At 69.2% G+C, this 110,197-nt stretch carries 119 protein-coding genes and 1 tRNA gene (1 of these 120 cut by a window edge); 22 read left to right on the forward strand and 98 right to left on the reverse strand.

Translation table 11 applies throughout. From position 1 onward, the window contains the following. The 12 genes from tsaD to ACWEPL_RS14715 form a co-directional block, all read right to left on the reverse strand. A partial coding sequence (tsaD, locus tag ACWEPL_RS14660) for a tRNA (adenosine(37)-N6)-threonylcarbamoyltransferase complex transferase subunit TsaD (protein WP_452436435.1) occupies window positions 1-913 on the reverse strand: 913 nt, incomplete at its 3' end. Then, complete coding sequence (gene rimI, locus ACWEPL_RS14665) at window positions 906-1,337, reverse strand: ribosomal protein S18-alanine N-acetyltransferase (protein WP_363962217.1); 432 nt, start codon at window positions 1,335-1,337, stop codon at window positions 906-908. The genes rimI and tsaD, both read right to left, overlap by 8 nt. An 11-nt stretch (window positions 1,338-1,348) precedes the next feature. Continuing rightward, window positions 1,349-1,993, reverse strand: a complete 645-nt coding sequence (tsaB, locus tag ACWEPL_RS14670) for a tRNA (adenosine(37)-N6)-threonylcarbamoyltransferase complex dimerization subunit type 1 TsaB (protein WP_452436436.1) — start codon at window positions 1,991-1,993, stop codon at window positions 1,349-1,351. A 43-nt stretch (window positions 1,994-2,036) separates the two neighbouring features. After that, a complete protein-coding gene (locus ACWEPL_RS14675; protein ID WP_452436437.1) occupies window positions 2,037-2,966 on the reverse strand; it encodes an aminoglycoside phosphotransferase family protein in 930 nt (309 codons plus the stop codon). 45 nt (window positions 2,967-3,011) lie between these two features. Then, complete coding sequence (locus ACWEPL_RS14680) at window positions 3,012-3,548, reverse strand: class F sortase (RefSeq protein WP_350731036.1); 537 nt, start codon at window positions 3,546-3,548, stop codon at window positions 3,012-3,014. Window positions 3,549-3,550: 2 nt separating this feature from the next. Next, window positions 3,551-4,228 carry a hypothetical protein gene (locus tag ACWEPL_RS14685; protein ID WP_350731035.1) on the reverse strand — a complete coding sequence of 226 codons (678 nt, stop codon included), beginning with the start codon at window positions 4,226-4,228 and terminating at the stop codon, window positions 3,551-3,553. 168 nt (window positions 4,229-4,396) lie between these two features. Beyond that, on the reverse strand, window positions 4,397-4,855 hold the full coding sequence (tsaE, locus tag ACWEPL_RS14690; RefSeq protein WP_355190272.1) for a tRNA (adenosine(37)-N6)-threonylcarbamoyltransferase complex ATPase subunit type 1 TsaE: 459 nt from the start codon (window positions 4,853-4,855) through the stop codon (window positions 4,397-4,399). Further along, the gene (locus ACWEPL_RS14695; RefSeq protein WP_350731032.1) at window positions 4,852-5,904 is read right to left on the reverse strand and encodes an alpha/beta fold hydrolase; all 1,053 of its coding nucleotides are present in this window, start codon (window positions 5,902-5,904) and stop codon (window positions 4,852-4,854) included. The genes tsaE and ACWEPL_RS14695 overlap by 4 nt, the downstream gene beginning before the upstream one ends. 45 nt (window positions 5,905-5,949) lie before the next feature. Continuing rightward, on the reverse strand, window positions 5,950-7,083 hold the full coding sequence (alr, locus tag ACWEPL_RS14700; protein ID WP_452436438.1) for an alanine racemase: 1,134 nt from the start codon (window positions 7,081-7,083) through the stop codon (window positions 5,950-5,952). 70 nt (window positions 7,084-7,153) lie between these two features. Then, entirely contained in the window at window positions 7,154-8,611 is a 1,458-nt protein-coding gene (locus ACWEPL_RS14705; RefSeq protein ID WP_363962213.1) for an NAD(P)H-hydrate dehydratase, read from the reverse strand. A gap of 9 nt (window positions 8,612-8,620) precedes the next feature. Next, window positions 8,621-8,971 carry a holo-ACP synthase gene (locus ACWEPL_RS14710; RefSeq protein WP_350731030.1) on the reverse strand — a complete coding sequence of 117 codons (351 nt, stop codon included), beginning with the start codon at window positions 8,969-8,971 and terminating at the stop codon, window positions 8,621-8,623. Between the two features lie 13 nt (window positions 8,972-8,984). Then, a complete protein-coding gene (locus ACWEPL_RS14715) occupies window positions 8,985-10,391 on the reverse strand; it encodes an alkaline phosphatase PhoX (protein WP_452436439.1) in 1,407 nt (468 codons plus the stop codon). A 194-nt stretch (window positions 10,392-10,585) separates the two neighbouring features. On the opposite strand from ACWEPL_RS14715, the gene coaA reads away from it, so the two are divergent. The 6 genes from coaA to ACWEPL_RS14745 all read left to right on the forward strand — a co-directional run bounded on the left by coaA (window position 10,586) and on the right by ACWEPL_RS14745 (window position 16,011). After that, window positions 10,586-11,488 carry a type I pantothenate kinase gene (coaA, locus tag ACWEPL_RS14720; protein ID WP_363963083.1) on the forward strand — a complete coding sequence of 301 codons (903 nt, stop codon included), beginning with the start codon at window positions 10,586-10,588 and terminating at the stop codon, window positions 11,486-11,488. A 161-nt stretch (window positions 11,489-11,649) separates the two neighbouring features. Further along, the gene (locus ACWEPL_RS14725; RefSeq protein ID WP_452436440.1) at window positions 11,650-12,585 is read left to right on the forward strand and encodes a DUF389 domain-containing protein; all 936 of its coding nucleotides are present in this window, start codon (window positions 11,650-11,652) and stop codon (window positions 12,583-12,585) included. 40 nt (window positions 12,586-12,625) lie between these two features. After that, window positions 12,626-13,534 carry an ABC transporter ATP-binding protein gene (locus ACWEPL_RS14730; RefSeq protein WP_350731025.1) on the forward strand — a complete coding sequence of 303 codons (909 nt, stop codon included), beginning with the start codon at window positions 12,626-12,628 and terminating at the stop codon, window positions 13,532-13,534. Continuing rightward, on the forward strand, window positions 13,527-14,384 hold the full coding sequence (locus ACWEPL_RS14735) for an ABC transporter permease (protein WP_449894613.1): 858 nt from the start codon (window positions 13,527-13,529) through the stop codon (window positions 14,382-14,384). The genes ACWEPL_RS14730 and ACWEPL_RS14735 overlap by 8 nt, the downstream gene beginning before the upstream one ends. Next, a complete protein-coding gene (locus tag ACWEPL_RS14740; RefSeq protein WP_350731021.1) occupies window positions 14,381-15,295 on the forward strand; it encodes an ABC transporter ATP-binding protein in 915 nt (304 codons plus the stop codon). The genes ACWEPL_RS14735 and ACWEPL_RS14740 overlap by 4 nt, the downstream gene beginning before the upstream one ends. After that, window positions 15,295-16,011: an ABC transporter permease gene (locus ACWEPL_RS14745; protein ID WP_452436441.1), complete on the forward strand. Its 717-nt coding sequence runs from the start codon at window positions 15,295-15,297 to the stop codon at window positions 16,009-16,011. Before ACWEPL_RS14740 ends, ACWEPL_RS14745 begins: the two co-directional genes overlap by 1 nt. 47 nt (window positions 16,012-16,058) lie before the next feature. Here the strand turns inward: ACWEPL_RS14745 and glmM are convergent, their stop codons facing one another. From glmM to rplM, 3 genes are read right to left on the reverse strand one after another with little or no spacing between them, the layout of a single operon-like run. Then, window positions 16,059-17,411 (reverse strand): phosphoglucosamine mutase, encoded by a 1,353-nt coding sequence (gene glmM / locus ACWEPL_RS14750; protein ID WP_350731018.1) that lies wholly within the window; start codon window positions 17,409-17,411, stop codon window positions 16,059-16,061. 1 nt (window position 17,412) lies between these two features. Continuing rightward, the gene (rpsI, locus tag ACWEPL_RS14755) at window positions 17,413-17,934 is read right to left on the reverse strand and encodes a 30S ribosomal protein S9 (protein WP_350731016.1); all 522 of its coding nucleotides are present in this window, start codon (window positions 17,932-17,934) and stop codon (window positions 17,413-17,415) included. A gap of 26 nt (window positions 17,935-17,960) precedes the next feature. Further along, a complete protein-coding gene (gene rplM / locus ACWEPL_RS14760; protein ID WP_185070656.1) occupies window positions 17,961-18,404 on the reverse strand; it encodes a 50S ribosomal protein L13 in 444 nt (147 codons plus the stop codon). A gap of 386 nt (window positions 18,405-18,790) precedes the next feature. On the opposite strand from rplM, the gene ACWEPL_RS14765 reads away from it, so the two are divergent. From ACWEPL_RS14765 to ACWEPL_RS14775, 3 genes are all read left to right on the forward strand, one after another. After that, window positions 18,791-19,468, forward strand: coding sequence for a CAP domain-containing protein (locus tag ACWEPL_RS14765; RefSeq protein WP_452436442.1), 678 nt, complete (start codon window positions 18,791-18,793; stop codon window positions 19,466-19,468). A gap of 24 nt (window positions 19,469-19,492) precedes the next feature. Then, on the forward strand, window positions 19,493-20,800 hold the full coding sequence (locus ACWEPL_RS14770) for a hypothetical protein (protein WP_452436443.1): 1,308 nt from the start codon (window positions 19,493-19,495) through the stop codon (window positions 20,798-20,800). A gap of 104 nt (window positions 20,801-20,904) precedes the next feature. Beyond that, window positions 20,905-22,872, forward strand: coding sequence for a hypothetical protein (locus ACWEPL_RS14775; RefSeq protein ID WP_452436444.1), 1,968 nt, complete (start codon window positions 20,905-20,907; stop codon window positions 22,870-22,872). Here ACWEPL_RS14775 and truA read toward each other — a convergent pair. From truA to ACWEPL_RS15005, 46 genes are all read right to left on the reverse strand, one after another. Beyond that, window positions 22,837-23,733, reverse strand: coding sequence for a tRNA pseudouridine(38-40) synthase TruA (gene truA, locus ACWEPL_RS14780; protein ID WP_363962202.1), 897 nt, complete (start codon window positions 23,731-23,733; stop codon window positions 22,837-22,839). The two genes, ACWEPL_RS14775 and truA, sit on opposite strands and share 36 nt — an antisense overlap. A gap of 74 nt (window positions 23,734-23,807) precedes the next feature. Further along, window positions 23,808-24,350: a 50S ribosomal protein L17 gene (gene rplQ / locus ACWEPL_RS14785; RefSeq protein WP_452436445.1), complete on the reverse strand. Its 543-nt coding sequence runs from the start codon at window positions 24,348-24,350 to the stop codon at window positions 23,808-23,810. A gap of 131 nt (window positions 24,351-24,481) precedes the next feature. Further along, complete coding sequence (locus ACWEPL_RS14790) at window positions 24,482-25,498, reverse strand: DNA-directed RNA polymerase subunit alpha (protein ID WP_350731004.1); 1,017 nt, start codon at window positions 25,496-25,498, stop codon at window positions 24,482-24,484. Between the two features lie 95 nt (window positions 25,499-25,593). Continuing rightward, window positions 25,594-26,220, reverse strand: coding sequence for a 30S ribosomal protein S4 (gene rpsD, locus ACWEPL_RS14795; RefSeq protein WP_185070645.1), 627 nt, complete (start codon window positions 26,218-26,220; stop codon window positions 25,594-25,596). A gap of 23 nt (window positions 26,221-26,243) precedes the next feature. After that, on the reverse strand, window positions 26,244-26,648 hold the full coding sequence (rpsK, locus tag ACWEPL_RS14800) for a 30S ribosomal protein S11 (protein ID WP_020542285.1): 405 nt from the start codon (window positions 26,646-26,648) through the stop codon (window positions 26,244-26,246). A gap of 42 nt (window positions 26,649-26,690) precedes the next feature. Further along, a complete protein-coding gene (gene rpsM / locus ACWEPL_RS14805; RefSeq protein ID WP_125644650.1) occupies window positions 26,691-27,071 on the reverse strand; it encodes a 30S ribosomal protein S13 in 381 nt (126 codons plus the stop codon). Window positions 27,072-27,294: 223 nt separating this feature from the next. Further along, window positions 27,295-27,408 (reverse strand): 50S ribosomal protein L36, encoded by a 114-nt coding sequence (gene rpmJ / locus ACWEPL_RS14810; protein ID WP_003956441.1) that lies wholly within the window; start codon window positions 27,406-27,408, stop codon window positions 27,295-27,297. Window positions 27,409-27,433: 25 nt separating this feature from the next. Continuing rightward, window positions 27,434-27,655, reverse strand: a complete 222-nt coding sequence (gene infA / locus ACWEPL_RS14815; RefSeq protein WP_012887858.1) for a translation initiation factor IF-1 — start codon at window positions 27,653-27,655, stop codon at window positions 27,434-27,436. A gap of 292 nt (window positions 27,656-27,947) precedes the next feature. Beyond that, window positions 27,948-28,349: a hypothetical protein gene (locus ACWEPL_RS14820; RefSeq protein ID WP_350731001.1), complete on the reverse strand. Its 402-nt coding sequence runs from the start codon at window positions 28,347-28,349 to the stop codon at window positions 27,948-27,950. A 103-nt stretch (window positions 28,350-28,452) separates the two neighbouring features. Next, window positions 28,453-28,902, reverse strand: a complete 450-nt coding sequence (locus tag ACWEPL_RS14825) for a DUF1707 SHOCT-like domain-containing protein (RefSeq protein WP_363962200.1) — start codon at window positions 28,900-28,902, stop codon at window positions 28,453-28,455. Window positions 28,903-28,920: 18 nt separating this feature from the next. Further along, window positions 28,921-29,730, reverse strand: a complete 810-nt coding sequence (gene map / locus ACWEPL_RS14830; protein WP_363962199.1) for a type I methionyl aminopeptidase — start codon at window positions 29,728-29,730, stop codon at window positions 28,921-28,923. 113 nt (window positions 29,731-29,843) lie between these two features. Beyond that, window positions 29,844-30,494 carry an adenylate kinase gene (locus ACWEPL_RS14835; RefSeq protein ID WP_185070637.1) on the reverse strand — a complete coding sequence of 217 codons (651 nt, stop codon included), beginning with the start codon at window positions 30,492-30,494 and terminating at the stop codon, window positions 29,844-29,846. Then, complete coding sequence (secY, locus tag ACWEPL_RS14840) at window positions 30,494-31,798, reverse strand: preprotein translocase subunit SecY (protein WP_350730995.1); 1,305 nt, start codon at window positions 31,796-31,798, stop codon at window positions 30,494-30,496. Before secY ends, ACWEPL_RS14835 begins: the two co-directional genes overlap by 1 nt. Before the next feature lie 166 nt (window positions 31,799-31,964). Beyond that, window positions 31,965-32,420 (reverse strand): 50S ribosomal protein L15, encoded by a 456-nt coding sequence (gene rplO, locus ACWEPL_RS14845; protein WP_350730993.1) that lies wholly within the window; start codon window positions 32,418-32,420, stop codon window positions 31,965-31,967. A 2-nt stretch (window positions 32,421-32,422) separates the two neighbouring features. Next, window positions 32,423-32,605, reverse strand: a complete 183-nt coding sequence (gene rpmD, locus ACWEPL_RS14850; RefSeq protein ID WP_080043226.1) for a 50S ribosomal protein L30 — start codon at window positions 32,603-32,605, stop codon at window positions 32,423-32,425. Window positions 32,606-32,607: 2 nt separating this feature from the next. Continuing rightward, the gene (rpsE, locus tag ACWEPL_RS14855) at window positions 32,608-33,237 is read right to left on the reverse strand and encodes a 30S ribosomal protein S5 (RefSeq protein WP_091090115.1); all 630 of its coding nucleotides are present in this window, start codon (window positions 33,235-33,237) and stop codon (window positions 32,608-32,610) included. 25 nt (window positions 33,238-33,262) lie between these two features. Further along, window positions 33,263-33,646 (reverse strand): 50S ribosomal protein L18, encoded by a 384-nt coding sequence (gene rplR / locus ACWEPL_RS14860; RefSeq protein ID WP_185070632.1) that lies wholly within the window; start codon window positions 33,644-33,646, stop codon window positions 33,263-33,265. A 2-nt stretch (window positions 33,647-33,648) separates the two neighbouring features. Beyond that, a complete protein-coding gene (rplF, locus tag ACWEPL_RS14865) occupies window positions 33,649-34,191 on the reverse strand; it encodes a 50S ribosomal protein L6 (RefSeq protein WP_192789899.1) in 543 nt (180 codons plus the stop codon). 16 nt (window positions 34,192-34,207) lie between these two features. Beyond that, a complete protein-coding gene (gene rpsH, locus ACWEPL_RS14870) occupies window positions 34,208-34,606 on the reverse strand; it encodes a 30S ribosomal protein S8 (protein ID WP_192789898.1) in 399 nt (132 codons plus the stop codon). 155 nt (window positions 34,607-34,761) lie between these two features. Continuing rightward, window positions 34,762-34,947 carry a type Z 30S ribosomal protein S14 gene (locus ACWEPL_RS14875; RefSeq protein WP_020542298.1) on the reverse strand — a complete coding sequence of 62 codons (186 nt, stop codon included), beginning with the start codon at window positions 34,945-34,947 and terminating at the stop codon, window positions 34,762-34,764. 4 nt (window positions 34,948-34,951) lie between these two features. Next, window positions 34,952-35,527 (reverse strand): 50S ribosomal protein L5, encoded by a 576-nt coding sequence (gene rplE / locus ACWEPL_RS14880; protein WP_106253395.1) that lies wholly within the window; start codon window positions 35,525-35,527, stop codon window positions 34,952-34,954. Further along, the gene (rplX, locus tag ACWEPL_RS14885; protein ID WP_350731450.1) at window positions 35,527-35,820 is read right to left on the reverse strand and encodes a 50S ribosomal protein L24; all 294 of its coding nucleotides are present in this window, start codon (window positions 35,818-35,820) and stop codon (window positions 35,527-35,529) included. Before rplX ends, rplE begins: the two co-directional genes overlap by 1 nt. A gap of 8 nt (window positions 35,821-35,828) precedes the next feature. Then, the gene (gene rplN, locus ACWEPL_RS14890; protein WP_106253399.1) at window positions 35,829-36,200 is read right to left on the reverse strand and encodes a 50S ribosomal protein L14; all 372 of its coding nucleotides are present in this window, start codon (window positions 36,198-36,200) and stop codon (window positions 35,829-35,831) included. 196 nt (window positions 36,201-36,396) lie between these two features. Next, on the reverse strand, window positions 36,397-36,681 hold the full coding sequence (rpsQ, locus tag ACWEPL_RS14895; RefSeq protein ID WP_185070626.1) for a 30S ribosomal protein S17: 285 nt from the start codon (window positions 36,679-36,681) through the stop codon (window positions 36,397-36,399). Next, window positions 36,674-36,910: a 50S ribosomal protein L29 gene (rpmC, locus tag ACWEPL_RS14900; RefSeq protein ID WP_106253417.1), complete on the reverse strand. Its 237-nt coding sequence runs from the start codon at window positions 36,908-36,910 to the stop codon at window positions 36,674-36,676. Before rpmC ends, rpsQ begins: the two co-directional genes overlap by 8 nt. After that, complete coding sequence (gene rplP, locus ACWEPL_RS14905; protein ID WP_185070624.1) at window positions 36,910-37,329, reverse strand: 50S ribosomal protein L16; 420 nt, start codon at window positions 37,327-37,329, stop codon at window positions 36,910-36,912. The genes rpmC and rplP overlap by 1 nt, the downstream gene beginning before the upstream one ends. Before the next feature lie 2 nt (window positions 37,330-37,331). Then, a complete protein-coding gene (gene rpsC, locus ACWEPL_RS14910; RefSeq protein ID WP_363962198.1) occupies window positions 37,332-38,177 on the reverse strand; it encodes a 30S ribosomal protein S3 in 846 nt (281 codons plus the stop codon). After that, complete coding sequence (gene rplV, locus ACWEPL_RS14915; RefSeq protein WP_020542306.1) at window positions 38,177-38,530, reverse strand: 50S ribosomal protein L22; 354 nt, start codon at window positions 38,528-38,530, stop codon at window positions 38,177-38,179. The genes rpsC and rplV overlap by 1 nt, the downstream gene beginning before the upstream one ends. 24 nt (window positions 38,531-38,554) lie before the next feature. Continuing rightward, window positions 38,555-38,833, reverse strand: coding sequence for a 30S ribosomal protein S19 (gene rpsS / locus ACWEPL_RS14920; protein ID WP_192789896.1), 279 nt, complete (start codon window positions 38,831-38,833; stop codon window positions 38,555-38,557). Window positions 38,834-38,844: 11 nt separating this feature from the next. Continuing rightward, window positions 38,845-39,681 carry a 50S ribosomal protein L2 gene (gene rplB / locus ACWEPL_RS14925; RefSeq protein WP_192789895.1) on the reverse strand — a complete coding sequence of 279 codons (837 nt, stop codon included), beginning with the start codon at window positions 39,679-39,681 and terminating at the stop codon, window positions 38,845-38,847. Window positions 39,682-39,789: 108 nt separating this feature from the next. Next, entirely contained in the window at window positions 39,790-40,092 is a 303-nt protein-coding gene (gene rplW, locus ACWEPL_RS14930; RefSeq protein ID WP_350730984.1) for a 50S ribosomal protein L23, read from the reverse strand. Then, window positions 40,092-40,742 (reverse strand): 50S ribosomal protein L4, encoded by a 651-nt coding sequence (gene rplD / locus ACWEPL_RS14935; protein ID WP_363962197.1) that lies wholly within the window; start codon window positions 40,740-40,742, stop codon window positions 40,092-40,094. Before rplD ends, rplW begins: the two co-directional genes overlap by 1 nt. Then, complete coding sequence (gene rplC / locus ACWEPL_RS14940) at window positions 40,739-41,392, reverse strand: 50S ribosomal protein L3 (protein ID WP_363962196.1); 654 nt, start codon at window positions 41,390-41,392, stop codon at window positions 40,739-40,741. The genes rplD and rplC overlap by 4 nt, the downstream gene beginning before the upstream one ends. 14 nt (window positions 41,393-41,406) lie before the next feature. Beyond that, entirely contained in the window at window positions 41,407-41,715 is a 309-nt protein-coding gene (gene rpsJ / locus ACWEPL_RS14945) for a 30S ribosomal protein S10 (RefSeq protein WP_012887830.1), read from the reverse strand. A gap of 257 nt (window positions 41,716-41,972) precedes the next feature. Next, the gene (tuf, locus tag ACWEPL_RS14950) at window positions 41,973-43,166 is read right to left on the reverse strand and encodes an elongation factor Tu (RefSeq protein WP_350730980.1); all 1,194 of its coding nucleotides are present in this window, start codon (window positions 43,164-43,166) and stop codon (window positions 41,973-41,975) included. Between the two features lie 111 nt (window positions 43,167-43,277). Beyond that, on the reverse strand, window positions 43,278-45,326 hold the full coding sequence (gene fusA / locus ACWEPL_RS14955) for an elongation factor G (protein ID WP_435054291.1): 2,049 nt from the start codon (window positions 45,324-45,326) through the stop codon (window positions 43,278-43,280). Window positions 45,327-45,416: 90 nt separating this feature from the next. After that, the gene (gene rpsG, locus ACWEPL_RS14960) at window positions 45,417-45,887 is read right to left on the reverse strand and encodes a 30S ribosomal protein S7 (RefSeq protein ID WP_043623423.1); all 471 of its coding nucleotides are present in this window, start codon (window positions 45,885-45,887) and stop codon (window positions 45,417-45,419) included. Between the two features lie 2 nt (window positions 45,888-45,889). Beyond that, window positions 45,890-46,264 (reverse strand): 30S ribosomal protein S12, encoded by a 375-nt coding sequence (rpsL, locus tag ACWEPL_RS14965; protein ID WP_020542315.1) that lies wholly within the window; start codon window positions 46,262-46,264, stop codon window positions 45,890-45,892. 309 nt (window positions 46,265-46,573) lie between these two features. Continuing rightward, window positions 46,574-47,806: an amidohydrolase gene (locus tag ACWEPL_RS14970; protein WP_452436446.1), complete on the reverse strand. Its 1,233-nt coding sequence runs from the start codon at window positions 47,804-47,806 to the stop codon at window positions 46,574-46,576. Continuing rightward, complete coding sequence (locus tag ACWEPL_RS14975; protein ID WP_452436447.1) at window positions 47,803-49,647, reverse strand: TOMM precursor leader peptide-binding protein; 1,845 nt, start codon at window positions 49,645-49,647, stop codon at window positions 47,803-47,805. The genes ACWEPL_RS14970 and ACWEPL_RS14975 overlap by 4 nt, the downstream gene beginning before the upstream one ends. Next, a complete protein-coding gene (locus tag ACWEPL_RS14980; RefSeq protein WP_452436448.1) occupies window positions 49,640-51,454 on the reverse strand; it encodes a YcaO-like family protein in 1,815 nt (604 codons plus the stop codon). The genes ACWEPL_RS14975 and ACWEPL_RS14980 overlap by 8 nt, the downstream gene beginning before the upstream one ends. Further along, entirely contained in the window at window positions 51,451-52,737 is a 1,287-nt protein-coding gene (locus ACWEPL_RS14985; protein ID WP_452436449.1) for a SagB family peptide dehydrogenase, read from the reverse strand. The genes ACWEPL_RS14980 and ACWEPL_RS14985 overlap by 4 nt, the downstream gene beginning before the upstream one ends. After that, window positions 52,734-53,693 (reverse strand): lantibiotic dehydratase C-terminal domain-containing protein, encoded by a 960-nt coding sequence (locus ACWEPL_RS14990; protein WP_363962191.1) that lies wholly within the window; start codon window positions 53,691-53,693, stop codon window positions 52,734-52,736. Before ACWEPL_RS14990 ends, ACWEPL_RS14985 begins: the two co-directional genes overlap by 4 nt. Continuing rightward, the gene (locus ACWEPL_RS14995; protein WP_452436450.1) at window positions 53,690-54,505 is read right to left on the reverse strand and encodes a lantibiotic dehydratase C-terminal domain-containing protein; all 816 of its coding nucleotides are present in this window, start codon (window positions 54,503-54,505) and stop codon (window positions 53,690-53,692) included. The genes ACWEPL_RS14990 and ACWEPL_RS14995 overlap by 4 nt, the downstream gene beginning before the upstream one ends. After that, window positions 54,502-57,054, reverse strand: a complete 2,553-nt coding sequence (locus tag ACWEPL_RS15000; RefSeq protein ID WP_452436451.1) for a lantibiotic dehydratase — start codon at window positions 57,052-57,054, stop codon at window positions 54,502-54,504. Before ACWEPL_RS15000 ends, ACWEPL_RS14995 begins: the two co-directional genes overlap by 4 nt. Before the next feature lie 78 nt (window positions 57,055-57,132). Next, on the reverse strand, window positions 57,133-57,282 hold the full coding sequence (locus ACWEPL_RS15005) for a thiomuracin/GE37468 family thiazolyl RiPP peptide (protein ID WP_185070599.1): 150 nt from the start codon (window positions 57,280-57,282) through the stop codon (window positions 57,133-57,135). A gap of 409 nt (window positions 57,283-57,691) precedes the next feature. Between ACWEPL_RS15005 and ACWEPL_RS15010 the strand changes: the two genes are divergently transcribed. From ACWEPL_RS15010 to ACWEPL_RS15025, 4 genes are read left to right on the forward strand one after another with little or no spacing between them, the layout of a single operon-like run. Continuing rightward, a complete protein-coding gene (locus tag ACWEPL_RS15010; RefSeq protein ID WP_452436452.1) occupies window positions 57,692-58,360 on the forward strand; it encodes a TetR/AcrR family transcriptional regulator in 669 nt (222 codons plus the stop codon). Between the two features lie 10 nt (window positions 58,361-58,370). Beyond that, window positions 58,371-59,591, forward strand: a complete 1,221-nt coding sequence (locus ACWEPL_RS15015; protein WP_452436453.1) for a cytochrome P450 — start codon at window positions 58,371-58,373, stop codon at window positions 59,589-59,591. Next, window positions 59,588-60,751: a cytochrome P450 gene (locus ACWEPL_RS15020; RefSeq protein WP_452436454.1), complete on the forward strand. Its 1,164-nt coding sequence runs from the start codon at window positions 59,588-59,590 to the stop codon at window positions 60,749-60,751. Before ACWEPL_RS15015 ends, ACWEPL_RS15020 begins: the two co-directional genes overlap by 4 nt. Beyond that, complete coding sequence (locus ACWEPL_RS15025) at window positions 60,748-61,959, forward strand: coproporphyrinogen-III oxidase family protein (protein ID WP_452436455.1); 1,212 nt, start codon at window positions 60,748-60,750, stop codon at window positions 61,957-61,959. The genes ACWEPL_RS15020 and ACWEPL_RS15025 overlap by 4 nt, the downstream gene beginning before the upstream one ends. A 139-nt stretch (window positions 61,960-62,098) precedes the next feature. Here the strand turns inward: ACWEPL_RS15025 and ACWEPL_RS15030 are convergent, their stop codons facing one another. The 6 genes from ACWEPL_RS15030 to ACWEPL_RS15055 all read right to left on the reverse strand — a co-directional run bounded on the left by ACWEPL_RS15030 (window position 62,099) and on the right by ACWEPL_RS15055 (window position 72,774). Continuing rightward, entirely contained in the window at window positions 62,099-65,974 is a 3,876-nt protein-coding gene (locus ACWEPL_RS15030) for a DNA-directed RNA polymerase subunit beta' (protein WP_350730968.1), read from the reverse strand. Between the two features lie 17 nt (window positions 65,975-65,991). Next, window positions 65,992-69,462 carry a DNA-directed RNA polymerase subunit beta gene (gene rpoB, locus ACWEPL_RS15035; RefSeq protein WP_363962184.1) on the reverse strand — a complete coding sequence of 1,157 codons (3,471 nt, stop codon included), beginning with the start codon at window positions 69,460-69,462 and terminating at the stop codon, window positions 65,992-65,994. A 436-nt stretch (window positions 69,463-69,898) separates the two neighbouring features. Then, the gene (locus ACWEPL_RS15040; RefSeq protein WP_350733430.1) at window positions 69,899-70,396 is read right to left on the reverse strand and encodes a hypothetical protein; all 498 of its coding nucleotides are present in this window, start codon (window positions 70,394-70,396) and stop codon (window positions 69,899-69,901) included. A 16-nt stretch (window positions 70,397-70,412) separates the two neighbouring features. Continuing rightward, the gene (locus ACWEPL_RS15045; protein WP_355204541.1) at window positions 70,413-70,913 is read right to left on the reverse strand and encodes a hypothetical protein; all 501 of its coding nucleotides are present in this window, start codon (window positions 70,911-70,913) and stop codon (window positions 70,413-70,415) included. Window positions 70,914-71,108: 195 nt separating this feature from the next. Beyond that, entirely contained in the window at window positions 71,109-72,110 is a 1,002-nt protein-coding gene (locus ACWEPL_RS15050; RefSeq protein ID WP_363962183.1) for an ABC transporter ATP-binding protein, read from the reverse strand. Window positions 72,111-72,207: 97 nt separating this feature from the next. Further along, a complete protein-coding gene (locus tag ACWEPL_RS15055) occupies window positions 72,208-72,774 on the reverse strand; it encodes a TetR/AcrR family transcriptional regulator (RefSeq protein WP_363962182.1) in 567 nt (188 codons plus the stop codon). 90 nt (window positions 72,775-72,864) lie between these two features. On the opposite strand from ACWEPL_RS15055, the gene ACWEPL_RS15060 reads away from it, so the two are divergent. Then, complete coding sequence (locus tag ACWEPL_RS15060; RefSeq protein WP_363962181.1) at window positions 72,865-73,272, forward strand: nuclear transport factor 2 family protein; 408 nt, start codon at window positions 72,865-72,867, stop codon at window positions 73,270-73,272. On the opposite strand, the gene ACWEPL_RS15065 is transcribed toward ACWEPL_RS15060, so the two are convergent. The 9 genes from ACWEPL_RS15065 to ACWEPL_RS15105 form a co-directional block, all read right to left on the reverse strand. Continuing rightward, on the reverse strand, window positions 73,259-75,148 hold the full coding sequence (locus ACWEPL_RS15065) for an ArnT family glycosyltransferase (RefSeq protein WP_452436456.1): 1,890 nt from the start codon (window positions 75,146-75,148) through the stop codon (window positions 73,259-73,261). The two genes, ACWEPL_RS15060 and ACWEPL_RS15065, sit on opposite strands and share 14 nt — an antisense overlap. Window positions 75,149-75,293: 145 nt before the next feature. Beyond that, window positions 75,294-75,683 carry a 50S ribosomal protein L7/L12 gene (gene rplL / locus ACWEPL_RS15070; protein WP_350733420.1) on the reverse strand — a complete coding sequence of 130 codons (390 nt, stop codon included), beginning with the start codon at window positions 75,681-75,683 and terminating at the stop codon, window positions 75,294-75,296. 72 nt (window positions 75,684-75,755) lie between these two features. Continuing rightward, window positions 75,756-76,280, reverse strand: a complete 525-nt coding sequence (gene rplJ, locus ACWEPL_RS15075) for a 50S ribosomal protein L10 (protein WP_350733418.1) — start codon at window positions 76,278-76,280, stop codon at window positions 75,756-75,758. Between the two features lie 240 nt (window positions 76,281-76,520). Next, entirely contained in the window at window positions 76,521-77,342 is an 822-nt protein-coding gene (locus tag ACWEPL_RS15080; RefSeq protein WP_363962179.1) for an LppX_LprAFG lipoprotein, read from the reverse strand. 751 nt (window positions 77,343-78,093) lie between these two features. Next, complete coding sequence (rplA, locus tag ACWEPL_RS15085; protein ID WP_350733415.1) at window positions 78,094-78,813, reverse strand: 50S ribosomal protein L1; 720 nt, start codon at window positions 78,811-78,813, stop codon at window positions 78,094-78,096. 58 nt (window positions 78,814-78,871) lie between these two features. After that, on the reverse strand, window positions 78,872-79,303 hold the full coding sequence (rplK, locus tag ACWEPL_RS15090; RefSeq protein WP_138719455.1) for a 50S ribosomal protein L11: 432 nt from the start codon (window positions 79,301-79,303) through the stop codon (window positions 78,872-78,874). Window positions 79,304-79,424: 121 nt separating this feature from the next. Continuing rightward, complete coding sequence (gene nusG / locus ACWEPL_RS15095; protein ID WP_350733413.1) at window positions 79,425-80,189, reverse strand: transcription termination/antitermination protein NusG; 765 nt, start codon at window positions 80,187-80,189, stop codon at window positions 79,425-79,427. Window positions 80,190-80,255: 66 nt separating this feature from the next. Then, window positions 80,256-80,501, reverse strand: a complete 246-nt coding sequence (gene secE / locus ACWEPL_RS15100) for a preprotein translocase subunit SecE (RefSeq protein ID WP_357725570.1) — start codon at window positions 80,499-80,501, stop codon at window positions 80,256-80,258. A gap of 78 nt (window positions 80,502-80,579) precedes the next feature. Further along, a tRNA-Trp gene (locus ACWEPL_RS15105) sits at window positions 80,580-80,652 on the reverse strand. Between the two features lie 161 nt (window positions 80,653-80,813). On the opposite strand from ACWEPL_RS15105, the gene ACWEPL_RS15110 reads away from it, so the two are divergent. Continuing rightward, entirely contained in the window at window positions 80,814-82,022 is a 1,209-nt protein-coding gene (locus ACWEPL_RS15110; RefSeq protein WP_350733411.1) for a pyridoxal phosphate-dependent aminotransferase, read from the forward strand. Window positions 82,023-82,026: 4 nt separating this feature from the next. On the opposite strand, the gene ACWEPL_RS15115 is transcribed toward ACWEPL_RS15110, so the two are convergent. The 4 genes from ACWEPL_RS15115 to ACWEPL_RS15130 are packed head-to-tail and all read right to left on the reverse strand — an operon-like array spanning window position 82,027 to window position 84,520. Next, a complete protein-coding gene (locus tag ACWEPL_RS15115; protein ID WP_363962178.1) occupies window positions 82,027-82,530 on the reverse strand; it encodes a hypothetical protein in 504 nt (167 codons plus the stop codon). Window positions 82,531-82,560: 30 nt separating this feature from the next. Beyond that, the gene (locus ACWEPL_RS15120) at window positions 82,561-83,100 is read right to left on the reverse strand and encodes a hypothetical protein (RefSeq protein WP_363962177.1); all 540 of its coding nucleotides are present in this window, start codon (window positions 83,098-83,100) and stop codon (window positions 82,561-82,563) included. A 41-nt stretch (window positions 83,101-83,141) separates the two neighbouring features. Next, window positions 83,142-84,023, reverse strand: a complete 882-nt coding sequence (locus ACWEPL_RS15125) for a PASTA domain-containing protein (RefSeq protein WP_363962176.1) — start codon at window positions 84,021-84,023, stop codon at window positions 83,142-83,144. Then, entirely contained in the window at window positions 84,020-84,520 is a 501-nt protein-coding gene (locus ACWEPL_RS15130; RefSeq protein WP_363962175.1) for a SigE family RNA polymerase sigma factor, read from the reverse strand. The genes ACWEPL_RS15125 and ACWEPL_RS15130 overlap by 4 nt, the downstream gene beginning before the upstream one ends. A gap of 69 nt (window positions 84,521-84,589) precedes the next feature. Here ACWEPL_RS15130 and ACWEPL_RS15135 point away from each other — a divergent pair, with 69 nt between their 5' ends. After that, window positions 84,590-85,612, forward strand: a complete 1,023-nt coding sequence (locus ACWEPL_RS15135) for an adenosine deaminase (RefSeq protein ID WP_452436457.1) — start codon at window positions 84,590-84,592, stop codon at window positions 85,610-85,612. Here the strand turns inward: ACWEPL_RS15135 and ACWEPL_RS15140 are convergent. Together ACWEPL_RS15140 and ACWEPL_RS15145 are read right to left on the reverse strand one after the other, a co-directional pair. Beyond that, window positions 85,601-86,386, reverse strand: coding sequence for a hypothetical protein (locus ACWEPL_RS15140; protein WP_452436458.1), 786 nt, complete (start codon window positions 86,384-86,386; stop codon window positions 85,601-85,603). The two genes, ACWEPL_RS15135 and ACWEPL_RS15140, sit on opposite strands and share 12 nt — an antisense overlap. Further along, a complete protein-coding gene (locus ACWEPL_RS15145; RefSeq protein WP_363962172.1) occupies window positions 86,373-86,912 on the reverse strand; it encodes an RNA polymerase sigma factor in 540 nt (179 codons plus the stop codon). The genes ACWEPL_RS15140 and ACWEPL_RS15145 overlap by 14 nt, the downstream gene beginning before the upstream one ends. 127 nt (window positions 86,913-87,039) lie before the next feature. Here ACWEPL_RS15145 and ACWEPL_RS15150 point away from each other — a divergent pair, with 127 nt between their 5' ends. Continuing rightward, window positions 87,040-87,780: a class I SAM-dependent methyltransferase gene (locus ACWEPL_RS15150; protein WP_350733398.1), complete on the forward strand. Its 741-nt coding sequence runs from the start codon at window positions 87,040-87,042 to the stop codon at window positions 87,778-87,780. 3 nt (window positions 87,781-87,783) lie between these two features. Here the strand turns inward: ACWEPL_RS15150 and ACWEPL_RS15155 are convergent, their stop codons facing one another. From ACWEPL_RS15155 to ACWEPL_RS15175, 5 genes are all read right to left on the reverse strand, one after another. After that, complete coding sequence (locus ACWEPL_RS15155) at window positions 87,784-88,668, reverse strand: carbohydrate ABC transporter permease (protein WP_363962170.1); 885 nt, start codon at window positions 88,666-88,668, stop codon at window positions 87,784-87,786. Then, complete coding sequence (locus tag ACWEPL_RS15160) at window positions 88,668-89,552, reverse strand: carbohydrate ABC transporter permease (RefSeq protein ID WP_363962169.1); 885 nt, start codon at window positions 89,550-89,552, stop codon at window positions 88,668-88,670. The genes ACWEPL_RS15155 and ACWEPL_RS15160 overlap by 1 nt, the downstream gene beginning before the upstream one ends. A gap of 66 nt (window positions 89,553-89,618) precedes the next feature. Beyond that, window positions 89,619-90,887 (reverse strand): extracellular solute-binding protein, encoded by a 1,269-nt coding sequence (locus ACWEPL_RS15165; RefSeq protein WP_350733392.1) that lies wholly within the window; start codon window positions 90,885-90,887, stop codon window positions 89,619-89,621. Window positions 90,888-91,093: 206 nt separating this feature from the next. After that, complete coding sequence (locus ACWEPL_RS15170; protein ID WP_363962168.1) at window positions 91,094-92,965, reverse strand: acyl-CoA dehydrogenase family protein; 1,872 nt, start codon at window positions 92,963-92,965, stop codon at window positions 91,094-91,096. A 57-nt stretch (window positions 92,966-93,022) separates the two neighbouring features. Beyond that, complete coding sequence (locus ACWEPL_RS15175) at window positions 93,023-94,252, reverse strand: APC family permease (protein WP_452436459.1); 1,230 nt, start codon at window positions 94,250-94,252, stop codon at window positions 93,023-93,025. Between the two features lie 81 nt (window positions 94,253-94,333). On the opposite strand from ACWEPL_RS15175, the gene ACWEPL_RS15180 reads away from it, so the two are divergent. Then, window positions 94,334-94,789 carry an Lrp/AsnC family transcriptional regulator gene (locus ACWEPL_RS15180; RefSeq protein ID WP_185070549.1) on the forward strand — a complete coding sequence of 152 codons (456 nt, stop codon included), beginning with the start codon at window positions 94,334-94,336 and terminating at the stop codon, window positions 94,787-94,789. Window positions 94,790-94,859: 70 nt separating this feature from the next. Next, entirely contained in the window at window positions 94,860-96,254 is a 1,395-nt protein-coding gene (locus tag ACWEPL_RS15185) for a serine hydrolase domain-containing protein (protein ID WP_363962166.1), read from the forward strand. 370 nt (window positions 96,255-96,624) lie between these two features. Here ACWEPL_RS15185 and ACWEPL_RS15190 read toward each other — a convergent pair whose 3' ends face one another. The 6 genes from ACWEPL_RS15190 to ACWEPL_RS15215 all read right to left on the reverse strand — a co-directional run bounded on the left by ACWEPL_RS15190 (window position 96,625) and on the right by ACWEPL_RS15215 (window position 102,796). Continuing rightward, a complete protein-coding gene (locus ACWEPL_RS15190; protein WP_357725541.1) occupies window positions 96,625-97,770 on the reverse strand; it encodes an acetyl-CoA C-acetyltransferase in 1,146 nt (381 codons plus the stop codon). Window positions 97,771-97,832: 62 nt separating this feature from the next. Next, entirely contained in the window at window positions 97,833-98,492 is a 660-nt protein-coding gene (locus ACWEPL_RS15195; RefSeq protein ID WP_452436460.1) for a hypothetical protein, read from the reverse strand. Between the two features lie 27 nt (window positions 98,493-98,519). Continuing rightward, complete coding sequence (locus tag ACWEPL_RS15200) at window positions 98,520-99,293, reverse strand: class F sortase (protein WP_452436461.1); 774 nt, start codon at window positions 99,291-99,293, stop codon at window positions 98,520-98,522. Window positions 99,294-99,298: 5 nt separating this feature from the next. Continuing rightward, entirely contained in the window at window positions 99,299-100,588 is a 1,290-nt protein-coding gene (locus tag ACWEPL_RS15205; RefSeq protein ID WP_452436462.1) for a hypothetical protein, read from the reverse strand. 118 nt (window positions 100,589-100,706) lie between these two features. After that, on the reverse strand, window positions 100,707-101,483 hold the full coding sequence (locus ACWEPL_RS15210) for a class F sortase (RefSeq protein WP_363962162.1): 777 nt from the start codon (window positions 101,481-101,483) through the stop codon (window positions 100,707-100,709). Beyond that, entirely contained in the window at window positions 101,483-102,796 is a 1,314-nt protein-coding gene (locus ACWEPL_RS15215; RefSeq protein WP_452436463.1) for a hypothetical protein, read from the reverse strand. The genes ACWEPL_RS15210 and ACWEPL_RS15215 overlap by 1 nt, the downstream gene beginning before the upstream one ends. Before the next feature lie 216 nt (window positions 102,797-103,012). Between ACWEPL_RS15215 and ACWEPL_RS15220 the strand changes: the two genes are divergently transcribed. Together ACWEPL_RS15220 and ACWEPL_RS15225 are read left to right on the forward strand one after the other, a co-directional pair. After that, a complete protein-coding gene (locus ACWEPL_RS15220; RefSeq protein ID WP_350733374.1) occupies window positions 103,013-104,158 on the forward strand; it encodes an acyl-CoA dehydrogenase family protein in 1,146 nt (381 codons plus the stop codon). 48 nt (window positions 104,159-104,206) lie between these two features. Then, entirely contained in the window at window positions 104,207-104,368 is a 162-nt protein-coding gene (locus ACWEPL_RS15225) for a hypothetical protein (RefSeq protein ID WP_350733373.1), read from the forward strand. Here ACWEPL_RS15225 and ACWEPL_RS15230 read toward each other — a convergent pair. Next, window positions 104,365-104,793 (reverse strand): MarR family winged helix-turn-helix transcriptional regulator, encoded by a 429-nt coding sequence (locus ACWEPL_RS15230; RefSeq protein ID WP_452436464.1) that lies wholly within the window; start codon window positions 104,791-104,793, stop codon window positions 104,365-104,367. The two genes, ACWEPL_RS15225 and ACWEPL_RS15230, sit on opposite strands and share 4 nt — an antisense overlap. A gap of 20 nt (window positions 104,794-104,813) precedes the next feature. On the opposite strand from ACWEPL_RS15230, the gene ACWEPL_RS15235 reads away from it, so the two are divergent. Further along, window positions 104,814-105,212, forward strand: coding sequence for a helix-turn-helix domain-containing protein (locus ACWEPL_RS15235; RefSeq protein ID WP_452436465.1), 399 nt, complete (start codon window positions 104,814-104,816; stop codon window positions 105,210-105,212). Here ACWEPL_RS15235 and ACWEPL_RS15240 read toward each other — a convergent pair. The 4 genes from ACWEPL_RS15240 to ACWEPL_RS15255 form a co-directional block, all read right to left on the reverse strand. Next, entirely contained in the window at window positions 105,206-106,660 is a 1,455-nt protein-coding gene (locus ACWEPL_RS15240) for a hypothetical protein (RefSeq protein WP_452436466.1), read from the reverse strand. The genes ACWEPL_RS15235 and ACWEPL_RS15240 overlap by 7 nt on opposite strands. After that, window positions 106,644-108,422, reverse strand: a complete 1,779-nt coding sequence (locus tag ACWEPL_RS15245; protein ID WP_452436467.1) for a hypothetical protein — start codon at window positions 108,420-108,422, stop codon at window positions 106,644-106,646. Before ACWEPL_RS15245 ends, ACWEPL_RS15240 begins: the two co-directional genes overlap by 17 nt. Before the next feature lie 196 nt (window positions 108,423-108,618). Then, complete coding sequence (locus ACWEPL_RS15250) at window positions 108,619-109,398, reverse strand: alpha/beta fold hydrolase (protein WP_363962155.1); 780 nt, start codon at window positions 109,396-109,398, stop codon at window positions 108,619-108,621. A gap of 16 nt (window positions 109,399-109,414) precedes the next feature. Next, window positions 109,415-110,197 carry the final stretch of an ATP-binding SpoIIE family protein phosphatase gene (locus ACWEPL_RS15255; protein ID WP_363962154.1) on the reverse strand. It continues 1,440 nt past the right edge of the window, so 783 of the gene's 2,223 nt are visible here — the last part of the coding sequence; its start codon lies beyond the right edge, outside the window; its stop codon occupies window positions 109,415-109,417.

Below are 110,197 nucleotides of genomic sequence, written 5' to 3' on the forward strand. Positions count from 1 at the left end.
GGCGCGCCCACGCGAGCGGCACCGCGACGATACGGCTCCACCTCCGGTCCTGCACTCGTTCCACCAGGTCATTGTCCCGGGCGCGGGCAATTGTGCCCCCGATCAGCAGGTCGTGCACGTCGTACTTCCGGCACGCCTGCAGCGCCTTGCGGGTCAGCACGTCGACCACGGCCTCCTGGAACGAGGCGGCCACGTCGGGCACGTGGATCGACTGCCCGGACGCCTCGCGGGCCTCGACCCAGCGCGCCACGGCCGTCTTGAGCCCGGAGAAGGAGAAGTCGAGCGTCCCGTCGTCGATCTTGCCGCGCGGGAACGTGATCGCCGCGCCCGAGCCGTCGCGCGCGGCCCGGTCGATGTGCGGCCCGCCGGGGAACGGCAGCCCCAGCACGCGCGCGACCTTGTCGAACGCCTCGCCGGCCGCGTCGTCGACCGTCGAGCCGAGCGAGATCACGTCTGAAGCCACGTCGGGCACGAGCAGCAGCGAGGAGTGGCCGCCCGACACGAGCAGCGCGATGCACGGCTTTGGCAGCGGCCCGTGTTCGAGCTGGTCGACGGCCACGTGGGCGGCCAGGTGGTTGACGCCGTAGAGGGGCACGCCGAGGCCCAGCGCGTACGACTTGGCGGCGGCCACGCCCACCAGCAGCGCCCCCGCCAGCCCCGGGCCCGCGGTGACGGCGATGGCGTCGATGTCGGAGAACTTCAGGCCGGCCTCGGCCAGCGCGGCCTCCACCGTCGGCGTCATGGCCTCCAGGTGGGCGCGCGAGGCCACCTCGGGCACCACGCCGCCGTAGCGGGCGTGCTCCTCCATGCTGGAGGCGATCGTGTTGGCCAGCAGGGTGTGGCCCCTGACGATGCCGATGCCGGTCTCGTCGCAGGAGGTCTCGATGCCCAGGACCAGTGGTTCGTCAGTCATCAAGATTCCTTCTCATCATGATCGCGTCGGTGCCGTCGTCGTAGTAGCGGCGGCGGGTGCCGATCTCCTCGAACCCGTAATGCCGGTAGACGGCCTGCGCGCGCGGGTTGTCGGCGCGTACTTCCAGGAAGATCTCCCGCGCTCCCCTGCGGCCCGCCTCGGCCAGCAGCTCGGTCAGCAGGGCGCCGCCGATGCCGGTGCCCTGGTGCTTCTCCAGCACGGCGATGGTCTGCACGTCGGCCTGGTCGGCCGCGGCGGCGAGCCCGGCGTAGCCGATGATCTCGCCGTCCACGAGGGCCACCACGTAGTGGCGCGAGCGCGGCATGTCGGCCAGCTCGCCGCGCATCATGCCCTCGCTCCACGCGTCGAGCGGGAACGTGGCCCGCTCGATCGACATGACCGCCGGCAGGTCGGTCGCGGTCATCGGCCGGAGGTTCACGCCGTCACCCGCTTGGGCGCCCCGGGCACGACGGCGTCGGGTCGGCGCAGGTAGATCGGGCGGGGCGGGTCGAGCGGCGTGCCCTGGGCGAGCCGCTCGGCCGCGAGCGCGGCCAGGCCGCCGGCGTAGGGGTACGGGGGCGCGTCGCTCTCGCCGAGGATCTCGGCGTAGAGCCCGGCGCCGGCGCCCACGACCGGCAGCCCGTCCACGGGCACGTCGGCGGGGCGGTCGACGAAGGGCCCGTCGAGCCGGGTGCGCATGTCGGCGTAGCGCGCCCAGAACACCTCTTTGCGCCGCGCGTCGGTGGCGACCAGGAACGGCTCGGCGAGCCCGCTGCCGTAGGCGACGGCGTCGAGCGTGCAGATGCCGTACGCGGGGATGCCCAGCGTAGTGGCGAGCCCCTGCGCGGTCATCAGCCCGACGCGCAGCCCGGTGTAGGGGCCGGGGCCGCTGCCCGCCACGATGGCGGTCACGTCGCGCAGCGCCGCGCCCGCCTCGTCCAGCACGCGTTCGATGGTGGGGATGAGCAGCTCGCCGTGACGCCGGGCGTCGATCGTCGTGTGCTCGGAGAGCACCCGTCCACCGTCGTGGAGCGCGGCGGTGACGGCGGGAGTCGCAGTATCAAAGGCCAGGACCAGCACGGCTGTCTAGCCTACCCGCCGTACGGCCCGCCGCCTCCAAAAGTCAAGACCAGCCCGTACGACGCTTGAGCCAGTCGAGCGCGACCACCCCCTGCGCCCGCTGGAACGCCCTGACCGTGGGCAGTCCCGGCGGGTCCGGAAGACGCGAGTGACGGATGAAATAGCCGGTGAGCCCGGCGACCACCGCGGTCACCGCGGGGTCGGGATCGGTGAACAGCTCGTGCGGCATCGGCCCGCCCTGCATGCCGATCGACGGCAGCATGGCCACCAGATCGACCCAGGGCGCGCCCACGCAGGCCCACGGCCAGTCCACGACGTAGACGCGCTCGCCGCTGAGCAGGATGTTGTCGGCCCGCAGGTCCCGGTGGACCAGGGTGTCGCCGGCCGCCGCCGCGGCCCAGCCGGACTCGAGCTCGGCCAGCTCGCCGAGGTGGCGCAGCGCCCACGGGTCGAGCCCGCCGGTGTCCTCCTCCAGCAGGTCGCGCCAGCCGTGGAAGGACGAGCCGATGGACTCGACGATGGGCGGCGCGGCGATCGGGGCGGGGGTGAGCTCGGCCGACATCCGCCTGACGGCGTCGAGCACCCGGTCGAGCTGGTCCCGCCGCCAGGGCAGCTCGGGAGGCGCGCCCTCGACGTCCTCGAAGACCAGCGCGACCCAGCCCTCCAGCTCGAAGCCGGTCAGCAGCCTGGGCGCGGGCACGGAGTCCGGCAGCGCGGCGGCGATCTCCAGCTCGGCGCGGTAGATGCGGACGCTGTCGGCGTTCGGCTCGGGGCCGACGGCCTTGACGAAGGCGCGCCTGCCGTTCTCCGCGCGCAGGCGGACCGCCGCCGCCGGCGAGAAGCCGCCGGGCTGGGTGACCGCCTCGGCCACGCGCGCCCCGAGGAAGCCCTCGACCGCCGCGCGCACCTGCGGGTGCACGCACCTCCAGGGCAGGCGTACGCCGGACGCGGGCGGGCTGGTGTTCACACTCACGCGTCCATGATCCCGGACGAGGGGAAGGGGATCGCAAACCGTTTTTCAGGCGCGGGAGGCGTACACGATGATGTTGTCCAGGTATTCGCCCTTGGCGTAGTCGAACTTGCCGCCGCAGGTGACCAGCTTGAGGCCGTCCTCCAGGTACACGCGCCTGGTGGGGAAGCTGTCCTTGTGCACCTGCTCGATGTGGTCGACCTTGAAGCTCACGACCTTGCCGTCGCTGCGCTCGACCTTGACGGTCTCGCCCTTGCGTAACTGCCTGAGCTTGTAGAACACGGCAGGGGCCGTCTTGGTGTCGACGTGGCCGATGATCACCGAGGCGCCCTTCTCGCCGGGCACGGCGCTGCCGGAGTACCAGCCGGCCACCTTCGGCTTCTCGTACGGGGGCAGCTCGACCTCGCCGTCCTTCGATAAACCGAGCTTCATCAGCGGTGCGTCGACGTCGATCGAGGGGATGTCGATGCTCTCGGGCACGATCGACGCGGTGGGCGTGGTGCCGGTCTGCATGCTCTTGCCGAACGCGACCAGCAGCAGGCCCGTGGCGGCGCCGGCGAGCACCACCCGTCCAGGTCGGGCCATCGCTACGCCTTGCGGCGCTTGACCGCGAAGCCGATGCCCGCGACCAGGGCGAGGCCGACCAGCACGCCCGCGGGGCCGATCGGGATCGAGGAGTCGTCGCTCGCGTCCATCCCGTACGTGCCGCCGCCGCCCGCCTTGGGCGCCTTGCTCGGCACGGTGGACGGCACGGCCTCGGCCGCGGCGACCCTGAGGGTGGCCCGGCCCAGGTCGTTGGTGCCGTCGCACTTGACGTCGACCCGGTAGGAGCCGCGCCGGACCGTTCCCGAGACCTGCGCCTCGCCGCGCACCCAGGGCGAGCCGTTGGCGGACGTGGCGGTCGCGGTGGGGGTCGCCGAGGCCCCGGCGACCGGGTTGAGCACGACGCCGTTGACGAACGCGCGCGAGGTCCCGGTGCCGGTGTGCGCCGGGCCGCCGGTCGGCACGGGGCAGTTGGCCAGGATCCACACCTTGGAGGTCTCGCCCGCGGTGACGCGGTCGGGGTTGAGCTGGACCGAGATGGTCTGCCTGTTGGTCGAGGGCCGCGGGCTGCCCGTGGCGGTGGCGGCCGGGGCGGCGGTGCCGCTGGCTGTGGGGCTGGGCGTGGCTGTGCCTGTTGGATTTGCATCAGCGGAGGCCGTGCAGCCGGTCAGACCGACCATCACGATGGCTCCCGCGTACGCGACTCGCCTGACCCTGAGCACCGGCCGCACCCCACTCCGCCGTCGTACCACCCAGCATCCATCAGAAATATGGATGTCGCCCCTCCTGATACCCAGAAAATCTGGGCCAATCCCTGACCAACGATCATGATTTATGTCATTGGCCTGGTACGTCAAGGGTGCCAGTATTGCCGAAAATTGACGGCGGTTTTAGTCTTCCAGCGGCTCAGACGGCGTGTCGGCCCATCGCGGACCCACGCCGCGCAGGGTGACAATGCGGGCCTCCTCGCCCGCCTCGCGGTCGATGTGGATCTCCAGCCGGTCTTCGGCCAGCCCCTCGACCAGCCCCTCGCCCCACTCCACGACAGTGACGGACTCTTCCAGCGAGGCGTCCAGGTCGAGGTCGTCGACCTCCAGGTCGCCGCCGAGCCGGTAGGCGTCCGCGTGCACGAGCGGCGGCCCCTGGCGCAGCGAAGGATGCACCCGGGCGATCACGAACGTGGGCGAGGTGATCGGGCCGCGTACCTTGAGCCCTTCGGCGATGCCCTGCACGAGCGTGGTCTTGCCGGCGCCGAGCGCGCCCGACAGGACGAGCAGGTCTCCGGCGCGCAGCTGCCCGGCCAGGCGGGCGCCGTACGCGCGCATGTCCTCGGCGGTCGCCAGCCTCACTGCATCTCCACCCTCTTGATCAGGTCGCGCAGCGCGTCGTTGACGGCGCCCGGCCGCTCCAGCTGGATGAGGTGGGACGTGTCAGGCACCTCGGTGAGCTGCGCCTTGGGCAGCGCGGCGGCGATGGCCTTGCTGTGGTCGGGCGGGGTGAGCCAGTCGCGCTCGCCCACCATGATCGCGGTGGGCACCTGGTCGAGGACGTCGAGCGCGGAGAGCTTGTCGTGGTTCATCAGCGCCGGGTAGAAGTCGGCGAACACCTCGGTCGGCGTGGCCCTGATCATCGACTCGGCGAAGTCGACCACGGTCGGGCTGACGTTCTTGGAGTCGCCGAAGCCCATGTAGCGGGTCATCAGGAACGCGATGTCGCTGCCCGCGTGGCGGGTGCGGTCGACGAGGGCGCCGCCCTTGCCCAGGATCGAGATCGTGGACGGGGCGATCTTGTGCACCGCCTTGGACACCATCGCCGGCATGCCCAGCGTGAGCTCGGCCAGCTTGCCCGCCGAGGTCGCGATGAGCGCGACGCCGCGGATCTTGTCCGCGAACAGCTCGGGGTGGCTGTCGGCCAGCGCCATGATCGTCATGCCGCCCATGGAGTGGCCCACCAGCACGCACGGGCCCGGCACGAACTTCTCGATCACCTCGGCCAGGTCGGCGCCCAGCCGGTCGATCGTGCTGCCGTCGGCGCCCGCGCGCTGCGAGCGCCCGTGCGAGCGCTGGTCCCACAGCACCATGCGGTAGTTTTCGCGCAGGTCCTTGCGCTGGTAGTGCCAGGACTCCAGGTTGAGGCAGTAGCCGTGGCAGAAGACGACGGTCAGCTCGGCGTCCTCAGGTCCGTCGATCTCAAGGTGCAGCGCCTTGCCGTCTGAGGTGACGAGCGTGCGCTCCCTGCCCCGCAGCTCGCCGAACGGCTCGCTGGCCTCGGTGTCGGGGCGCAGCCTGATCCTGCCGACCGCGTACCGCTTGGCCAGCGCCGCCGCCGCGACGCCGGCGGAAGCCGCACCGACGAGCGCGCCGGCGATGCCTACCCTGCGCCGTGTTGTCGTCGTCATCTCCCCGATCCTTCTCCGCTCATGCCCGCCGCGAAGTGCCCGTCGTCACTCCGAGCGCCTGTGCTCGTAGACCCGCGGCACGCGCGACCCGATCCTGGTCACGATCTCATGCGTGATCGTGCCGAGATTATCCGCCCACTCCTGAGCGGTCGGCTCGCCCCCGTCACCGGGCCCGAACAGCACGACCTCGTCGCCCGCCGACAGGGGGTCGTCGCCCATGTCGATCATGAACTGGTCCATGCACACCCGGCCCGCGATCAGTCTGCGCCGCCCGCCGGCCAGCACCTCGACCCGCCCCGTGGCGTGCCTGAGGATCCCGTCGGCGTATCCGAGCGGCACGAGACCGAGGGTGGTCTCGCGGTCGGTGACGTACAGGTGAGCGTATGACACGCCCGAGCCCTCCGGAACCCGCTTGACCAGCCCGGCCTGCGCCACGAGCGTCATCGCCGGCCTGAGCCCGAAGTCGCCCAGCTCGGGGATGGGGCTCAGGCCGTACATCGCGATGCCGGGCCTGACCAGGTCGTAGCGGGCCTCTGGAAGCGTCACGGTGGCCGCGGAGTTGGCGAGGTGCCGGATCACGTGGGAGCCCGCCGCCCCGGCCCGCTCGGCCAGCTTCAGCGCCGTTCTGAACGCCTCCTGCTGCTGCTCGATCGACGGGTGGCCGGGGATGTCGGCGCAGGCGAAGTGGGACCAGAGGCCGACGATCTCGACGACGCCCTCGGCCTGGAGCTTCAGCGCCCCGTCGAGGAGCCCCTGCCAGGCGGCCAGCGGCGAGCCGCCCCTGCTCATGCCGGTGTCGGCCTCCAGGTGGAGCCTGGCCGTGCGCCCCGTGCGGCGGGCGGCGGCCTCGATCTCGCCGAGCAGCCCCGCGTCGGAGGCCGACAGCTCGATGTCCTTGTCGAGGGCCTCGTCCAGCGGCTCGCCGGGGGTGATGAGCCACGACAGGATCGGCGCGGTCACCCCGCCCGCGCGCAGCTCGAGCGCCTCCCGGACGAACGCGGTGCCCAGCCGGCTCGCGCCTCCCTCGATGACGGCCTCGGACGCCGGCACCAGCCCGTGCCCGTACGCGTCGGCCTTGACGGCGCCCATCAGCTCCGCGCCGCCGGCCCGCTCCTTGAGCAGGGCCACGTTGTGCCTGATCGCGGCCAGATCGACCCGCGCCTGGGCCGGTGTGGCCATCGAGGAGTACATCCTTCCAGTGTGGCAGCTCACGCGGGTGGTCGAGCGCGATTTCCGCTCCCGGCCACCCCTACGACGAGCGGCCCCCGCCGGTCACCGCGCGGATGGCCGCCGGCACCTCAGCGGCCACGTCGGCCGCGGTCAGCGGCGCGCCCTCGGCGGCCCGCCACCCGGCGAGCCCGTGCAGGAACGCCCCGCAGGACGCCGCGTCGTAGCAGCTCAGCCCCTGGGCGAGCAGCGCCCCGGCCACCCCCGCCAGCACGTCGCCGGTCCCCCCGGTGGCCAGCCAGGACGTGCCCGTGACGTTCGCCCGGACCGGCCGCGACTCCTCGGCCACCACCGTGGTGGAGCCCTTGAGCAGCACGGTCACGCCCAGCTCGGCCGCGGCCCGGCGGACGTGCTCCAGCCGGGCGGCCTCGATGGCGGCCCGGTCGGCGCGGATGAGCCGCGCCAGCTCTCCGGCGTGCGGCGTGATCAGGACGGGCGCCGACCGCCGCAGCAGCCCGCGGTCCCGGGCCACCAGCGTCAGTGCGTCGGCGTCGATCAGCACGGGCACGTCGGACGCCAGCACCTGGGCGGCCACCTCGTGGGCCCACTCCCCGGTGCCCAGCCCTGGCCCGAGCACCCACGCCTGCACCCGGCCCACGTCTTCGAGGGAGGGCCGGTCCAGCTCGGTGACGACGGCCTCCGGCCAGTGCGCGCGCACCTGGGCGACCGGCGCGCCGGGGCCCGCGTACCGCACCATGCCGGCCCCCGCCCGCAACGCGCCGCCCACGGCCAGCACGGCCGCGCCGGTGAACAGGTCGCTCCCCGCGGCGACGCCCAGCACGCCCCTGCGGTACTTGTCGGACTCGTTGCCGGGCCGCGGCAGCAGGACGTCCACGTCGCCGCCGGTCAGCGCCGCGACGTCGGGATCGGGCAGATGGGCCCCGAGCCCGATGTCCACCAGCTCGACCCTGCCCGCGTGCTCGGCGCCGGGATCGACGAGCAGGCCCGTCTTGTACGCCCCCATGGTCACGGTCACCCGGGCCCGCACCGCGAGGCCCTCCACCCGGCCGCTGCTCGCGTCCACACCGCTCGGCACGTCCACCGCGACGATCGGCCCGCGGGCCGCGTTCGCCTCCTCGACGAGTGTCCGGTACGGCTCCCGCAGCGCCCCTGAGGCCCCGATCCCGACGAGCCCGTCGATGATCAGGTCCGCGCGCTCCAGGGCGTCCCGCTCGACGACCCGCCCGCCGGCCTGCCTGAGCGCGGCGAGCCCGGCCTCGTGCGTCTTGGACCCGGCAAGGACCGCGCCCACCCACGCCCCGCGCCTGGCCAGCCGCTCGCCCGCGTAGAGCGCGTCACCGCCGTTGTCGCCGCTGCCGACGAGGAGCACGACGCGTTTGCCGTAGACCCTGCCCAGGAGGTCGGCGCAGACGGCGGCGAGCCCGGTGGCGGCCCGTTGCATGAGCGTGCCCTCGGGCAGCCGCGCCATCAGCTCGTGCTCGGCGCCCCGGATCTGGTCGGCGGTGTAGGCAGTCTTCACGATCCGAAGCTATCCCTCCGCGATCACGTAGGCCACGGCCACGCCCGCGTCGTGGCTGAGCGAGACGTGCCAGCGCTTGACCCCGAGGTCGTAGGCGACCTCCGCGGCCTTGCCGGTGATCCGCAGCTCGGGCTTGCCGTGCTCGTCGCGGCGCACCTCGGCCTCCAGGTGGGCCATCCCCCTGGGCGCGCCGAGCGCCTTGGCCACGGCCTCCTTGGCGGCGAACCTGGCGGCCAGCGACCGCACCGGCAGCTCTATCTCGGCCTCGGTGAACAGCCGCTCCTTGAGCTGCGGCGTGCGCTCCAGCGCAGCCTCGAAGCGGTCGATGTCCACGACGTCAACGCCGATGCCAAGGATCATGACCCCAGCGTACTCAGAACAGCCCGCGCTCCCACGGACCCCAGATCGCGAATGACCTGCCCTGTTTCGCCTGGACGTTGACATAGAGGGTGTGGCCGCCGGGTCCGAACGTCGAGCCCGCGAACTCCGCCCCCGGGTCGTCGGGGATCGGCTCCAGGCGGCAGAAGTCGAAGATCTGCCCCGCCTTCGTGAGCCCGCGCAGGTAGTTGTCGCCGTCGCCGTCCTCGCACAGCACGAGCGTGCCGCGCCTGCTGGCCGTCACGTTGTCGGGCAGGTCGAGCACCGCCGAGCGCGGCGACTCGTAGGCGAGCCTGAGCCGCCCGCTCCACGTCTCGTACGCCCACACCTGTCCCCGCCCCTTGCCGAACCCGGAGGGCGGCGTGTCGCCGGCCGCCGTGGCCCCGCCCTGGGTGGAGACGAAGTACACGACCCCCTGGTGGAAGACGGCCCCCTCCAGCCGGGAGAAGATCGCCGCGCCCTGCTCCCGCCCTTGGCTGCCCACGGCCTGGACGGCCTGGTCGTAGGCGGGCCTGCCGGTGAAGGTCGGATCGGGGTCCTCGATGTCCACCCAGACGGTCTCGTACGTGGCCGCGGGCTGCTGCCCCACGGACAGGTCCTTGCGCTTGGCGCCCTTGACGGCCAGCATCTGCAGCCGCCCGCCGTCGAGCAGCCGCCCGGCCTGGACGGGGTGCTTCGGCGGCAGGTAGCGGTAGAAGCCGGAGGGGTAGGAGAAGTTGTCCTCGGTCATGTAGAGCGCGCCCGTGGAGGGGTCGAACGCCACCGACTCGTGCGGGAACCGGCCGGCCGACTTGATCGGCCTGGCGGTGGCGGCGCGGTTGACCGGCACCTCGAAGATGTAGCCGTGCTTGCGGGTGAGCTTGGCGTTGTCGCCGCCGGAGAAGTCGTCGGCCACGTCGGGCCCGTTGACCGTCTCCTCGCAGCTCACCCAGGCCCGCCACGCCATGGGGCCGCCCGAGCAGTTCATCATGGTGCCGTTGAGCGAGGGGGCGGCCTGGATCACCTCTCCGTAGCGCGTGACGCGCAGCGTGGAGGTGCCGCCCCCGGCCATCGGGTCGTACGCCCTGGCCCTGTCGCCGAACGCGCCGACGGGGCCGTTGACCTCGTGGTTGCGGATCAGGATCGCGCTGTCCTTGGGGCCGGAGAACGCCGCCATGCCGTCGTGCCTGCCCGGCACGGCCGACCCGTCGCTGAACTTCTCGCCGGCGGCGCTGAACGAGCGATATTTGAAGCCTTCGGGCAGGTGCAGCCGCACCTTCCCGTCACGCAGGTCCGGCACGGGCTTCAGCCGCCCGTAACCCCCCTGCACCGGCTTGACACCCCCTTGCACTCCCGCGCACGCGACTCCGGCGAAGGGGCCGGCGACGGCGATCACGTTCGTGATGAAGCGACGACGGTCCATCAGACCTCCCAGCCCTGCACAGTAGCCGCCGACACCTGTTCATACGCGTGATTCGGCAAGACGGATCTTCCTTCCCCGAACTGAGTCTCGGTAATCCCACGTGTTTGTCCACAGGCTGTGGATCTCGCTGCGCGCACCCGGCCATGATCCGGTTCACCGCTCCTCGCTACGCTGCCAAGGTGAACAACGGCTACGTGGAACTGAGCAGGGAGCAGTGGAGCGAGCTCCGCAAGAACACGCCCTTGACTCTCACCGCAGACGAGCTGGAAGAGCTTCGCGGCCTCGACGACCCCATCGACCTCACTGAAGTCACGGACATCTATCTCCCCCTGACCCGGCTGCTGAACCTGCACTTCACCGGATCCAAAGAGCGCAGCAGCGTGCTGAGCGCGTTCCTCGGTCATCCCGAGCAGCGCGTGCCGTACATCCTGGGCATCGCGGGCAGCGTCGCGGTCGGCAAGTCGACGACGGCGCGGCTCCTGCACACCCTGCTGGCCCGCTGGCCCGAGCACCCGCACGTGGAGCTGATCACCACCGACAGCTTCCTCTACCCGAACGCGGTGCTGGAGGCCAAGGGGATCATGCACCGCAAGGGCTTCCCGGAGAGCTATGACCGCAGGGCGCTGGTCAGGTTCGTGGCGGAGGTGAAGGCCGGGGCGGCGGAGGTGCGCGCGCCGATCTACAGCCACCTGGAGTACGACATCGTGCCCAAGGAAAGCCAAGTCGTGAAAAGTCCGGATATCTTGATCATCGAGGGGCTCAACGTCCTCCAGCCGGCCCCGCCCACGTCCCTCGCGGTCAACGACTACTTCGACTTCTCCATCTACGTGGACGCCAAGGTCGAGGACATCCGCACCTGGTACGTCGACCGCTTCCACAAACTCCGCCGCACCGCCTTCGAGGACCCGAAGTCGTACTTCCGGTACATCGCGGAGCTCTCGTACGAGGAGGCCACGGCCTTCGCGGTCAACGTCTGGCGCGACATCAACGAGCGCAACCTGGTCGAGAACATCGCCCCCACAAGGGGCCGGGCCGACCTCGTGCTCAAGAAGGGCGCCGACCACTCGGTACGGCGGGTACGGCTCCGCCAGACCTGAGCACCTCCTCGAACAGGTAGAGGGCCAACCTGCCCCCGCACTCCTGGTCGTCCACCGCGGCGAACCAGCACTCCTCACCATGGTCGTGACATCGGTATCGGATCATGCACGTCAGCCTCACGCAGATGTGTCAAAACGCCATCAACGTCCGATAGACGACAATGGCCCCTGTGCTACATCTGCGACTGATCAGCCCGGCCGCGCGGACCGCCGAGGCGACGACGGTGTTGGAGGACTGCCCAGGCGTCACCAACATCGTCGTCCTGCCGGGCGCGGCCCGCGAGCCGGCGGGCGACGTGATCCTCTGCGACGCGGCGCGCGAGTCGGCCAACGAGGTGCTGAACCGGCTCAAGTGGCTGGAGACCGAGGGCTCCATCGCCATCGAGCAGGTCGATCTGTCGCTGTCCAAGGTCGCGACCGACGCCGTCGAGGAGGCGCCCGGCGATCCCGACGACGCCGTGGTGTGGGAGGAGCTCGCGCACCGGGTGCACGCCGACTCCCGCATGACGTGGGCGTACCTGGCCTTCCTGGCCATCGCCACGCAGCTCGCGGGCATCGGCATCCTGCAGAACTCCCCTATCCTGATCGTCGGCGCGATGGTGCTCGGGCCGGAGTTCGGCCCGGTCGCGGGCATCTGCTTCGGCCTGCTGCGCGGCGGCTGGCACCTGGTCACCGCGGCGCTGAAGACGCTGGTCGTCGGGTTCACGGTGGCGATCGCGATCACGTTCGCCTGCGCGCTCGTCTCGAACTGGCTGGGCTGGATCGGCATCGAACACCTCCTCCGGAACGCGGAGGTCCAGTTCATCGTCAAGCCGGACCGGTGGTCGTTCATCGTGGCGCTGCTCGCGGGCGCGGCCGGGGTGCTGTCGGTCACGGCGGGCAAGTCGTCGGCCCTGGTCGGCGTCTTCATCTCGGTCACCACCGTGCCCGCGGCCGGCTACGTGGCCGTCGCGCTGGCGCTGGGCGACTGGAACGAGGTCTACGGCTCGGTCTCGCAACTCGCCGTCAACATCCTCGGCATGATCATCGCGGGCACGGGGACGCTGCTGGTCCAGCGGAAATTCTGGCCTCAAGTAGGACGGCGTTCATCCGTCTGAACGAGGCGGCGGCCCTCGCCCGCCCGGTACGGTCGGGCACATGCACATCCTCGCCACCGAGGGGCTGACCAAACGCTTCCCCACCGTCACCGCGGTCGACCAGCTCACGGTCACCGTGGGGCCCGGCGTCACCGGTCTGGTGGGGGCGAACGGCGCGGGCAAGTCGACGCTGCTCAAGATCCTGCTCGGCCTGCTGCCGCCCACCGGCGGCGCGGCCAAGGTGCTCGATCTGGACGTGACCGCGCAGGGCGCCGAGATCCGCCGGCTCGTCGGTTACATGCCCGAGCACGAATGCCTCCCGCCCGACGTCTCCGCCACCGAGCTGGTCGTCCACCTCGCACAGATGTCCGGCCTGCCGCGCACCGCCGCCCGCGAGCGCGCCGCCGACGTGCTGCGCCACGTGGGCCTGGCCGAAGAGCGCTATCGTGCCGTCGGGGGCTACTCCACGGGCATGAAGCAGCGCGTCAAGCTGGCCCAGGCCCTGGTGCACGACCCCAAGCTGGTCTTCCTCGACGAGCCCACCAACGGCCTCGACCCGCGCGGCCGCGACGAGATGCTGACGCTGATCAGGCGCATCGGCACCGAGTTCGGCATCAGCGTGCTGGTCACCTCCCACCTGCTGGGCGAGCTGGAGCGCATCTGCGACCACGTGATCGTCATCGACTCCGGGCGGCTGCTGCGCTCGTCCGCGATCGGCGAGTTCACCCAGGCCACGCAGACCGTCACGGTCGAGGTCGAGGAGGGGCTGGAGCCGCTGGCCGCCCGGCTGACCGAGGCCGGCCAGACGGTCTCGCAGCAGGGCCGCCTGCTGGTGGTCAAGGTTCTCGGGCCCGAGACGTTCGACGCGATCCGGGACGCCGCCGTCGACCTGGACCTCTGCCTCATCCGCCTCGAACAGGGACGTCACCGCATCGAGGACGTCTTCAGGGAGGAGGTGGCGGGTGTCTGAGATCTACGACATCGGCTACCGCCACTACGACGGGCCCCGGCTCGGCCGGGCCTACGCGACCCGGGCGCTGACCGTCCACAGCCTGCGCGGCATCTTCGGCCTCGGGCGCACGGCCCGCAGCAAGATCATGCCGTTCTCCCTCTTCGTCATCATGCTCCTGCCGGCCGTCGTGGCCGTCGCGACGATGGCCCTGGCCCAGCAGCGCATCCTCCCCTACAGCGGCTTCGCCGTCATCATGCAGGCCGTCGTCGCGGTCTTCCTGGCCGCGCAGGCGCCCACCGTGGTCGCGCCCGACCTGCGCTACCGCGTGCTGCCGCTCTACCTGTCGCGTCCCGTCTCGATCGCCGAGTACGTGGGCGCCAAGGTCACGGCGATGACCGCGGCGCTCTTCCTGCTGGTGGCGGTGCCCCTGACGTTGATCTACGCCGGCGAGCTGGTGGTGGACATGCCCGGGCCGCCGGCCACCGGCGAATACCTCGGCTCCGTCCTCATGGCGCTGCTGCTGGCCGTGCTGATGTCGTCGTTCGGGCTGGCGCTGGCCTCGTTCACGCCGCGGCGCGGGCTCGGGGTGGCCTCCGTGATCGCCGTCTACCTGCTGTCGTCGGCGTCGGTCCCGTTGATCTACGGGTCCCTGTACGCCTCGGGCAACGAGGCCGCGGCCTCCTGGGCCTGGCTGGCCAACCCGTTCTGGCTGGTGGACTCCGTACAGGCCTGGCTGTTCGGCACCCCGCCGCACATCCCCGAAGGGGACTACCCGAGCGGGCCCGCCTCGGCCGCGGCCCTCGTGGTGCTGGTGGCGCTCGCCGTGGGCGCCCTCGCGCTGCGCTACAGGAAGGCGGCCGCACGGTGAAGATCGAGCTGTCTCAGGTTTCCCGCTGGTACGGCAACGTGGTGGCGGTCAACGACGTCACCATGACGATCGGCCCCGGCGTCACGGGCCTGCTCGGCCCCAACGGGGCGGGCAAGTCCACACTCCTGCACATGATGGCGGGCTTCCTGTCGCCGTCCAACGGGTCGGTCACGCTGGACGGCCAGCAGGTCTGGAAGAACCACCACATTTACCGAAATATCGGCCTAGTCCCGGAACGGGAGGGAGTGTATGGCTTCCTCACCGGCTGGCAGTTCGTCCTCTCGGCCGCCCGCCTCCACGGGATGGGCGACCCGGTCGAGGCGGCCCGCAAGGCCCTGGCCACGGTCGAGATGGAGGAGCCCAAGGACCGGCGCGTGGAGACGTACTCCAAGGGCATGCGCCAGCGTGTCAAGGTGGCCGCGGCGCTCGTCCACGACCCGCCCGTGCTCCTGCTCGACGAGCCGTTCAACGGCATGGACCCCCGCCAGCGCCTCCACCTCATGGACCTGATCCGCGCCATGGGCACGGCGGGCAAGACGATCCTGTTCAGCTCCCACATCCTGGAGGAGGTCGAACGGGTCGCCCAGCACATCGAGGTGCTGGTGGCGGGCCGGCACGCGGCGTCGGGCAACTTCCGCGAGATCCGGCGCCTGATGACCGACCGGCCCCACCTGTTCGTGATCCGTTCGAGCGACGACAGGAAGCTCGCCGCCGCCCTCATCCGCGACCACTCGACGGGCGGCATCACCCTCCGTCCCGACGGCCTGGAGGTCCAGGCCGCCGAGTTCCGCCGCTTCGCCTGGCTCCTGCCCCGGGTGGCCCAGGCGGAAGGCGTACACCTGCACCAGGTCTCCCCTGCGGACGAGGACCTGGAGAGCGTCTTCTCCTACCTCATCAACAGGAGCACCTGATGAATCCAGTTGTCGCGGGTATTACTTACCGGGCTCTGCTCGGCAGGCGCCGTATCATCCTGCTCCTGTTGCTGCCGCTCGCCCTGATCGGGCTGGCCGTGCTCTTCCGCGTGCTCGGCGGGGACGACCAGAGCGCGGCCGTGCAGCTGATGCAGAAGTTCGCCATCAGCACCATGCTCCCCCTGCTGGGCCTGATCGCCGGGACGGGCGTCATCGCCCCGGAGATCGACGACGGCACGATCATCCACCTGATGTCCAAGCCGATCTCCCGCCCGGTCATCATCCGGACGAAGTTCCTGGTGGCGGCCTCGCTGATGGCCCTGTTCGGCGCCGTGCCCACCTACGTGGCGGCCTGGATCCTGGCCGGCAACGAGGACGGCATCGCCCCGGGATTCGCGCTGGGAGCCCTGGTGGCCGGCATCGCGTACGCCGCCGTCTTCCTCCTGCTGGGCGTCGTCACCCGGCACGCGGTCACGATCGGCATCATCTACGCCCTCGTCTGGGAGAGCGTGGTGGGCAACTTCATCCAGGGCGCCCGCAAGTTCTCGATCCAGCAGTGGGGCCAGACGATAGCCAAGCAGATCTCCGACTCCGCCTTCGTCGAGGCGGACGTCGCGCTGAGCTTCGCCGTACCCGCGCTGATCGTCGTCACGGTGGTCGGCGTCTTCTGGGCGGGGCAGCGGCTGCGGGTCTTCTCGCTCACCGGGGACGAATGAACGAACGGCCCGCGGGGGTCACCCCCGCGGGCCGTTCGGCCAGTCGCTCAGACGCAGGCGGTGCGCACCACGTCGGCGAGGCGGCCGGCCACCTGGGTGGCGTGCTCCTCCGACGCAGCCTCGACCATGACCCGGATCATCGGCTCAGTGCCGCTCGGCCTGATCAGGACCCGGCCCGTCTCCCCCAGCTCGCCCTCCGCCTCGGCGACGGCGGCCAGCAGCTCGGGGGCGGCGGCCTTGCCCTTGTCCACGTCCTTGACGTTGATCAGGATCTGCGGCAGCGGCGTCATCACCGCGGCCAGCTCCTTCAGCGACAGGCCCGACTTGGCCACCACGCCCAGCAGGTGGAGCGAGGTGAGCAGGCCGTCGCCGGTGGTGGCGTGGTCGAGCATGATGACGTGGCCCGACTGCTCCCCGCCCAGGTTGTAGCCGTCGGACTTCATCCGCTCCAGCACGTAGCGGTCGCCGACCGCGGTCTCCACCACGGTGATGCCCGCGTCGCGCATGGCCAGCTTGAAGCCCAGGTTGGACATCACGGTCGCCACCACGGTGTCCTTGGCCAGCAGGCCCTCGCCGTGCATGGCGGCGGCGAGGATGGCCATGATGCGGTCGCCGTCGACGATCGCGCCCGTGTGGTCGATCGCCAGGCAGCGGTCGGCGTCGCCGTCGTAGGCCACGCCCAGGTCCGCCCCGCGCGACACGACGATCTGCGCGAGCTTGTCCAGGTGGGTGGAGCCGTGGCCGGCGTTGATGTTGAGGCCGTCGGGCCTGGCGCCGATGGCCTCGACCCTTGCGCCCGCCCGCACCAGCGCCTCCGGGGCCACCATGTGGGCGGCGCCGTGAGCGCAGTCGACCACGATGTTCAGCCCGTCGAGCGCGGCGTTCATCGTGGTCAGCAGGTGGGAGACGTACCGGTTGGCCTCACCGTACGCTTCCCGCACCCGGCCCACGGCCGAGCCGACGGGAAAGCTCCAGTCCTCGCCCAGCCGCCGTTCGATCTCGTCCTCGACCGCGTCCGACAGCTTGAAGCCGCCGCGGGCCAGGAACTTGATGCCGTTGTCGGGCGCCGGATTGTGCGAGGCCGACAGCATGACGCCGAGATCGGCGCCGAGCGCGGCGGTGAGGTGGGCGACGGCCGGGGTGGGAAGTACGCCGAGGCGCAGCACGTCCACACCGGACGCCGCGAGGCCGGCGACCACCGCGGCCTCGAGAAACTCTCCCGAGGCGCGAGGGTCCCGGCCCACGACCGCCACCGGCCTGCTCTTGCGGCCGGCAGCGGCGAACGCGCCCGCATCGCCGAGGACGTGAGCCGCCGCGACCGAAAGGTCCATGGCGAGCTGCGCCGTGAGGTCGCGACCCGCGACCCCACGTACCCCGTCGGTGCCGAAAAGGCGCGCCAATTTAGCGCTTGCTGTACTGCGGAGCCTTGCGGGCCTTCTTGAGGCCGTACTTCTTCCGCTCCGTGGCGCGGGCGTCACGGGTGAGGAAGCCGGCCTTCTTCAGCGGCGGCCGGTTGATCTCGACGTCCAGGATCGCCAGGGCGCGGGACAGGCCCATGCGCAGCGCGCCGGCCTGGCCGGTCACGCCGCCGCCATCGATGCGCGCGATGACGTCGAACGCCTCCTCGGCGCCGAGCACCACGAAGGGCTCGTTGACGATCTGCTGGTGGACCTTGTTCGGGAAGTAGACGTCCAGCGAACGACCGTTGATCGTCCACTTGCCGGTACCGGGGACGATGCGCACGCGGGCGATCGCCTCCTTGCGGCGGCCAGTGCCGTACGAGTTGCCCGTGGTGACGGGCTTGCGCACGGGCGCGTCGGCGCTGGCGGCGGACTCGGTGGTGTACTCGGACGGGAATTCCTCGCTGGAGATTTCCTCCAGCTCGGGCTCGACGGCCGTCTCGACACCGGTGGGCTCAGCCACGGTTCTCCTCTAACTCTTTCGAACTACTACTGGGCGATCTGGGTGATCTGGAACGGCACCGGCTGCTGAGCCTGGTGCGGGTGCTCGGAACCCGCGTAGACCTTCAGCTTCTTCGCCATCTTCCGGCCGAGGGAGTTCTTCGGAAGCATGCCCTTGACGGCCTTCTCGACGGCCTTGTCCGGCCGCTTCTCCATGAGCTCGCCATAGCTGACGGAACGCAGACCGCCCGGGTAGCCCGAGTGGCGGTACGCCTTCTTCTGCTCAAGCTTGTTACCACTGAGCGCGATCTTGTCCGCGTTGATCACGATGACGAAGTCACCGGTGTCGACGTGGGGAGCGAAGATCGGCTTGTGCTTGCCGCGGAGCAGGGTCGCGACGTGGCTGGCCAGCCGGCCCAGCACGACATCGGTCGCGTCGATGACGTACCACTGACGCTGGACGTCGGCGGGCTTCGGTGAGTACGTGCGCACGGTCGTAGCCTTCTTTATGCTCGCGTCTTCGGCGCTGTCGGATGCGACAGCTACATTTGGTCGGTCGGTGCGGGCACACGACGGCCCGGACCTTCCGTCTCCTCATTGCGGGAGATGACGCCGGACGCGCCGCGCATTGGTCACGCGGGACCTATGCACACAACGAACCTAAGCTACTCGCCCAAAGGCGCGCAGGTCAAAACGACCAGTAGCCCTGAGCGAGTCTACCCGAACGCAGAACGGTTAGGTTTCGTTTCCCTGGGACCTCTTCTTTCCCAGGACCAGACATCCCTATCGTTAGCGGCGGTATGTGGCAGAACTCTCACTCCCGGCCAACCCAGCGGGGCGCTCGGCGCCGGAATCACCTGGGGGTGCTGGCCTGCCTCATGACCGTGCTCTTCACGGGGGTGCTGCTCGGCCGGCTCACCGACGACGCCGAGCCGACCCCCCATGTCTATCTCAACGAGACCGCCCCGCCCGCCGCTGCCACCGCAAACCCCGCTCCGACGACGGCCAGGAAGGCGCAGCAGCAGGTCGAGATGATCCCCAGGGAGATCACGACCAAGGCCATGCCGCGCGGCCGGGCCACCCCCAAGGCCACCAGATCGCCCGACGGCCAGATCGCCGGGTTCAACTCCCAGGACAACCCCGCGATGCTCAGCGACGGCGGCGGCGTGCAGATCATGCCCGGGCTGGCGGCCAAGGTCGTCTCGCTGACCAACTCCGCCCGGTCCCGCCACGGCTGCGGGGCGCTCAGGGTGGACTCCGGCCTCTCCAGCTCCGCGCGTACGCACTCGCTGGAGATGGCCCAGACCGGGCAGCTCGCGCACACCTCCCCCGACGGCTCGTCGCCGTGGGACCGGATGGAGCGCGCGGGATACCGCTGGGGCGCCGCCGAGAACATCGGCGCCGGGTACAGCACCCCCGACGAGGCGGTACGCGGCTGGCTCGACAGCCCCGACCACCGCAAGAACATCCTCGACTGCGGACTGAAGGCCATCGGGGTGGGCGTCGCGTCCGGCCCGGACGGGCCATGGTGGACCCAGGACTTCGGAACCCGATGACGCGCATCACGGTAATGTCGCCGCATGGCTTTTCCCGAAGGACGTGAAAACAGCGCCCCCTATGGCATGGGGAGTGTCTTCCAGCCTGCGGGCAGACGCCGCGCTCCGAACGGTCCCGGCGGTCCGGCCGGCCCCGATGGTCCCGGCGGCCCCGGTCCTGGCGGACCCGGCGGTCCCGGCGGACCGGGCTTTTTCGGCGCCCCCAACGGCCCCGGCGCTCCTGGCGGCCCCGGCCCCGGCAGCCCCGGCCCCGGCAGCCCCGGCCCCGGCGGCCCCGGCGGTCCTGGCGGTCGCGGTCCCGGCGGTCCTGGTCCCGGTGGTCCTGGTCCCGGTGGTCCTGGCCCTGGCGGCCCCGGCGGTCCTGGCGGCCCTGGCCCTGGTGGACCCGGCGGCCCCGGCTTCTTCGGCGGACCGGGCGGACCGGAAGGCCCTGGTGGACCCGGTGGCCCTGACGGCCCGGACTCTTCCGGCGACGGCGACGACGCCCCGCGCCGCTCCCGCCGTTCCCGCAAGCAACGCGCCGCCGACGACGCCGAGCAGGAGAGCAAGGCCGACAGCGCGCCGCAGGACGGCGACCGGGCACCGCAGAGCAGGGTCGGCTGGAGCCCGTACGACGAGGGCCCGCGCTCGCGCGCCCCGCTGTGGTTCGCCATCGGCGGCATAACGGTGCTCGGCCTGCTCGGCGGCGGCCTCGCGATGATGTGGAACGCCGACAAGCCCGTCACGGCCCAGACCACGACCCCTCGCATGACCGCGCCGCCGCTCCCGTCGGCCCCGCCCGGCAAGTACGGCTTCGCGGCCGAACGGTCCACGGACCCCGAGCCGATCACGGTCAAGGAGATCTTCGGCAAGACGAAGAAGATCACGGTCGCGGGCCGGTCGTACGAGATGACGGTCACCAGCAAGGACAAGAAGTGCGCTGACGGCGCCCTGGGCGACGCCTTGAAGAAGGCGCTCAAGGACGGCAAGTGCAACCAGCTCGTACGCGCCAGCTTCCGTGACAAGGCCGGCAAGATCATCGGCACGGTCGGCGTGGCCAACCTCAAGACCAGCAAACTGGCGTCCAAGGTGGCCAAGGCCGGCAGCACGGCCAACTACGTGAAGCCGCTGGCAGGCAAGGACAGTGTCACCAAGCAGCTCGGCTCGGGTGCGGGCGGCGCCAGGATCTGGACGCACGGCCACTACGCGATCATGGTCTGGTTCCAGAACAAGGACGGCACGAAGCCGGACAAGAAGGGCTCCAAGCAGATCTTCGGCGCCATCAACGACATCACCAAGGCGACGGTCTTCAAGGCTCTGGACAACCGCACGCTCACCGGCAGCCCCCTTTAGCGAAAACGGCTTCTTATTCGATAAGCCCCCAAACGGGATGCCGGATCCCACTGGGAACGCTCATACCGACATAACGATCTCGCTACTCTCGCTAGGCTCGCCCTATGCGTGGCCAGGAACCCGGGTCTGAGCACGATCGCAGGGAAGCCGACGGATCGGCCGCACCAGCGACGCCACCGCCGAGCTTCGGCCAGACCAGCGGGCGAGACGTACCACCGGCGTTCGCCCCCGCCGACGAGGAACCGCGCGGCTCCTCCGACGACGCGGCGCACAGCCCTGACGACGACGCGCCGCCCGCCCCGCCGGGCGAGGCGGCGGACGTTCCCGTCTTCAGGGGAGCGCCGTACGAGTCGCCCGACTCCGGGACGCGACCCGCCGTCCCCGTCTTCGGGGGGCCGCCGCCCGAGTCGCCCAACTCCGGAACACGATCCGCGTCGCCCGACAACGACGAGCCGCCCGGCGTCCAGCCGTGGGAGGTGGCGGGCGACGACGCAGCGCCGTACGACTGGTACGACGACGAGTCCGAGCCCACCCGCCCGGGCGGCCTGCGCCCGCCGCACCCCGCCGCCGAGGCGGAGGACCCCGACCAGACGCTCATCGGCCGGTCGCGCCCCACGCTGGGCGAGCAGATACGAGCCGAACAGGTGCGGGCCATCCGCCCCTGGGACGACCCGGAGCCCGGCGCCTGGCCCGCGGAGCAGGCCGCGCCAGGCGGCCCGTCGTGGGAGCCGCCACCGGCGTTCACCGCCGCCGCGGCGGGCATGCCGGTGTGGCCCGCGCCGCCCAGCGACCCGCACGCCAAGCCGCCCTGGCCCGCCGCCACGGGCGAGCTGGTGGCCGAGCCCGACAACGACGAGCCGGGCTACGACCCCAACGCCACCCAACCGGAGGGCCTCGCCCGCCCGGCCCACTACTTCGACCCGGACGCGGCCCGCCGGGAGGCCGCCCAGCAGGCGGAGGGCAGGGCCCAGCCCTCGTCCATCGCCGACCAGGACACCCCTCCCGACGGCTTCCTGCCGGCCCCGATCGCCTCGCCGGAGGAGGACCTCACCGAACCGGTGCTGTCCTCCTTCACCCCGAACCCCACCGAACACGGCGCCCCGCCGCTCTCCCTGTCCGATCCGGCCAACCTGCCGGCCCACCCGCCCGAGCCCGGCGACGTGCCCGTCTGGCCCCCCAACCCACCATCCGAGGCCAAGCTGCCCGATCTCCCGTTCCCCAGGGACACCTGGGGACAGAAGCCCGCCGCCCCGCTCAGCCGGCCCCAGGGCGGCAGCCCGGCGTTCCCGCCTGGAGCGTTCAAACAGCCACCGTTCCAGACCCCGCCCCCGCCTCCCGCCCCACCCGGCAAGAGCAAGCGGGCCCTGCTCGTCACGCTGGGCGCGCTGGCTCTGGCCGGGGTCGCGACCGGCGGATTCTTCGCCTACCAGGCGGTCACCTCCCCCACGCCGACCACGGCCGCCACCCGGCCCACCGCGTCAAGCGAGCCCAGCACCGAGACGCCCGCCGCCGCGGCGCCCTCCGACGCCCCCGACGGCACGTCCATCCTCAACTCCGAGCAGACCGACCCGCAGAAGCTGTCGCTCTCGGAGGCGTTCCCGAAGAAGAAGGTCAGCGCGGCGGGCACCACGTTCACCAGGGTCAAGGCGGCCGTCGAGACGAGCTGCGACAAGGCCGCCACAGGGGACTTCGCGGACGCGCTCAAAGAGCAGAAGTGCAGCCGCGTGCTCAGGGCCACCTACGTCGACAGCAAGCACCGCTACGCGGTCACCACGGGCATAGCGGTCCTGCCCGACAAGGACGCGGCCATCATCGCCGACCAGTCCAAGAACCTCTCACGCAACGTCTGGTTCCGCCCGCTCCCCGGCGCCGACGGCTCGGGCGGCGAGCGCGTGAACATCGCCGGCGGCTACGCGGCCGGGCTGGTGTGGGGCCGCTACATCATCTTCAGCTACGCCACCTACGCCGACGGCCACACCCCCGAGTCCAAGGAGAAGACGCTGCCCAAGGTCAGCGGGGCGTTCCGGGACCAGACCTCACTCGTCCTCGAGCGCCGCCTCACCAAGGGCTGACGGCGTCCGCTGGAGGGCGGTGGTGCGCACTCGCCGCGTGGCCCGAGCCCGCGCGGCGAGCTCCGGCGCCGCCGGGTAGCCCACCTCCTCCAGGCACAGCCCGTGCGCGGGCGCGACGTGCACCCCCGAGTCCCGTACGGCCCGCGTCAGCACCTGGCCGGGCCACTCCACCGGCCGGCTGCCGTCACCGGCCGCCAGCAGCGACCCGACCAGCGCCCGCACCATCGAGTGGCAGAACGCGTCCGCCACGACGGTCGCCACCAGCACCCCGTCGGGCTCGCGGGCCCAGTCCAGCCGCTGCAGCTCCCTGATCGTGGTCGCGCCCTCGCGCTTCTTGCAGAACGCCGCGAAGTCGTGCTCCCCGAGCAGCCGCGCCGCCGCCGCGTTGAGCGCGCCGGCGTCCAGCGACCGGTTGTGCCAGACCACCTCGCGCCGCCGCAGCGGGTCGACGCCGCCCACCGCGTCGCTCACCCGGTACGCGTATCGGCGGAACATCGCCGAGAAACGCGCGTCGAAGCCCTCAGGAGCCACGGAGACCCGATGAACGCGCACATCTGGGGGCAGGACCCCGCCCAGGCGCCTGACAAGCGCAGCGAGCCGCTCATGGACGTCCAGGGGCCCCCTGTTGCCGTCGAGCTCGGCCAGAGACCCGTCGGGCACGTCCACGTGGGCCACCTGGCCGCGCGCGTGCACGCCGGCGTCGGTGCGGCCGGCCACGGTCAGCATCGCGGGCTCGCCGAGGCGCAGGATCCTGCCGAGCGCCTGCTCGATCTCGCCCTGGACGGTCCGGCGTCCCGGCTGCCTGGCCCATCCGGAGAAGTCGGTCCCGTCGTACGCGAGGTCGAGGCGGAGCCGTACCACGATGATCCTCCTTCAACTGAAAACGGGCCCGCACCCCGCAGGGGGTCCGGGCCCGTCTCGTCCGACCTGAAAGATCAGGCCTCGTCCTTCTTCGCCTCAGCCTCGGCGGCCGGGGCCTCCTCCGCAGCGGGAGCCTCCGCGGCGGGGGTCTCCTCGGCGGCGGCCTCGGGGGCCTCCGGAGCCTCGGTCTCCTCCGCGGCGGGCGCCGGAGCCACGGCGGCGGCCGGGGCCTCGGTGCGGCGGGTCGTGACGCCGTTCAGCGGCTCGGCCACCAGCTCGATGACCGCCATCGGGGCGTTGTCGCCCTTGCGCGGACCGACCTTGGTGATCCGGGTGTAGCCACCGGGACGCTCGGCGAACGTCGTCGCGATCTCGGTGAAGAGGTGGTGTACGACGCCCTTGTCCTTGACGACGGTCAGGACCTGGCGACGGTTGTGGATGTCGCCCTTCTTCGCCTTGGTGATCAGGCGCTCCGCCAGCGGGCGCAGGCGCTTGGCCTTGGCGACCGTCGTGCGGATCTTGCCGTGGCGGAACAGATCGGTGGCCAGGTTGGCCAGGATCAGCCGCTCGTGCGCCGGGCTGCCGCCAAGACGTGCACCCTTGGTGGGCTTGGGCATGGTCTTTCTCCTCCTGGATTAACCCGCCCCGGCCGTACCAGGTACCGGAGTCGGGCCGGATCGCAGTCGCTCATGCGATCCGTTGCTGTGGCCCCGCGCCATGACACCGCGCGGGGCCTTCGAAAAGCGGATCAGTACTGCTCGGTCTCGACGTACGCGCTGTCGTCGTCGTCGTAGCCGCCGCCGGCCACCGCGCTCGGGTCGAACCCGGGCGGGGAGTCCTTGAGCGCCAGCGACATCTCGTGCAGCTTCTGCTTGACCTCTTCGATCGACTTGGCGCCGAAGTTGCGGATGTCCAGCAGGTCCTGCTCGCTGCGCGCGACGAGCTCACCCACGGTGTGGATGCCCTCGCGCTTGAGGCAGTTGTAGGAGCGAACGGTGAGGTTGAGCTCCTCGATCGGCAGCGCCAGATCCGCGGCCAGGGCGGCGTCCGTCGGCGACGGGCCGATGTCGATGCCCTCGGCCTCGACGTTGAGCTCGCGGGCCAGGCCGAAGAGCTCGACGAGGGTCTTACCGGCGGAGGCCACCGCGTCGCGGGGCTTCATGGCCGGCTTGGTCTCGACGTCGAGGATGAGACGGTCGAAGTCGGTGCGCTGCTCGACTCGGGTCGCCTCGACCTTGTAGGTGACCTTGAGCACCGGGGAGTAGATCGAGTCGATCGGAATGCGACCGATCTCCTGGCCCGGCTGCTTGTTCTGGGCGGCGGAGACGTAGCCGCGACCGCGCTCGACCGTCAGCTCCATCTCCAGCTTCGCCTTGCCGTTGAGCGTGGCGATGCGCAGCTCGGGGTTGTGCACCTCGACACCGGCCGGCGGCGCGATGTCGGCGGCGGTGACCTCACCCGGGCCCTGCTTGCGCAGGTACATCACGACCGGCTCGTCGTGCTCGGAGGAGACGACCAGCTCCTTGAGGTTGAGGATGATGTCAGTGACGTCTTCCTTGACCCCGGGAACGGTCGAGAACTCGTGCAGGACGCCCTCGATCCGGATGCTCGTCACGGCCGCGCCCGGAATGGACGACAGCAGCGTGCGGCGGAGCGAGTTGCCGATGGTGTAACCGAAGCCCGGCTCCAGCGGTTCGATGACGAACCGGGACCGGGTGTCGTCGAGCGACTCTTCGAGAAGAGTCGGGCGCTGAGCGATCAGCATGCGGGGTCTCCCCTTTTTCGTGTGGCGCCCGCTATATGACGCCACTCCGATAAACAGCGTAGTTGAGGTGCGGAAATCCGCACCTCAACTCAGGCTCACTTCGAGTAGTACTCGACGATGAGCTGCTCCTGGACCTGGGTGTCGATCTGCTGGCGAACCGGCAGCTGGTGAACCAGGACGCGGAGCTTCTCGGGCACGACGCCGAGCCACGCGGGAACGGTGCGCTCGCCCGCGGTCGCCCTGGCGACCTCGTAGGGCAGAAGGTTGCGCTTGTTCTCGCGGACCTCGATGATGTCGTGCTCGCGAATGCGGTAGGACGGGATGTCGACCTTCTTGCCGTTCACCAGGATGTGGCCGTGGCGCACCTGCTGGCGGGCGGCGTCACGCGACTGGGCGAACCCGGCGCGGTAGACGACGTTGTCGAGACGGCTCTCCAGGATCTGGAGCAGCGCCTCACCGGTCTTGCCGGTCTTGCGGGTGGCTTCCTCGTAGTAGTTGTGGAACTGCTTCTCGAGGACGCCGTAGATGCGGCGGGTCTTCTGCTTCTCACGAAGCTGAAGCTGGTACTCGGACTCCTTGGGACGTCCGCGGCCGTGCTCACCCGGCGGGTAAGGACGGATCTCGATGGGGCACTTGGCAGACTCGCACTTGCTGCCCTTGAGGAAGAGCTTGGTCTTCTCGCGACGGCAGAGCTTGCAGTCGGCGCCCGTGTAACGAGCCATTTCTCAATATCTCCTGGGCTTGTTCAGACGCGGCGGCGCTTCGGCGGCCGGCAACCGTTGTGCGGGACCGGGGTGACGTCCTGGATCGAACCCACCTCGAGGCCGGTGGCCTGGAGGGAGCGGATCGCGGTCTCACGGCCGGAGCCGGGACCCTTGACGAAGACGTCCACCTTGCGCATGCCGTGCTCCATGGCGCGGCGAGCGGCGTTTTCCGCGGCCATCTGGGCGGCGAACGGGGTGGACTTACGGGAGCCCTTGAAACCCACGTGGCCGGCGCTGGCCCAGGAGATCACGTTCCCGTTGGGGTCCGTGATCGAGACGATGGTGTTGTTGAACGTGCTCTTGATGTGGGCGTGCCCGTGAGCGACGTTCTTCTTTTCCTTGCGGCGCACCTTCTTCGGGGCGCCCTGACGGCTCTTAGGAGGCATTGTTTGCCATTACTCCTGAGGTCTTCGGTCCGCGGCTGTGGACTACTTCTTACCGGGCTTCTTCTTACCGGCCACGGTCTTCTTCTTGCCCTTGCGGGTGCGCGCGTTGGTCTGCGTGCGCTGGCCGTGGACGGGCAGGCCCTTGCGGTGCCGGATGCCCTGGTAGCAACCGATTTCGATCTTGCGACGAATGTCGGCCTGGACCTCGCGGCGCAGGTCACCCTCGATCTTGAAGTTCGCCTCGATGTAGTCACGCATCGGGACGAGCTCGGTGTCGGAGAGCTGGTGCACACGGAGGTCGCCGCTGACACCGGTGGCCTGGAGGATCTCCTGGGCGCGGGTGCGGCCGATTCCGTAGATGTAGGTGAGAGCGATCTCCAGCCGCTTCTCGCGGGGGAGGTCGACGCCAACCAGGCGAGCCATGGTCGGGCATTCTCCTTCTTTGTGGCGGAGGTCTTGCGCCGCACTACCCCTCCCCAATGCCCGGGGTGAGGGCCCCGGCCTCCGACCGGGGGTCTCCGGAGCGGTTCGAGCCTTTCGAAAAGGGCCCGCCTGCTCAGGTGTGAGACGCGATTACTGACTCAGGCTCCTCATGCGTCGAGCCCGCTCCCTCAATCGGGGCGGACTCGGAGGAGCCTTGCGGCGACTAACCCTGGCGCTGCTTGTGGCGCAGGTTGTCGCAGATCACCATGACGCGACCGTGCCGGCGGATCACCTTGCACTTGTCGCAGATCTTCTTGACGCTCGGCTTTACCTTCATTGTCCTTCGTGATTCCTCAGACGTCTTACTTGTATCGGTAGACGATCCGCCCACGACTCAGGTCGTAGGGGCTCAGTTCAACGACTACCCGGTCGTCCGGCAGAATCCGGATGTAGTGCATCCGCATCCGCCCGCTGATATGGGCCAGGACCTTATGGCCGTTGTCGAGCTGCACCCGGAACATGGCGTTCGGGAGCGACTCGACCACAGTGCCCTCGATCTCGATGGCGCCGTCTTTCTTGGCCAAGATTCCTCGCGTTTCACTGATCGATCGTCTGAGGCTCCGGTTCACTAAGCAGCCGCGACTTCACGCTTCGAAGAGAGCGGCGACCGGCAAAGGCCGCCGACGCGTGATAGTCATAGTGAGCCGACTAAGGAGTGTACGACACCTGAGACTAAAACGCGAAACGCGTGCCAGGTGTCCTGACACAACCACGGACGAGTCTACCCCACGTTCACCGGCCTTCAGACCTTCCGGGGAAAGCGGAAGGCCCGCCGAGGGAGAGATCCCGGCGGGCCCTGTTCCCGTGGGTGAGGTCCTAGTAGATGCGGTGCGTCGGACCGCAGTACTTGAACGGGCCGCCCCAGCAGGTGTAGGTGTACAGCTTCTGGATGCCGAACTTCGACCAGGTCGCCTGGTACGAGCCGTCCCAGCCCTGGACGAACTTGTGCCAGCTGCCGCCGGAGTAGTACTTGAACCACACGTACCCCTTCTTCGGGGTGAACTCCTTGCCGTACCAGTGGGTGTAGACCTTGCCGTTCTGCTTCCAGGTCTTGCCGTAGGTGAAGGCCTTGTGGTTGCTGGAGTAGTACTTGCCCCAGCTGCTGATCGACGTGACCGACGACTGGGTGGCGGTGGCCGCCTGGGCGGCGGGGGCGACGGCGAGCCCGGTGAGGGCGATCGAGCCGGCGAGAGCGGTGGCCGCAAGGATCTTGCGCATTTCGGTTCCTCCGTGAGTCGTGCTTCCCGACACAGCTCACGTTAGGAATCCAGACATATCCGTACTGCGCACGAATGCACACAGTGCACTAGTGCACACAGCCCTACTTGAGCTTCTTGGGCTTCTTGGGCTTGTCGGGCGGCGGGTTGCCGAAGACGGTGCTGATCAGCAGAATGACGCCCCACGGGCCCATGACCCACAGCGGCCAGGGGTAGATCAGGTGCTCGGACGTGAGGCTCACGATCAGCCAGATCACCCAGTTGATGCCGCTGGCCGTCGCCCAGGCGCCCCAGGCCGCCCGCATGCCCGGATGCATGCCGGTGCGCCGTGCGGGGCTCTGCGGCACCGTTGCGGGCCGGTTGCGCAGGTCCACGTCCGGCAGGTCGACCGTGAGCTTGGCCAGCTCTCCGTACGTCCTGCTCTTGTAGAGCTGCTCGAGCCGTTCGTTGAACTCGTCCATCGTGATGCGGCCCTGCGCGGTGTGCTCGCGGAGGATGGCGGCGACGCGGTCGCGGTCGGCGTCGGAGGCTCGCATCTCGGGGCTGTTCGCCATCCCACCCACTCCCGGGGGTCAGTTCTGCGGTTGGGTAAGGCGCTCTTGCCCGCCGTCCAGGGCGGTCAGCACCCAAGGACCATTATGTGTCACGGCGACACTGTGCTCGAAGTGTGCGGACTGCTTGCCGTCGACCGTCACGACGGTCCACTCGTCGGCCAGCACGCGGGTGCGCTCGGTGCCCAGGTTCACCATGGGCTCGATGGCCAGGCACATGCCCTCTTCCAGCACCGGGCCCCGGCCGGGCCGGCCGTGGTTGGCGATCCACGGGTCCATGTGCATCTCAGTGCCGATGCCGTGGCCGCCGTACTCCGGGGGGATGCCGAAGCGGCCCTGCGACTTGACGTACCGCTCCACCTCGTAGCCGATGTCGGACAGATGGCGGCCGACCCGCAGCGCCGCGATGCCGCGCCACATGGCCTCCTCGGTGATCCGCATCAGCTCGGTGAGCTTGGGGTCCACCTCGCCGATCGGCACCGTCACGGCCGAGTCGCCGTGCCAGCCGTCCAGGATCGCGCCGCAGTCGATGGAGATGACGTCGCCCTCGCGCAGCTTCCTGGCGTCGGTCGGGATGCCGTGCACCACCTCGTCGTTCACCGACGCGCAGATCGTGGCCGGGAAGCCCTGGTAGCCCTTGAACGACGGGATCGCGCCCTCGTCCCTGATCGCCTTCTCGGCGATGACGTCGAGGTCGAGCGGCGTCATGCCGGGCTCGACCGAGCGCTTCAGCAGGTCGAGCGTGCGCCCGACCACCAGGCCCGCCGCCCGCATCTTCTCCAGCTGCTCCGGTGACTTGATCTGGATGCCGTGTCTGTTCCGTTTGAACATCTTCTGCCCCCCTGGGTCTTCAACGGGCCACAATGGGGGCCCAATTCCCCCCACAATAGCCGCGAGGTGGCACGGAAACCCGTGCCACCTCCGCAAATCGCTCGTAACTGGAGCTATCCCATGAACGGGCGGATCGCCTCCATGGCCCGCTGGGTGACCTCCTCGACCGGGCCCGTGGCGTCGACCCCCACGAGAATTCCCTCGTCGGCGTAGTAGGAGACCAGCGGCGCCGTCTGCTCCTGGTAGACCTCCAGGCGGTGCCTGACGGTCTCCTCCTTGTCGTCGTCACGCTGGAAGAGCGCGCCCCCGCACGCGTCGCACTTGTCGTCCTTCTTGTCGTCGAACTCGACGTGCCAGATACGGCCGCACTGGCTGCAGGTGCGCCGGCCGGCCAGCCGCCTGACCACCTCGTCGTCGTCGACGACGAGCTCGAGTACGAGGTCGAGCGCCTGGCCCCAGTCCTTGAGCATGTCGCGCAGGATCTCCGCCTGTGCGACGTTCCTCGGGAAGCCGTCGAGCAGGAAGCCGTCCTGCGCGTCGTCCTCGGACAGACGGTCACGGACCATGGCGATGGTGACCTCGTCGGGCACCAGATCACCACGGTCCATGTACGTCTTGGCCAGCTTGCCAAGATCCGTGCCCCCCGAGACGTTGGCACGGAAGATGTCACCTGTCGAGATCTTCGGGATGGACAGGTTCGATGCGATGTACTGGGCCTGTGTCCCCTTACCCGCTCCGGGGGGCCCGACCAGAACGAGACGCACTACCGCAGGAAACCTTCGTAGTTACGCTGCTGGAGCTGGCTCTCGATCTGCTTAACGGTGTCAAGGCCGACGCCTACCATGATCAGAATACTCGTCCCTCCGAACGGGAAGTTCTGGCTCGCACCGGACACCGCCAGCGCGACGATCGGGACCATGGCGATCAGACCCAGATAGAGCGAGCCCGGCGCGGTCAGACGAGTGAGCACGAAGTTCAGGTATTCAGCCGTCGGCCTGCCAGGACGGATGCCCGGAATGAACCCACCGTACTTCTTCATGTTGTCGGCGACTTCAGTGGGGTTGAACGTGATGGACACGTAGAAGTACGTGAAGAAGATGATCAACACGAAGAACGTGGTCATGTAGATCGGCGTGTCACCGGTGGCCAGGTTCTGCGAGATCCAGCGGATGAACGCGTTGTCCGTGCTCTGGAAGAGCGACGTCAGCAGCTGCGGCAGGTAGAGCAGCGAGGACGCGAAGATGACCGGGATGATGCCGGCCTGGTTGACCTTCAGCGGAATGTAGGTGGACGTGCCGCCGTACATCCTGCGCCCGACCATCCGCTTGGCGTACTGGACCGGGATGCGACGCTGCGCCTGCTCGACGAAGACCACCGCGGCGATCATGAAGACACCGACGACCATGACGACCGTGAAGGTGAACTTGTTCGCCTGGAAGATGTTGGCCAGCTCGGACGGGAAGACCGCGACGACCTGCGTGAAGATCAGGATGGACATGCCGTTGCCGACACCGCGGTCGGTGATGAGCTCACCGAGCCACATGATCACGGACGTACCGGCGGTCATGATGACCACCATCGTCACGATCTGGAAGATGTTGTCGGGGTCGAGGAGCACGTCCTGCTGGCAGTTCGGGAACAGCTGCCCGGTGCGGGCCAGAGCGATGAAGGCGGTGGACTGCAGGACGGCAAGACCGATGGTCAGATAACGCGTATACTGCGTAATCTTGGTCTGACCGGCCTGTCCCTCCTTCTTCAGCGCCTCGAGACGCGGGATCACGACGACGAGTAGCTGGAGAATGATGCTCGCGGTGATGTACGGCATGATGCCCAGCGCGAACACCGACAGCTTCAGGAGCGCACCACCGCTGAAAAGCTGCACCATCCCGTAGATGTTGCCGGCGGCTCCGTTACGGGCCTGCTCGAAACAGGCGGCGAGGTTCTGGACGTGAACTCCCGGAGTCGGAAGAACCGAGCCGAGACGGAAAAGCGCGATGATGCCCAGGGTGAAGAGCAACTTTTTGCGCAGGTCCGGTGTCCGGAACGCCCGGGTAAACGCGGTCAGCACGGTCCCTCCTGCGCGCCTTTACGGCGGTGTGAGTATGCGATGGTGCGGGGATCTGCCATGTCTGTCTTAGGTCAGACGAGACGGTCAGAAGCCTGCCGTCTCGCGAACTCTAACGCACTACGGGCGTGGGGGCATTTGTCAAAGCCCCCACGCCTCGTAATAGCTCTTACAGCTCGGTAACGGAGCCACCCGCAGCGGCGATCTTCTCCTTCGCCGCGGACGAGAAGGCGTGAGCCTGAACGTTCACAGCGACGGAGATCTCGCCGGTGCCGAGCACCTTCACGAGCTGGTTCTTGCGGACAGCGCCCTTGGCGACCAGCGACTCGACGGTGACCTCGCCACCGTCGGGGAACAGCTCGCCGAGCTTGTCCAGGTTGACGACCTGGTAGGTCGTCTTGAACAGCGCGTTGGAGAAGCCCTTGAGCTTCGGCAGACGCCTCTGCAGCGGCACCTGGCCACCCTCGAAGCCGAGGGGGACCGTCGTACGGGCGTGGCTGCCCTTGGTGCCGCGACCGGACGTCTTGCCCTTCGACGCCTCGCCACGACCCTTGCGGATCTTGGCCTTGTTGGCGCCGGGGGCTGGACGCAGGTCGTGAATCTTGAGCGGAGCCTTGTCAGTCATGACTAGTCGACCTCTTCCACCTCGACGAGGTGCGTCACCACGGAGACCATCCCGCGAATCTCGGGCCGGTCCTCCTTGACGACGACGTCGCCGATTCGCTTCAGGCCAAGCGAACGCAGCGAGTCACGCTGGTTCTGCTTGCCACCGATCTTCGAGCGAACCTGAGTGATCTTCAGGCGTGCCATGACTAGCTCACCGCCTTCGCGGCCGCCGCCTCGGCGAGACCCTCACGCTGAGCCTTCAGCATGCGGGCCGGAGCGACGTCCTCGATCGGCAGGCCACGGCGGGCGGCGATCTCCTCGGGGCGCGAGAGGCCCTTCAGAGCCGCCACGGTGGCGTGCACGATGTTGATCGGGTTGTCGGAGCCGAGCGACTTCGACAGCACGTCGTGGATGCCGGCGCACTCCAGCACCGCACGCACCGGGCCACCGGCGATGACGCCGGTACCGGCCGAGGCCGGACGGAGGAAGACGACACCGGCCGCCTCCTCGCCCTGCACGGTGTGCGGGATGGTGCCCTGGATCCGAGGCACCTTGAAGAAGTGCTTCTTCGCCTCTTCGACGCCCTTGGCGATGGCCGCGGGCACTTCCTTGGCCTTGCCGTAGCCGACGCCGACCAGGCCGTTGCCGTCACCGACGACGACGAGGGCGGTGAAGCTGAAGCGACGACCACCCTTCACGACCTTGGCCACTCGGTTGATCTTCACTACGCGCTCGATGTACGAGACGCCCTTGTCGGCGGCGCCACCGCGGCGATCGTCACGACGGTCCCGCCGCTCGCCACCGGTGCCGCCACCGCGACGCGGAGCTGCAGCCATCAGTGGTTCCTCTTCTCAGTTGCCATCAGAATTCGAGCCCGCCTTCGCGGGCGCTGTCCGCCAGAGCCGCGATGCGGCCGGCGTAGCGGTTGCCACCGCGGTCGAAGACGACCTTGGTGATCCCGGCTTCCTTGGCCCGCTGAGCGAGGAGCTCGCCGACCTTCTTCGCCTTCTCGGTCTTGTCCGCCTCCAGCGTGCGCAGTGCCGCGTCCATGGTGGACGCGCTCACCAGCGTGTGGCCGACGGAGTCGTCCACGATCTGGACGAACATGTGACGCGTCGAGCGGTTGACGACCAGGCGCGGACGCTCGGCCGTACCGACGACGAACTTGCGGACGCGGCGGTGACGGCGAGCCCGCGAGACGGTGCGGGCAGCCGTGTGCTTGCTGAACGCAGTCTTCGGAGCCATGCCTACTTACCAGCCTTTCCGACCTTGCGGCGGATCTGTTCGCCCTGGTAGCGCACGCCCTTGCCCTTGTACGGGTCAGGCTTGCGCAGCTTGCGGATGTTGGCCGCGACCTCGCCGACCTTCTGCTTGTCGATGCCGTCCACGTGGAACAGGGTCGGCTTCTCGACGCGGAAGGTGACGCCCTCGGGGGCGTCCACGATGACCGGGTGACTGAAGCCCAGCGAGAACTCCAGCTGCGTCGGGCCCTTGGCCTGGACGCGGTAACCGACGCCGACGATCTCCAGAGACTTGGAGTAACCCTGGGTGACGCCCTGCACCATGTTGGCGATCAGCGTCCGGGACAGGCCGTGCAGCGCACGGACCTTGTTCTCGTCGTTGGGCCGGGAGACGGCGATGGCGCCGTCGTCGTCGCGAGCGACCGTGATGGGCTCGGCGACCTTGTGACTGAGCGTGCCCTTCGGGCCCTTGACCTGGACATCCTGGCCGGCGATCGTGATGTCTACGCCGCTGGGCACAGGGATGGGCAGCCGTCCGATTCTCGACATGCTGTGTTCCTCCCCTCTACCAGACGTAGGCGAGGACTTCCCCGCCCACGCCACGCTTGCCGGCCTGCTTGTCGGTCATGAGACCGGCGGACGTCGAGATGATCGCGACGCCCAGTCCGCCCAGGACTCGAGGCAGGTTGTCCTTCTTTGCATAAACCCGCAGACCGGGCTTGGAAACCCGGCGCAGGCCCGCGAGCGACCGCTCACGGGTGGGCCCGAACTTGAGCTCCACCACGAGGTTCTTGCCAACCTTGGCGTCTTCGACGGTCCAAGCCTGGATGTAACCCTCCTGCTGGAGGATCTCGGCGATGTGCGCCTTGATCTTCGAGTACGGCATCGTCACGCTGTCGTGGTACGCCGAATTCGCGTTACGCAGACGTGTGAGCATGTCTGCGATCGGGTCGGTCATCGTCATGGCCAGTGGCCTTCCTCGCCGCGGTTTCCAGTCGGCCAAGCAGCGCTCTGCCGGTGGACCTTCGGCGCGGTCATGGACGCTCTTCGAGAGCGCCCGGGTCTTCTTCTGAAAATATGATCACCCAGGGGCGGCACGGAGGCCGCCCCTAAGGTTATCTACCAGCTCGACTTGGTGATGCCGGGCAGCTCGCCCCGGTGCGCCATCTCGCGGAAGCACACGCGGCAGAGCCCGAACTTGCGGTAGACGGCGCGCGGCCGGCCACAACGCGAGCAACGGGTGTACGCCCGGACCTCGAACTTCTGCTTGCGCCCCGCCTTGGCGATCAGCGACTTCTTCGCCATTGGATCAGGCCTCCTTGAACGGGAAGCCGAGGAGCTTCAGCAGCGCCCGGCCCTGGTCGTCGTTCTTCGCCGTGGTCACGATCGTGATGTCCATGCCCCGCGGCCGGTCGACCTTGTCCTGGTCGACCTCGTGGAACATGACCTGCTCGGTCAGACCGAACGTGTAGTTGCCGTTGCCGTCGAACTGCTTGGGCGACAGGCCGCGGAAGTCCCGGATACGGGGCAGGGCCAGCGCCAGCAGGCGGTCGAGGAACTCCCACATGCGGTCGCCGCGCAGCGTGACGTGCGCGCCGATCGGCATGCCCTCGCGCAGCTTGAACTGGGCGATGGACTTGCGCGCCCGGACGACGGCCGGCTTCTGGCCGGTGATCACGGTGAGGTCGCGGACGGCGCCCTCGATGAGCTTCGAGTCGCGAGCCGCCTCGCCGACGCCCATGTTGACCTTGATCTTGGTCAGCGCGGGGATCTGCATGACGTTCTCGATGCCGAACTGCTCGCGAAGCTGGGCCGCGATCTCCTCGCGGTACTTCGTCTTGAGTCGCGGCGTCGGGCGCTCGGTCTCAGTGGTCGTGGCAGTCATCAGCTGTCCTCACCCGTCTCGTCGGCCTTCTTCTCGTCGGCCTTCTTCTCGGCGGGCTTCTCGTCCTTGAGCTTCTTCACGTTCGAGACGTGGATGGGGCCCTCCATGGTCTGCACGCCGCCGGTCTTGGCGCCGCGCGGACCCTGGTGGGTCTCCTTCGAGTGCTTCTTGATCATGTTGACGCCCTCGACCACCACACGGTCCTCGTGCGGGAGCGTGGCGATGACGTGACCCTTGGCACCCTTGTCCTTGCCGGCGATGACCTTGACCAGGTCACCCTTCTTCACATGCAGCTTCGGCATTACAGCACCTCCGGGGCGAGCGAGATGATGCGCATGAACTTCTTGTCGCGCAGCTCGCGGCCGACCGGGCCGAAGATACGAGTGCCACGAGGGTCACCGCTGTCCTTGATGATGACGGCGGCGTTCTCGTCGAAGCGGATGTAGGAGCCGTCGGGCCGGCGGCGCTCCTTGACCGTGCGGACGATGACGGCCTTGACCACGTCGCCCTTCTTGACGCCCGTGCTGCCCGGCAGCGCGTCCTTGACAGTGGCGACGATGATGTCGCCGATACCGGCGTAGCGTCGGCCCGAGCCACCGAGAACACGGATGCAAAGGATCTCCTTCGCGCCCGTGTTGTCGGCGACCTTGAGCCGCGACTCCTGCTGGATCACGTTGAACTCCTGTTAGTCGCGCCGGTTCTCATTTCTGAGCCTGGCGGAACCGTCGTTGTCTTGTTCCCACGGCCACAACGCCCATAGGCGCCGCACCGCAGGCGACGCGAGGCCCGCATGTGGCCCCGCGTCCTTGGACGCCGTCATGGGGGCTCTCAGAGCCCCCACGAGGCGCGGTATATGTCGAGAAGGAGAGTTACTTCGCCTTCTCGAGGATCTCCACGACCCTCCACCGCTTGGTGGCGGAGAGGGGGCGGGTCTCCATGAGCAGCACGCGGTCGCCGACGCCACAGGCGTTGGCCTCGTCGTGTGCCTTGTACTTGGTCGTACGGCGGATGACCTTGCCGTACAGACGGTGCTTGACGCGGTCCTCAACGGCGACGACGACGGTCTTGTCCATCTTGTCGCTCACCACGAGGCCCTCGCGGACCTTGCGGAAGTTCCGCTGCTCGTTCGTCTCGGTGGTCTCGGTCTCAGCCATCGCTCGTCTCCTTCTCGACCGTGACGATGCCCAGCTCGCGCTCGCGCATCACGGTGTAGATACGGGCGATCTCGCGGCGGACGGCGCGCAGCCGCCCGTGGCTCTCCAACTGACCGGTCGCCGCCTGGAAGCGGAGGTTGAACAGCTCCTCCTTGGCCTCCTTCAGCTTCTGGACGAGGGTGTCCTCGTCCTCGAGCCGCAGCTCGCCGGCGGTCAGGCCCTTAGCCATCACGCCTCACCCACTTCACGCTTAACGATCTTGCACTTCATCGGGAGCTTGTGGATCGCACGCTGAAGCGCTTCGCGGGCGATCGGCTCCGCCACGCCGGACAGCTCGAACATCACGCGTCCGGGCTTGACGTTGGCGATCCACCACTCCGGCGAACCCTTACCGGAACCCATGCGGGTCTCGGCAGGCTTCTTGGTGAGCGGACGGTCGGGGTAGATGTTGATCCACACCTTGCCGCCACGGCGGATGTGACGGGTCATGGCGATACGAGCGGACTCGATCTGACGGTTGGTCACGTAGGAGTGCTCAACCGCCTGGATGCCGAACTCGCCGAACGTGACCCTGGTGCCGCCCTTGGCGGCTCCGCTGCGGTCAGGCCGGTGCTGCTTGCGGTGCTTGACCCTGCGCGGGATCAGCATGGTCAGCTCCCTTCAGCACCCGGCTGCGCAGCCGGGCCGGTCTCGGGGGCGGCCTGCGAGGCCGCCTCAGTGCGGGGGGCGCGGTCGCCACGGCCGCCGCCACGACGGGGGCGGTCGCCGCCACCACGACGCGGACGGTCGCCGCCGCCACCACGACGGTCGTCACGCTCGCGACGCTGGCCGGCACGAGCGCCGGCGGCAGCCGCCTCGCGCTCGGCGCGGCTGGTCGGAGCCTCGCCCTTGTAGATCCAGACCTTCACGCCGATGCGGCCGAAGGTCGTACGGGCCTCGTAGAAGCCGTAGTCGATGTCCGCGCGGAGGGTGTGCAGCGGCACGCGGCCCTCACGGTAGAACTCCGACCGCGACATCTCGGCGCCGCCCAGACGACCGGAGCACTGGACACGGATGCCCTTGGCGCCGGACTTCATGGCCGACTGCATCGCCTTGCGCATGGCGCGGCGGAACGAGACACGGCTGGACAGCTGCTCGGCAACGCCCTGCGCGACGAGCTGCGCGTCGATCTCCGGGTTCTTGACCTCGAGGATGTTGAGCTGGACCTGCTTCTTGGTCAGCTTCTCCAGGTCGCCACGGATACGGTCCGCCTCGGCGCCGCGCCGGCCGATCACGATGCCGGGACGCGCGGTGTGGATGTCCACCTGCACGCGGTCCGTCGTGCGCTCGATCTCGACCTTGGAGATGCCGGCCCGCTCCATGCCCTTCTGCAGCATGCGGCGGATCGCCACGTCCTCGGCGACATAGGCCTTGTACAGCTTGTCGGCGTACCACCGGCTCTTGAAGTCGGTCGTGATGCCGAGGCGGAACCCGTGCGGGTTAACCTTCTGGCCCACTATCGGGTCCTTCCCTTCGGCTCGCGGGACTCCACGATCACAGTGATGTGGCTCGTCCGCTTGTTGATCCGATAGGCACGACCCTGGGCACGCGGGCGGAACCGCTTCAGCGTCGGGCCCTCGTCGACCCACGCCCGGCTGACGACGAGCGTCTGCGGGTCGAGGTCGAAGTTGTGCTCAGCGTTCGCCATGGCGCTGCTGAGCACCTTGTAGATCGGCTCGCTCGCCGACTGGGGAGCGAACTGCAGCACGGCCTGCGCCTCCGAAGCGGGCAGCCCGCGAATGAGGTCCACCACACGGCGGGCCTTCTGGGGCGTGACACGGACGAACCGCGCCTGAGCCCTGGCTTCCATCGCTTTCTCCTACTTCCGGGACGCTTACCGCCGGCTGCGGCGGTCTTCCTTGACGTGGCTGCGGAAGGTCCGCGTGGGGGCGAACTCTCCCAGCTTGTGGCCGATCATCGACTCGGTGACGAAAACCGGGACGTGCTTGCGGCCGTCGTGCACGGCGATCGTGTGCCCGAGCATGTCGGGAACGATCATGGAGCGCCGCGACCACGTCTTGATGACGTTCTTGGTGCCCTTCTCGTTCTGGACGTCGACCTTCTTCTGAAGGTGACCGTCCACGAAGGGACCCTTCTTAAGGCTACGTGGCATTTCGGCTGCTCCTACCGCTTCTTCCTCTTGCTCCGACGACGGATGATCAGTCGGTCGCTGGCCTTGTTGGCCTGGCGGGTGCGCCCCTCGGGCTTGCCCTTCGGGTTCACCGGGTGGCGACCACCGGAGGTCTTGCCCTCACCACCACCGTGCGGGTGGTCGACGGGGTTCATCGCGACACCGCGGACGGTGGGGCGCTTGCCCTTCCACCGCATACGGCCGGCCTTGCCCCAGTTGATGTTGGCCTGCTCGGCGTTGCCGACCTGGCCCACCGTCGCCCGGCAGCGCACGTCGACCATGCGCATTTCGCCGGACGGCATACGCAGCGTGGCGTACTGGCCTTCCTTGGCGAGCAGCTGGATCTGTGCGCCCGCGGAGCGGCCGAGCTTGGCGCCGCCGCCCGGACGGAGCTCCACCGCGTGGATGAAGGTACCGGTCGGGATGTTGCGCAGCGGCAGGCAGTTGCCCGGCTTGATGTCGGCAGCGGGGCCGTTCTCGATACGGTCGCCCTGCTTGATGCCGGTCGGCGCGATGATGTAGCGCTTCTCGCCGTCGGCGTAGTGGAGCAGAGCGATGTTGGCGGTGCGGTTGGGGTCGTACTCGATGTGAGCGACCTTGGCCGGAATGCCGTCCTTGTCATGCCTACGGAAGTCGATGATCCGGTAGGCGCGCTTGTGACCGCCGCCCTGGTGGCGGGCGGTGACCCGGCCGTGTACGTTACGGCCGCCCTTGCTGTGAAGGGGCGCAAGCAGCGACTTCTCGGGCGTGCTGCGGGTGATCTCGGAGAAGTCCGAGACACTCGACCCGCGGCGACCCGGGGTCGTCGGCTTGTACTTACGGATGCCCATCTTTTTCGTTCATCCTTCGTCGGTTACATGGGTGAGCCCGCCGCGCGAAAGCGCGACGGTCTCGACCCCGCACAGGCCGTGCGGCCCGCACTCACTTCTATGGCGCTGCTAGCCGATCTGACCGAAGATGTCGATCCGATCGCCCTCGACCAGGCTCACGATCGCGCGCTTGGTGTCGGGACGCTTGCCGAAACCGGTACGGGTGCGCTTGCGCTTGCCCTGCCGGTTGATCGTGTTCACGCTGGTGACCTTGACCCCGAAGATCTGCTCAACAGCGATCTTGACCTGGGTCTTGTTCGCGGTGTTCTTCACCAGAAACGTGTACTTGTTGTTCTCATCGATCAGGCCGTAGCTCTTCTCAGAGACGACCGGCTTGATGATGATGTCGCGCGGGTCGGCGATCTTCTCCATCAGGCCTCTTCCTTCCCGCTGTCGCTCAGGCGAGCGACGACCTGGTCATACGCCTCCTGCGTGAAGACCACGTCGTCCGCCACGAGCACGTCGTACGTGTTGAGCTGCCCCGCGTCCAGCAGGTGGACCTCGGGAGCGTTACGCAGGCTCAGCCACGTCAGCTCGTCGGCCTCGTCGACCACGACGAGGACGCGCGGAGCCTGGGTGACCTTGCGCAGCGCCTCGAGGGCGGCCTTGGTCTTGGGCGTCTCGCCGGAGACCAGCGAGCTGACCACGTGGACGCGACCGCCGCCGGCCCGGTCGGAGAGGGCGCCACGCAGGGCGGCGGCCTTCATCTTCTTGGGCGTGCGCTGCGAGTAGTCGCGCGGCACGGGGCCGTGGACGGTGCCACCGCCGGTGAACTGCGGCGCACGGGTCGAGCCCTGACGGGCGCGGCCGGTGCCCTTCTGGCGGTACGGCTTCTTGCCGCCGCCGGAGACCTCACCGCGGGTCTTGGCCTTGTGGGTGCCCTGCCGGCGAGCGGCGAGCTGGGCCACGACCACCTGGTGGATCAGCGGCACGTTGACCTTGGCGCCGAAGATGTTCTCGGGCAGGTCGACGGTGCCGGCCTTCGCGCCGCTGGCGTCGAGGACGTCAATAGTGGTGCTCACTTGGCAGCCCCCTTCTTGGCAGAGGTGCGAACGAGGACCAGGCTTCCGTTGGCGCCGGGGATCGCACCCTTGATCAGGATGAGGCCCTTCTCGGCGTCCACGGAGTGAACCTTGAGGCTCTGCACGGTGGTGCGGACGTTACCCATCCGACCAGCCATGCGCAGACCCTTGAAAACGCGGCCCGGGGTGGCGCAGCCACCGATGGAACCCGGCGAACGGTGCTTGCGCTGCGTACCGTGCGACGCGCCCAGACCACCGAAGCCGTGCCGCTTCATGACACCGGCGAAGCCCTTGCCCTTGCTCTTGCCCGTCACGTCGACGAACTGGCCGGCCTCGAAGGTGTCGGCCAGCAGCTCCTGGCCCAGGGTGTAGTCGCTCGCGTCGTCGGTGCGGATCTCCGCGAAGTAACGGCGCGGGGTGATGTCGTGCTTACGCAGGTAGTCGCCGAGCGGCTTGTTGACCTTCCGGGGGTCGACCTGCCCGAAGCCGAGCTGGACGGCGGAGTAGCCGTCCTTCTCTGCAGTGCGGACGCGGGTCACCACACACGGACCGGCCTCGACCACGGTCACCGGCACCAGCCGGTTGTCCGCGTCGAAGACCTGGGTCATGCCGAGCTTCTTGCCCAGGACGCCCTTGATCGTCTTAGCCATGTCAGTGTGTTCCCTCAGAGCTTGATCGAAATGTCGACACCCGCGGGGAGGTCGAGCCGCATGAGCGAGTCAACCGTCTTGGGGGTCGGGTCGATGATGTCAATCAGCCGCTTGTGCGTGCGCATCTCGAAGTGCTCGCGGCTGTCCTTGTACTTGTGCGGCGAGCGGATGACGCAGTACACGTTCTTCTCGGTCGGCAGCGGCACCGGGCCCGCGACCTTCGCGCCAGTCCGCGTCACCGTCTCGACGATCTTCTTGGCCGAGCTGTCGATGACCTCGTGGTCATAGGCCTTAAGCCGGATGCGGATCTTCTGTCCCGCCATAGTGGCCTCGGTGTCCTTCGCTGTCGTCTGAAAAAGTATCGTGCGGCCTTATGCCGCTGTATTGGTGCAGGTCGAAGCCTGCTAGACCCCACGAGGCAGACGCAGTGGATCTGCCTTTTCTTCCGTGATCCGGCAGTGACTTCGGTCATATCTCTTCGGCCGAAGCAACTGCTGGATCACGGCCTTCACATGAGGTCCCTAACGTGGTTCGGCGGTCGGCTCCGAGTCCGGGGCCGACCGCCGCCCCGACGGTCTAGCTACTTGATGATCTTCACGACCCGGCCGGCGCCGACGGTGCGGCCACCCTCACGGATCGCGAACTTGAGGCCTTCCTCCATGGCGATGGGCTGGATCAGCTCAACGCGCATTTCGGTGTTGTCGCCCGGCATGACCATCTCCGTGCCCTCGGGGAGGTTCACGACACCGGTCACGTCAGTCGTACGGAAGTAGAACTGCGGGCGGTAGTTGTTGAAGAACGGCGTGTGGCGGCCGCCCTCGTCCTTGGACAGGATGTAGACCTGGCCGTTGAACTCGGTGTGCGGGGTGGTCGTGCCCGGCTTGATGATGCACTGGCCGCGCTCGACGTCGTCGCGCTTGATGCCGCGGAGCAGCAGGGCGGCGTTGTCACCGGCGTGACCCTCGTCGAGCATCTTGTTGAACATCTCGATGCTGGTGACGGTGGTGGTCGTCTTCTCCGGCTTGATGCCGATGATGTCGACCTGCTCGTTGACCTTGACGATGCCGCGCTCGATACGACCGGTGACGACGGTGCCACGACCGGTGATCGAGAAGACGTCCTCGACCGGCATGAGGAACGGCTTGTCCGTCTCACGCGGGGGCTCGGGCACGTTCTCGTCGACGGCGTTCATCAGCTCGATGATGCTGTCGGCCCACTTCTGGTCGCCCTCGAGAGCCTTGAGAGCGGAGACGCGGACGACGGGCAGGTCGTCGCCGGGGAACTCCTGAGCGGACAGGAGCTCACGGACCTCCAGCTCGACGAGCTCGAGGATCTCCTCGTCGTCGACCATGTCGGCCTTGTTGAGGGCCACGACGATGTAGGGGACGCCGACCTGGCGGGCCAGGAGGACGTGCTCCTTCGTCTGCGGCATCGGGCCGTCGGTGGCGGCGACCACGAGGATGGCGCCGTCCATCTGGGCAGCACCGGTGATCATGTTCTTCACGTAGTCGGCGTGACCGGGGCAGTCAACGTGAGCGTAGTGACGCTTCTCGGTCTGGTACTCGACGTGCGCGATGGAGATCGTAATGCCGCGAGCCTTCTCCTCGGGCGCCTTGTCGATCTTGTCGAACGGGGTCGCCTTGTTCAGCTCGGGGAAACGGTCGTGAAGCACCTTGGTGATCGCCGCGGTCAGCGTGGTCTTGCCGTGGTCGATGTGTCCAATGGTGCCGATGTTCATGTGCGGCTTAGTCCGCTCGAACTTGGCCTTGCCCACTGGTTCTCTCCTTGAGAATCTGACTGACTTTCGTCTACACACTCGGGCCCGGGAACTCCCGAACCCCTTGGCGGCGGGGTGGCTCTCACCACCCCACCAGGGACCAGGACTTTATTCGCCCCGGGCCTTCGCGACGATCTCCTTGGCGATGCCCGGGGGCACCTCCGAGTAGGAGTCGAACTGCATGCTGTAGCTCGCGCGCCCCTGCGTCTTGCTACGCAGGTCACCCACGTAGCCGAACATCTCAGACAGCGGCACGAGCGCCGTGACGACACGGGCGCCGGCCCGCTCGTCCATAGACTGGATCTGTCCGCGGCGACCGTTGAGGTCACCGATGACATCACCCATGTAGTCCTCGGGCGTGGTGACCTCGACGGCCATCATCGGCTCGAGAAGCACTGCGTCCGCCTTGCGCGCGGCCTCCTTGAAGGCCATCGAGCCGGCGATCTTGAACGCCATTTCCGAGGAGTCGACGTCGTGCGCGGCACCGTCGACGAGCGTCACCTTCACGCCCACCATCGGGTAGCCGGCCAGCACGCCGAACTCGGCGGCCTCCTGGGCGCCCGCGTCGACCGACGGGATGTACTCCCTCGGGACACGACCACCCGTGACCTTGTTCTCGAACTCGTAGCCGTCGTTGCCTTCACCCAGCGGCTCGAGGTTGATGATCACCCGCGCGAACTGACCGGAACCACCGGTCTGCTTCTTGTGGGTGTAGTCGAGCTTCTCCACCTTGCGGCGGATGGTCTCGCGGTAGGCCACCTGCGGGCGGCCGACGTTGGCCTCGACCTTGAACTCGCGACGCATGCGGTCGACGAGGATCTCCAGGTGAAGCTCGCCCATGCCCCAGATGACCGTCTGACCGGTCTCCTCGTCGCGGCGAACCTGGAAGGACGGGTCCTCCTCGGCCAGCCGCTGGATGGCGGTCGACAGCTTCTCCTGGTCGCCCTTGGTCTTGGGCTCGATGGCGACGTTGATGACCGGAGCCGGGAACGTCATCGACTCGAGCACGACCTGGTTGGTCGGGTCGGACAGGGTGTCGCCGGTCGTGGTGTCCTTCAGACCCATGACCGCGACGATCTGGCCGGCAATCGCCGTCGGGCGCTCCTCGCGCTTGTTGGCGTGCATCTGGTAGATCTTGCCGATCCGCTCCTTCTTACCCTTCACAGAGTTGACGACCTGTGAACCGGTCTCGAGCGTGCCCGAGTAGATGCGGATGTAGGTGAGCTTGCCCAGGTGCGGGTCGCTCGCGATCTTGAAGGCCAGAGCGGAGAACGGCTCGGTCGGGTCGGCGTGACGCTCGATGACCTTGTCCTCGTGGCCGACCGCGTGGCCCTTGAAGGCCGGGATGTCGGTCGGGGCCGGGAGGAAGGCGACGATCGCGTCGAGCAGGGGCTGCACGCCCTTGTTCTTGAACGCGGTGCCGCAGAGCACCGGGTTGATGGCGCTGGCCAGCGTGGCGCGGCGGATGGCCGCGACCAGCTGCTCCTCGGTGGGCTCGACGCCCTCGAGGAAGAGCTCCATCAGCTCGTCGTCGTTCTCGGCGACCGTCTCGATGAGGCGGTCACGCCACTCGCGAGCGGCCTCGGCGTGGTCGGCCGGGATGTCGACGGTGTCGTACATCTCGCCCTTGGCCGCCTCGGCGCTCCAGAGGTAACCCTTCATCTTGATGAGGTCGATGACGCCCTTGAAGTCGGCCTCAACGCCCCAGGGAAGCTGGATGACAGCCGGGGTCGCGCCCAGACGGCTGATCATCATGTCGACGCAGCGGTGGAACTCCGCGCCGACACGGTCCATCTTGTTGACGAAGCAGATCCGGGGGACGTCGTAGCGGTCAGCCTGGCGCCACACCGTCTCCGACTGCGGCTCGACACCCGCGACGCCGTCGAACACGGCGACGGCACCGTCGAGGACGCGGAGCGAACGCTCCACCTCGATGGTGAAGTCGACGTGACCCGGGGTGTCGATGATGTTGATGGTGTGACCGATCCACTCACAGGTGGTCGCGGCAGACGTGATCGTGATGCCGCGCTCCTGCTCCTGCTCCATCCAGTCCATCGTGGCAGCGCCCTCGTGGACCTCACCGATCTTGTAGTTGATACCGGTGTAGAACAGGATGCGCTCGGTCGTGGTGGTCTTGCCCGCGTCGATATGGGCCATGATCCCGATGTTTCGGACCTTGGCCAGGTCAAGAGCGGTCGTGGTGGCCACTTCTCTCGCGTCCTCGTCGTCTCGTCGAACCCGCCGGGGTTACCAGCGGTAGTGGGCGAAGGCCTTGTTGGACTCGGCCATCTTGTGGGTGTCCTCGCGCTTCTTGACACTCGCCCCAAGGCCGTTGCTGGCGTCGAGGAGCTCGTTCATGAGGCGCTCGGTCATGGTCTTCTCGCGGCGGGCGCGGGAGTACTGCACCAGCCAGCGCAGGGCCAGGGTGGTGCTGCGCGCGGCGCGCACCTCGACCGGCACCTGGTACGTGGCACCACCGACGCGGCGGCTGCGGACCTCGAGGGTCGGCTTGACGTTGTCGAGCGCGCGCTTCAGGGTGACGACCGGGTCGTTGCCGGTCTTCTCCCTGCAGCCCTCGAGGGCGCCGTACACGATGGACTGCGCGATGGAGCGCTTGCCGTCGAGAAGCACCTTGTTGATCAGGGCGGTCACCAGGGGCGAGCTGTAAACCGGGTCAGACATGAGCTGACGACGGCCAGGAGAACCCTTGCGAGGCATAGTTAGCTCTTCTCCTTCTTGGCGCCGTAGCGGCTGCGGGCCTGCTTGCGGTTGCGGACACCCTGGGTGTCCAGCGAGCCACGGATGATCTTGTAGCGAACACCGGGCAGGTCCTTCACACGACCGCCACGCACGAGCACGATGGAGTGCTCCTGCAGGTTGTGGCCCACACCCGGGATGTAGGCCGTGACCTCGATGCCGTTCGTGAGTCGAACGCGGGCCACCTTGCGCAGTGCCGAGTTGGGCTTCTTCGGGGTCGTGGTGTACACGCGCTGGCACACGCCGCGCCGCTGCGGACTCCCCTTGAGGGCAGGAGTCTTGGTCTTCGAGACCTTGTCCTGCCGGCCCTTGCGGACCAACTGCTGAATAGTGGGCACTGCCACTCCGTTTCGTGCCTTGGCCGGTGTTTCGTCAGTTGTGATGCATTTCGCAGGTACTGCCGGTGTCATGACCTGCTGATTTTTCTTGTCTCGGTGCCCCCGCGCTCGGGCGTGTCGCGCTATTCACGCAGACGTCCCGCGAGGTTTACGAGCCAGGAAGCCGTCCCGCGCTCGTAATGAGCGCACGGTCGAGAGCCCGCTAGAGACGGGCACGAAGCTCAAGACTACCCAGGCCTCTGCGACACGTCAAAGCGGCGCGGCAAAGCGGACAAGCCTTGCCACTCCAGGACGCCGAGACCGTTTTCATCAGTGCTCGGCTACTGCTCCGGGTCCATGATATCGGGATGGAGGGGCGAACTGTGACGGGTTCGCAAGGACTGCCAGGGCAGCCGTTTGCATGGCGGTGACCCCTGCCCTCAACGTGGGCAGGGGATCGGGGCGGAAAGTCCCGGTATGCGGGCGTCCGACCAGGCCGGAGGGTGGGGCCGCGCCTACGTACCAGTAGACGGAAGGGACGCCGTAGAGGGGGAAGTCCTCGCAGGCCGAGCCGCCTGGGGCGGTGACGACCGTGCCGAGCGCGGCCTCGTGGGCCCGGCGTACCAGGGCGGTGGCGGCGCGGTCGTTCACACCGGGCGGCACCCTGGAGACCACGATGACGCCGGCTCCCGCCGTCTCCTCCGCCAGCCGCGCGACGCGGGCGACGGCCCGGGTCACCGCGTCCTCCGTCGCGGCCCTGACCGTGATCCCCGCCTCGGCGAGGGTGGGGACGACGTTCGCGCGCTCGCCCGCGTGCAGCGTCCCCACGGTGACGATCGCCTGGTCGAACGCCGTCTGATCGAGCCGGTGGACGAGCTCGGCGACGGCCGCGACCGGATTGCGCCCGACGGCTTGGCCCACTTCTCCGGCGTGCCCGCCGTCTCCCGTGACGACGACGCGGAGTTCGGCGCCGGCCGCGGTGGGCGGCTCCGGGTAGGCGATCAGGCCCGCGGGGAACGGCGAGACGTGCTGGGCCAGCGCCACGTCCGGGACGCCGAACCGCTCGTACAGGCCGTCGGCCAGCATCGCCGCGGCGCCCTCCAGCGTCTCCTCCGCGGGCTGGCCGATCACGAGCACCGTGCCCCGCCAGTCGTCCGCGGCGGCCAGCCGGCGGGCGGCGCCGGCCAGGCAGGCGAGGTGGAGGTCGTGACCGCAGGCGTGGGAGACCGGGACCGTCCTGCCGTCGGGGGTCGTCGCGGTGGCGGTGCTCGCGTACGACAGGCCGGTCTCCTCCTTGACGGGGAGCGCGTCCAGCTCGGCCCTGAGCATGACCGTGATCCCGTCGCCGCGGCACAGCCTCCCGACCACCCCATGGCCGCCGACCCCGGTCGTCACCTCGTACCCGGCCGCGACCAGCCGCCCCGCCAGGCGGGCGGCCGTCCTGTCCTCCTGCCAGGACAGCTCGGGGTGGGCGTGCAGGTCGGCCCGGAAGATCGCCAGGTCACGCAGCTCGGCGGTCACGGGAGACGACCCCGACGGCGCGGGGGACGGTTCGGCGGTCATGGGAAGGGGTGTGGGTCGGGGTTCAGGTCGACCGGGGTCAGGGGCGCGGTGCGGTGGCCGAGCCGGTACGGAACCTCCAGCGGACGCGTCAGACCGCGCACCCTGCGGTTGCGGTGGCCGAAGGTCATCGGGAGCGTGCCGGGGACCAGCACCTTGACGCAGGAGAAGCCGCAGGCCCGGTGCTCCGGCGTGGTCTGGTCGATGACGACGACGTCCATGCCCTCGGCGAGGAAGCGGTCCACCACCCGCGTGACGTCGAGATCGCCGGGCACGGTGAACGCCTCCATGTCGGGCAGGCGTCGCACGGCCGTGCCCTCGGTCAGGAACGTGAGCCGGTCGAAGGCGGCGTCGGCGCCGTACAGGGTGGAGTGGTCGTGCATCGTGGCCACCAGATCAGGATTTATCACCATCTCCTGGGCTCGGTGAACCTCGTCCGGATATCGGCGGATCAGGTCGGCCAGCAGCGGCCCGAGCTCGCTCAACGCGCCGAGCACGGCCTTCTCCGGCACCAGATGGGCCCCGGCGGCGCACACCATGCGCGGCCTGCCCGGGTCGCCGTCCTGCCGCACGCCCATCGCCCACACGCTGGGGACGCCGTGCTCCATCGTCGTGTCGTACAGCTCGACCCGGTAGCCGGTCTCCGCGGTGATCGCGGCGGCCTGGAGCGGGATGGTGCGGTCCCGTGCCGTGCCGGGGTCGATCCGCGGCACCGGGAGCCGGCCGTACCAGGTCATGAGGAAGGCGTCCCGCTCGACCGTCTCCAGCAGCCCGTAGAGCAGGGCCTCGGCCATGCTGCCGCCGAGCGCGCACCCGTTCGAGATCTCGAACAGGAACGGCCGCTCCCGCCCCCGCACGTAGTAATAAGCCAGGCTCTCCGGCACGAGGATCGGCGCCCGCCGGCCGAAGGAGTACCCCCATACCCAGTCGCAGACGGCGTCCTCGGTGAACGGCCGGAACGCGAACCCCTCCCTCCCGTAGGACGAGGGGTCGTGCTCGCCCAGGGTTCGCGGGTCGAGCGCGTCCGCGGCCACCTCCGCGTAGGAGGCCCGCACGCGGGTGCGCTTGCCGCCGGGCTCGACGCCGCCCCACCGTTCGAGCGCTTCGAGCACGGCGGTGACCTCGCTGGCCCGGTAGCCGCGGGTGCGGCCCACGCCGGGCTCCGAACCGCCCTCGAACCGCAGCGGCAGCATCGCCCCGGCGATCACCAGGCCGCCGAGCGTGTCCCGGATGAGGGGTCTGATCAGCCCGCATTCGCCGTCCACGTACGTGTCGAGCAGCGCGCCGTGCTCGGCCGGCACGTCCCTGACCCGGTAGCCGGGAGGCCGCGGGGCGGCGCCGGGCTCGAACACGGCGGACGCGCGGTCGTCGTCCGGCAGGCCGCCGCAGTCGGGGCAGTGGGGTTCCGGCAGGAACGTGTGGCGTTCGGCGGTGAGCGTGCGCAGGTCGACGTGCCAGACGGCGCACCCGGGACCCTCGGCGGCGTGCGCGGCCAGGGCCGCGATCGTGCGGGCGGCCAGGCGCCCGAGGTACGGGGAGGCCCGCTCGGCGAGTTCGGGGCCGTGGACGGCCAGGACGGCGGCCCGATCGGCACTGTCGGTCCTGACCCGGTTTCGGCGGGTCTCGAAGCAGGTCAGGCAGCCGGGTTCGCCGGGCCGTTGCAGCGGCCCGATGACGGCGACCCCGTACTCGACCCACACGGGCAGCCACGCGCCCCCGTCGCGCCGGGGGCCGCGCGCCCAGCCGTCGCAGGCGCTGATCGTCACCTCCTCCCGCCCGTCGCGGTCCTTCAACGCGATCGTGATCTCCTCGGCCAGCAGGCCCGTCCCCATGACCTCAGCCATGGAGCGGCTCCGTGACGACGCGGACGACGTGCGGCATGAGCGCGTGTACCTCCCGGTCGTGATCCAGCGGAACGGCGCTGACCCGCAGCCCGGCGCCGGCCAGGGCGGCGGCGAGCTCACCGGCGCCGAGCCCGGCCGCCTCCGTGTCGACGGCGACCGGCGGCTCCTGCGCGACGACCGGGCACAGCTCGGGCAGGGGCGCAGAGCCGGGAATGCCCTGGTACGCGGCCAGGATCCCTTCGAGCGTGGTCCGCAGCGCGGCCAAGGGCGTGACGCCCGCCGCCCGCGCCACCAACCGCCCGGCGAGCGTCCCCGCGTACACGGGCACGCCCGAGGGGCCGGTGGCGTCCAGCACCTGGTACGGCAGCCCGATCGCGTCCAGCAGCGCCGCCGAACGCGCGGTCTCGTCGTCGGCCGCCCGCGCGCCGCCCACGTCCACGGCCGGCAGCGGCCCGCCGAACCCGGCCAGCGCCGCGCAGTGGTCCAGCAACCCCGTGACCAGCGCCTCATCGGCCGAGTAACCCGCGGCGGCCCCGGTGGCGTGCGGGTCCAGGAACACCGCGCGGGCGGGCAGCAGCACCTCACCGCCCTCGACGAGGCCACGGCCGCGCACGAATGCCTCGACCCGTCCCGCGGCGACGTCGTCCACCAGCGGGTCGCCCAGGCGGCCGTCATCCGGCGGCCGTTCCCCTTCGCCGGTCAGTGGTGTCCCCTCGGCCGTGACCAGGCGGCGGGGGTCGAGGGCGAGCAGCCCGTGCACGGTGATCGCCTTCAGCGCCGCCCGGTATCGCGCGGCGGCGAAGTCCGCCCCCACGCCGATCACCCGCGCCCGCGACCCTCCGAGGATCCCCATCGGATCGGCCACCGTGGTCACCGAAACGTGCAGCGGGAGCTGCCCGTACTCCCCCTCCTCGATCTCGGCGAACACTCCCGTCCGCGAGTCCATCAACCTGGCCGCCCGCCGCGAGAACTCCTCCTCGCCGAGCGGCCCCGCGCTCGCCCCCGTGCCGGGCGGCAGCGCCGACAGGTGCGGCAGGAAGGAGTGCGTACGCGTGCCGAACCCGTCCAGGTCCACCACGTGCAGACGCGGACCGCCGGACACGCGAGGCGTTCCGGACAGGCAGCGCCCCAGGTCCGCCACCACCTGCCCGGCGACCACGGCAGCGGCGACGGGCGACACGGAGACGTGCCCGGCGGTACGCGGGACGGCCTCCATGGCCGCCAGCCGCCGCCACCCGGCCGCCCACGGCGGGACGTCGCGCCCGACGACGCCGCTCTCGCTCCACCACGCCTCGCCCTCGCGCAGCAGCACGTGCGCGACGGGCAGTCCGCGCTCGGCGCTCAGCCGGTCGAGGCGCCCGGCGGCGGCCAGCCCGTCCGCGTCGGCCGCCGCGACGTGCACGAGCGCCCCGCCCGACGGCTCCCCCAGCACCTCCAGCCCCAGCCTGCGCATGGCGTCGGCCAGGGCGGGCGCCAGCTCGCCGAACCGGTCCGCGTCGGCCAGCAGCGAACACGTGGCGCCGGCCGCCACGGGCAGCACCCCGCGCTCCCCCGCGTCCTCCACCAGCCCGCGCTCACGCAGCGTGGTCAGCAGGCTCGTCACGAACGCCCGCCGCTCGTCGGGCAGCTCCGCGGTCAGCTCGGCCACGGTCCTGCTCCCGTCGAGGTGCACGGCCAGCCGCTCCACCCATAGGTGGACGGAGGCCCCGTTCATCCGCACGACGCCTTCGCGGGTGAGGAAGGCGACACCGCCGGAGGTGGGCGCGAAGCGTACGTCGGCGGGAAGTCTGGGTTTGAAGTCGTTCAACGTGGTGCCTCCGCGGTTCCGATCATGAATTCGCCGACCGCGCACTCCTCCAGCGGGTCCCGCCCGGTCGCCTCGGCGAACGCGGCCGAGTCGCCGCTGCCGAGCCCGCAGGCCGCCAGGCCCATCGCCGTGGCCACGCAGTAGAGCGTCTGGTAGAGCACGCCCACGTGTTTGAGCGTCAGCGCGTACCCCATGCCTTCGTACTTCCACAGCAGCCGGCCGGCGCGACTGGAGACCGCGAGCAGGACCTGGGGTCGGCGGCCGGTGGCGGCGCCGTGCCCGGCGACGGTCAGCAGCCGGCGTACGGCAGGATGGCCGGCCTCGCGTACCGGTCTGAGCACGTGGTCGTGCCCGTCGTAGTGGTACATGCCGGGTTCGAGCCCGGCCACGTTCCTGACGACGGGGTAGATCTCCAGCTCGTGGACGGACCCTCCGGAGGGGTACGGCTTGCGGGTGTACTCGACGCCGTCGGCCGTCCAGCACTCCCGCACCCTGGCCGTGCGGTACAGCAGCTCGCCGAGCAGGTCGAGGGTGATCGGGCGCGCGTCGTCGTGCTCGCGTACGGACCTGCGGCCCTCCAGCACATCCGTGAGCGAGGGGTCCTTGAGCCGCAGCTCGTCCAGGTCGGGCGTGGGCAGCTCGATCGCCCGGCCGGGGTAGGGCCGGGGCCGTGCGGGCAGCGGGTCGAACCGGCCGCGGGCCCAGAACGTCCCGCCGAACCCGTCGCCCAGGTAGCCGCGGTGACCCACCCGGCTCCGATCATGGAACTCCAGCTCGTGCGGCGCCCACTGCCGGAACCGCAGCTCCCGCTCCTCGGCCCCCTCGGGCACCGCCAGCCCGGCCCACGCCAGGTCGGCCAGGACCTCGCCGCCGGGCCGGACCACGTCGCCGACCAGGGCGGGGTCGTGGACGTACAGGTCGCACCAGGCGAGCGGGGAGCTGACGACCAGCGCCTCCCCCTCGCGCCGCAGCATGGCGAACCTGGACAGAACCGGCCGCTCCGGCACCGCCGGCCGTGGCGGCGGCGGGCGCAACGGGTCGAGTGTGTAGAGCGGCGCGCCGTCCCGGGTGATTGTGATCTTGAGCCAGCCTCCGGCGCGCAACCGTTCGACGAGCGGTCCCCCGGCCGTGCGGGGTCCGGCGGCCAGGTCGCGGAGCAGGTGAAGCTCATCCCCCGCGAGTTCGCCGAGGGTCTCGGCGTGCGGCCAGGCGAACAGGCGGGCCCCCGCGTCCAGCCGGGCCAGGTGCACTCCGGCGCGCAGCTCGTACCGTTCCCCGGTCATGAGGCCGCGGCCCGGTAGACGTCGTCGGCGGCGCTCGCGGCGAGGTGGCAGATCAGGAAGCGCTGGTCGGGCGTGAGGCCGATCCTGGTGAGGTGGAGGTACGCGCAGTTCAGGGCCAGGCGGTAGGCGGCGAAGGCGGGGGTGTCCTTCAGGGCGAGCCAGCGTTCGTCGGTCTCCAGGTGCCGGTGGAAGGGGGAGACCTGGGCGAGCGGGGGCTGGGTGGCGGGGCCGCCGGTGGCGTAGCGGAGGCTCAGGCGTCCCTCGTCAATGAGGATTCGGCCCCGGTCGTGGGTGTTCCGGATCGTACGCAGCCACGCGCCGGGCTCTGCGGCGCCGGTCAGGGCCTTGATCCTGGCGGTGAGCGGCTCCCTGTTGCGTTCGTAGTGGGCCTGCCATTGGGCGCGGACGCCTTCCGGCAGGCGCGACAGGTACGCCTCGGCGTGCGAGCGCAGCGAGGTCCTGGCGGCGGGCAGGCCGCCCTCCGACAGGTCGTGCGCCGTGGCGACCACCAGGTCGAAGGCGATGCCCGGCAGCGGTGTGCCGGCTCTGACCCGGTCGAGGGCGTCGAACGCGGCCTCGGTGGTGTCGGCGTAGAAGTCCGCGAGGAACCGGTCGAGCTCGGTGTCGAGTCCTGGGGGTTCGGCGGCGACGGTGTTGTCGGGCGCCCATGGCAGCAGCGGCCCTTGTTCGCCTTCCAGCTCGGCCAGGCGCTCGTGCAGGGGGAGCAGCGCCTGCGGGTCGGTGGTGCCGGCGGACGGGTCGGCGGCCAGATGGCGCTCGACCGCCCGGGCGATCTCCGTGGCGTCGCCGTCCACGAAGATCCGCAGATGCGGGCCGCGCACCCAGTGGCGCAGGAAATATCCCCGTATTTCATGCCAGGCCGGCCGGATCGCGTCCAGGATGAGGTCGTCCATCGGGCCGTCGTGATAGTCCACCCGCAGCCGCGTCCAGGTCATCCGACCCCCACCTCCGACTCCCGCGAGGCCCGGGACGCCAGGTAACGCAGCCGGGCCTCCTCCTGCACCCGGATCCCCAGCCTGTTGGCCAGCAGATGCGCGGCCAGGTCGACGGTCGCCCCCGTCCGCGCCGCGTCGAACCCCGCCGCCGCCAGCTCCTCCGCCAGCCCCGCGATCGAGGCGTACCAGGTGGCCACCACGCCACGGGGCTCACTCGGCGGAGGCCCCTGCGTCACCGTCCTGGCATGCTCGACCAGCGCCACCATCCGCTCGCGGGCCACATGCGACCCGGCATCAGCGGGTGGACCGAACATCCTGCCCTCCCCCGCGACCTGCCAGGCGACCAGCAGCATGGTCAGCCATGCCACGCTCCGTCTCTCGTGTCCGAGCCCTGCCTCGATCAGCTGGAGTGCGATCACGCTGGAGTCGTGGAAGTGCCGCTCCACGGCGTCGAGCGAGCGGCCCGTGCCGTAGCGGTCGTGTTCCGGCCGGTACGGGATGAGGTGGGCGGAGTCGTTCGGATAGAGACGCCGTGCGTAGCCCGGGACGCCTTCGCGGGCGGCGAGGGTCGCGGCGAGCCTGGCGTACCCCTCCGGGTCGATCACCGCCTCCGACGGATGATCGCGCAGATACGCCTCGGCCCGCTCGACGACGTGCTCCGCCGGATGCGACCTGACCCTGATCCGCAGATGCGGGCCGCCCTCCCAGTAGCGCAGGAAGAAGCCGTCGTCGCCGAGGAGCGGCCCGGCCAGGCCGCTGATCATGTCGTCGAGCGGCCCCTGCGAGAAGACGTGCACACTGACCCAGCTCATCGGCCTCCCACCTCGATCAGGTATTCGGTCACCCGCTCCGGCCCCGGGTCGGGCAGCGCCTCCTCGAAGAGCGCGAACGCGCAGCCGCGTATCTGCCGCTCGAAGTTCCTGACCAGGAACAGGTTCGCCAGGTCCAGGAAGAGCGGTTTGCGCGCCTTGTCCTGCCCTTTGTCGCCCGTCTGCTCCGGCCAGGCGCGGACGAACGATCGGTGCGGTACGCCGTACCCGTCCGCCCAGGCGATCAGCCGCGTGAGGTACGCCGCGTCGCCCTCGCCCTTCGCGCGCACCGGCAGCGTGGCCCCCGGCGCCAGCCAGCGACGCCGCTGCACCACCACTCGCCCGGCCTCGACGCGCGGATATCGGGTCACCTCCGACGGGACCCGGCCCATCCGCACCAGCGGTGGCGAGCTGGGATGGAGCAGGTAGCCGGGGCCGAAGACCCGTTCGATGAACCGCGCGGCCGGCGGCAGCCGGAACTCGGCGGCCATCCCGAGATGCAACGGCACGACCCGGCGGCCGAGCCGCTTGGAACGCAGCTCGGGCAGGCCGCTGTCCGGGCAGAGCGTCACGTGCAGGTCCGTGAGCGGCAGCCGCAGGTCGGGCGGGCGCGTGCCGGGCGAGTGGGGGTAGTCGATCTCATATCGGGTGCTCGGCGGGCGCGCGTTGAGCGTGGAGCCCAGGTCGCCGGAGAACTCGGCGTAGACCGCACCCTCCGGGTCCTGGAGCCGGGGCGGCTCGGGGTGGCCGCCGGCGCGTTCGACGAGGTGGTCGAGCCTGCGCAGGGCTCGGCCGTGCCCGCCGTGGACGACGTTGAGCACCAGGGTGTCGGCCACCGACTGTACGTAGCAGGCCGAGGAGGCGGGGATCGCGATCCAGGACGGCCACGACTCCAGCTGCGCGGCCAGCCGTCCGGGGGTGACGCGGCAGGTGCCGTCGGGGTCCTCCGCGTCCAGCGCCAGGCTTCTCGCCTCGGCCCTGAGGTGCTCCAGCTCCCGGATCCTGGGGAGGGCGGAGGTGGCCAGTGGCCGGGTCCAGGCGGCCGATGAGCCGAGGAACGCGCGCAACTCCCGGCCTGCCTCGCCGGTGCCGGCCAGCTCGCGCTGGATGTGGCGGTGGAGCGTGAGGAAGGGGACGGCCGGGTCGGGGCCGTACCGGGTGGTGAGGTAGTCGGCGACCGCCAGGCGCATGGGGTGCTTGGCGTCGAAAACGGCCAGCCAGCGGCGTACGACGTCGAGATCGGCAAGGCCGCCACGCCATCGCGCCGGATCAAGCCTCGCCACGGGCTCAACGCACACCGCGACCTCATGCACAACCGGCCGCCCCACACCACTGTCGCCACGATCACGGCCCACGACAGCGGCCCGGCCACCGCCTCGAGTGGCGCGCTTGGCATCAGCGCCGCCGGCTCCCCCAGCGGTGCCACCGCCACCAGCACCGCCCCAGGCGGCACCCTCGGCAGGGGCAGCGCTCTCGGTCGTATCAGCGGCGGCGCGACAGGCGTGGGCGGCGGCGATCAATCGCGCGAGTTCGTGGCGGACGGTGGACGGGTCGGTGGCGCGTTCCGTGCGCCGGATGCCGTCCAGCAGGTCCGGGAGCGGGCTGTCGTCCGGGCGGGCCTCCAGGAGCCCGACCGTGAGCAGCTTGTCCAGAAATTTCGTGACTGCGGCAGGCTCAGCCCCCAGAGCCTCGGCGAACCGGCCCCGCCGCACCCACTCCCCGCCCTCCGCGACACGCAGGCACGCGGCCACCGCCTCCGTCACCCCGATGGACACCAGCGCCTCCCCGGGAGGCGGCCCGATGAACTCCGCCATCCCGCCCACGACGGCGACCGACGGATTCACCCTGACCCAATCGTCCGAGAGCGTCCGGACACCGTCGACCTCCAGCACCGGCACCACACCCTCCAGGTGCCGCTCGGCACCGTCCCACACCGCCCGCCCGGTGCTGGTGAAGGTGCTGTACGGGCTGGTCTTCACGGCGGCCCTGACCAGGTATTTGGCCAGCCTGAGCAGCTTCTGCGGCTTGGGGCGCCGGGCAGGGTCCGCGAGCCATCTCTCCAGGTCGGCCGCCAGCTCGCCACCGGCCAGCGCCAGTCCCCTGCGGAAGGCGGGCTCGGCCGCGGCGGCGCGCAGCCGTTCCTCCTTCTCCAGGGACTCCCGGGCGACGACCTCGGGCAGGCGGGCGCGCAGCCCGGCGCACTCGCGCGCACGCCGTACCCACTCCTCCACCTCACCCCTCAGCCCGTACGGCAGCGCCGCCCCGGCCTCGGACCCCCACTCCCGCCCGGCGGGAAGACGCCCGGTGTGCAGCGCCCGCCGCAGCCCCACGAGCGCGGGCCGGGCCCCGGACGCACCGAGCTCTCCGATGACGTCACCGAGCGCCACGGCCAGCCGCCGCCCGTCCGCCTCCACCCGGGCGGTCTCGGCGAGCAGCCGGGTCACCAGCGCATAGGACTCGTCCCATCGCAGGGATTCCAGCTCCGCGGCCGCGACCCCGCATGTGCGGACAGCGACCGGCGGGCCGTCGTTTTCCCGCTCAATAACCGTCATTACATGAGCCCCATTCGCTTTATTGGCGCCAAAAGGCAACAGGCGCGGGCGCCGCAACTGCGGCGCCCGCGTACCGCGTCAGGCGCTCGAGCAGGAGCAGCAGATGTAGCAGAAGCAGTTACACGAAGCTCCCACTTCGGTCATGCCGTGACCAGCAGTAAGGGACTCGACCGCAACACCGTCATCGGCGAGTTCGAAGACGTCCATGGGCAGATCGCTGAGGTCCATGCGGACTCTCCTTCCGGGGGTAAACGCCCCATCGACATTCCAGGCAAACGCACGGATGTGCATCGCACGGAGGTCATCGCCTGGTATAGGAACACCCTTGCGACATCGCCGACGCTAGGTGTACATATGGAACACGGTCAAGAATCCGAACTGTCTGACTAAAATCGAAAATCGGTCAGCCAGCCAGGGAGGGGGAACCTGACTGTTGAAATCGGGGCATTTCGAATATCTTCGAAACCGCCAGCTCTGACGGGCCCAGAGCACATCTCAAACAAAAAGCCCCCTAGTCGGTAGGGAATACCGGCTTATTGCGCACCAGCTCTTACGGGGAAGGGGCCATCGAGCCATGAGCGCTGTCTCAACGCGCAGCACGGGTGCCAGGACCAGCGACGATCGCGTACGCCGGACGATGGACGTCACCAGGAGCCTGCTCCTGCGATCCGGCTACAAGCGGACCACGATGGACGAGATCGCCCGCCGGGCGGACATCGGCAAGGGCACCATCTATCTCAGCTGGGACACGAAAGACGATCTCATAAGAACGCTCGTCATTCAGGAAATCGTCGGAGTCTGCCAGGACATTTCGCGAATAGCGATGCTTCGTCCTGCCGTCGCGCAGCTCTCGGAGTTCTCTCGCGAGCTGTTCACGCTCGTGTTCAAGTATCCACTCTTCCGAGCACTCTACACCTATGACAAAGAAACGATCGGAAGAGCCTGCGACGATCCACAGCTCGGCTTCCAGTGTTATCGGTTCACGACGTTCACGCCATTTCGCGATTATCTCCGGATGCTCCACGAGAGCGGAATGTGGGATCCGTCCCACAGTTTCGCGCTGGACGCCCTGCTTTCCGGTTTCATCAAACTTCATCTGCACGCCGAGATCGCCGGCGCGCGACCCGATCTTGCCGCCCACGCCGACAGTCTGGCCGGTCTCATCAGGAGCTCTTTCGAACCTGCCGACCAGGTCCCGGCCGCAGAGCTGACCGATCCCGCCCGCCGTACCGTCGAGATCTTCGACGGCGCCGCGGCGAAATATCGGGCGAAACTCATCCCCCAACCCCTGGCCGCCTCCGTCTGAGGAGTCAATTGTGAACGAGACACACGTCCCGCCGGACCCGACGATGACGATGCCGGTCGACTCCCGGCCGCGTATCGAGGACGGCGGCCAGACCCTCCTCAAGTGGCTCGGCACGATGCGGGACGAACAACCGGTCTGGCGCGACGCATTCGGCATCTTCCACGTTTTCCGGCATGCGGCCGTACAGCGGGTGATGTCGGACTATGCGACGTTCTCCTCTGACATCAACCGGCTCCGGCCCGGCGGCGATCCGTTCAGCGCGGGCAGCCTGATGCTCACCGACCCGCCGGAGCACCGAAAGCTCCGCAAACTCATCAGCCAGGCGTTCACCCCGAAAATGTCCTCGGACATGGTGCCGCGGATCGCCGAGCTCACCACGGCGCTGCTGGACGAGATCGACGAGGACGAGTTCGACCTGGTCGAGAAGATCGCGCACCCGCTGCCCGTGATGGTGATCGCCGAGCTGCTCGGCATCCCGATCCACGACCGCGAGCTGTTCCGCACCTGGGCCGATCGGCTGGTCGCGCTGCACGTCGAGGACCCGCGGGACATCGAGATCGGGCGGATGGTCGGCCAGGCCATGCGCGAAATGGGGGAATACGTCCTCACCCACGTACGCGAGCGCCGTACCCGTCCGCAGGACGACCTGGTCAGCCGGCTGGTCGCGGCCGAGGTGGACGGCGACCGGCTCACCGACGCCGAGATCGTCAACTCCTCCTGCCTGCTGCTGCTCGCCGGGCAGATCACCAGCACCATGGCGCTGGGGAACGCGTTCCTGTGCTTCCGTGACGAGCCCGGCGTGGAGAGCGCCGTGCGGGCCGACCGGGAGCTGATCGCACCGGCCTTCGAGGAGGTGCTCCGGCTGCGCCCGCCGCTCACCCAGGCCGCCAGGCTCCCCACGGCCGACGTCGAGATCGACGGCACGCCGATCCCGGCCGGTTCCATGGTCATCAACTGGCTGCTGTCCGCGAACTACGACGAGCGCCAGTTCCCCGACCCGTACCGGCTCGACCCCGGCCGCCAGCCCAACCGCCAGTACGCCTTCGGCCACGGCATCCACTTCTGCCTGGGCGCGCCGCTGGCGAGGGTGGAGGGGAAGGTGGCGCTGGAGCTGGTGTTCGACCGGTTCGAGCAGGTCGAGATCGACCCGGACGCGGAGCTGTCGTACTACGAGGACCCCATGTTCGGCGTCAAGAGCCTGCCGGTACGCGTCAAGCGGGCGCCCCGATGACCGCCCCCGAGGGGCCGCCTTCGGTCACCGACGGCGGCACGTCCCTGTTCGCCTGGCTGCGCCAGATGCGCGACAGGCATCCGGTCTGGCGGGATTCCTATGGGATGTACCACGTCTTCCGCTACGACGACGTACGCGCCGTTCTGGCGGACCACGAGCGGTTCTCCTCCGACCGGACCAGGCTGATGGGACGGCAGCCGTTCGGCCAGGGCGGCATCACGATGATCGACCCGCCCGAACACCGCCACCAGCGCCGGCTGATCACCGCGGCCTTCACCCCGGGCTCCATCGCGGCCCTCGAACCACGTATCGCCGCGATCACCGACGAGCTCCTCGACTCGCTGCCCGGCCCCGACTTCGACCTGGTCGAGAGCCTGGCCTATCCCCTGCCCGTCACCGTGGTCGCCGAGCTGCTCGGCGTCCCGCCGTCCGACCGCGACCTGTTCCGCACCTGGTCGGACCGGCTCATGTCGCTCCAGGTGCCCGACTTCGCCGACCCGTCGCTGGCCGGGCGGGTGGCGGCGGCCATGGCGGAGATGAACGACTACCTGCGCGAGCACTGCGCGGACCGCCGTACCCGCCCCAGGGACGACCTGCTCACCCGCCTCGTCCACGCCGAGATCGACGGCCAGCGGCTCGACGCGGAACAGGTCGTCAACACCGCGAGCCTGCTCCTCCTGGCCGGGCACGTCACCACGACCGTGCTGATCGGCAACACCGTGCTCTGCCTGGCGGACACCCCCGAGGCCGCCCACCGGACAAGAGCCGACATGTCGCTCATCCCCCAGGCGCTGGAGGAGAGCATGCGCCTGCGCTCGCCGTTCATGCAGGCGGGCAGGGTGACCACGCAGGACGTACGGGTGGCCGGCGAGACCATCCCGGCCGACAGGTTCGTCATGGCCTGGCTCCTGTCCGCCAACCACGACGAACGCCACTTCGCCGACCCCGAACGCTTCGACCTGGATCGGCGGCTCACCGGCCAGCTCGCGTTCGGCCACGGCGTGCACTTCTGCCTGGGCGCCCAGCTCGGGCGCCTGGAGGGCCGCATCGCGCTGGAGCGCCTGCTGAGCCGCTTCACCGAGCTCCGTCCCGAAAAGCGCTCCTTCTACGAGAGCCAGATCTTCGGCGTCAGGGAGATGCACGTGAGAGGTTCCTCATGACCAAGCCCCTGCTGATCTACGCGAACGTCCCCTTCTGCAACTCCAAGTGCCACTTCTGCGACTGGGTGGTCCAGGTCCCCGTACGCGACCTGCGGCTCGGCGCGCAGAGCCCCGGCCGCGTCGCCTACCTGGAGGCCATCAAGACCCAGATCCGCGTCCAGGCCCCCGCCCTTCGCGAGCACTACCACCCCGACATCGTCTACTGGGGCGGCGGCACGGCCAGCATCCTCGGCCCCCAAGAAATCGAGTCCCTGCATGGCACGCTGTCCGCCGAGTTCGACCTGAGCACGGTCAGGGAGGCCACGATCGAGGGCAGCCCGGAATCCCTCGATCGGGACAAACTACGCCTGCTGCGCGGGCTCGGCTTCAACCGGATCAGCATCGGCGTCCAGTCCTTCGACGACGCGCGCCTGCGCCGCCTCGGCCGCGCCCACGCCGCCGATCAGGCCCTCACCGCCGTCCAGGACGCCCACGAGGCCGGCTTCACCAACATCAACATCGACCTGATCGTCGGCTTCCCCGGGCAGACCGGCCAGGAGGTCGCCGACTCGGTCCGTACGGCCCTGACCCTGCCCATCAACCACTTCTCGATCTACCCCTACCGGGCCAGCCCCGGTACGGTGCTGCGCAAGCAGGTCCACCGGGGCGCCCAGCTGGACCTCAACCTCCAGCTACAGGCGTACGGCATCGCCAGGGAGCTGCTGGAAGGGGCCGGCTTCCCCGAATACGCCATGTCCTACTTCGGCCACCCACGCTGCCAGTCGGACGAGGCGTACTACCAGCTCCGGATGGACTGGATCGGCTTCGGCTCGGGCGCCAACTCCCTGATCGGCCGCCGCTACCTGAGCTACGAGAAGGGCAAGCTGGCCCACTACAACGCCAACCCGCTGGCCTTCGACGTCAACGCCCCGGCCCACTCCCCACAGCTCACCCTCCACTTCCTGTCCCAGGCGCTCACGACGGCCGAGGGCCTGGACGCCCGCCTCTACCGGGAACGCACCGGCGTCCCCCTCCGCACGGCCTGCTCCGACCCCGAGGTGATGGCGTACCTGGAACGCATGAACGAGCACGGCCGGGTCATCGTGGACCGCAACGGCATCCGCCTCCACCGCGACGACATCGCCCAGATCTTCATCGCCCTCAACTGGATCACCACCCCGGGCACCACCACCAACGAGGTGATCCCCCTGACCCCCTCACCCACATAACCCCCCACGACCGCAGCCGGTGCGGGACGTGCGGTGGGCGGGGTGGGAGAGCCCGCCACACCAAACGGGCACGGAAAGCAGCGCGCCCGGGCCCCCGTAATCGGGAGCCCGGGCGCGTCACCCGGCGACTAGAAGAACATCACCGGTTGTACTGACCGAAGTCGTACTCCTCCAGCGGAACAGCCTCGCCACTGCCGGTCCCGAAGGTGTAGTCGGCGGCGGAGCCGTCGTAGCCACCCACGGTGTACATGGCCGCCTTGGCCTCCTCGGTCGGCTCCACCCGGATGTTCCGGTACTGGGGCATGCCCGTGCCGGCCGGGATGAGCTTACCGATGATGACGTTCTCCTTCAGGCCCAGCAGCGAGTCGGACTTGGCGTGGATCGCCGCGTCCGTCAGCACCCTGGTCGTCTCCTGGAAGGAGGCCGCCGACAGCCACGACTCGGTGGCCAGCGACGCCTTGGTGATGCCCATGAGGACCGGACGGCCGGCGGCCGGCGAGCCGCCCTCCGCCACCGTCTCGCGGTTCATCAGCTCGAAGCGCGGCCGCTCCACGAGCTCGCCGGGCAGCAGGTCGGTGTCACCGGACTCGAGCACGTTCACGCGCTTGAGCATCTGGCGCACGATGATCTCGATGTGCTTGTCGTGGATGGACACACCCTGCGACCGGTAGACCTGCTGGACCTCCGCCACCAGGTGCAGCTGCACGGCCCGCGGGCCGAGGATGCGCAGCACCTCGTTGGGGTTGACCGCACCGGCGACGAGCTGCTGACCGACCGTGATCCGCTGACCGTCCTGCACGAGCAGGCGCGAGCGCATCGACACCGGGTAGGCGATCTCTTCCGAGCCGTCGTCCGGAGTGATGACGATCTTCCGGGTCTTGTCGGTCTCGTCGATGCGAGCCCGGCCCTCGGCCTCGGAGATCGGGGCGACACCCTTGGGGATGCGCGCCTCGAACAGCTCCGTGACACGGGGCAGACCGTGGGTGATGTCGGCGCCGGCCACACCACCGGTGTGGAACGTACGCATGGTCAGCTGCGTGCCAGGCTCACCGATCGACTGGGCGGCGATGATGCCGACCGCCTCGCCGACGTCCACGAGCTTGCCGGTGGCCAGCGAGCGGCCGTAGCAGGTCGCGCAGACACCGATCTTGGCCTCGCAGACGAGCGCGCTGCGGGTGCGGACGGTCTCGATGCCGGCCTGGACCAGCGCGGTGACGTGGTTGTCGTTGATGTCGACACCCGCCGCCGCGATGACCTTGCCGTCGACCTCGACGTCCTCGGCCAGGATGCGGCCGTGCACGTTGGACTCGGCGTTCTCGGCCTTGACCAGGTTGCCCGACGCGTCGCGCTCGCCGACGTGCAGCGGGACGGCGCGGTCGGTGCCGCAGTCGATCTCGCGCACGATGACGTCCTGCGCCACGTCCACCAGACGACGGGTCAGGTAGCCCGAGTCGGCGGTACGCAGGGCGGTGTCGGCCAGACCCTTCCGCTGACCGTGGGTGGAGATGAAGTACTCCAGCACCGACAGGCCCTCGCGGAACGAGGCCTTGATCGGCCGCGGGATCGTCTCACCCTTGGTGTTGGACACCAGGCCGCGGATGCCGGCGATCTGCCGGACCTGCATCTTGTTACCACGGGCGCCGGAGTTGACCATCATCCAGACCGGGTTGGTCGCCGGGAAGGCGTTGACCATGTCGGTCTCGACGTCGGCCGTCGCGTGCGTCCAGATCTCGATGAGCTCCTGACGGCGCTCCTCGTCGGTGATCAGACCGCGCTCGTACTCCCGCTGGACCTTGTCGGCCCGGCGCTCGTAGTTTTCCATGATGTCGGTCTTGTTCGGCGGCGCGACGACGTCCTCGATCGAGATCGTGACACCGGAGCGCGTCGCCCAGCGGAAGCCGGCGTCCTTGAGCGCGTCGAGCGAAGCGGCGACCTCGATCTTGGGGTAGGTCTCCGCCAGCTCGTTCACGATCGTGGACAGCTGCTTCTTGCCGACCTGGAAGTCGACGAACGGGTAGCTGTCGGGCAGCGTCAGGTTGAACAGGCACCGGCCGAACGTGGTCTCCAGCCGGATCGGGTCACCCTGCTCCCAGCCCTCGGGCGCGACCCAGTCGCGCGGCGGCAGGATGTCCTTCATCCGGAGCTGGATCTTCGCCTGAATCTCCAGCTCGCGGCGGTCGAAGGCCATCTGCGCCTCGGCGATCGAGCCGAACACGCGGCCCTCGCCGATCGCGCCTTCCTTCTGGGTGGTCAGCCAGTAGAGGCCGATGACCATGTCCTGGGTGGGCATCGTCACGGGCTTGCCGTCGGCCGGCTTGAGGATGTTGTTGGTCGAGAGCATCAGGATGCGTGCCTCGGCCTGGGCCTCAGCCGACAGCGGCAGGTGCACGGCCATCTGGTCGCCGTCGAAGTCCGCGTTGAACGCGGTGCAGACGAGCGGGTGGATCTGGATGGCCTTGCCCTCGACCAGCTGCGGCTCGAACGCCTGGATGCCCAGACGGTGGAGCGTCGGAGCGCGGTTGAGCAGCACAGGGTGCTCGGTGATGACCTCTTCGAGCACGTCCCACACCACGGGGCGGGCGCGCTCGACCATCCGCTTGGCCGACTTGATGTTCTGCGCGTGGTTGAGGTCCACGAGCCGCTTCATCACGAACGGCTTGAACAGCTCCAGCGCCATCTGCTTGGGCAGACCGCACTGGTGCAGCTTGAGCTGCGGGCCGACGACGATGACCGAACGGCCGGAGTAGTCGACTCGCTTGCCCAGCAGGTTCTGGCGGAAACGACCCTGCTTACCCTTGAGCATGTCGCTCAGGGACTTCAGCGGCCTGTTGCCGGGACCGGTGACCGGGCGACCGCGACGGCCGTTGTCGAACAGCGCGTCGACGGCCTCCTGCAGCATCCGCTTCTCGTTGTTCACGATGATCTCGGGCGCACCGAGGTCGAGCAGACGCTTGAGGCGGTTGTTCCGGTTGATGACCCGGCGGTAGAGGTCGTTGAGGTCGGAGGTCGCGAACCGGCCACCGTCGAGCTGCACCATCGGGCGCAGGTCCGGCGGGATGACCGGGATGCAGTCGAGCACCATGCCGCGCGGCGAGTTGGTGGTGTTGAGGAACGCCGACACCACCTTGAGCCGCTTGAGCGCGCGGGCCTTCTTCTGGCCCTTGCCGCTGCGGATCGTCTCGCGCAGGTTCTCAGACTCGACGTCGAGGTCGAAGCTGATCAGGCGGTCCTGGATCGCCTGCGCGCCCATGCCGCCCTTGAAGTAGCGGCCGAAGCGGTCGCGCATCTCGCGGTAGAGCAGCTCGTCGCCCTCGAGGTCCTGGACCTTGAGGTTCTTGAAGCGGCTCCAGACCTCGTCGAGCCGGTCCAGCTCGCGCTGGGCCCGGTCGCGGAGCTGACGCATCTCGCGCTCGGCACCCTCGCGGACCTTGCGGCGCTGGTCGCCCTTGGCCCCGGCGGCCTCGAGCTCGGCCAGGTCGGCCTCGAGCTTCTTCTGCCGGGTCTCGACGTCGGCGTCACGGCGCTGCTCGATGTGCTGCCGCTCGACGGAGATCTTCGCCTCCAGCGAGGGCAGGTCACGCTCACGCATCTCGGTGTCGACATGCGTGATCATGTAGGCCGCGAAGTAGATGACCTTCTCCAGGTCCTTCGGGGCCAGGTCGAGCAGGTAGCCGAGGCGCGACGGGACGCCCTTGAAGTACCAGATGTGCGTGACCGGCGCGGCCAGCTCGATGTGGCCCATCCGCTCACGACGCACCTTGGCGCGAGTCACCTCGACGCCACAGCGCTCACAGATGATGCCCTTGAAGCGGACGCGCTTGTACTTGCCGCAGTAGCACTCCCAGTCGCGGGTCGGACCGAAGATCTTCTCGCAGAAGAGCCCGTCCTTTTCCGGCTTGAGGGTGCGGTAGTTGATGGTCTCGGGCTTCTTGACCTCGCCGTGCGACCACTGACGGATGTCGTCGGCCGTCGCGAGGCCGATCCTGAGCTCGTCGAAGAAGTTGACGTCCAGCATTTTGTGCGATCTCCCCCTCAGACTTCTTCCACGCTGCTCGGCTCACGCCGGGACAGATCGATGCCGAGCTCTTCCGCCGCGCGGAAGACGTCCTCGTCCGTGTCGCGCATCTCGATGGACATGCCGTCGCTGGAGAGCACCTCGACATTGAGGCACAGCGACTGCATTTCCTTGATGAGGACCTTGAAGGACTCCGGAATGCCCGGCTCGGGAATGTTCTCGCCCTTGACGATGGCCTCGTAGACCTTCACCCGGCCGAGAACGTCGTCGGACTTGATGGTCAGCAGCTCCTGCAGGGCGTAGGCGGCGCCGTACGCCTCCAGCGCCCACACCTCCATCTCACCGAAGCGCTGGCCACCGAACTGCGCCTTACCACCCAGCGGCTGCTGGGTGATCATCGAGTACGGACCCGTCGAACGCGCGTGGATCTTGTCGTCGACCAGGTGCAGCAGCTTGAGGATGTAGATGTAACCGACCGAGATGGGATACGGGAACGGCTCACCGGAACGGCCGTCGAACAGCTGCGCCTTGCCGCTGCGCTGCACCATCCGGTCACCGTCGCGGTTGGCGATGGTGTTGTCGAGGAGACCGACGATCTCCTCCTCGTGGGCGCCGTCGAAGACCGGCGTGGCCATGTTGGTGCGCGGGGCCACCTTCTCGAAGCCCTTGTCACGCAGCCGCTCGGCCCACGCCTCGGCGACGCCGGAGATGTCCCAGCCGCGGGCGGCGATCCACCCCAGGTGGGTCTCCAGCACCTGGCCGACGTTCATCCGGCCGGGCACGCCCAGCGGGTTGAGGATGATGTCGACCGGCGTGCCGTCCTCCAGGAACGGCATGTCCTCCACGGGCAGGATCTTGGAGATGACGCCCTTGTTGCCGTGCCGACCGGCCAGCTTGTCGCCGTCGGTGATCTTGCGCTTCTGGGCCACGTAGACGCGGACCAGCTCGTTCACACCGGGAGGCAGCTCGTCGCCCTCCTCGCGGGAGAACACGCGAACGCCGATGACCTTGCCCTGCTCGCCGTGCGGCACCTTCAGCGAGGTGTCACGGACTTCGCGGGCCTTCTCACCGAAGATCGCGCGCAGCAGCCGCTCCTCCGGCGTCAGCTCGGTCTCACCCTTGGGCGTGACCTTGCCGACCAGGATGTCACCGGGGACGACCTCGGCGCCGATGCGGATGATGCCGCGCTCGTCCAGGTCGGCCAGGACCTCCTCGGAGACGTTCGGGATGTCCCGGGTGATCTCCTCGGGGCCCAGCTTGGTGTCGCGGGCGTCGACCTCGTGCTCCTCGATGTGGATCGAGGACAGCACGTCGTCCTGCACCAGTCGCTGGGACAGGATGATCGCGTCTTCGTAGTTGTGGCCCTCCCACGGCATGAACGCCACCAGGAGGTTCTTGCCCAGCGCCATCTCGCCCTTGTCGGTGCAGGGACCGTCGGCGATGACCTGGTTGACCTCCACCCGGTCGCCCTCGGCGACGATGGGCTTCTGGTTGAACGAGGTGCCCTGGTTGGAGCGCTTGAACTTGGCGACACGGTAGGTGGTGCGCGTGCCGTCGTCGTTCATGACGGTGATGTAGTCGGCGGAGACCTCCTCGACCACACCCGCCTTCTCGGCGTTGATGACGTCGCCGGCGTCGGTCGCGGCACGGTATTCCATGCCGGTGCCGACCAGCGGCGACTCGCTCTTCAGCAGCGGCACGGACTGCCTCTGCATGTTGGAGCCCATGAGCGCGCGGTTGGCGTCGTCGTGCTCGAGGAAGGGGATCATCGCGGTGGCCACCGACACCATCTGGCGCGGCGACACGTCGATGTAGTCGACCTCCTCGGCCCGCATGAGCTCGGTCTCACCGCCCTTGGTGCGGACCAGGACGCGAGGCTCGGCGAACGAGCCGTCGGCGTTGAGCACCGTGTTGGCCTGCGCCTTGACGTAGCGGTCTTCCTCGTCGGCGGTCAGGTAATCGATCTGCTCGGTGACCTTGCCGTCGACGACCTTGCGGTAAGGCGTCTCGACAAACCCGAAGGCGTTGATCCGCCCGTAGGAGGCCAGCGAGCCGATGAGGCCGATGTTCGGGCCTTCAGGGGTCTCGATCGGACACATCCGGCCGTAGTGGGACGGGTGCACGTCACGGACCTCGAAGCCGGCCCGCTCACGGGACAGACCACCGGGACCCAGCGCGGACAGACGCCGCTTGTGCGTCAGGCCGGCCAGCGGGTTGGTCTGGTCCATGAACTGCGACAGCTGCGAGGTGCCGAAGAACTCCTTGATCGACGCCACGACCGGGCGGATGTTGATCAGGGTCTGCGGCGTGATCGCCTCGACGTCCTGCGTGGTCATACGCTCGCGAACGACGCGCTCCATACGGGCCAGGCCCAGGCGGACCTGGTTCTGGATGAGCTCGCCGACACTGCGCAGACGACGGTTGCCGAAGTGGTCGATGTCGTCGACCTCGACGATGATCTCGCGGTCGTTGGCACCCGGCATCGACTCCTCGCCCGCGTGCAGGCGGACGATGTACTCGATCGTGGCGACGATGTCGTCCTCGGTCAGGGTGCCCTGCGAGATCTCCGAGTCGACCCCGAGCTTCTTGTTGATCTTGTAACGACCGACCTTGGCCAGGTCGTACCGCTTGGGGTTGAAATAGAGGTTCTCCAGCAGGGTCTGCGCCGACTCCTTGGTCGGCGGCTCACCCGGCCGCAGCTTGCGGTAGATGTCCAGCAGCGCGTCATCCTGGCCGGCCGTGTGGTCCTTCTCCAGGGTGGCCCGCATCGATTCGTACTGGCCGAACTTCTCGAGGATCTGCTCGCTGGTCCAGCCCAGCGCCTTGAGCAGCACCGTGACGGCCTGCTTGCGCTTGCGGTCGATGCGAACACCGACGCTGTCGCGCTTGTCGATCTCGAACTCCAGCCAGGCACCCCGCGACGGGATGACCTTGCAGCCGAACAGGTCCTTGTCGGACGTCTTGTCGACATTGCGTTCGAAGTAGACACCGGGCGAACGGACCAGCTGCGAGACCACGACACGCTCGGTGCCGTTGATGATGAATGTGCCCTTCGGCGTCATGAGCGGGAAATCGCCCATGAACACCGTCTGGCTCTTGATCTCACCGGTGGTGTTATTGATGAACTCCGCCGTCACGAACATCGGGGCGGAGAAGGTCATGTCCTTGTCTTTGCACTCATCTACTGAGTACTTCGGCGGCTCGAATCGGTGGTCGCGGAACGACAAGGACATGGTCCCCGAGAAGTCCTCGATCGGACTGATCTCTTCGAAGATCTCTTCGAGGCCCGACTGAGTCGGGACGTCCTTGCGCCCGGCCTGGCGAGCCGCCTCTACCCGGGCCTTCCACTTCTCGTTTCCGAGCAGCCAGTCGAACGACTCGGTCTGCAGAGCGAGAAGGTCAGGAACTTCGAGGGGCTCCTGGATGCGCGCGAATGACACGCGACGGGGACCAGCGGGTACGGCGGAGGCGTTGCGCGAGGCTGCCAACAGATGTCCTTCCGAGGGCTCGCGGCGGACTGACTACACGCACGCCAGACAACCTCGCAACGTGAGCAAGCGGAGCGGGTCGTCAAAGGGCAGCGCAAAGGGGCAGTGTAGCCGAACGGCACACGCCTGTCCACTTCGCTCTCGCTTCATGCTCCACGTTGGTCGCAGCATCGCCCGTTCAGGCGGAAACGTCAAGCCCACAAGCCCGACTTTTAGCCGACTAGGGGCCCGGACGCTGGGTTTTCTCCCCTGTGTGACCGGGCGCCTACCGCCAGGCCCAAGACGATACCCGCGAACGGGGGCGGTTAACGCTCCGTCACACCGGGGGCCGAACCCATGCCGACAACCGGTGTAGCTGTGACGGAGATACCCGCTCCAATGGCTTCGCTAAACCTGATTTTTGGTAACAATTGAACGAAGCGGCGCGCCGTAGGCGTCAGGCAGTCCCGAGCAGGGTCGACAGGTCGGCCACCAGCCAGCGTGATCCTTGCCGGACCATGACGAACCTGGCGCGGTTCTGGGTGAACTGTTGCTGTGGCGCGGCCTCGCCCGGAACGTTCTTGACCATACCCGTGTTCACGAACAGCAGAACCTCTACGCGATCGGGCGCCGCCCGCTCGACTGCCGCCCCCGCCACGGCCACCGTCTGCACGATCTTCTGCGCCTTGGCCCTGGACACCAGGGACGTGGTCAGCTCCTTGTAGTGCTTGGTCAACTCCCCGGTCGTGTGCGTCCCCGCCCGGGCCAGATCCTCCTCCACCGTCCGGTAGTCGTAGGAGAGCAGATCGGGCGCCACCTCCTTGGCCGCCGCCATCGCCTGCGTCCCGGCCGCGTCGGCCGCCCGCAGGTCGCGCAGGTTGAACCACATCGTGGGCACCAGCACCCCGGCCACCACCACGAGGATCCCCAGCAGCACGATCGTGACCGTCCTCACCTGGCCCTCCACCACCTCATGCCACCTGCACCGCCTTGGACACCAGCCAGGCGCCGCCGACCTTGGCCAGCTCCATCGACCAGCGGTAGTACCGCTCCTGCGGCGGGCTCTTGGAGCCGTCCCAGCGGATCTCCACGTCGGCCACGACCAGCACCTTGGCCGTGGTGCCGGCCAAGGAGGCCAGCCCCGTGGCACGCAGCACGCCGTGCTGGATGACCTTGTTCTGGACCGTGGTGGACTTGAGCTTGGCGGCGCTGGCCTCGTACTCCGCCCTGGCCGGCCCGGTCGAGGTGTCGAGGATGCGCCTGATGTCGGCGTCGACGGTCTTGTAGTCGAGCGAGATCAGGTTCTTCGCGTGGGTCCCCGCCGCCAGGAGCGCCGCTTGCTTGTCGCCTGCCCTGCCCTGCTCCTCGCGCGCCTGCGCGGCGATCCACACGCCCAGGCCGACCAGCACCGCGAGCACTCCGCTGAGCGCGGCGATCAGGATGCGGGCGGGCCGGGCGGCAAGTCCTGCCACGTCACTCACCCCTTCCCCAGCCGGTCGCCGGATCATAACCCCCGGCTCCGCGCTGGAGCCCCCGAACCAACCGAGACGGTAGAGGACGTGGCACGAATCGGGCAACGAGCCCGGATCTCCCCGATATGCCCTCAGGCGGCCCTCAGCTGCCCGCTGAGGGCCTGGCGCCGCCCTGCCTGACAGGAAGTCAGGGGCTCACTGGACGCCGTGGAGGTGGGCGTTCACGAGGCGGGGATACTCCTCCAGCCAGTTACGCCCGCGTTCGTCGACGAACGACCCCTGCGGCGGGATCACGCCGTTGGCCGCCAGCCACGCCCCCGGCGGCTGCTGCGAGCGACGGATCCGGTTGCCGGTCGGCATGAGCTGCGGCGGGATCGGCGGCAGCACGCCGGGGTCGAGCCCCATCTGGGCCTCGGCCTCCAGCTCGGAGAGGTCCTTCTCCTCCGACATGCCGATGGGGCCGTGCCTCCTGGCGTTGAGGAACTGCCGCACCACCGGCTCGTCGCTCGACAGCAGCATCTCGCGCGGGCCGAACATGACCAGCTCGCGCCTGAACAGCATCCCGATGCTGTCGGGGACAGTACGGGCGGTGTTGATGTCGTGCGTCACGATCAGGAACGTCGCCTCGATCTCGGCGTTGAGGTCGACGATGGTCTGGTTGAGCAGCGCGGTGCGGACCGGGTCGAGGCCGGAGTCGGGCTCGTCGAACAGGATGATCTCCGGGTCCAGCACCAGCGCCCTGGCCAGCCCGGCGCGCTTGCGCATGCCGCCGGAGATCTCCCCGGGCAGCTTGGACTCCGCGCCGACCAGGCCGACCAGCTCCACCTTCTCCATCACGATCTGGCGGATCTGCGACTCGGTCTTCTTGGTGTGCTCGCGCAGCGGGAAGGCGATGTTGTCGTAGAGGTTGAGCGAGCCGAACAGCGCCCCGTCCTGGAAGAGCACCCCGAACAGCCGGCGCAGCTCGTAGAGCTTGTTCTCGTTGCAGTTGGCCAGGTCGTAGCCGTCGATCCAGATGTGGCCGCGATCGGGCCGCAGCAGGCCCACCAGCGTCTTGAGGAAGACCGACTTCCCGGTGCCCGAGGGGCCGAGCAGGACGGAGATCTCGCCCGCGGGGAGCGTGAGCGAGACGTCCTCCCAGATGACCTGCCGGCCGAACGACTTGGTCAGCCCGTCGACCACGACCTCGACTCCCACTGGACACCTTCCGATCGCAGGCAGTATTCAGGGGCCTCTCAACCGTAACGGCGGCCGACCGAATTGGAACCCGTTCCAATAACTTGTTACGGCGCGGTTATGAGCCCTCCGGGCCGGCGAGCGCCTGCAGGCCGGGCCGCAGCAGCCGGGCGATCTCCTCCTGCGGCACCCCGCGCAGCTCGTCGAGGTCGAGCAGCTGATGCCCGACGGTCACGCCGAGCATGATCATCATCATCAGCGCCGCCCGCAGCCTCGCGTCCTCGCCCGGTACGACCTGGGCCAGCCGGTCGATCTGCTCACCCAGCACCTTGCGCGCCGAGACGGCCGCCTCGGGGTGCGTGAGCATGGACCGCATCATGGCCAGCGAGCTCTGCGGCAGCTCGCCCAGCTTCAGGCCGAGCGTGCCGAGCACCTGCTCGACCACCTCGTCGGCGCCCAGCGCGCCGTGCGCGACCGCCGCCACCCGCACGGCCCGCTGGAAGAGCTCCTGCTTGCTGCCGAAGTACTGCATCACGAGGGCGGGATCGACTTCGGCCCGCCTGGCGATGGCCCTGATGGTGGCCCGCTCGAACCCGACCTCGGCGAACAGCGCCCTGGCGGACTCCAGGATCCGCTCCTCGCTCCTGCGCCGCCGCTCGGCCCGCGGAAGCCCCTTCTCGACCACGCCCCGACTCTACATGCGTTGACCGACCTCGCCCATTCACTCTACGCTCGTTGAGTCAACGCCTGTTGAGCGAACTGGAAGGGATTCCCCATGTCCATCGAAGAGATCGTCACCGCCTACCACGCGGCCATGCTCCACAAGTCCGCCGACGAACTGGCCGGCCTCTACGCGGAGGACGGGCTGCACGAGTTCCCGTTCGGGGGGCTGGCGCCGTTCAAGGGGAGGGAGGAGATCCGCGCCGGGTACCGGGCGATGTGGGGCGCGATGCCGTTCAAGCCCGACGAGGTACGGCGGGTCTCGCTCCACCAGGCGACCGACCCGGAGGTCGTGCTGGTGGAGCAGGACACGTTCGTCACGGTCGCCGGGCAGTCGATCACCGTCCCGGGCCTGCTCGTGCTCAGGATCAGGAACGGCCTGATCATCCACACCAGGGACTACATGGACACCGGCGCCGTCACCCAGGTCCGCGCCGCCGCCGCCTCGCTCAAGCCTGCGTGAGGTCGAAGACCGTCGTCCCTCCCACGGTGGTGGCGCTGAAGGTCTCCTGCACCCAGGCCGCGATCCGGGCCGCGTCGTCGCTGCCGCCCGTGCTGCGGCCGCCCATCCCCATCCCCATCCCCGTGCCGACGAAGTAATGGATCTTCTTCTCGGCGACGTACTGCTTGAACTGCTCCAGCGTCGGCGCGGGGTCGGTGCCGTTGAAGCCGCCCACCGCCATCACCGGCGCGCCGGCGGCGAGCTGGTAGCCGGCCGCGTTGTTGGAGCCCACCGTCGCCGCCGCCCACGTGTACGCGGAGGCGTCCGTCTTCAGCAGCGCGGTCAGCTCGGCGGCCGGAGTGCCAGCGTTGAGCAGCCCGCCCATGCCGCCCCGCCCCATCCCCCGGCCACCGGGCGGTGCCTGGAACGCCTGCCGGCCGGCTGACGGGCCGTTCCCGGGCATCTGCCGGAACTGCCGGCCGCCGCCACCGAACCCGCCGGGCCCGCCGAAGCCCCTGCCACCGGTGGAGGGCCCCGCCGTCGGAATGGCTCCGGTGTGCGCCGACGAGGCCGTGTCCACCGCGTACGCGGCCGGACCCGCCAGGGACGCCAGGCACGCCACCACGGCGACGGCCACCACGACCAGGGCCCGGCGCGCGAACAACATCGCCAGAGCCGCCCCCAGCCCCGCCACCAGCACGACCACGCCCAGCCAGGAGTTCCACTCCGCGCTGCGCGACAGCAGCACGTACGACCACACGGCAGTGCCGGCCGTGATCACCGCCAGCGGCCGGTACGCCCGCCGCTCCCACAGGACGGCCGCCCCCATGCCCACCAGCACCGCGATCGCCGGAGCCAGGGCCACGGTGTAGTACGCGTGGAAGATGCCCTGCATCAGGCTGAAGACCAGCCCGGTCACGATCAGCCAGCTCCCCCAGACCCAGGTGGCGGCCCGGACCGGATCGACCCGCGGCGCCCGCCGGGTGACCCAGGTGACGGCGGCCAGGAGCACCAGCGCCGCCGGAAGCAGCCAGGCGATCTGCCCGCCCGCCTCGGTGTCGAACAGCCGCAGCCACCCGGCCTGCTGGTTCAGGTTGCCCAGCCCGCCGTAGTCGCCGCCGTTGAGCCGCCCGATCCCGTTGTAGCCGAGCGCCAGCTCCAGCACGCTGTTGGTCTGGGAACCCCCGATGTACGGCCGCTCGGAGGCCGGCACCAGCGCCACCGCCAGCACCCACCACCCGGCCGAGACCACCATGGCCACACCGGCCAGCGACAACTGCCACATCCGCCGCCAGAACGGCACCGGCGCCGTAACGAGATAAACCAGGGCGAACCCCGGCAACACCAGGAACGCCTGCAACATCTTCGCCAGGAACGCGAACCCGATCGCCGCCCCCGCCAGCACCAGCCACCGCGTGGCCCCGCGTTCCTGCGCCCGCACCACGCAGTACCCGGCGGCCGTCAGCAGCAGCACCAGCAGCGCGTCGGGGTTGTTGAACCTGAACATCAACACGGCCACCGGCGTCAACGCCATCACGGCCCCGGCCAGCAGCCCGGCCCAGACGTTGGTCAACCTGCGCACGGACGCGTACACCAGCGCCACCGTGCCGACGCCCATGAGCGCCTGAGGAACGAGAATGGCCCAGGAATTGAGCCCGAACAGCCGCACGCTGAGCGCCATCGGCCACAAGGAGGCGGGCGTCTTGTCGACGGTTATCGCGTTCGCGGCGTCGGAGGACCCGAAGAAGAACGCCGTCCAGCTCTGGCTGCCCGCCTGAACGGCCGCCGAATAGAACGAATTTGCCCATCCGGAGGCGCCGAGACCCCAGATGTAGAGCACTCCGGTGCCTATGAGCAGGGCGGTCAGCGCCCAACGGGACTTCGCTTCGGTAACCACAGCTCGCACGCTAGGCAAGCCGCTTCGCGGTGCGATGAGACGGACATGAGAATCTCCTGAGCGAGGCCGCTCAGGGCACGAAAAAGGGGCGGTGGACATCCGGCACCAGGATGTCCCCGCCCCTTTTCAGCGAACAGAAACCGTCTTACTTGACGGTCACGGTGGCGCCGGCGCCCTCGAGGGCAGCCTTGGCCTTCTCCGCCTGCTCCTTGTTGACCTTGCCGTCGAAGACGGCCTTGGGAGCGCCGTCCACCAGGTCCTTGGCCTCCTTGAGGCCCAGGGACGTGAGGGCGCGGATCTCCTTGATGACCTGGATCTTCTTGTCGCCGGCAGCCTCGAGGATGACGTCGAACTCGTCCTGCTCCTCGACGGCCGGGGCCTCGGCGCCACCCGCGGGGGCGGCGGCGGCAACGGCGACGGGGGCGGCGGCCTTGACGTCGAAGACCTCTTCGAACTGCTTCACGAACTCGGACAGCTCGAGGAGGGTCATCTCCTTGAACGCGTCGAGCAGCTCGTCGGTGCTGAGCTTCGCCATGATGCTTATTCCTTACGTTCGGGACTTGCTGAAACTAGAAACGGGACCGCGGGTGTTGCGGCAACCCCCGTGTTACTCGCCCGCCTCGTCGCGCTTCGCGCGCAGGGCGTCGGCCAGCTGAGCCATCTGCGTGGGGAGCGCGGCGAACACAGCAGCGGCAGCGCTCTGCTTCGCCTTGAGCGCGCCAGCAAGCTTCGCGAGGAGGACCTCGCGGGACTCGAGGTCGGCGAGCTTGGTGATCTCGGTGGCGTCGAGCGTCTTGCCCTCGAGGACACCGCCCTTGATCACCAGAAGGGGATTGGCCTTGGCGAAGTCACGCAGACCCTTGGCGGCCTCGACAACGTCGCCGTTGACGAAGGCGATCGCGGTCGGACCGGCGAGCAGGTCATCGAGACCCGAGAATCCGGCCTGGTTGGCCGCAATCTTGGTCAGGGTGTTCTTCGCCACGGCGAACTTCGCATTCTCACCGAGAGACTTACGCAGCTCCTTGAGCTGCGCGACGGTGAGACCGCGGTACTCGGTCAGAACGGCGGCAGCGCTGCCTTCGAACTCACTCTTGAGCTCGGCAACCGCTGTCGCCTTATCCGCCCTCGCCATGGGCCTCCTTCCAGATGTGCCGCCGGCGAAGGCCCTGAAAATGAGAACAGCCCCGGGCGCAGGGCGCACACGGGGCTCACGCACATGGGTCACACCATGTGGGAAACTCGCATCACACCTGCGCGGGCCGTCCACAAGATGTGGATCCTTCGGTCGCCAGGCATTGAGGCACCTGACGACGACCGGCGGTCTTCGGCAACGACCAGAGTACGTCCTGGCCGCCGAGTTTCCAAATCGTTCTCAGTTGGTCGTGCCCTTGGGCATCTCCCCGACCTGGTCAGCGGGCGGGGCCTCGATGGTCACCGGCTCGTTGAAGCCCTTGAAGAGCAGGGTGGCGTCGAGCGTGGCGCCTTCCTTGGAGCCGTTCAGCGCGAGCTTGCGCGGCAGGCCGTCGGAGGCCACCCAGATGTCGAACTTGACGTCCTTGAGCTCCGCCAGGTTCGTACGCGCCTGCTCCTGCTGGTCGGCGGGCAGCAGCTGCACGGCCGCGTCCACCGGGAACGTGCCGCTGTAGTGCGTGGTGTCCGTGCCGTTGACGCTCTCGTTGCCGGCCGACTTCACGTCCTGCGAAGCCGTGACGAGCTTGGTCACGTTGCCCAGGTCGAACTGCTGGATCTTGCTCAGGTAGTCGTTCACCTGCGAGGAGTCGCCCATCTCGCTGAGCGATACCTTGATCCACGGCTTGGTCGCGCCCACGAGGTCCTTGAGCGCCTCCACCTTGACGTAGACGGTGTCGCCCTGCAGCACGGCGCGCACGCCGCCCGGCAGGCTCTTCCCGCCCATGTCGACGGTGTCCAGGGTGAGGTCGACGGCGAGCTGGGGCTTGCTCTGGTAGAGCATGCGCCCCTGCACCTTGCCCGAGCCCTCCTGCGGGTGCGTGACGTTCACCACGGCGTCGACCGTGTAGCTGCTGACCTCGGAGGTCTTCTGCGCGGCCTGCGCGAGCACCTCAGAGGCGGCCAGGTTGACCTGGATGGGCTGGGCGTTCGATCCACAACCGGCGACCGCCGCCACGACGAGCGCGGCACCGGCCGCAGTGAGTCCTATCGTGCGCTTCAGCATGTCTTGACCCTACTTTTAAGTGGCATCGCCGTTGCGACTTCCCCTCATAAATAAGGGAAAACCCAGGGTTATCCCCCACACCCCTCACACATTCCCTGCACAACTCGACTCAGCCCAGGCCCGCCTGCCTGAAGACCTCGTACGAGCCACCCCGGCCCGGCGCCGCGAGGCGGAAAGCCACCACACCGCGATCACGGCCCTGCCCCCCGCCCGAGCGCCCCCATCCACCGCCCGAGCGCGACCGACGCCGCCGCACGCGCGCTCCTTAGGCGCCCAGCCCCGCTCGGGGCCGCCTGCGCGCAGGACGGAAGGCCGCCATCGCCATCGCGATCACGGCCCCCCACCGCCTGAGCGCGACCGACAGCGCCGGCACACGCCCGCCCGAAAGCCACCGGCAAGCCGCATCGAAGCGCCCGGCCCCGCGCGGGTCCCCGGGTTCGGGGGGCCGTCGTGCGGGCGGCCATCGTGCGAGCGGGCCGTGGGCGGTGGCCATCGTGCGGGCGGGCCGTGGCGCGGGCGGCTGTGGTGCGGGTGGGCCGTGGTGCGGGCAGGCATCGTGCGGGCGGCCGTCGTGGCACAGGGCGCGTGAATCCGGGCGCCCGTCCCGCGCCGCTGGGAGGCGATCCCCGTACGGCGGGGCGGTGGCCACGGCCCGCCGCGGGAAAACGGCCCTCCGCGAGAAACCACAGCCCGCCAGAGGAAAAAGAAAGAGCCCCGCCCGAAACCGGGCGAGGCTCGATCAGAAAAACGCTTACGCGTCGAGCTCAGCGGTGAGGCCGCGCGTGACGTTCGGGTCGACCGGGACGCCGGGGCCCATGGTCGTGGAGAACGTGACCTTCTTCAGGTAGCGCCCCTTGGCCGCGGACGGCTTGAGACGCAGCACCTCGTCAAGGGCGGCGGCGTAGTTCTCGATGAGCTGGCGCTCGCCGAACGACGTCTTGCCGATGATGAAGTGGAGGTTGGCCTGGCGGTCGGTGCGGAACTCGATCTTGCCGCCCTTGATCTCCGTGACGGCCTTGGCGACGTCGGGCGTCACCGTGCCGGTCTTGGGGTTGGGCATGAGACCGCGCGGACCGAGCACGCGGCCCAGGCGACCCACCTTGCCCATCATGTCGGGCGTGGCCACCACGGCGTCGAACTCGTTGAGCCGGTTGCCCTTGGAGATCTCGTCGATCAGCTCGTCGGCGCCGACGATGTCGGCACCCACCTCGCGGGCCGCCTCGGCACGGTCACCGGTCGCGAAGACCAGGACCCGGGCGGTCTTGCCGGTGCCGTGCGGGAGGTTGACCGTGCCGCGCACGATCTGGTCGGCCTTACGAGGGTCGACGCCCAGCCGCAGCGCGACCTCGACGGTGGCGTCGAACTTGGTGGTCGACGTCTCCTTGGCCAGCTTCGCTGCCTCGATGGGCGTGTAGAGCTTGTCGCGGTCGACCTTGCCGGCCGCGTCCTTGTGCGCCTTGCTGCGCTTCATTGCTAACTCCTAGTGGTACGCGGGCCCGAGGGCCCTCCCACAACGTCTGGAAAGGGTGTTACTCGGCGACGGTGATGCCCATCGACCGGGCGGTGCCGGCGATGATCTTCTCGGCCGCCTCGATGTCGTTGGCGTTGAGGTCGGGCATCTTCGTCTCGGCGATGCTGCGCAGCTGCTCGCGGCTGAGCTTGCCCACCTTGTCGCGGTGCGGGACCGCGCTGCCCTTGTCGAGACCCAGGGCCTTCTTGATCAGCTCAGGCGCCGGCGGCGTCTTCGTGATGAAGGTGAAGCTGCGGTCTTCGAAAATGGTGATCTCAACGGGGATGATGTTGCCCCGCTGGGACTCCGTCGCAGCGTTGTACTGCTTGACGAAGTCCATGATGTTCACACCGTGGGGACCGAGCGCGGTACCCACCGGCGGCGCCGGGGTGGCCTGTCCAGCGGGGAGCTGGACCTTCACCAGAGCGGCTATTTTCTTCTTCGGAGGCATTTGTCCTTCTCCGGGTCCTGATTGCGATGCCTGTCAGGGCCAGCGGATTGCAGCCCTGACACGTCGGAGGCCGCCCTCATGATCAGGCGGCCGACCGAACGTCTCAGTGTATGTGATTGTTCTAGATCTTCGAGACCTGGTTGAACGAGAGCTCGACCGGGGTCTCGCGGCCGAAGATCGAGACGAGCACCTTGAGCTTCTGCGACTCGGGGCTGATCTCGCTCACCGAGGCCGGCAGCGTGGCGAACGGGCCGTCCATGACCGTGACGGACTCGCCGATCTCGAACTCGACCGCGGGGCCGGCGCTCGCCTTGGAGGCGGCCTTCTTGGTCTCCTCGGTCGGCTCGGGCGCCAGCAGCTTGGCGACCTCGTCGAGGCTGAGCGGGCTCGGCTTGTTGGACAGGCCGACGAAGCCGGTCACACCGGGCGTGTTACGCACGGCGGCCCAGGACTCGTCGGTCAGCTCCATGCGCACCAGCACATAGCCGGGCAGCACGCGCTCCTTGACCGGCACCTTCTTGCCGCTCTTGAACTCCTGGACGGTGTGCGTCGGCACCTCGACCTGGTAGATGTAGTCCTCCATGTTGAGCGACACGTTGCGGCTCTCGATGTTGGACTTCACGCGATTCTCGTAACCGGCGTAGGAGTGGATGACGTACCACTCACCGGGAAGGCCGCGCAGCGAGCTCTTGAACTCCTCGACGGGATCGACGTCGGGAAGAACCGTCTCGTCCTCGACGTCGGAAGCCTCGGCTGCCTCGTCGCTCTCCGCGACCTCGGCCTCCTCCTGGAGCTCCGCCTCCTCGGCGGACTCCTCAGTGGCCTCTTCCAGCTCGTCGTCCCACTCCTCGCGGGACTCGCCGGCCGGAACTGAAGACTCGGACACGGTGACTCTTCCTCTTTCGTCGTATCGAACTGGCGACTCCGTCAGCTGTCACCGGCGGCGTCTCGATCAGCCGCCGCCGAAGACCTTGAGGACTGCCCATCCCAGGGCGCTGTCGAGCCCGTACACGATCGCCACCATGATCAGAACGAATACCAGAACGACCGTGGTGTAGGTGATGAGATCCTTGCGTGTCGGCCAGATGACCTTGCGGAGCTCGTTGACGACCTGCCGATAGAAAAGGGCAGGCGAAGTGCGCGTCTTCTTTTCGCCACTCGGCTTGTCTGCGGTCTCGCCGCGCGTGTCGATCGCCACAGTCCTCACCTGAATCTGTCGTATCCAACGCAGTTTTGCGGCGCGCTTACACGCCCATTATTGCGCGGACCGCACTCGCAGGGCACGAGGGACTCGAACCCCCAACCGCCGGTTTTGGAGACCGGTGCGCTACCAATTGCGCCAGTGCCCTATGTCGCTAGACCAGACTACCCTGATCGACCCACTGCCTGGACCGAACCGCTCGCCGACATGCGGTGCGGAAGGACCGATCGAAAGCATACGGGTGATTGCCGGGTACGTCGAACCCAATCCCGATCGCCCAGGTCACCGAGCACATGGGACCATGGAGCCATGTCCACCCGACCCCGCGTCTCCGCGAGAATCTCCGCTATTTCCGAGTCCGCCACGCTCGCCGTGGACGCCAAGGCCAAGGCGATGAAGGCGGCCGGGCGGCCCGTCATCGGCTTCGGCGCGGGCGAGCCCGACTTCCCGACGCCCGGCTACATCGTCGAGGCGGCGATCCAGGCCGCCCGCGAGCCGCGCTTCCACAAGTACACGCCGGCGGGCGGCCTGCCCGAGCTCAAGCAGGCCATCGCCGACAAGACCCGGCGCGACTCCGGCTACGCGGTCGAGGCCTCGCAGGTGCTGGTCACCAACGGCGGCAAGCAGGCGGTCTACGAGGCGTTCGCGACGCTGCTCGACCCGGGCGACGAGGTCCTGGTCGTGGCGCCCTACTGGACCACCTATCCCGAGGCGATCAAGCTGGCGGGCGGCGTGCAGGTCGACGTCGTGACCGACGAGTCCACCGGCTACCTGGCGAGCGTCGAGCAGCTGGAGGCCGCGCGCACCGAGCGGACGAAGGTCCTGCTGTTCGTCTCGCCGTGCAACCCGACGGGCGCGGTCTACTCCCGCGAGCAGACGGAGGCGATCGGCCGGTGGGCGGCCGAGCACGGCCTGTGGGTCGTCACGGACGAGATCTACGAGCACCTCGTGTACGGCGGCGCCGAGTTCACCAGCATCGCCACGGCCGTGCCCGAGCTCGGCGACCGGGTCGTGATCCTCAACGGCGTGGCCAAGACCTACGCGATGACCGGCTGGCGCGTGGGCTGGCTGATCGGCCCCTCCGACGTCGTCAAGGCGGCCACCAACCTGCAGTCCCACGCCACCTCCAACGTCGCCAACGTGTCCCAGGTGGCCGCGCTGGCCGCGGTGTCCGGCGACCTGTCGGCGGTGGCGGAGATGCGCACGGCGTTCGACCGGCGCCGCCAGACGATGGTCCGGATGCTCAACGAGATCCCGGGCGTGTTCTGCCCGGAACCGAAGGGGGCGTTCTACGCGTACCCGTCGGTCAAGGAGCTGATCGGCAAGGAGCTGCGCGGCCGGCGGCCGCAGTCGTCCGGCGAGCTGGCCGAGCTGATCCTGGAGGAGGCCGAGGTGGCGGTGGTGCCGGGTGAGGCGTTCGGCACGCCGGGCTACTTCCGCCTGTCGTACGCGCTGGGCGACGACGACCTGGTCGAGGGCGTCAGCCGGGTGGCCAAGCTGCTGTCAGAGGCACATTAGTCGTTCAGGGTGCCTGGTCCAGGGCGACGCCGGCGGCGACGTGCCTGATCTGGGCGGCCAGGCCGGGCGTCGCGGCGATGTAGACCGCGGTGCCCGGCCGCTCCAGCCACATGAAGTTGCGCACGCCGGTGCGCGTGTTCCAGCGCAGCGCCGGCATGCCCCGGTACGCCGTCAGCGACGACCTGGCGACCAGCGTGACGAACTCCTCGGCGGTCCGCGCCCCGCACACGACGCCGACGTACATCTGCTCGTCCTCGCGCCGCCAGATCACGCCCTTGGCCTCCAGCGGGCGGGTGAGCGAGCCCAGGCGGCCGAACGAGCCCGCCCTGGTCATCCCATCGGGCATGGCGGGCAGCCCCACCTTGGTCTGACCGCAGGCCAGCCAGACGCCCTGGTGCGGGGCGTGCGCGGAGGACGGCGGCGAGGCGATCGCCTCGGGCGCGGGCACGTCGTCCGCGCCGCACCCGTTCAGCGCGAACATGAGGAGCACCGCTGCCAGACGCCGCATCGACCCCCCAGGAACGCATGGAAAAGGCTCTTAGTCTCCTACAGGACTCTTGACTGAGGCAGCAATTGCCACCAGTTCGCCACCGAGGGAATCGCTGACCCGGATCCACGCCCCCGTGCCCGCGCGCTCCATCCAGATGATCATCCGGCCGCCGTTCGGATGCCTGCCGACCACGGCGGGCCTGCCGCGCACGGTGACGGGGCGGGCGTCGAGCAGGGCGGCCTTCCTGGTGTAACTCACCCAGTCGGCGGCGGGCTCGACCTGGGCCTCCACGAACCGCTGGGCCGAGCCGAACCTGGCCCACGACCCCTTCGGCTTGACGGGTCCCCCGCCGCTGCGCTCCAGCCCCGCGGGGAGGTAGGTGAGCCAGAGATCGTCGGAGACCACCGCGAGGGTGGCCTCGGCGACGGAGGCCCCGACCATGACAGGGCCCTCCACAGGGGCCGGGCGCGGACGCCCGAACCCCGAGGAGAAGAGCGCGTAGATGATCAGAGTTGTCGCCGCGAAGGCCAGCGCCGTGAGCGCCGCGCGGCCTCCCTGCCCGATGCCGGCAGGCCCCTCAGGGATCATGCAAGGTTGATCCCCCGTTCGGCCTCAACCGTACCGCGGGTTCAGCCGGTCGCGCGGATGCCTTCCGCGATCTTCTTCGCCTCGGCCGGGCCGTCCACGTCCTTGGCGTAGTCGGGGCTGATGCACACCTCGACCGCGAGCCCGTCACGCAGCTTCCAGGCGATCGTGAGCGTGCCCTCCGACACGACCTCGCCGCCCTCGCCGAGCGTCGCCAGGCGCGCCTTCGCGCCGCCGATGTCCACGGTCTCGGCGCCGGCCTTGGGGAAGCGGGCCATGGCGCTCTTGGCGGCCTCTCCCTCGAACACGATCACCTGTACGGAGTAGCGCCCAGGCTCGTTGCCCGGCTTGTCATAAGTGGTGGTGAAACTGTGCTTGCCGAACCCGTCCTTGCCCGACCACTTGCCCCATTCGAGCCCTTCCGGCAGGTAATCCAGGCGGATGCCGCCGAACTCCCGCCCGTCGCCCAGATCGCCCAGGTCCTGCGGCATCGTGACAGGAGGCGGCTCCAGGGTGAGCTCGACATGGCTGCCGGGCGCGACCTGCTCCCCGGCCGCGGGCTTCTGCCCGATCACCCGGTTGTTCCGCACCTCCTCCGCCGCCATGTCGGCCAGCAGCCCGGCCGCGCGCAGGAGGGGCACCGCCTCGGTGACGGGCTTGCCCGTCACGTCCGGCACGGTCACGTCGTTCCGCACCACGGCCCGGTCCTGACCGGTCGCGGCCTCCCCTCCGGCGGGTTCCCCGGAGTTCAGCGCCACGGGCACGGCCACCGCCACCGCCGCCGTGACGAGCGCCGCGCCCGCCACGCGGAAGCGGAGCACGCGCGAGCGGTTGCCGCGCCGTACGGACCTGCCCAGGTCCGGCGGGGCCTGCACGTCGGCAACGTGCGCCCTCATGGCGTCCGCGAGGTCGTCCTCGATCCTCATCTGGTCACTTCCTTTGCGACAGTCATGTTTTCGCGGACCCTGGCGAGCCCCCGCGCCGCCTGGCTCTTCACGGTCCCGACCGAGCAGCCCAGCAGGGCCGCGGTGTCCCCTTCCGACTGGTCCTCCCAGTAGCGCAGGACGAGCACGGCCCGCATCTTGGGCGGCAGCCTGCGCAGCTCCCTGATGAGCGCGTGGCGCAGGTCGAGGTCGGGAGCGTCGGCGGCGGTCTCGGGCGGCCGGGCGAAGGTGATCTCCTGCACGATCTTGCGCCGCCGCGCCTTGCTGATCGCCGCGTTCACGACGACCTTGCGCGCGTAGGCCTCCGGGTTGTCCCGCCTGATCCGCGGCCAGTGCCGGTAGACCTTCTCCAGCGCGTGCTGCACCAGGTCCTCGGCGTCGTGCTCGGTCGCTCCGCAGACCAGGATCGCGGTGCGCAGCAGCGAGGTGCTCCGGGCGGCCAGGAACTCGTCGAAGGCCGCTTCATCGTCATCTGTCATGAGCGAAGGTCCCCTTTCGCCCTCCCCAACGCGCGAAGCGGTCCCGGGGTTGAGTGGCAAGATATGCAAATGGCAAGGCCCTTGAACACGCTGCCCAAGGCGCATCTACACCTGCATTTCACCGGATCGATGCGGCATTCCACGCTTATCGAGCTGGCCAGGGAGCAGGGGCTGCACCTGCCGGACGCGTTGGAGGAGGACTGGCCGCCCAAGCTGCGGGCCACCGACGAGCGCGGGTGGTTCAGGTTCCAGCGGCTGTACGACATCGCCAGGTCCGTGCTGACCCGTTCCGAGCACGTCTACCGGCTGCTGCGCGAGACGGCAGAGGACGAGGCGGCGGCCGGGTCCCGGTGGCTGGAGATCCAGGTGGACCCGTCGGGGTACGCGCAGCGGTTCGGCGGGCTGACGGCGACGCTGGAGCTGACGCTGGACGCGGCGCGCCTGGCGGCCGAGCACGCGGGGATCGGGATCGCGGTGGTCGTGGCGGCCAACAGGACCCGCCACCCGCTCGACGCGAACACGCTGGCCCGGCTCGCCACCCAGTACGCCGGCAAGGGCGTGGTGGGGTTCGGGCTGTCCAACGACGAGCGGCGGGGCGAGGCGAGGGACTTCGAGCGGGCGTTCAGGATCGCCAAGCGGGGCGGGCTGCTGTCCGTGCCGCACGGGGGCGAGCTGCTGGGCCCGCGCAGCGTGGCGCAGTGCGTGGACGACCTGGACGCGGACCGGGTCGGGCACGGGGTGCGGGCGGCGGAGGACGAGCGGCTCATGCACCGGCTGGCCGACCGGCAGATCTGCTGCGAGGTCTGCCCCACCTCCAACGTGGGGCTGGGGGTGGCCGAGCGGGCCGCCGACGTGCCGCTGCGGCGGCTGTTCGACGCGGGCGTGCCGATCGCCCTGGGGTCCGACGACCCGCTGCTGTTCGGCGCGCGGCTGCTGAGCCAGTACGAGCTGGCCAGGGACGTCTACGGCTTCAGCGACGCGGAGCTGGCCGAGCTGGCCCGCCAGTCCCTACGCTCCTCCGCGGCCCCCGAGCCGGTGCGCAAGGAGCTGCTGGCGGGCGTGGACGAGTGGCTGACAAGCTCACCCGAGTGACGTGGCGACGCGGACGGCCTCTTCCTCGGTCTTGACGCCTTCCAGGCGGTAGTTCAGGGCGTCCTGCTGCCAGATGAGGGTGGGGCCCGCCTGGCGCAGGGGGATCTCGGTGCCGTCCTGGCGGCTGAGGTAGCCGAGGGGGTGCGCCCCCGGGACCCACCAGGCCTGGTACGGCCCGACCTTGGTGTAGTCGGGCCAGGGCGGGCCGAGCTTCTTGAAGAGCACCGGGTCCAGGCCGCCGTCGAACTGGTCGAGCCGGACCCCGCCCGGCCAGAACATCGACACGACCCGGCCCCTGTCGGACACCGTGGTGCGCTCGGGCTCCCCCAGCGCCTTCGGCGTCCTGACCTGGAACTTCACCTCGGCCTTCAGGCCGTCCCGGTCCACGGGGTGCTCGTACGGCAGGGGCGTGACGCCGGTGACGGCCTTGGGCGGCGTGTCGCCGATCCGGAGCTCGATCCCGGCGAACCGCAGGATCCGTACCACCGCCGCCCGCCCCTGGGGGGTCGCGGCCGTGATCGCGATGACGACGAGGACGACGGCCGTGACGACCTTCCACCTCGCGCGCCGGCGCCGCACCGGAGACGGAGAGTGCGTCCGGGTGAGGCCGTGGGCCGGATCGGGCACCTCACCGCGCGAAGCCTCGTCCGGAGCCTCCAGGCGGGCGCGTACGGCCGCGGCGACGTCGGCGGGCGGCGGGACGGGGACGTCGAGGAGGTCGCCGAGCGCCAGGAGTTCGGACTCCAGGTCGTCGAAAGGCTCACGCGAGCTCATTGCCCACCTCCTCCCTCAGCCGGGCCAGCCCCCGATGCGTGCTGGACTTGACGGTGCCCACGGGCCAGTCGAGCACCTGCGCCGTCTCCGCCTCGGTCAGCTGTAAGAAGTACCGGCAGACGACGGCCTGGCGTTCCCGCTCGGGCAGCCGGCGTACCGCCTCCAGCAGGCGCGAGCGCCGGTCGCCGGCCACCGCGGTGCCCTCGGGGTCGTCGGGCGCGGCCACGGACGCCGTGGCGCTCAACCGTAAGGCCAGCTCGGAGCGGCGCCCCCGTGACCGGGTCAGGTTGTGGGTCTCGTTGGCCACGATCCGCAGCAGCCAGGGGCGGAACGGCGAGTTCCTGCGGAAGCCCGGCAGATGCCGGAACGCCTTGACGAACGCCTCCTGCACCACGTCCTCGGCCTCGTCCCCCGCCCCCAGCATGAAAGCGGTACGGTGGGCGAGCGCGCTGTAGCGGGCGACCAGCACCTCATAGGCGGCTTGGTCACCGGCGAGCGAGCGCTCGATCGCCTCGTCGTCGTCCATGGCGAGTCAGATTCCACCCCATTCGAGGTGCCCCGGGGAAGGGTCTTTCGCGTATCGGGTGAACGTCACCAGTGATCGGGGCATTAGACTCGGGCAATCCATGAGCCCCCCGAGAAGGAACGGGACTATGTCTGGGTATGACCGTGTAGTGCAACCGGCGGCCGGTGACGAGGCCCTGGAGAACCACCTAGGTGGGGACGAGGCCAAGAACTATCGGCAGTACGAGCTGGACATGGTCGCCCCGCATGTCGGCCGTTCGATGCTGGAGATCGGCTCCGGCCTCGGCCACTTCGCCGAGGCGTTCCTGCCGCGGCTCGACAGGCTGGTCGTGAGCGACTTCGACCCCTACTGCGTCGAGCAGCTGGAAAAGCGGTTCGCGGGCCGCGACGACATCGACGTCCTGCAGTTCGGGCTGCCGACGAACATCCCGCTCGAGGACAAGGTCGACACCGTCGTCATGATGAACGTCCTGGAGCACATCGAGGACGACGCCGAGGCGCTGCGCTCGCTGGCCCGGGTCACGCTGCCGGGCGGGCGGATCATCATCTGGGTCCCCGGCTACATGCAGCTCTACGGAGACTTCGACCGCAAGGTGGGCCACGTCCAGCGCTACACGCCCAAGACGCTCGGCGCGACGGTCGCCAAGGCGGGCCTGGACATCGAGGTGCTCAAGCCCATCAACTTCCTGGGCGGCATCGCCTGGTGGGCCGCGGTGCGCCGGGGCGGCGTCGGCTACCCCGACCCGCGCCTGGTCAAGATCTACGACCGTACGGTGGTCCCGACGACCCGCTTCATCGAGCGGTTCATCAGGCCACCGTTCGGCCAGACGGTCTTCTGCGTGGCACGGGTGCCCCAGCCCAAGGCGTAGGCGCTACTTGATCGACCCGGCCGTGAGGCCGCCCACCACCTTCCGCTCGATCAGCGCGAAGAGGATGATCACGGGGATGGTGGCGATCACCGACCCGGCGAACAGGTTCTGCCAGTCCACCTGGTACTGACCGATGAACGAGTTGAGCGCCACCGTGAGCGGCTGGTTCTCCGGCGTCGTGGTCAGGGTCAGGGCGACCACGAACTCGTTCCAGGCGGCGATGAAGGTGAAGATCAACGCCGTGATCACGCCGGGCAGGGCCAGCGGCAGCGTGATCCTGAACAGCGCCCCGAAGCGCCCGTTCCCGTCGATGAACGCCGCCTCCTCCAGCTCGCGCGGGATCGAGGCGAAGTACGCGTTCAGGATCCACACCGCGAACGCCAGGTTGAACCCGCCGTTCACGAGGATCAGCGACCAGATCGAGTCCACCAGCCCGAACTGGAAGAACTCGCGGTAGATGCCGACCAGCATGGCCGTGGGCTGGAACATCTGGGTGATCAGCACGAGGATCAGGAAGGCCGTGCGCCCCCTGAAGTTGTGCCGGGCCGAGTAGTACGCGGCCGGCAGCGCCACCAGGAGCACCAGCACGGTCGAGCCGCCGGCGACCTTGAGTGTCACCCACAGGTTGCCGGCCAGGCCGCCGGCCCAGAAGTTGGCGAGGTTCGACCACACCCACTCCTTCGGCCAGAACGACACCTCGCGCAGCGACTCCTGCGAGCGCAGCGAGGTGAGCAGCATCACCACGTACGGGAACAGGAAGACGAACGCGACGACGTACGCGGCGGCCGCGACGAGCACGGTCTTGAGCTTCGGCATCGTGCGCCGCGACGACGGCCTGACGTGCTGCCGCGGCCGGGTGGCCGGCGACGGCAGGGTCTTGATCGCCATCACGCCACCTCCTTGTTCCAGCGGGAGACCTTGAGGAAGATCGCGGTCAGGATGATCACCATGCCGAAGTTGACGACGGACATGGCCGCCGACTCGCCGATGTTCGAGCCCTTGAGGATGAACATGAGGATCGTCGAGGTGGCCGTGGAGTAGCCGGGCTGGCCGTGTGTCATGGCCCAGATGATCGGGAAGCTGTTGAAGACGTTCATGACGTTGATGAGCGCGGCCACGGTGAGCGCGGGCCGCAGCAGCGGCAGCGTGATCGACCAGTACGTCCGGAACCGGGTGGCTCCGTCCATCTTGGCCGCCTCATAGACGTCGGCGGGGATCGTCGCCAGCCCGGCCAGCAGCGCGTACGTGGTGAACGGCACCGACACGAAGACGGCCACGAACACCAGCCACGGCATCGCGGTGGAGGCGTCGCCGAGCTGGTCGGCCGAGGCCCCGCCCATCGCGTCGATCAGCCCCAGCTTCAGCCGGATCTGGTTGATCACGCCGACCTCGGGATCGAGCATCCACTTGAAGATGATCGCCGTCATCAGCACCGACGCGGCCCACGGCGCGATCAGCGCCCACCGGGCCACCTTGCGCAGCGGGAAGTTCTGGTTGAACAGCTGGGCGAGGGCCAGCGAGATCAGCACGGTGAGCGCGACGACCGCGACCACCCAGATCACGCTGCGGACCATGATGTCGGCGAAGTCCTTCTCGCCGAACAGCTTCTCGTAGTTCGCGAAGCCGTTGCTCCCCTGAACCACCCCGAACCGGCTGATCTTGAGGAACGACGACCTGATCATCTCGATCACGGGCCAGAGCACGACCAGCGCGATCAGCACCACGGCGGGCCCTACCCACGCGAGGGGCTCCAGGGCGCGCATCCTTCTCATGAGAAACCTTCCAAGACGGTGCGGCCGGCACCGGTGAGAGCGCCGGCCGCACGGGCCCCCGACGTATCAGCCGGCCGCTTCGGCGGTCTTCTGCAACTCACCGAGGACCTTGGCCGGGTCGTCCTTGACGGCCCCGCCGATGGTCTGCTTGATCGCCGGGTTCACCTCGGCCCACTTGGGGTCCTGGAAGGGGTAGAAGCTGGCGTTGGGCAGCGCGTCGAGGAACGGCTTGAGCTTCTCGTCGCCCGACAGCTTCTGGATGCCGCCGTTGGTGACGGGCAGCAGCTTGTACGTGTCCGAGATCTTCTGGGCGGCGCTGCCGGTGTAGAAGAAGTCGAAGAACTTCTTGATCTCGGCGCCGTGGCCGTTCTTGTTGAACGCCATGATCCAGTCCATGACGCCGAGCGTGGTGTCGAGCGGGCCGCTCTTGCCGGGGATCGGCGCGACGCCGTAGTTCTTCAGCCCGGCCGCGTCGAAGATCGGGATGGACATGGGGCCGCCGTTGACCATGCCGACCTTGCCCGCGCCGAAGTCCTCCCAGACCGTCTTACGGTCCTTGGTGCCCGGGTTGGGGGTGGTCAGGCCCGCGTCGACCAGGCCCTTCATGTACGTGAACGTCTCGACGTTCTGCGGCGAGTTGATCGCCCACTTGCCGGAGGCGTCCTTGTAGCCGCCGCCGTTGCCCAGCATCCACAGGAACGACTCGCCCTGGGCCTCCTCCTGGCCGAGCGGCAGGCCGAAGGGCTGCGTGACGCCGGCCTTCTTCAGCTTCTCGGCGTCGGCCTTCAGCTCGTCCCAGGTCTTCGGCGGCTCGGCGATGCCGGCCTTCTGGAACAGGTCCTTGTTGTAGAACAGCGCCCGCGCGGAGGAGACGAACGGGATGCCGTACGCGGTGCCGTCGACCTTGCCGAACTCGGCGAACTTCTGCAGCATGTCGCCCGAGACGTTCGGCGACAGCACCTCGTCCACCTTGTAGAGCAGCCCGTCCTTGACGAAGCCGGAGTAGTCGCCGGTCTGCAGGATGTCGGGCACCTGGCCGTTCTGGACCATGGTGGCGACCTGCTTGTCGATGTCGTTCCAGTTGATGACCTGGACGTCGACCTTGATGTTCGGGTTGGCCGCCTGGAACTCGTCCACGACGCCCTTCCAGAACGTCTCGCCCGAGTTCGGCTTGCCGGGGCCGTCGCCGTAGTCGGCGGCGACCATCTTCAGGGTGACCGGCCCGCCGCCCGACGCCTGCGTGTTGCCTCCGCCACCGCCGGAACCACCGGAGCCGCAGCTGGACAGGACCAGCATCGTGGCAAGGCCGAGAGCGGCGCCGCCCACAAGCTTCATGTTCACTGGAGATACCGCCTTCTCGTCGGACGGGTGCTGGTCCGTACCAGCCAACGGACCCCGTCCTGGGGGATGGGGCACGCGAGCGTACAGCTCGACGCGTTTGCGCCAGCGTAAGCCTGGATCGACAAGCCGGTCTATACCGGCTCGTATCAGTTTGAAAACGCTGAGGGCCGGAAAACCTCACAACCGGTCTAGACCGGGCGTCAGAGGATCTTTCTCCGGACGCTCTCCCCACCCTGCGGCGTGCCGATCCACGGGCCCTCGATGGAGGGGTCGAGGATGCCTTCCTCTACGAACCCGTAGCGGCCGTCGAGCACGTAGCCGGCCAGCCGCACGTCGCCCGCGTCGCTGTTGTCCCAGAGCCGCTCGAACAGCGCGTCCACGCGGCGTCGTGCCTGGTGGCAGAAGGTGTCGGCGAGCTCGTACGGCCGTCGCCCGAGGTCCCTGGAGTCCTCCTCCGCCTTGACGCACACGGCGGTCATGGCGAACAGCTCGGCCCCGATGTCCACGAGCCTGCCGAGGAACGACTGCTTGTGCTCCAGCCGGCCCTGCCAGCGCGACATGCCGTAGAAGGTGGACCGGGCCAGCTTGCGGCTGGTCCGCTCCACGAAGCGCAGGTGCGCGGCCAGCGGGCCGAAGTCGCCGTACGACGCGGGCAGGTTGCCGGTGCCGGCCACCAGCGTGGGCAGCCACCTGGCGTAGAAGCCGCCGGCCCGGCGCAGGGCCTGGGCGCGTTCCTGGCGCGAGGCCTCCGGGTTGATCAGCTCTCCGGCGGCCGACAGGTGCGCGTCCACCGCCTCCCGGGTGATCATCAGGCGCATGATCTCCGAGGAGCCCTCGAAGATGCGGTTGATGCGGGAGTCGCGCAGCATCTGCTCGGCGGGCACGCCGCGCTCGCCGCGCGCCACGAGCGACTCGGCGGTCTCGTAGCCTCGCCCGCCCCTGATCTGGACCAGTTCGTCGAGTGCCTGGTACGACAGCTCCGACGCGTACAGCTTGGCCAGCGCCGCCTCGATCCTGATGTCGTTGCGCTGGTCGTCGGCCAGGCGGCTGGTGAGCTCGCAGAGGGCTTCGAGCGCGTACGCGGTCGCCGCGATGAACGCGATCTTCGTGGCCACGGCCTCGTGCTCGCCGACCTTGCGCCCCCACTGCACACGCTCGTTGCCCCACTCGCGGGCGATCTTGACCGCCCACTTGGCGTTGCCCGCGCACGTGGCCGGCAGCGACAGGCGGCCCGTGTTGAGCGTGGTCAGGGCGATCTTCAGGCCCTGCCCCTCGCGCCCGATCAGGTTCTTGGCCGGCACCCTGACCTGGGAGAACTCGGTGACCCCGTTCTCGATGCCGCGCAGTCCCATGAAGCCGTTGCGCCGCTTGACCGTGATGCCGGGAGAGTCGGCCTCGACCACGAACGCGCTGATCTTCTTGCCGGTCCTGGCCATGACCACCAGGAGCTCGGCGACGACGCCGTTCGTCGTCCACAGCTTGACGCCGTCGAGCACGTAGTCGTCGCCGTCGCGGACGGCGGTGGTGGACAGGCGGGCCGGGTCGGAGCCCACGTCGGGCTCGGTCAGCAGGAACGCGGAGATCTCGCCCGCCGCGCACCTCGGCAGGAACTCCCGCTTCTGCTCCTCGGTCCCGAACAGCTTGAGCGGCTGCGGCACCCCGATCGACTGGTGCGCCGACAGCAGCGTGGCCAGCGCCGGGCAGTAGGAGCCGACGAGCATGAGGGTGCGGCAGTAGTACAGGTAGGGCAGCCCGAGCCCGCCGTACTCCTCGCCGATCGTGATCCCGAAGGCCCCGAGCGCCGCGAGCCCCTTGACCACCTCGTCGGGCACCTGCGCGGTCCGCTCGATGAGCGCGGGATCGACATGGGCGTCGAGGTAGCGCCGCACCGCCCTGACGAACTCCTCACCCCGCTTGGTCGCCTCTTCGGACAGCGTCGGCACGGGGTACACGAGATCCAGCCGGTAGTCACCGAGGAAGAGCTGCTTGGCGAAGCTCGGCCGCGTCCACTCCTTCTCGCGCGCCTGCTCGCCGACCTCCCTGGACTCCGCGTACTTGGCGTGCTCGGTCATAGCACCTCCCGACGATCTGCCGTCCTGTGCTAGGAGTACTGCCCGCCTGACGGCGCCTCATCGCCTGATTCTGTACGAACGGCGAACATTCGCTTTCAGAGCCCCGATCGCCACCAAGGCGAGCACGGCGGGCACCACGAGATAGGCGCCGCAGAACACCAGCGCCACGAGCGACAGCCCCGCGCCCACCACGGCCGTGTTCCGGTGCCGCCCCGCGGGCAGCATCCGCACGGCCGCCACCACGCCCGCCGCCGTGACCGCGGCCAGGCAGGCCGAGGTGGCCCGCATGAGCAGGTCCAGATCCACCGCCCACACCAGCACGGGCACGCTGAGGACGGCGAGCAGCCCCAGGCTCCGGTACGGCGTCTCACCCGGCGCCCCGCCCTTGGCGAACCAGCCCGGCAGCGCCCCGTCCCTGGCCATGGCCGCACCCAGCCGGGAGGCCCCGGCCAGATAGGTGTTGACCGCGCCGAAGGTCAGCAGCACCGCCACCACCCCGGTGACCGGCCGCGCGGCCGGCCCGATGCCGGTCTCCAGCATGGCGGTGAGCGGCACGCCGATCATGCCGGGGCCGAGCACGCCGACGGAGGTGACCGACACGCCCACGTACAGGATCCCGATCACGACGAGCGTCACCGCGGTGGCCCGGACCAGGCCGTTCCCCTTCCCGGCGAACTCGGCCGACAGGTGGCTGGCCGCCTCCCAGCCGACGAAGGCGAACAGGAGCACGCCGGCCGCGTCCGCCACGCCCGCGGCGCCGTACGGGGCGAAGGGGGTGAAGTTACCCGGGTCGGCGTGCGGAGCTGCGGTGATCACGGCCGTGGCCAGGAGCGTGACGAGCAGGACGACGAAGCCGATCTGCAGCCGTCCCGAGGTGCGCAGCCCGGCGGCGTTCGCGGCGAAGGCGGCTCCCAGGATCAGGCAGGCGGCCAGGGTGGCGTCCATGCCCAGCGTGGCCTCGACGTACTGGCCGCCGACCAGCGCGCCGGCGACGGTGCCGATGGGGACCGCGCCGTAGAACCACCAGCCGACCACGGCGGAGGCGTGCCGGCCGAACGCGAGCCCGGCGACGCTCGCCACTCCCCCGCCGTCGGGGTATCTGACGCCGAGCGCGGCGAAGGTCAGCGCGACGGGGACGCTCAGCGCGAGCAGCCCGGCCCAGGCCAGCACGGACGCGGGCCCCGCGGCAGCGGCGGCGAGGTGCGGCAGCACCAGCATCCCCGGCCCCAGGACCGCCCCGACCAGCAGTGCCGTGCCGTGCCCTGCGCCTATGCGATGTTCCGACATGCAGCCGAAACTAATGCACTCATTCGGCACTAACCCCCGTCAGTCGAACGAATGGCCGGAACCACATGACACCATCCACTCATGGACGAACTTGATTCGGAAATCGTGCGGCTGCTCCAAACGGATGCACGGCAGTCCAACCGGGAGCTGGCCCGGCAGCTCGGCGTCGCGCCCTCCACCTGTCTGGAGCGGGTCAGGTCGCTCACCCGGCGCGGCGTCATCCGCGGCTACCACGCCGAGATCGACCCGGCCGCGCTCAACCGGAGCGTGCAGGCCATGGTCTCGGTCCAGGTACGGCCACTGAGCCGGGCGGTGATCAACGCGTTCAAGTCGTCGGCGGCGGCGATGCCGGAGGTGCTCAGCGTGTTCGTGCTGGCGGGCGGGGACGACTTCCTCCTGCACGTGGCGGTGCAGGATCTGGACCACCTGCACTCGTTCCTGCTCGACCGGCTGAGCAAGCGCAAGGAGATCGTCGGCTTCCGCACGTCGGTGATCTTCCAGCAGGTGCACAACACCGTCCCGGAGCGCCTGACCTGACTTTCGTCAGGGGTGGTACTGGACGGTCGGCCGATCCGGAGGACGGGGGCGATTTCCTAGGTTTCTCTCCGTGATAGCAGTGAAGTCCCTCCTGATCGGCCTCTCGACGGCGCTGACCCTCGCCCCCGCCCCGCAGCCGACCTCCCAGACCATCGACGCCTACCTGCGCCAGGCCATGGAGTCCACCGGACTGCCCGGCATGTCCGTGGTCGTGACGCACAACGGCGAGGTCGTGCACGCGGCCGGCTACGGCCACGACTCCGAGGGGCGTCCCGTCACCGCGAACACCCCGATGCGCGTGGCCTCGGTCAGCAAGTCGTTCACCGCGATGGCCGTGATGACGCTCGTGGAGCGCGGCAGGATCAAGCTGGACGAGCCGGTGGCCGGGCAGCTGCCGGGGTTCAGGATGGCGGACCCGCGCGCGGCGGCGATCACCGTACGGCAACTGCTCAACCAGACCTCCGGGCTGTCGGACACGACGGTCGACATCGCCGCGGTGGAAGGCGCCACTTCGCTGGCCGACTACACCTCCCGGCTGTCCGGCTCCGAGCTCCGCGCCGACCCCGGCACCCGCTGGGAGTACTGCAACGTCAACTACGACCTGGCCGCGCGGCTGGTCGAGGTGGCCTCCGGGCAGCGGTTCGGCGACTACCTGCGGGAGCGGGTGTTCGGCCCGCTGGGCATGAAGTCCAGTGCCGTCAGCGACCAGGTCGTCCGGCCGGCCGACGGCTACAACTCGATCTTCGGCGCCTGGCTCCCGCGTGCCGAGCTGTCCGGCTTCCTCAACGACAGCGGCTCGGGCGGGGTCATCACCACGGCCGCCGACATGGGCAAGTGGCTGATCGCGCAGTCGGGTGACGGGCGCCCGCTGGTCAAGCGGGAGAGCCTGGACGCCATGCACACGCCGAGCAAGATCCGCGACTACGGCATGGGCTGGGGCGTCGAGCGGGAGACCGGGCAGCTCGTGCACTCGGGGAACCTGTTCACGTACAACGCCGTCGAGGCCGTCTCCCCCAAGACCGGTTACGGCTTCGCCGTCATGGCGAACGGGGCGGCGCTGACCGACGACACCTACACCGTCATGGAGGGGCTGACCGCCCTGAGCGAGGGCCGCGCCCCTGAGGTGCCCGGAGGCGATCGGCAGCTGTACGAGCTGGTGCTGGGCGTGCTCGCGATGGCCGCGGCCGGCCTCGGCGTCCTGGGCGTGCTGCGCGCCCGGCGCTGGGCCGCCCGGCGCGCGGGCAGGCGGGCCCAGTGGTGGGCGGAGTGGCGGCTGGTGCCCGTGCTGCTCCCCGTGGCCGTGCTGGCGGCGTATCCGGACCTGATCTCGTTCCTGATGAACGGGCGGGCGGTGACGTGGGCCCAGCTCACCTACTTCGCCGCGCCTCTGTCGATCATGCTGCTGGTGGCGGCGCTGTCGGGCGCGGCGGTGGCGACGGCCCGGCTGATGGCCGCCCGGCGTTAATTCGGTTGCACGGGATTACGGCCGGCCCGTACTGTCATGGACATGCGCCTTTACCTGTGATTCACCGCTGCTCAGCAGCGAGATCGCCCGTCATCCGTTCCAGACGCGGCAGCTGAGCTTGCCGACCGGCCTCCATGAGCCGCGTCGTGAGTCTGTGTAAAGGAGCTTCCTTATGCGAGTCCGTTCATCCAGGAAAAAGAACCTTCCCGGATTGCCCGTGACGCGGCCGATGCCCAAGATGCCGCAACGGCCGATCATGCCGCCCCGGCGCATCCCGCCGAAGGGCCGCTGAGACAACTACCAGGATGGTAGTTAGGCGAGCGCCGCCTCCACCGTACGCCAGGAGGCGGCGCTCGCACCCTTCATGCCTTCAGAGGCGCTCGATGATGGTGACGTTGGCCTGGCCGCCGCCCTCGCACATCGTCTGCAGCCCGTACCGGCCGCCCGTGCGCTCGAGCTCGTGCAGCAGCTTGGTCATCAGGATCGCGCCCGTGCCGCCGAGCGGGTGGCCGAGCGCGATGGCGCCGCCGTTCGGGTTGACCTTGGCCGGGTCGGCGCCGAGCTCGTGCGTCCAGGCCAGCGGCACCGGCGCGAACGCCTCGTTGATCTCCACCACGTCGATGTCGTCGATCGACATGCCGGCCTTCTCCAGCGCCCGCCGCGTGGCGGGGATGGGCGCGGTCAGCATGTAGACCGGGTCGTCGCCCATGAGGGCGAGCTGGTGGATGCGGGCCCGGGGCGTCAGGCCGTGGTCCCTGACCGCCTGCTCGGAGGCGATCAGCAGCGCGCCGGAGCCGTCGGAGATCTGCGAGGAGGTGGCGGCGGTGATCTGGCCGCCCTCCTTCAGCGTCTTGAGCGTGGCCATCTTCTCCAGCGTCGAGTCAGGCCGCGGCCCCTCGTCGTCCTCGACGCCGTTGACCGGGGCGATCTGGTCCTTGAAGTAGCCGTTGGCGATGGCCTTGGCGGCGCGCTGGTGGGACTCCAGCGCGAACCGCTCCAGCGTCTCCCGCGTGTAGCCCCACTTCTCGCACATCAGCTCCGCGCCGCGGAACTGCGAGATCTCCTGCTTGCCGTACCGTTCGACCCACTTCTCGCCGAACGGGAAGGGCATGCCCTTCTCCAGCGCGGCCGTGATCGACGAGCCCATCGGCACGATGCTCATCGACTCCACGCCGGCGGCCACGACCAGATCCTGGGTGCCGGACAGCACGCCCTGGGCGGCGAAGTGGATCGACTGCTGCGAGGAGCCGCACTGCCGGTCGATCGTGACGCCGGCGGTGGTCTCCGGCAGGCCCGCCGACAGCCAGGCGTTTCGCGCGATGTCCATGCTCTGGGGGCCGAACTGCATGACGCACCCCATGATGACGTCCTCGACCGCCGCGGGGTCGACGCCCGTGCGGTCGATCAGCGCCTTCAGCGTGTGCGCGGCCAGGTCAGTGGGGTGGACGGTGGAAAGGCCGCCCTTCTTCTTGCCGACCGGGGTGCGAACGGCCCCGACGATGTACGCCTCTGCCACAGTGCCTCCTGGAAACCGAGCATTATTCGGTTACTAGGGGCAGACTACAACAGAACGACGTTCTACTCACGCGTGGGCGGGACCAGGTCCTCCGCCGCGTCGACCCGGAACCGCCAGCGGTCCACGACCAGCCCGTTCAGCGCCTCGGCCAGCTCCAGGGCGAGCGCGCCGAGTTTGGCGGGCTCGCCGCCGCGCAGCTCGATCGCGGTCAGCTCGACGGCGAAGGGCAGAAGCTCCTGAACGGCGGGCGGCTGCCCCTTCTGCGGGACGAGCACGGCCCGGATGTCACCGGCCGTGAACGCGAACTCGTCCTCCTCGTCCGGCTCCAGCAGCGGTGCCAGCTCCTCGGCGGTCGGCCGCGCCGGAAGGATGACGGCGGGCCCGCTCTCCTCGTCGTCGGCGGGGTCGGTCACCTCGCCCCGGCACACCGCGAGCCCCTTGAGCCGGAAGGCCAGGCCTTCGGCGAGATAGCGGTCGAAGAAGTTCAGCGGCAGCGGCCCCTCGGCGGCCACCCTGACCGCCCACACCTTCTCCAGCTCGCCACCGGTCAGCTCCGGCTCGGCCTCCACGGGCGCGTACACCCGCACGTCGGTGGCCACGATGTCGTCGCCGTCCTTCTTCGCGTCGGGGTCCGCGAGCCGCACGATGCGCAGCAGCTCGGCCGGATCCGGCTTGGCGGGCAGGGCCGCCGTCGGGCCGGTACGCAGTCTCCGCTTGGCCATCCAGCCCATAGCCCGCCTCCGCGCTTGTCAGCTTCGATAAGAGCTCGTCATCGTCGCGTAGACGATGACGTTGTCGTCGTAGTGGCCGATCGTGCGATCGTAGTTCCCACCGCAGGTGATCAGGTGAAGCTGAGCGTTCTCCTGGGGCCCGTAGACGCGCTGGGTCGGGAACGTCTTCTTGCTCGCCTGCTCGATGCCGCCGACGGTGAACACCGCGGTCGTCCTGTCCTGGCGCTGGATCTCGATGGTGTCGCCGTTCTTGAGCTCGGGGAGCCTGCTGAACACGGCGGGGCGCGTCCTGGTGTCCTTGTGCCCGAGGATCACGGCCGGCCCCGCCTCACCCGGGGTGGACATGCTCCGGTACCACCCGGCCAGGTTGGGGTTCTCGGACGGAGGCACCTCGATCGTCCCGTCCTTCTTCAGCCCGACGGACGTGATCGGCGCGTTGATCCCGAGCCTCTTGATCACGATCCGCTTGGGCGTGGACGGCATCATCGGGGGCGCGGGGTTGATCTGCGGCAGCGGCGGCGGCACGTCGGGGGCCGCCTGGAAGAGCGCCTGCTCGGGCTGCCCCGTGGCCTTCCCGTCCGGCTGCGCCTGCAGCTTCAGGGTCTCGCGGTTGCTGCTCGCGAGCCCGTACTCCTGGGGGGAGTTGAGCACGATCAGCAGCCCGGCCACGACGGTGACGACACCGGCGATGGCCGCCCCGATGAGCACGGTCCTGAGCGCCGCGCTCCCCCTGTCCGCGGGCGGCGGCACGTGCCCGCCATCGCCGCCGCCGTACGGATAGTGCCCCGACATGCCCGTCAGCCCCTGGTGGCGTTACGGCGCCGCATGACGAGCCCGCCGACGGCCGCGGCACCCACCAGCGCGGTGCCGGTCAGGATGAACATCCGCCCGTCGGGCCCCGCCTCACCACCACCACCGGTGTCGGCCCCGGCCTTGGGGGTCTTCGACTTCTTGCTGGAGGGGGTGACCGTCACCGTCGCGGTGCTGGTCTTGGTGGGCTTGGGGGTGGAAGTCGTGTTGGTGGGGGTGGAGGAGGTCGTCGGGCTGCTGGTGGAGGAGCCCACCGTGAAGGTGTACGTCTTGAGGCCGGTCGTGGGGGCCAGGCACTTGATCACCGGCGAGGACGCCGAGGTGCCGAAGGCCAGGTCGCCGGCGGTCAGCGTCACGGTGCCCGTGGTGGTGGGCTTGACCTTGACGGTGACGCTGGTGGGGAGCGTGATGGCCTGGCCGATGGTGACAGTGCCCAGTGTCGCTTCGCCGGTGGCGGTGGAGGGGGCTCCGGCGCCGCTCGCCTTGACGGTGACGAACATCTTGGGGCTGGTGGTGGGGAAGCCGGTGGGCGCCTTCAGCGTGTCACTGCCGGTCTGGATGGTGCCAGTCCAGGTGATCGAGGCGTCGGCGTTGGCGGTGGCGCTGGTGGGCGGCGTCATGACGACCTTCATGTCGACGTCGGCCGGATAGTCGGCGTCGCCGCCGCCGCTGGCGAGGTCGCAGTCATAGGCGACGACCTCATCGCCACCGCTACCGCCACCGGTCCCGATCGTCACGTCCAGGACCTCGGTCGACGTCGTCGTGCACGTCGTCGTAGCGGTGCTGGGCGAGGGGAGGCTCAGCACCAGTTGGCCGGGCTTCACGCTGACCTTGCCCGTCGTGCCGGTCGGCACGGAGACCTTGTAGACCACGTCCTTGGCCGACACCGTGGTGCTGGTGGTGGTGACATTGGCGCCAGTCTTGGCTCCAGGGTCCTGGATCGAGCCGGGCGTCGGTGTCAACGTGGCGTTGACCTGCAAGGTCGTAGCCGTCGCCGGCGCGGTCGCAAGCGTCAACTCCGGGATCTTCACCGTGAGGTCGAAGGTCGTGCCTGCGGTCGCCGAGTCGGGAGCACTGAGCCCGACGCTGATGGTCCCAGCGGTGCTGCCGAGCAGTGACCCCGTGCATGTGTAGCTGAACTGCTTCGTCACGGCAGCTAACGCGGCCGTCGGGGTGGAGACCACGAAGATGGAGCCGACGAAGATCGCGAGCGTACCCGTCAATCCCAGCGCGGACGTCTTATGGGCGAGGCGGCGCCACGCCTGGGACATAAGCACGGGTCCATCTCCGTTCAAGGCAAGTTTCAACAGTCGTGCCAGAATTCCAGCCGTTGGTCACGGTTAGGTTGAGATCCTACGAACTGTCCCTGTCAAGTTCCCGTAAACCGCCAAAACCCTAGCCCTTCTTCTTGGACAACGTCGCGTATACGACGATGTTGTCCGTGTAACTGTGCGCCGTCTTGTTGAAGACCCCACCGCACGTGACGAGCCGCAACTGAGCGTTGGTCGTGTTCCCGTACACCCGCGACGTCGGGAACGACGACTTGCTCGCCTGCTCGATCCCGCTCACCGTGAACCGCGTGACCTTGCCGTCCGACCGGTACACGTAGATCTGGTCGCCCTTGGCCAGCTCCCGGAGGCGGTCGAAGACGGCGGGGCCCTTGCGGGTGCTCACGTGGCCGTTGATGACCGAGGGGCCGAGCTCGCCGGGCACCGGGGAGCCCTTGTACCAGCCCGTCTGGTTGGGCTTGGTCAGGGGCGGGGTGCCGAGCTTGCCCTTGCTGTCCACGGTGACGGCCCCGATGGGCGCGTTCACCTTGATCTTGGGGATCTTGATGCGGGTCGGCCTGGACCGGGTGGACTTGGCCTTGGTCGAGGGGATCGGGGACACGACCGGGACCGCCGGAAGCGGAGGCGGCGCGTCCAGGCGGGCCGGGGTCAGGGGGATGCCCTTGCCGCCGGGGCCCACGGTGGGCGGGAGCACGAACGCGCCCGCGTTCGCCACCTCCGCCTGCGTCGGCGTGTCCTGCGCCGCCGCCAGCGAGCCCGAGGCGTCGTCGGGGGTGGTGGGCCACAGCGAGAGCATGCTCACCATGACCAGGCCGACGCCGCCCAGCGAGCCGGCGATCAGCAATCCGGGCAGTGCCCGCTGCATCGGTGTCTGCTCGGTCATCAGAGCGCTCCTCCCGCGTGCGCGGCCCTGCGCCGGCGCAGCAGCAATCCGCCGCCCGCGCCGCCGATCACCAGCGCGGCCATCAGCCCGTACGGTCTGTCCTCGCGATCCGGCGCCTCACCGCTGTCCACGCCGCCCTTGGGGGTGTTGGCGACCTGCGCCCGGTAGTACTTGGTCGCGGTCGGCCCGGTGGCCTTGGGCGTGGCCGTGGCCGAGCTGGTGCCGGTGGCGCTGGGGATCACGATCACGCGCCCGAGGCCGATGTCGGTGGTCCGGTTGTTCGGGGTGGTGTGGGTCCCGGTGGGCGTCGGGTTGGTGGGGTTGGTCGTCGGACTGTTGCTGGGGCTGTTGCTGGGACTGTTACTGGGGCTGTTGGACGGCGACTGCGAGCCGCTGGGGCCGGAGACGGTGATGTCGATGGCACCGGGGTTGCCCTGAAGCGTGCAGGTGGCCTGGTTGTGGGCCGGCGGTTCGGGGATGTCGCCGGTGATCACCTGGAAGGCGTCCACGTAGGCGTCCTTGGCCTCGGTGTTGACGATCTCGATGGTGTGTTTCTCATAGTCAAGCTGCGGGGACTCCCAAAGGACCTCCTGAGTCTCGGTGCCCGTCATGGCGTTCCCGCTACGGTCCAGACCCGGTTCCACCAGGGGATCGGTGACGGTCTGCCCGTCAAGGATCACTCGGATCGGCCCGAGGCCCGGCGCCCGCCGGCCGATGTAGGCCACCTTCGTGCCGATGAACTCCAGCTTGGCCGTGGCATCTTGTGCGCTGGTCTTCTGCACGTCGTTGAGGAAGTCGGTGTATTCCGGCGCGGTGTACTCGTGGCTCCAGGCGCCGGTATAGGTGACTTTCCTGTTGTTGTTGACCATCACCTCGCCCTCGGCGGGCGTGAACCTGACGGTCAGCGTGGTGGGCTTGAAGCGGATGGTTCCGGTACGCGTGAGAGACGCACTGTCCGACAACCCCTCGGGAAGCTCCAGGTAATTACCCGGCAGCAGCTCGCCCTGCTCCTTACCGCCCCGGGGCCGGAGCTGACCGATCCAGGCGCCGCTGATGTCCACAACGCCCTCGAGGTCCAGGGAGGATCCCTTGGGGAAGAATCCGGGCGACCCGAACTTCTGCAGGCTCTTGTACGACATGTCCCAGCGGACGTTCATGGTGCCCGCCTCGACCTGGGGAGTCATACGGGCCTCGATGTCCACGCCCGCGCCCGCGATGCCACCCGTACACCTGTAGTTGGCCACCAGCGAGGCCGCGGCCTGGCCGGGGACCGAGGATGCTGCGACGAACGCCGCGGACGCGGCCACGCTCACCGATGCGGCAATCACTGCCTTGCGCCACCGATCCACGGGAGACTCCGATCACGCCACAAATAGACCGAGGGTAGATCTTAGAGTCGAAAACACCCCCAACACATGCCGATCGCGGCAACGTCCAGCACTTGTGATGAAGCCGTGTCCACAGGTATCCGCCGTACCGGGAAAGGGGGTATACCTGCCAGTAACAGAACCCTGTTCGGGAGGACCACAATGCGGCGAGACCTCTTCGACGAGGAGCACCTGCTCTTCCGCGAGACCGTGCGCGAGTTCATGGCCCGCGAGGTCGTGCCGCACCACGCTCAGTGGGAGAAGGATGGCATCGTCCCGCGCGAGGTCTGGAAGAAGGCCGGGGAGCTCGGGATGTTCGGGTTCTCGGTGCCCGAGGAGTACGGCGGGGCCGGGGTCACGGACTTCCGCTACAACGCCGTGATCGTCGAGGAGATCCTCCGGAACGGCGCCTCCGGGCTCGGGTTCTCGTTGCACAACGACGTCATGGCGCCGTACCTCGTGGATCTGACGAACGACGAGCAGAAGCAGCGGTGGCTGCCCGGCTTCGCTAGCGGCGAGCTGATCAGCGCGATCGCGATGAGCGAGCCTGGGGCCGGCAGCGACCTTCAGGGGATCAGGACCACGGCCCTCCGCGAGGGGGACCACTACCTGGTCAACGGGCAGAAGACGTTCATCACGAACGGGATCAACGCGGACCTGGTCGTCGTGGTGGCCAAGACCGATCCCGACGCGGGCGCCAGGGGGACCACGCTGATCGTGGTCGAGCGCGGCATGGAGGGGTTCGAGCGGGGGCGCAATCTCGAGAAGATCGGGATGAAGGCCCAGGACACGGCCGAGCTGTTCTTCGAGAACGTACGCGTGCCCGTCGCCAACCGCCTGGGCCCGCGCGACGGCGAGGGCTTCTTCCAGCTCATGAACAACCTCCCGCAGGAGCGCCTGTCGATCGCCGTGGCGGCGGTGGCCGCGGCGGAGGCCGTGCTGGAGGAGACCATCGAGTACTGCAAGACCCGGCAGGCCTTCGGGCGGAGCATCGGCTCGTTCCAGAACACCCGGTTCGTGCTGGCGGAGCTGGCCACCGAGACCGAGATCGCCCGCCACTACGTGGACAAGTGCATCCTGGCGCTCAACGCCGGGCAGCTCGACGCGGTGGACGCGGCCAAGGCCAAGTGGTGGACCACCGAGCTGCAGAACAAGGTCATCGACCGCTGCCTCCAGCTCCACGGCGGGTACGGCTACATGATGGAGTACCCGGTCGCCAAGGCGTGGATCGACAGCCGGGTGCAGACGATCTACGGCGGCACCACCGAGATCATGAAGGAGATCATCGGCCGGTCCTTCGGATTCTGACCGCTTCCGGCCTCACGGGAAGGCGGTCCGCACCGCATACTGGACACCATGGACGGCGGCCTGATCCTCCTGGCTTTCCTGGCGTTGCTGTTCGCCTGGGGCCTCAACCGTGTGCGCCGGGCGATCCGCCTGGGGCCGGTGGCCTATGGCGGCGTGATGATCGTGTTCGTCATCGTCATGCTCCTCTTGTGGGGCCAGACCAAGGTCTAACCGGACAGCCCCTCGACGAAGCGGGTGAGCAGCCGGGCGAACTCCGCCCGGTCCTCCTCCGGCCAGTCCTCCATGACCGCCGCGAACGCCGCCTGCCTGGCCCGGTGGGCCTGCTCCAGCGCCGTCTGCCCGGCCTCGGTCAACACCAGCCACGCCTTGCGCCCGTCGGCCTGATCGGCCTCCCGCCTGACGAGGCCCGCCGCCACGGCCGCCGCCACCAGCCGGCTGGCCCTCGGCTGATCGACGCTGAGCGCCTGCGCGACCGTGGACACGGTGACGGACCCGCCGGCGCCCTCGATCACGTCGAGCACTTCGTACTCCGGCCCCACGACGCCCTGCTGCCGCGCCAGCACCCGCCGGCTCTGCCGCCGCCTGATCGCGACCATCGCCCGCTCGACCGCGGCAATATACTTGTCTTCATACATATTGTTGTTATCCTACATCTATGGACAAGCCCATCGGCCACTGGCTGAAGCATCTCGACAACCTGCTGGAAGACGCCATGGAGCAGGCGCTCCAGACCACCACCCGCCGGGAGTGGCAGGTGCTCAACCAAGCGGCCCAGGAAAGCACGTACACCATGCCGTTCACCGGGCCGTTCACCGGGCCGTTCACCGGGCCGTTCACCGGGCCGTTCACCGGCGTGGACGAGGCCGTGGAGCGGCTCACCGCCAGGGGCTGGCTGGCGGACGGCGGGCTCACCGACGCGGGCAGGGCCGCGCACGAGGAGATCTCCGAGAAGGTCGGCCGATTCCGGCAGAAGGTGCTCGAAGGGGTGAGCCCGCAGGAGTACGTGGCCACCGTCGACGTGCTCCGCCGCATGTCGGCCAACCTCGATCACTGACGCGAGGCCCCCGCCGGCTCGGGGGACGACCACGCGGCGAAGACGGTGGCGCCGTAGGGGGTGAGCCGCAGGACGGGGATCTCCCTCCTGAGCGGATTGCCGTCGCGGTCGATCGTGATGTCGCCGCTGGCACCCTGAACGTCGATGGTGCCGCTGCGCAGCATGGCCGCCACCTCCTGCGGCCCGAGCTTCGCCAGATCGTCCTTCGCGTACCTGTCGATGGCCTTGATCGCGACGTACACGGCGTCGTGGTTCATGATCGCGTGGCCGTCGTCGAGCGATTCCGTGGGGAACAGCCGCACATATCCCTTCTCGTCGCCGTTCCCGAACCTCGCCTTGATCGCGGGCAGGACGCGGCTGCCGTGGTCGGTGACGTTCGCGGAATGGGCCAGGGCGGTGTAGTACAGCCGGATCTTGCCGCCGTTGTCCTCCCAGATGGGGCTCTTGACGAGGTGGGCCTGCTCGCTGGTGTCGTCCCCGGCGAAGACGCTGATGTCGCGCTGCACGCAGGGGCGCGACAGGCTGAGGCCGCGTAACAGCGCGGGCAGGCCTCGGGCGCGACCGGCGTAGAAGACGGCGTTGGCGTCGGAACCGCAGATCGTGTCCGCGATGTTCCCGATGACCGTGCTGGAGGCGTTGACCGTCGAGTCGAAGGTCAGCGCCCGGCCGCGCCTCTTGGCGTCGACGACGCGGGCGAGGGTCCTGTCGTAGGCCTCGCCCAGCGTCCGGCTGTAGCTGTCGCCGGATTTGGTGTCCATGACGACGACCGGCTTGAGCGCGGGGACGGCCCGCTCGGCGAAGCGCACGAGAGCCGCCGCCTCGTCGCTGTTCAGCGGCGCCATCCGTACCAGTGCCTCGTGACGCTGCAGTTCGTCCGAGGTGATCACGGCCGCCACCATCGCGATCTTGTCCTTGCTGAGCCGGTCGATCACGCGCTTGGTGGCTTCGACGCTGTTCCCGAGCCCGGTGACGGCGAGGATGCGTTCGCTCTGGACGCGGCCCTCCAGGTCCGTGACCGTGTCCTCCCAGGCGTCCGAGCTGATGTTGCCGACGAGCAGCCTGATGTACGGCGCCGCGGACTGCTCCCTGTTCCGCCACAGCTGCGCCAGATGTGACCCCTGGAGGGCGTGCCGGATGGTGTCGAGGCCCATCCCCGTCTCGGTCACATCGCCCGACATCGGAAGCAGCACCAGGATGGTGACGTACTCACCCGGATGCTTCGAGATCACGTCGTCGTTCTCCGCGTGGATGCGCTCCATGATGCCGGACAGGCTCGGGTCGAAGGCGTCGCTCGCGTCGGTGAGCCTGGACGGCGCGCGGAAGGCGAAGGTGAGGCCTGTCGCGACGAGCAGGGCGACGAGGGCGACGCGCACGGTCCACTGCCGGCGGCGACGCTTGACGTAGGTGGGAGCGGGCCCGATCTGGAGGCTGTCAGGGATGTCGCTCATACCTCTCGGCCTCTCGGTTGAGGATCGACCCGCCAGTGGTCGTGAGGCCCGCCAGTTGCCTGAACTCGTGCGCGATCTCCGTGGCGCGCCGGCCGGGGGGATCGAGGACGGGATCGAGCCAGAACCACCGGGCCACCACCAGCTTCCTGATCATGGAAGTCCGGTCCCGCCGTTCCGTGTCGGCCGAGCTCACCGCCAGTGAGTCGTACAACGCCGCCAAGGGCCGGTCCAGGGGCAGGCGGTTGGGGGCCGCGGTCACCTGCTCGTAGAGCTGAACCCACTCCGGCAGGCGACTGCCGCGGCGGCCGATCGCGTCGAGCTGCCCGAACCTCTCGTTCAGGAACGCCACGACGGCCTCCAGCCGCGGATCGTCCCCGTCCGTCACCCGGGCCAGCGTGTGATAGGCGGCCGAGGCGTCGTCGGCCACCTCCTGCCTGCGGTAGAACCTCTCCATCGTCTCGTGGACCTGGTCCCAGCGCTCCGGCTCCGCGGCGAGGTGGTGCAGCAGCAGCCTTCTGAGCCAGGGATGGAGGACGGTGATCTCCTCACCGCCGGAGGAGGAGCGCTCCCAGCCGCCTTCTCGGCTCTCCGCGGCGCTCCGCGTGGTGAGCCACAGCCGCTCGGCCAGCTCGCGGCGGAGGTGCGAGGCGGTGCTCGCCCCGTCGAGCAGCGCGTTCTCGGCGTCGTCCACGTTCCTGGCCGCCGACCAGGCCATCAGCAGGTCACGCCGGGGCAGGTGGTCGGGCATCAGCCGGCGCAGGGCGTCCTTTTCATGCAGGATGGCGCGGAACTCGTCGTCGTCCTCGGTCTTCCCGAGCAGATCGCCCAGTTCGCGGGCGGCGTACGGGTAACCCCCGGTCAGCTCGTGGACCGCGCGCTCGTGAACCGCCGCGGTCCCGCCGGCCGGGAGGCCGGGCATGAGCGCGGGATACCACCAGCGCTGTTCCCCGTCGCCGCGCCGCTCCACCCAGTCCTCGTACGTGGCCGCGGCGAGCCGCGGCGGCCGGCGGGCCTCCGGCGTTCCCGGGCACGCCCAGCCCGTCACCCCCTTCGGCCAGGTCCTGGACGCGGCCACGACCACCAGGGGGTCCGCGCTCGCGCCGGCTCTGGAGCGCCTGTCCCTGGCGGCGACCAGCGCCTGCAGGAAGGCACAGCCCGCCGGGCTGTCAGCGTCGTCCAGCAGCAGGAGGCAGTTGCGCGCGTGGCGCGGCTTCGCCCACGCCTGGGCGAGGTCCTCGAGGAACGCCTCGACGAGGATCCCCCGCGCGCCCTCCGCCCGCTCCCCGCCGATCTGCTGCTCCTGTACGAGATTCAGGACGTCACCGCCGAGCCGTTCCGAGAGCCACGCCCTGGCCACGCGGTGAACCCGATCGGCGGCGTCCAGATGGCGCCCCAGCAGCTCCGTGACATAAACCAGAAATTTCAGCCAAATGCCAATGTTCGGCAATAAGGAGGCGATATCTCGCCACTGCGCCGCGTCATTGGGATCAATGCGCGCCTTGCGCTGAAGACGTAGCTGCAGCTGATCTTCGAGTTGCGAACGCGGCAATTCCGGATCGAGACCGAGCACCACCAGCGTGAAAACCGTACGGGGCAGCCGCACCTTGTCGAGCGCCGCCAGGTCATAGGCGATCCGCTGGATCACGTCGGCGACGGTGCTGCCGTGCGCCGGGTGGAGCGCCAGGTTGACCGCCGGAGAGGGCGGTTTCCGCACGCTGTGCGAGATCTGCGTGAGGGTCGCGCTCTTCCCGGTGCCCGCCATTCCGAGCAGAAAAATGACGGGCAGCTCGTGCTGCCCGGGAGGATGGGTTTTCTGGAGGCACCCACGCAACAACGGGTACCAGGAGTCGTCCGCCATGAATTCCGCCATATGGCCATACCGGGAAATCGACCGCCGCTCCTCGTGAGCGCTCGATACGGGGAAACCTATCCCATCCCTTTGGCGGGGGTCAGAGAAATTACGAAATGGCGCTGGATTCCAGAATGACGCGGGCGACGAGGTCGGGGTCGTCGCTCATGGGCACGTGACCGCACCCTTTCAACAGCTTGACCCGCTGCCCCGACCAGCGGGCCGCGCGCACGGCCTGGCGGCGCAGCAGGAGCCGGTCGTGCTCACCCCACGCGATCGTGATGGGCGACTTCGGCGGGGCGGGCGGCATCAGGCCGGCGAACGACTCAAGCGTCTCGTCGAAGCCGCTCGCCCAGGCCAGCGCCTGCATGGCCGCGACGTGCGCGGTGGCGGAGAGCCTGGCGGGGTGGGCGACCAGGATCCCGGTCGAGACGGCCCGCAGCAGCGGGTTCTCGGCCACCTTGGCGGTATGCCTCGCGGGGATCGACCGGGCCGAGGCGCGCAGGGCGCGCAGCGCGGACTGGCAGTAGAGCAGCTCGGGCCGGGACCAGAAGCCGGCCGGCGACAGCGCGGTGGCCGTGCGTACGACGCCGCGCGAGGCCAGCTCCAGCGCGATGTAGCCGCCGAGCGAGTTGCCCGCCACGTGCGGCTCGCGCACGCCGAGCACCGCGCAGAACGACTCGACCGCGTCGGCCAGCGACTCCGCGGTGTAGGTGACACCCTCGGGCAGGCCCGGGGATCTGCCGAAGCCGGGCAGGTCGAGCGCGATCACCGTACGCGCGGCCGCCAGGCGGTCCAGCACCGGCAACCATGCCTGCCAGTGATGGCCGATCCCGTGGATGAGGATCAGCGGCGCGCCGGTGCCCCGTCGTTCGAAGGCCAGCTCCATACGGCCAGCTAATCACTCATCTCCCGCGAGTGGGAATCTCGAACCAGACGGCTTTGCCTTCCCTGGTAGGACGCGATCCCCAGCGCCTGGCCAGCTGGTCGACGAGGTAGAGGCCGCGCCCGCCCTCGTCGTTCTCCCCCGCGCTCCGGATGCGCGGCAGGCGCAGGTCCTGGTCGAAGACCTCGACCCAGACCGACTCCTCGCCCCTGCGCAGCCTCAGCGTGAACTCCTTGTCGCCGACCACTTCGTCCTCGAAGCCCGGCACGTCCCAGGACTCGTCGAACGGCAGCGGTGGCCCCTCCACGACCAGCTCCCTGCGGGGCACGGTGGCGGTGGCGGCGTGCAGCACGACGTTGGTCACGACCTCGGAGACGAGCAGGCAGGCCAGCTCGGCCCGCTCCTCGGGCACGTTCCAGCTCGAGAACGCCTCCGACGCCATGCGGCGCGCCTCGCCCACCATGATCGGCTGGGCGGGGAACGTGCGCTCCTCGACGTCGAGGTCGACGTCGCTGGAGCGGACGACCAGGATCGCCATGTCGTCGTCGATCTCGCCGGGCACGGCCACCGTGGCGGTGTCGGCGATGCGCTCGACCTCGGCGCCGGACATCTTGGCGAGCTTCTCGCAGAGCACGCCGAGCGTCTCTTCCTCGCTCGGCACCTGGCCGTCGCGGCCCGGGCGGCGGTCGACCAGGCCGTCGGTGTAGAGCAGCAGCGCCGCGCCCGGCGGCAGCGTGCGCGTCTCCTCCTTGTAGACCAGGTCGGCGTGCAGGCCCTTGGCGTGGACGCCGAGCGGCTGGCC

This window comes from Nonomuraea sp. NPDC004186, from assembly GCF_053603495.1.

Excerpts from the sequence above, each read along its gene's own strand:
- rimI (WP_363962217.1), bottom strand. The coding sequence starts at position 1,337 with ATGACCGCGACCGACCTGCCGGCGGTCATGTCGATCGAGCGGGCCACG.
- ACWEPL_RS14680 (WP_350731036.1), bottom strand. The coding sequence starts at position 3,548 with ATGGCCCGACCTGGACGGGTGGTGCTCGCCGGCGCCGCCACGGGCCTG.
- ACWEPL_RS14695 (WP_350731032.1), bottom strand. The coding sequence starts at position 5,904 with ATGACGACGACAACACGGCGCAGGGTAGGCATCGCCGGCGCGCTCGTC.
- alr (WP_452436438.1), bottom strand. The coding sequence starts at position 7,083 with ATGGCCACACCGGCCCAGGCGCGGGTCGATCTGGCCGCGATCAGGCAC.
- ACWEPL_RS14710 (WP_350731030.1), bottom strand. The coding sequence starts at position 8,971 with ATGATCCTTGGCATCGGCGTTGACGTCGTGGACATCGACCGCTTCGAG.
- ACWEPL_RS14715 (WP_452436439.1), bottom strand. The coding sequence starts at position 10,391 with ATGGACCGTCGTCGCTTCATCACGAACGTGATCGCCGTCGCCGGCCCC.
- ACWEPL_RS14725 (WP_452436440.1), top strand. The coding sequence starts at position 11,650 with ATGGCCCCTGTGCTACATCTGCGACTGATCAGCCCGGCCGCGCGGACC.
- ACWEPL_RS14730 (WP_350731025.1), top strand. The coding sequence starts at position 12,626 with ATGCACATCCTCGCCACCGAGGGGCTGACCAAACGCTTCCCCACCGTC.
- ACWEPL_RS14745 (WP_452436441.1), top strand. The coding sequence starts at position 15,295 with ATGAATCCAGTTGTCGCGGGTATTACTTACCGGGCTCTGCTCGGCAGG.
- ACWEPL_RS14765 (WP_452436442.1), top strand. The coding sequence starts at position 18,791 with ATGACCGTGCTCTTCACGGGGGTGCTGCTCGGCCGGCTCACCGACGAC.
- ACWEPL_RS14770 (WP_452436443.1), top strand. The coding sequence starts at position 19,493 with ATGGCTTTTCCCGAAGGACGTGAAAACAGCGCCCCCTATGGCATGGGG.
- ACWEPL_RS14775 (WP_452436444.1), top strand. The coding sequence starts at position 20,905 with ATGCGTGGCCAGGAACCCGGGTCTGAGCACGATCGCAGGGAAGCCGAC.
- rplQ (WP_452436445.1), bottom strand. The coding sequence starts at position 24,350 with ATGCCCAAGCCCACCAAGGGTGCACGTCTTGGCGGCAGCCCGGCGCAC.
- ACWEPL_RS14790 (WP_350731004.1), bottom strand. The coding sequence starts at position 25,498 with ATGCTGATCGCTCAGCGCCCGACTCTTCTCGAAGAGTCGCTCGACGAC.
- rpsD (WP_185070645.1), bottom strand. The coding sequence starts at position 26,220 with ATGGCTCGTTACACGGGCGCCGACTGCAAGCTCTGCCGTCGCGAGAAG.
- rpsK (WP_020542285.1), bottom strand. The coding sequence starts at position 26,648 with ATGCCTCCTAAGAGCCGTCAGGGCGCCCCGAAGAAGGTGCGCCGCAAG.
- rpsM (WP_125644650.1), bottom strand. The coding sequence starts at position 27,071 with ATGGCTCGCCTGGTTGGCGTCGACCTCCCCCGCGAGAAGCGGCTGGAG.
- rpmJ (WP_003956441.1), bottom strand. The coding sequence starts at position 27,408 with ATGAAGGTAAAGCCGAGCGTCAAGAAGATCTGCGACAAGTGCAAGGTG.
- ACWEPL_RS14820 (WP_350731001.1), bottom strand. The coding sequence starts at position 28,349 with ATGCGCAAGATCCTTGCGGCCACCGCTCTCGCCGGCTCGATCGCCCTC.
- ACWEPL_RS14825 (WP_363962200.1), bottom strand. The coding sequence starts at position 28,902 with ATGGCGAACAGCCCCGAGATGCGAGCCTCCGACGCCGACCGCGACCGC.
- map (WP_363962199.1), bottom strand. The coding sequence starts at position 29,730 with ATGTTCAAACGGAACAGACACGGCATCCAGATCAAGTCACCGGAGCAG.
- rplO (WP_350730993.1), bottom strand. The coding sequence starts at position 32,420 with ATGACTGACAAGGCTCCGCTCAAGATTCACGACCTGCGTCCAGCCCCC.
- rpmD (WP_080043226.1), bottom strand. The coding sequence starts at position 32,605 with ATGGCACGCCTGAAGATCACTCAGGTTCGCTCGAAGATCGGTGGCAAG.
- rpsE (WP_091090115.1), bottom strand. The coding sequence starts at position 33,237 with ATGGCTGCAGCTCCGCGTCGCGGTGGCGGCACCGGTGGCGAGCGGCGG.
- rplR (WP_185070632.1), bottom strand. The coding sequence starts at position 33,646 with ATGGCTCCGAAGACTGCGTTCAGCAAGCACACGGCTGCCCGCACCGTC.
- rplF (WP_192789899.1), bottom strand. The coding sequence starts at position 34,191 with ATGTCGAGAATCGGACGGCTGCCCATCCCTGTGCCCAGCGGCGTAGAC.
- rpsH (WP_192789898.1), bottom strand. The coding sequence starts at position 34,606 with ATGACGATGACCGACCCGATCGCAGACATGCTCACACGTCTGCGTAAC.
- ACWEPL_RS14875 (WP_020542298.1), bottom strand. The coding sequence starts at position 34,947 with ATGGCGAAGAAGTCGCTGATCGCCAAGGCGGGGCGCAAGCAGAAGTTC.
- rplE (WP_106253395.1), bottom strand. The coding sequence starts at position 35,527 with ATGACTGCCACGACCACTGAGACCGAGCGCCCGACGCCGCGACTCAAG.
- rpsQ (WP_185070626.1), bottom strand. The coding sequence starts at position 36,681 with ATGGCTGAGACCGAGACCACCGAGACGAACGAGCAGCGGAACTTCCGC.
- rpmC (WP_106253417.1), bottom strand. The coding sequence starts at position 36,910 with ATGGCTAAGGGCCTGACCGCCGGCGAGCTGCGGCTCGAGGACGAGGAC.
- rplP (WP_185070624.1), bottom strand. The coding sequence starts at position 37,329 with ATGCTGATCCCGCGCAGGGTCAAGCACCGCAAGCAGCACCGGCCTGAC.
- rplV (WP_020542306.1), bottom strand. The coding sequence starts at position 38,530 with ATGGAAGCCAGGGCTCAGGCGCGGTTCGTCCGTGTCACGCCCCAGAAG.
- rpsS (WP_192789896.1), bottom strand. The coding sequence starts at position 38,833 with ATGCCACGTAGCCTTAAGAAGGGTCCCTTCGTGGACGGTCACCTTCAG.
- rplB (WP_192789895.1), bottom strand. The coding sequence starts at position 39,681 with ATGGGCATCCGTAAGTACAAGCCGACGACCCCGGGTCGCCGCGGGTCG.
- rplW (WP_350730984.1), bottom strand. The coding sequence starts at position 40,092 with ATGGAGAAGATCGCCGACCCGCGCGACATCATCATCAAGCCGGTCGTC.
- rplC (WP_363962196.1), bottom strand. The coding sequence starts at position 41,392 with ATGGCTAAGACGATCAAGGGCGTCCTGGGCAAGAAGCTCGGCATGACC.
- rpsJ (WP_012887830.1), bottom strand. The coding sequence starts at position 41,715 with ATGGCGGGACAGAAGATCCGCATCCGGCTTAAGGCCTATGACCACGAG.
- fusA (WP_435054291.1), bottom strand. The coding sequence starts at position 45,326 with ATGGCCCATATCGACGCGGGCAAGACCACCACGACCGAGCGCATCCTG.
- rpsG (WP_043623423.1), bottom strand. The coding sequence starts at position 45,887 with ATGCCTCGCAAGGGTTCTCCTGGCCGTCGTCAGCTCATGTCTGACCCG.
- ACWEPL_RS14970 (WP_452436446.1), bottom strand. The coding sequence starts at position 47,806 with ATGACCGCCGAACCGTCCCCCGCGCCGTCGGGGTCGTCTCCCGTGACC.
- ACWEPL_RS14975 (WP_452436447.1), bottom strand. The coding sequence starts at position 49,647 with ATGGCTGAGGTCATGGGGACGGGCCTGCTGGCCGAGGAGATCACGATC.
- ACWEPL_RS14985 (WP_452436449.1), bottom strand. The coding sequence starts at position 52,737 with ATGACCGGGGAACGGTACGAGCTGCGCGCCGGAGTGCACCTGGCCCGG.
- ACWEPL_RS14990 (WP_363962191.1), bottom strand. The coding sequence starts at position 53,693 with ATGACCTGGACGCGGCTGCGGGTGGACTATCACGACGGCCCGATGGAC.
- ACWEPL_RS14995 (WP_452436450.1), bottom strand. The coding sequence starts at position 54,505 with ATGAGCTGGGTCAGTGTGCACGTCTTCTCGCAGGGGCCGCTCGACGAC.
- ACWEPL_RS15000 (WP_452436451.1), bottom strand. The coding sequence starts at position 57,054 with ATGACGGTTATTGAGCGGGAAAACGACGGCCCGCCGGTCGCTGTCCGC.
- ACWEPL_RS15005 (WP_185070599.1), bottom strand. The coding sequence starts at position 57,282 with ATGGACCTCAGCGATCTGCCCATGGACGTCTTCGAACTCGCCGATGAC.
- ACWEPL_RS15010 (WP_452436452.1), top strand. The coding sequence starts at position 57,692 with ATGGACGTCACCAGGAGCCTGCTCCTGCGATCCGGCTACAAGCGGACC.
- ACWEPL_RS15020 (WP_452436454.1), top strand. The coding sequence starts at position 59,588 with ATGACCGCCCCCGAGGGGCCGCCTTCGGTCACCGACGGCGGCACGTCC.
- ACWEPL_RS15025 (WP_452436455.1), top strand. The coding sequence starts at position 60,748 with ATGACCAAGCCCCTGCTGATCTACGCGAACGTCCCCTTCTGCAACTCC.
- ACWEPL_RS15030 (WP_350730968.1), bottom strand. The coding sequence starts at position 65,974 with ATGCTGGACGTCAACTTCTTCGACGAGCTCAGGATCGGCCTCGCGACG.
- ACWEPL_RS15060 (WP_363962181.1), top strand. The coding sequence starts at position 72,865 with ATGTCCATCGAAGAGATCGTCACCGCCTACCACGCGGCCATGCTCCAC.
- rplL (WP_350733420.1), bottom strand. The coding sequence starts at position 75,683 with ATGGCGAAGCTCAGCACCGACGAGCTGCTCGACGCGTTCAAGGAGATG.
- rplJ (WP_350733418.1), bottom strand. The coding sequence starts at position 76,280 with ATGGCGAGGGCGGATAAGGCGACAGCGGTTGCCGAGCTCAAGAGTGAG.
- ACWEPL_RS15080 (WP_363962179.1), bottom strand. The coding sequence starts at position 77,342 with ATGCTGAAGCGCACGATAGGACTCACTGCGGCCGGTGCCGCGCTCGTC.
- rplA (WP_350733415.1), bottom strand. The coding sequence starts at position 78,813 with ATGAAGCGCAGCAAGGCGCACAAGGACGCGGCCGGCAAGGTCGACCGC.
- rplK (WP_138719455.1), bottom strand. The coding sequence starts at position 79,303 with ATGCCTCCGAAGAAGAAAATAGCCGCTCTGGTGAAGGTCCAGCTCCCC.
- ACWEPL_RS15110 (WP_350733411.1), top strand. The coding sequence starts at position 80,814 with ATGTCCACCCGACCCCGCGTCTCCGCGAGAATCTCCGCTATTTCCGAG.
- ACWEPL_RS15115 (WP_363962178.1), bottom strand. The coding sequence starts at position 82,530 with ATGCGGCGTCTGGCAGCGGTGCTCCTCATGTTCGCGCTGAACGGGTGC.
- ACWEPL_RS15120 (WP_363962177.1), bottom strand. The coding sequence starts at position 83,100 with ATGATCCCTGAGGGGCCTGCCGGCATCGGGCAGGGAGGCCGCGCGGCG.
- ACWEPL_RS15125 (WP_363962176.1), bottom strand. The coding sequence starts at position 84,023 with ATGAGGATCGAGGACGACCTCGCGGACGCCATGAGGGCGCACGTTGCC.
- ACWEPL_RS15130 (WP_363962175.1), bottom strand. The coding sequence starts at position 84,520 with ATGACAGATGACGATGAAGCGGCCTTCGACGAGTTCCTGGCCGCCCGG.
- ACWEPL_RS15135 (WP_452436457.1), top strand. The coding sequence starts at position 84,590 with ATGGCAAGGCCCTTGAACACGCTGCCCAAGGCGCATCTACACCTGCAT.
- ACWEPL_RS15140 (WP_452436458.1), bottom strand. The coding sequence starts at position 86,386 with ATGAGCTCGCGTGAGCCTTTCGACGACCTGGAGTCCGAACTCCTGGCG.
- ACWEPL_RS15145 (WP_363962172.1), bottom strand. The coding sequence starts at position 86,912 with ATGGACGACGACGAGGCGATCGAGCGCTCGCTCGCCGGTGACCAAGCC.
- ACWEPL_RS15150 (WP_350733398.1), top strand. The coding sequence starts at position 87,040 with ATGTCTGGGTATGACCGTGTAGTGCAACCGGCGGCCGGTGACGAGGCC.
- ACWEPL_RS15155 (WP_363962170.1), bottom strand. The coding sequence starts at position 88,668 with ATGGCGATCAAGACCCTGCCGTCGCCGGCCACCCGGCCGCGGCAGCAC.
- ACWEPL_RS15160 (WP_363962169.1), bottom strand. The coding sequence starts at position 89,552 with ATGAGAAGGATGCGCGCCCTGGAGCCCCTCGCGTGGGTAGGGCCCGCC.
- ACWEPL_RS15165 (WP_350733392.1), bottom strand. The coding sequence starts at position 90,887 with ATGAAGCTTGTGGGCGGCGCCGCTCTCGGCCTTGCCACGATGCTGGTC.
- ACWEPL_RS15170 (WP_363962168.1), bottom strand. The coding sequence starts at position 92,965 with ATGACCGAGCACGCCAAGTACGCGGAGTCCAGGGAGGTCGGCGAGCAG.
- ACWEPL_RS15175 (WP_452436459.1), bottom strand. The coding sequence starts at position 94,252 with ATGTCGGAACATCGCATAGGCGCAGGGCACGGCACGGCACTGCTGGTC.
- ACWEPL_RS15180 (WP_185070549.1), top strand. The coding sequence starts at position 94,334 with ATGGACGAACTTGATTCGGAAATCGTGCGGCTGCTCCAAACGGATGCA.
- ACWEPL_RS15195 (WP_452436460.1), bottom strand. The coding sequence starts at position 98,492 with ATGGCCAAGCGGAGACTGCGTACCGGCCCGACGGCGGCCCTGCCCGCC.
- ACWEPL_RS15200 (WP_452436461.1), bottom strand. The coding sequence starts at position 99,293 with ATGTCGGGGCACTATCCGTACGGCGGCGGCGATGGCGGGCACGTGCCG.
- ACWEPL_RS15210 (WP_363962162.1), bottom strand. The coding sequence starts at position 101,483 with ATGACCGAGCAGACACCGATGCAGCGGGCACTGCCCGGATTGCTGATC.
- ACWEPL_RS15220 (WP_350733374.1), top strand. The coding sequence starts at position 103,013 with ATGCGGCGAGACCTCTTCGACGAGGAGCACCTGCTCTTCCGCGAGACC.
- ACWEPL_RS15225 (WP_350733373.1), top strand. The coding sequence starts at position 104,207 with ATGGACGGCGGCCTGATCCTCCTGGCTTTCCTGGCGTTGCTGTTCGCC.
- ACWEPL_RS15230 (WP_452436464.1), bottom strand. The coding sequence starts at position 104,793 with ATGTATGAAGACAAGTATATTGCCGCGGTCGAGCGGGCGATGGTCGCG.
- ACWEPL_RS15235 (WP_452436465.1), top strand. The coding sequence starts at position 104,814 with ATGGACAAGCCCATCGGCCACTGGCTGAAGCATCTCGACAACCTGCTG.
- ACWEPL_RS15240 (WP_452436466.1), bottom strand. The coding sequence starts at position 106,660 with ATGAGCGACATCCCTGACAGCCTCCAGATCGGGCCCGCTCCCACCTAC.
- ACWEPL_RS15245 (WP_452436467.1), bottom strand. The coding sequence starts at position 108,422 with ATGGCGGGCACCGGGAAGAGCGCGACCCTCACGCAGATCTCGCACAGC.
- ACWEPL_RS15250 (WP_363962155.1), bottom strand. The coding sequence starts at position 109,398 with ATGGAGCTGGCCTTCGAACGACGGGGCACCGGCGCGCCGCTGATCCTC.